The organism is Rothia uropygialis, assembly GCF_004137765.1.
Taxonomy (GTDB): Bacteria; Actinomycetota; Actinomycetes; order Actinomycetales; family Micrococcaceae; genus Rothia.
This window is the reverse complement of sequence record NZ_NOIS01000001.1, coordinates 1-115,343: the sequence shown is the minus strand read 5'-3', so window position 1 is coordinate 115,343 and position 115,343 is coordinate 1. Positions and strand designations below refer to the sequence as shown.

The 115,343-nt window shown below is 61.3% G+C and carries 97 protein-coding genes, 5 tRNA genes, 1 other RNA gene and 1 riboswitch (1 of these 104 running past the window's edge); of the genes, 47 read left to right on the top strand and 56 right to left on the bottom strand.

Features of this window, described 5'->3' with window-relative positions:
- From EWV35_RS00505 to EWV35_RS00480, 6 genes are all read right to left on the bottom strand, one after another.
- A protein-coding gene (locus EWV35_RS00505) for a dihydrolipoamide acetyltransferase family protein (RefSeq protein WP_129657193.1) crosses the window boundary here: on the bottom strand, positions 1-1,586 show its 5' portion. It extends 100 nt beyond the left edge of the window; the window shows 1,586 of its 1,686 coding nt (coding positions 1-1,586); the start codon lies at positions 1,584-1,586; its stop codon lies beyond the left edge, outside the window.
- A 26-nt stretch (positions 1,587-1,612) separates the two neighbouring features.
- The gene (locus EWV35_RS00500; protein ID WP_394342423.1) at positions 1,613-2,617 is read right to left on the bottom strand and encodes an alpha-ketoacid dehydrogenase subunit beta; all 1,005 of its coding nucleotides are present in this window, start codon (positions 2,615-2,617) and stop codon (positions 1,613-1,615) included.
- A gap of 2 nt (positions 2,618-2,619) precedes the next feature.
- Positions 2,620-3,783: a thiamine pyrophosphate-dependent enzyme gene (locus tag EWV35_RS00495; RefSeq protein ID WP_129657192.1), complete on the bottom strand. Its 1,164-nt coding sequence runs from the start codon at positions 3,781-3,783 to the stop codon at positions 2,620-2,622.
- Positions 3,784-3,877: 94 nt separating this feature from the next.
- Entirely contained in the window at positions 3,878-5,026 is a 1,149-nt protein-coding gene (locus EWV35_RS00490; RefSeq protein ID WP_129657190.1) for a histidinol-phosphate transaminase, read from the bottom strand.
- A gap of 81 nt (positions 5,027-5,107) precedes the next feature.
- Entirely contained in the window at positions 5,108-6,622 is a 1,515-nt protein-coding gene (locus EWV35_RS00485; protein WP_129657188.1) for a hypothetical protein, read from the bottom strand.
- Positions 6,619-7,161, bottom strand: coding sequence for a hypothetical protein (locus tag EWV35_RS00480; RefSeq protein WP_129657186.1), 543 nt, complete (start codon positions 7,159-7,161; stop codon positions 6,619-6,621). The genes EWV35_RS00485 and EWV35_RS00480 overlap by 4 nt, the downstream gene beginning before the upstream one ends.
- A gap of 193 nt (positions 7,162-7,354) precedes the next feature.
- Between EWV35_RS00480 and purB the strand changes: the two genes are divergently transcribed.
- Entirely contained in the window at positions 7,355-8,806 is a 1,452-nt protein-coding gene (gene purB, locus EWV35_RS00475; protein ID WP_129657184.1) for an adenylosuccinate lyase, read from the top strand.
- Positions 8,807-8,885: 79 nt separating this feature from the next.
- Here purB and EWV35_RS00470 read toward each other — a convergent pair whose 3' ends face one another.
- The 5 genes from EWV35_RS00470 to EWV35_RS00450 form a co-directional block, all read right to left on the bottom strand.
- Positions 8,886-9,713: a di- and tripeptidase gene (locus EWV35_RS00470; RefSeq protein ID WP_193554059.1), complete on the bottom strand. Its 828-nt coding sequence runs from the start codon at positions 9,711-9,713 to the stop codon at positions 8,886-8,888.
- Positions 9,714-9,828: 115 nt separating this feature from the next.
- The gene (locus tag EWV35_RS00465; RefSeq protein ID WP_129657182.1) at positions 9,829-10,668 is read right to left on the bottom strand and encodes a spermidine synthase; all 840 of its coding nucleotides are present in this window, start codon (positions 10,666-10,668) and stop codon (positions 9,829-9,831) included.
- Positions 10,665-11,609 carry a cation diffusion facilitator family transporter gene (locus EWV35_RS00460; protein WP_129657180.1) on the bottom strand — a complete coding sequence of 315 codons (945 nt, stop codon included), beginning with the start codon at positions 11,607-11,609 and terminating at the stop codon, positions 10,665-10,667. Before EWV35_RS00460 ends, EWV35_RS00465 begins: the two co-directional genes overlap by 4 nt.
- A 59-nt stretch (positions 11,610-11,668) precedes the next feature.
- Positions 11,669-12,010 carry an acylphosphatase gene (locus tag EWV35_RS00455; RefSeq protein WP_129657178.1) on the bottom strand — a complete coding sequence of 114 codons (342 nt, stop codon included), beginning with the start codon at positions 12,008-12,010 and terminating at the stop codon, positions 11,669-11,671.
- Between the two features lie 7 nt (positions 12,011-12,017).
- Positions 12,018-12,695 carry an SDR family oxidoreductase gene (locus tag EWV35_RS00450; RefSeq protein ID WP_129657176.1) on the bottom strand — a complete coding sequence of 226 codons (678 nt, stop codon included), beginning with the start codon at positions 12,693-12,695 and terminating at the stop codon, positions 12,018-12,020.
- Between the two features lie 176 nt (positions 12,696-12,871).
- Here EWV35_RS00450 and EWV35_RS00445 point away from each other — a divergent pair.
- Together EWV35_RS00445 and EWV35_RS00440 are read left to right on the top strand one after the other, a co-directional pair.
- Positions 12,872-12,947, top strand: a tRNA-Thr gene (locus EWV35_RS00445).
- A 263-nt stretch (positions 12,948-13,210) separates the two neighbouring features.
- Positions 13,211-14,062 carry an HpcH/HpaI aldolase/citrate lyase family protein gene (locus tag EWV35_RS00440; RefSeq protein WP_129657174.1) on the top strand — a complete coding sequence of 284 codons (852 nt, stop codon included), beginning with the start codon at positions 13,211-13,213 and terminating at the stop codon, positions 14,060-14,062.
- A 95-nt stretch (positions 14,063-14,157) separates the two neighbouring features.
- On the opposite strand, the gene EWV35_RS00435 is transcribed toward EWV35_RS00440, so the two are convergent.
- Together EWV35_RS00435 and EWV35_RS00430 are read right to left on the bottom strand one after the other, a co-directional pair.
- Positions 14,158-14,907, bottom strand: coding sequence for an ABC transporter ATP-binding protein (locus tag EWV35_RS00435; RefSeq protein ID WP_238654082.1), 750 nt, complete (start codon positions 14,905-14,907; stop codon positions 14,158-14,160).
- Between the two features lie 5 nt (positions 14,908-14,912).
- Positions 14,913-16,049, bottom strand: coding sequence for an ABC transporter permease (locus EWV35_RS00430; RefSeq protein WP_129658190.1), 1,137 nt, complete (start codon positions 16,047-16,049; stop codon positions 14,913-14,915).
- A 137-nt stretch (positions 16,050-16,186) separates the two neighbouring features.
- Here EWV35_RS00430 and EWV35_RS00425 point away from each other — a divergent pair, with 137 nt between their 5' ends.
- Positions 16,187-17,512: a sensor histidine kinase gene (locus EWV35_RS00425; RefSeq protein ID WP_202976010.1), complete on the top strand. Its 1,326-nt coding sequence runs from the start codon at positions 16,187-16,189 to the stop codon at positions 17,510-17,512.
- Positions 17,509-18,144 (top strand): response regulator, encoded by a 636-nt coding sequence (locus tag EWV35_RS00420; RefSeq protein WP_129657170.1) that lies wholly within the window; start codon positions 17,509-17,511, stop codon positions 18,142-18,144. The genes EWV35_RS00425 and EWV35_RS00420 overlap by 4 nt, the downstream gene beginning before the upstream one ends.
- Before the next feature lie 88 nt (positions 18,145-18,232).
- Here the strand turns inward: EWV35_RS00420 and EWV35_RS00415 are convergent, their stop codons facing one another.
- Positions 18,233-18,418, bottom strand: coding sequence for a hypothetical protein (locus EWV35_RS00415; protein WP_129657168.1), 186 nt, complete (start codon positions 18,416-18,418; stop codon positions 18,233-18,235).
- Between the two features lie 126 nt (positions 18,419-18,544).
- Here EWV35_RS00415 and EWV35_RS00410 point away from each other — a divergent pair, with 126 nt between their 5' ends.
- On the top strand, positions 18,545-19,000 hold the full coding sequence (locus EWV35_RS00410) for a MarR family winged helix-turn-helix transcriptional regulator (RefSeq protein WP_129657166.1): 456 nt from the start codon (positions 18,545-18,547) through the stop codon (positions 18,998-19,000).
- 178 nt (positions 19,001-19,178) lie between these two features.
- Here EWV35_RS00410 and EWV35_RS00405 read toward each other — a convergent pair whose 3' ends face one another.
- Complete coding sequence (locus EWV35_RS00405) at positions 19,179-19,679, bottom strand: dehydrogenase (RefSeq protein ID WP_238653973.1); 501 nt, start codon at positions 19,677-19,679, stop codon at positions 19,179-19,181.
- A 326-nt stretch (positions 19,680-20,005) separates the two neighbouring features.
- Between EWV35_RS00405 and EWV35_RS00400 the strand changes: the two genes are divergently transcribed.
- The 4 genes from EWV35_RS00400 to EWV35_RS00385 are packed head-to-tail and all read left to right on the top strand — an operon-like array spanning position 20,006 to position 23,407.
- Complete coding sequence (locus EWV35_RS00400) at positions 20,006-21,139, top strand: trans-sulfuration enzyme family protein (RefSeq protein ID WP_129657164.1); 1,134 nt, start codon at positions 20,006-20,008, stop codon at positions 21,137-21,139.
- A gap of 16 nt (positions 21,140-21,155) precedes the next feature.
- Positions 21,156-21,989, top strand: coding sequence for a transporter substrate-binding domain-containing protein (locus EWV35_RS00395; RefSeq protein WP_129657162.1), 834 nt, complete (start codon positions 21,156-21,158; stop codon positions 21,987-21,989).
- 13 nt (positions 21,990-22,002) lie between these two features.
- Complete coding sequence (locus EWV35_RS00390; RefSeq protein WP_129657160.1) at positions 22,003-22,677, top strand: amino acid ABC transporter permease; 675 nt, start codon at positions 22,003-22,005, stop codon at positions 22,675-22,677.
- Positions 22,670-23,407: an amino acid ABC transporter ATP-binding protein gene (locus tag EWV35_RS00385; protein ID WP_129657158.1), complete on the top strand. Its 738-nt coding sequence runs from the start codon at positions 22,670-22,672 to the stop codon at positions 23,405-23,407. The genes EWV35_RS00390 and EWV35_RS00385 overlap by 8 nt, the downstream gene beginning before the upstream one ends.
- A 462-nt stretch (positions 23,408-23,869) precedes the next feature.
- Here the strand turns inward: EWV35_RS00385 and EWV35_RS00380 are convergent, their stop codons facing one another.
- The 3 genes from EWV35_RS00380 to EWV35_RS00370 all read right to left on the bottom strand — a co-directional run bounded on the left by EWV35_RS00380 (position 23,870) and on the right by EWV35_RS00370 (position 27,531).
- Entirely contained in the window at positions 23,870-24,076 is a 207-nt protein-coding gene (locus EWV35_RS00380) for a YbdD/YjiX family protein (protein ID WP_238653971.1), read from the bottom strand.
- 21 nt (positions 24,077-24,097) lie between these two features.
- Positions 24,098-26,380 (bottom strand): carbon starvation CstA family protein, encoded by a 2,283-nt coding sequence (locus tag EWV35_RS00375; protein WP_129657156.1) that lies wholly within the window; start codon positions 26,378-26,380, stop codon positions 24,098-24,100.
- Positions 26,381-26,466: 86 nt separating this feature from the next.
- Positions 26,467-27,531 carry an NAD(P)H-quinone oxidoreductase gene (locus EWV35_RS00370; RefSeq protein WP_129657154.1) on the bottom strand — a complete coding sequence of 355 codons (1,065 nt, stop codon included), beginning with the start codon at positions 27,529-27,531 and terminating at the stop codon, positions 26,467-26,469.
- Between the two features lie 116 nt (positions 27,532-27,647).
- On the opposite strand from EWV35_RS00370, the gene EWV35_RS00365 reads away from it, so the two are divergent.
- The 3 genes from EWV35_RS00365 (at position 27,648) to EWV35_RS00355 (ending at position 29,882) form a co-directional block, all read left to right on the top strand.
- Positions 27,648-27,735 (top strand) — tRNA-Ser (locus EWV35_RS00365).
- 251 nt (positions 27,736-27,986) lie between these two features.
- Positions 27,987-28,589, top strand: a complete 603-nt coding sequence (locus EWV35_RS00360; RefSeq protein WP_129657152.1) for a P-loop NTPase family protein — start codon at positions 27,987-27,989, stop codon at positions 28,587-28,589.
- Positions 28,590-28,610: 21 nt separating this feature from the next.
- Positions 28,611-29,882, top strand: a complete 1,272-nt coding sequence (locus EWV35_RS00355; RefSeq protein ID WP_129657150.1) for an FAD-dependent oxidoreductase — start codon at positions 28,611-28,613, stop codon at positions 29,880-29,882.
- 158 nt (positions 29,883-30,040) lie between these two features.
- On the opposite strand, the gene araA is transcribed toward EWV35_RS00355, so the two are convergent.
- The 3 genes from araA to EWV35_RS00340 form a co-directional block, all read right to left on the bottom strand.
- Positions 30,041-31,549, bottom strand: a complete 1,509-nt coding sequence (araA, locus tag EWV35_RS00350) for an L-arabinose isomerase (RefSeq protein ID WP_129658184.1) — start codon at positions 31,547-31,549, stop codon at positions 30,041-30,043.
- Positions 31,549-32,307, bottom strand: a complete 759-nt coding sequence (locus EWV35_RS00345) for an L-ribulose-5-phosphate 4-epimerase (RefSeq protein WP_129657148.1) — start codon at positions 32,305-32,307, stop codon at positions 31,549-31,551. Before EWV35_RS00345 ends, araA begins: the two co-directional genes overlap by 1 nt.
- A 64-nt stretch (positions 32,308-32,371) precedes the next feature.
- Positions 32,372-34,006 carry a xylulokinase gene (locus EWV35_RS00340; protein WP_129657146.1) on the bottom strand — a complete coding sequence of 545 codons (1,635 nt, stop codon included), beginning with the start codon at positions 34,004-34,006 and terminating at the stop codon, positions 32,372-32,374.
- A 309-nt stretch (positions 34,007-34,315) separates the two neighbouring features.
- On the opposite strand from EWV35_RS00340, the gene EWV35_RS00335 reads away from it, so the two are divergent.
- From EWV35_RS00335 to EWV35_RS00330, 3 genes are all read left to right on the top strand, one after another.
- Positions 34,316-35,332 carry a LacI family DNA-binding transcriptional regulator gene (locus EWV35_RS00335; protein WP_165168254.1) on the top strand — a complete coding sequence of 339 codons (1,017 nt, stop codon included), beginning with the start codon at positions 34,316-34,318 and terminating at the stop codon, positions 35,330-35,332.
- Positions 35,333-35,499: 167 nt separating this feature from the next.
- Entirely contained in the window at positions 35,500-35,643 is a 144-nt protein-coding gene (locus EWV35_RS13100; RefSeq protein ID WP_165168252.1) for a hypothetical protein, read from the top strand.
- Between the two features lie 4 nt (positions 35,644-35,647).
- Complete coding sequence (locus EWV35_RS00330) at positions 35,648-37,102, top strand: sugar porter family MFS transporter (protein WP_129657142.1); 1,455 nt, start codon at positions 35,648-35,650, stop codon at positions 37,100-37,102.
- Between the two features lie 202 nt (positions 37,103-37,304).
- Here the strand turns inward: EWV35_RS00330 and EWV35_RS00325 are convergent, their stop codons facing one another.
- Together EWV35_RS00325 and EWV35_RS13355 are read right to left on the bottom strand one after the other, a co-directional pair.
- Positions 37,305-38,633 (bottom strand): NAD(P)/FAD-dependent oxidoreductase, encoded by a 1,329-nt coding sequence (locus tag EWV35_RS00325; RefSeq protein WP_274542928.1) that lies wholly within the window; start codon positions 38,631-38,633, stop codon positions 37,305-37,307.
- A complete protein-coding gene (locus tag EWV35_RS13355) occupies positions 38,630-40,120 on the bottom strand; it encodes an APC family permease (protein WP_238653969.1) in 1,491 nt (496 codons plus the stop codon). Before EWV35_RS13355 ends, EWV35_RS00325 begins: the two co-directional genes overlap by 4 nt.
- Before the next feature lie 1,457 nt (positions 40,121-41,577).
- Between EWV35_RS13355 and EWV35_RS00320 the strand changes: the two genes are divergently transcribed.
- The 3 genes from EWV35_RS00320 (at position 41,578) to EWV35_RS00310 (ending at position 45,591) form a co-directional block, all read left to right on the top strand.
- Entirely contained in the window at positions 41,578-41,838 is a 261-nt protein-coding gene (locus tag EWV35_RS00320; RefSeq protein WP_129657138.1) for a stress protein, read from the top strand.
- Positions 41,839-42,087: 249 nt separating this feature from the next.
- A complete protein-coding gene (locus tag EWV35_RS00315) occupies positions 42,088-43,275 on the top strand; it encodes an alcohol dehydrogenase catalytic domain-containing protein (RefSeq protein WP_129657136.1) in 1,188 nt (395 codons plus the stop codon).
- Positions 43,276-43,323: 48 nt separating this feature from the next.
- A complete protein-coding gene (locus EWV35_RS00310; RefSeq protein ID WP_129657134.1) occupies positions 43,324-45,591 on the top strand; it encodes a catalase in 2,268 nt (755 codons plus the stop codon).
- 93 nt (positions 45,592-45,684) lie between these two features.
- Here EWV35_RS00310 and EWV35_RS00305 read toward each other — a convergent pair whose 3' ends face one another.
- From EWV35_RS00305 to EWV35_RS00295, 3 genes are all read right to left on the bottom strand, one after another.
- Entirely contained in the window at positions 45,685-46,404 is a 720-nt protein-coding gene (locus tag EWV35_RS00305; protein ID WP_238653967.1) for an MgtC/SapB family protein, read from the bottom strand.
- 73 nt (positions 46,405-46,477) lie between these two features.
- Positions 46,478-48,184, bottom strand: a complete 1,707-nt coding sequence (gene ctaD / locus EWV35_RS00300) for an aa3-type cytochrome oxidase subunit I (protein WP_129657130.1) — start codon at positions 48,182-48,184, stop codon at positions 46,478-46,480.
- 93 nt (positions 48,185-48,277) lie between these two features.
- Positions 48,278-50,161 (bottom strand): transketolase, encoded by a 1,884-nt coding sequence (locus EWV35_RS00295; protein ID WP_129657128.1) that lies wholly within the window; start codon positions 50,159-50,161, stop codon positions 48,278-48,280.
- 515 nt (positions 50,162-50,676) lie between these two features.
- Here EWV35_RS00295 and EWV35_RS13590 point away from each other — a divergent pair.
- The gene (locus EWV35_RS13590) at positions 50,677-51,171 is read left to right on the top strand and encodes an anti-sigma factor (protein ID WP_129657126.1); all 495 of its coding nucleotides are present in this window, start codon (positions 50,677-50,679) and stop codon (positions 51,169-51,171) included.
- Here EWV35_RS13590 and EWV35_RS00285 read toward each other — a convergent pair.
- Complete coding sequence (locus EWV35_RS00285) at positions 51,110-53,089, bottom strand: FAD/NAD(P)-binding protein (RefSeq protein ID WP_129657125.1); 1,980 nt, start codon at positions 53,087-53,089, stop codon at positions 51,110-51,112. The genes EWV35_RS13590 and EWV35_RS00285 overlap by 62 nt on opposite strands.
- Positions 53,090-53,212: 123 nt before the next feature.
- Here EWV35_RS00285 and EWV35_RS00280 point away from each other — a divergent pair.
- Positions 53,213-53,304 (top strand) — tRNA-Ser (locus EWV35_RS00280).
- 341 nt (positions 53,305-53,645) lie between these two features.
- On the opposite strand, the gene EWV35_RS00275 is transcribed toward EWV35_RS00280, so the two are convergent.
- From EWV35_RS00275 to upp, 6 genes are all read right to left on the bottom strand, one after another.
- Entirely contained in the window at positions 53,646-54,686 is a 1,041-nt protein-coding gene (locus EWV35_RS00275) for a YdcF family protein (RefSeq protein WP_129657123.1), read from the bottom strand.
- Positions 54,687-55,068: 382 nt separating this feature from the next.
- Complete coding sequence (locus EWV35_RS00270) at positions 55,069-55,443, bottom strand: DMT family transporter (protein ID WP_129657121.1); 375 nt, start codon at positions 55,441-55,443, stop codon at positions 55,069-55,071.
- A 2-nt stretch (positions 55,444-55,445) separates the two neighbouring features.
- The gene (locus tag EWV35_RS00265) at positions 55,446-55,760 is read right to left on the bottom strand and encodes a DMT family transporter (RefSeq protein WP_129657119.1); all 315 of its coding nucleotides are present in this window, start codon (positions 55,758-55,760) and stop codon (positions 55,446-55,448) included.
- 14 nt (positions 55,761-55,774) lie between these two features.
- Positions 55,775-55,841: riboswitch (guanidine-III (ykkC-III) riboswitch) on the bottom strand.
- Positions 55,842-55,850: 9 nt separating this feature from the next.
- On the bottom strand, positions 55,851-56,384 hold the full coding sequence (locus tag EWV35_RS00260; protein WP_193554058.1) for a SixA phosphatase family protein: 534 nt from the start codon (positions 56,382-56,384) through the stop codon (positions 55,851-55,853).
- 118 nt (positions 56,385-56,502) lie between these two features.
- Complete coding sequence (locus EWV35_RS00255) at positions 56,503-57,306, bottom strand: winged helix-turn-helix domain-containing protein (RefSeq protein ID WP_129657117.1); 804 nt, start codon at positions 57,304-57,306, stop codon at positions 56,503-56,505.
- Positions 57,307-57,955: 649 nt separating this feature from the next.
- The gene (gene upp, locus EWV35_RS00250; RefSeq protein WP_129657115.1) at positions 57,956-58,594 is read right to left on the bottom strand and encodes a uracil phosphoribosyltransferase; all 639 of its coding nucleotides are present in this window, start codon (positions 58,592-58,594) and stop codon (positions 57,956-57,958) included.
- 29 nt (positions 58,595-58,623) lie between these two features.
- Between upp and tadA the strand changes: the two genes are divergently transcribed.
- From tadA to EWV35_RS00225, 5 genes are all read left to right on the top strand, one after another.
- Positions 58,624-59,094, top strand: coding sequence for a tRNA adenosine(34) deaminase TadA (gene tadA, locus EWV35_RS00245; RefSeq protein ID WP_129657113.1), 471 nt, complete (start codon positions 58,624-58,626; stop codon positions 59,092-59,094).
- A 222-nt stretch (positions 59,095-59,316) separates the two neighbouring features.
- Positions 59,317-60,015 carry an ABC transporter ATP-binding protein gene (locus tag EWV35_RS00240; RefSeq protein ID WP_129657111.1) on the top strand — a complete coding sequence of 233 codons (699 nt, stop codon included), beginning with the start codon at positions 59,317-59,319 and terminating at the stop codon, positions 60,013-60,015.
- On the top strand, positions 60,012-62,474 hold the full coding sequence (locus tag EWV35_RS00235; protein WP_129657109.1) for a YhgE/Pip domain-containing protein: 2,463 nt from the start codon (positions 60,012-60,014) through the stop codon (positions 62,472-62,474). Before EWV35_RS00240 ends, EWV35_RS00235 begins: the two co-directional genes overlap by 4 nt.
- Positions 62,471-63,139: a TetR/AcrR family transcriptional regulator gene (locus tag EWV35_RS00230; RefSeq protein ID WP_238653962.1), complete on the top strand. Its 669-nt coding sequence runs from the start codon at positions 62,471-62,473 to the stop codon at positions 63,137-63,139. The genes EWV35_RS00235 and EWV35_RS00230 overlap by 4 nt, the downstream gene beginning before the upstream one ends.
- Before the next feature lie 63 nt (positions 63,140-63,202).
- Positions 63,203-63,290, top strand: a tRNA-Ser gene (locus EWV35_RS00225).
- 160 nt (positions 63,291-63,450) lie between these two features.
- On the opposite strand, the gene EWV35_RS00220 is transcribed toward EWV35_RS00225, so the two are convergent.
- Genes EWV35_RS00220 through EWV35_RS00200 form a run of 5 tightly spaced genes read right to left on the bottom strand, consistent with a single transcriptional unit; the run spans position 63,451 to position 68,688 of the window.
- Positions 63,451-64,308 (bottom strand): anchored repeat-type ABC transporter permease subunit, encoded by an 858-nt coding sequence (locus tag EWV35_RS00220; protein WP_129657105.1) that lies wholly within the window; start codon positions 64,306-64,308, stop codon positions 63,451-63,453.
- The gene (locus EWV35_RS00215) at positions 64,305-65,066 is read right to left on the bottom strand and encodes an anchored repeat-type ABC transporter ATP-binding subunit (RefSeq protein WP_129657103.1); all 762 of its coding nucleotides are present in this window, start codon (positions 65,064-65,066) and stop codon (positions 64,305-64,307) included. The genes EWV35_RS00220 and EWV35_RS00215 overlap by 4 nt, the downstream gene beginning before the upstream one ends.
- Positions 65,056-66,036 carry a choice-of-anchor M domain-containing protein gene (locus EWV35_RS00210; RefSeq protein ID WP_129657101.1) on the bottom strand — a complete coding sequence of 327 codons (981 nt, stop codon included), beginning with the start codon at positions 66,034-66,036 and terminating at the stop codon, positions 65,056-65,058. The genes EWV35_RS00215 and EWV35_RS00210 overlap by 11 nt, the downstream gene beginning before the upstream one ends.
- 19 nt (positions 66,037-66,055) lie before the next feature.
- Entirely contained in the window at positions 66,056-67,666 is a 1,611-nt protein-coding gene (locus EWV35_RS00205) for an anchored repeat ABC transporter, substrate-binding protein (protein ID WP_165168250.1), read from the bottom strand.
- Positions 67,663-68,688: a TIGR03773 family transporter-associated surface protein gene (locus EWV35_RS00200; protein WP_165168248.1), complete on the bottom strand. Its 1,026-nt coding sequence runs from the start codon at positions 68,686-68,688 to the stop codon at positions 67,663-67,665. Before EWV35_RS00200 ends, EWV35_RS00205 begins: the two co-directional genes overlap by 4 nt.
- Before the next feature lie 404 nt (positions 68,689-69,092).
- On the opposite strand from EWV35_RS00200, the gene EWV35_RS00195 reads away from it, so the two are divergent.
- From EWV35_RS00195 to hrpB, 3 genes are all read left to right on the top strand, one after another.
- A complete protein-coding gene (locus EWV35_RS00195; RefSeq protein WP_165168246.1) occupies positions 69,093-71,906 on the top strand; it encodes a choice-of-anchor M domain-containing protein in 2,814 nt (937 codons plus the stop codon).
- Positions 71,907-72,066: 160 nt separating this feature from the next.
- Positions 72,067-73,005: an ornithine cyclodeaminase family protein gene (locus tag EWV35_RS00190; RefSeq protein WP_129657093.1), complete on the top strand. Its 939-nt coding sequence runs from the start codon at positions 72,067-72,069 to the stop codon at positions 73,003-73,005.
- Positions 73,006-73,049: 44 nt separating this feature from the next.
- Positions 73,050-75,620, top strand: a complete 2,571-nt coding sequence (gene hrpB, locus EWV35_RS00185) for an ATP-dependent helicase HrpB (RefSeq protein ID WP_238653960.1) — start codon at positions 73,050-73,052, stop codon at positions 75,618-75,620.
- A 67-nt stretch (positions 75,621-75,687) separates the two neighbouring features.
- On the opposite strand, the gene EWV35_RS00180 is transcribed toward hrpB, so the two are convergent.
- Positions 75,688-77,928 carry a RecQ family ATP-dependent DNA helicase gene (locus EWV35_RS00180; protein ID WP_129657091.1) on the bottom strand — a complete coding sequence of 747 codons (2,241 nt, stop codon included), beginning with the start codon at positions 77,926-77,928 and terminating at the stop codon, positions 75,688-75,690.
- 154 nt (positions 77,929-78,082) lie between these two features.
- On the opposite strand from EWV35_RS00180, the gene EWV35_RS00175 reads away from it, so the two are divergent.
- Positions 78,083-78,811, top strand: a complete 729-nt coding sequence (locus EWV35_RS00175) for a VTT domain-containing protein (protein WP_238653958.1) — start codon at positions 78,083-78,085, stop codon at positions 78,809-78,811.
- Here the strand turns inward: EWV35_RS00175 and EWV35_RS00170 are convergent.
- From EWV35_RS00170 to EWV35_RS00135, 8 genes are all read right to left on the bottom strand, one after another.
- Positions 78,808-80,037 carry a cytochrome P450 gene (locus EWV35_RS00170; protein ID WP_129657089.1) on the bottom strand — a complete coding sequence of 410 codons (1,230 nt, stop codon included), beginning with the start codon at positions 80,035-80,037 and terminating at the stop codon, positions 78,808-78,810. The genes EWV35_RS00175 and EWV35_RS00170 overlap by 4 nt on opposite strands.
- Complete coding sequence (locus tag EWV35_RS00165; RefSeq protein WP_165168244.1) at positions 80,034-81,128, bottom strand: polyprenyl synthetase family protein; 1,095 nt, start codon at positions 81,126-81,128, stop codon at positions 80,034-80,036. Before EWV35_RS00165 ends, EWV35_RS00170 begins: the two co-directional genes overlap by 4 nt.
- Positions 81,129-81,212: 84 nt before the next feature.
- Positions 81,213-82,811 (bottom strand): NAD(P)/FAD-dependent oxidoreductase, encoded by a 1,599-nt coding sequence (locus EWV35_RS00160; RefSeq protein ID WP_129657085.1) that lies wholly within the window; start codon positions 82,809-82,811, stop codon positions 81,213-81,215.
- Entirely contained in the window at positions 82,789-83,154 is a 366-nt protein-coding gene (locus EWV35_RS00155) for a lycopene cyclase domain-containing protein (protein WP_202976009.1), read from the bottom strand. Before EWV35_RS00155 ends, EWV35_RS00160 begins: the two co-directional genes overlap by 23 nt.
- Positions 83,147-83,503 carry a lycopene cyclase domain-containing protein gene (locus EWV35_RS00150; protein ID WP_165168242.1) on the bottom strand — a complete coding sequence of 119 codons (357 nt, stop codon included), beginning with the start codon at positions 83,501-83,503 and terminating at the stop codon, positions 83,147-83,149. Before EWV35_RS00150 ends, EWV35_RS00155 begins: the two co-directional genes overlap by 8 nt.
- A gap of 245 nt (positions 83,504-83,748) precedes the next feature.
- Entirely contained in the window at positions 83,749-84,687 is a 939-nt protein-coding gene (locus EWV35_RS00145) for an aldose 1-epimerase family protein (protein ID WP_165168239.1), read from the bottom strand.
- Positions 84,687-85,031, bottom strand: a complete 345-nt coding sequence (locus tag EWV35_RS00140; RefSeq protein ID WP_129657077.1) for a hypothetical protein — start codon at positions 85,029-85,031, stop codon at positions 84,687-84,689. Before EWV35_RS00140 ends, EWV35_RS00145 begins: the two co-directional genes overlap by 1 nt.
- A gap of 27 nt (positions 85,032-85,058) precedes the next feature.
- Positions 85,059-86,735: a sodium:solute symporter family protein gene (locus EWV35_RS00135; RefSeq protein ID WP_129657075.1), complete on the bottom strand. Its 1,677-nt coding sequence runs from the start codon at positions 86,733-86,735 to the stop codon at positions 85,059-85,061.
- Positions 86,736-86,951: 216 nt separating this feature from the next.
- Here EWV35_RS00135 and EWV35_RS00130 point away from each other — a divergent pair, with 216 nt between their 5' ends.
- Genes EWV35_RS00130 through galK form a run of 3 tightly spaced genes read left to right on the top strand, consistent with a single transcriptional unit; the run spans position 86,952 to position 90,198 of the window.
- Positions 86,952-87,752 (top strand): DeoR/GlpR family DNA-binding transcription regulator, encoded by an 801-nt coding sequence (locus EWV35_RS00130; protein ID WP_129657073.1) that lies wholly within the window; start codon positions 86,952-86,954, stop codon positions 87,750-87,752.
- A complete protein-coding gene (gene galT, locus EWV35_RS00125; RefSeq protein ID WP_202976008.1) occupies positions 87,749-88,876 on the top strand; it encodes a galactose-1-phosphate uridylyltransferase in 1,128 nt (375 codons plus the stop codon). Before EWV35_RS00130 ends, galT begins: the two co-directional genes overlap by 4 nt.
- Entirely contained in the window at positions 88,873-90,198 is a 1,326-nt protein-coding gene (galK, locus tag EWV35_RS00120; RefSeq protein ID WP_238653956.1) for a galactokinase, read from the top strand. Before galT ends, galK begins: the two co-directional genes overlap by 4 nt.
- Here galK and crtI read toward each other — a convergent pair.
- The 3 genes from crtI to EWV35_RS00105 form a co-directional block, all read right to left on the bottom strand.
- Complete coding sequence (gene crtI / locus EWV35_RS00115) at positions 90,195-91,853, bottom strand: phytoene desaturase family protein (protein ID WP_238653954.1); 1,659 nt, start codon at positions 91,851-91,853, stop codon at positions 90,195-90,197. The genes galK and crtI overlap by 4 nt on opposite strands.
- Complete coding sequence (locus EWV35_RS00110; protein ID WP_129657071.1) at positions 91,850-92,758, bottom strand: phytoene/squalene synthase family protein; 909 nt, start codon at positions 92,756-92,758, stop codon at positions 91,850-91,852. Before EWV35_RS00110 ends, crtI begins: the two co-directional genes overlap by 4 nt.
- A 70-nt stretch (positions 92,759-92,828) precedes the next feature.
- A complete protein-coding gene (locus EWV35_RS00105) occupies positions 92,829-93,470 on the bottom strand; it encodes a CPBP family glutamic-type intramembrane protease (RefSeq protein WP_129657069.1) in 642 nt (213 codons plus the stop codon).
- A gap of 70 nt (positions 93,471-93,540) precedes the next feature.
- On the opposite strand from EWV35_RS00105, the gene EWV35_RS00100 reads away from it, so the two are divergent.
- On the top strand, positions 93,541-95,001 hold the full coding sequence (locus EWV35_RS00100; protein ID WP_129657067.1) for a tryptophan-rich sensory protein: 1,461 nt from the start codon (positions 93,541-93,543) through the stop codon (positions 94,999-95,001).
- Positions 95,002-95,076: 75 nt separating this feature from the next.
- Here the strand turns inward: EWV35_RS00100 and EWV35_RS00095 are convergent, their stop codons facing one another.
- Entirely contained in the window at positions 95,077-95,307 is a 231-nt protein-coding gene (locus EWV35_RS00095; RefSeq protein ID WP_129657065.1) for a hypothetical protein, read from the bottom strand.
- A 113-nt stretch (positions 95,308-95,420) separates the two neighbouring features.
- Positions 95,421-95,879 carry a ribose-5-phosphate isomerase gene (locus EWV35_RS00090; RefSeq protein WP_129657063.1) on the bottom strand — a complete coding sequence of 153 codons (459 nt, stop codon included), beginning with the start codon at positions 95,877-95,879 and terminating at the stop codon, positions 95,421-95,423.
- A gap of 186 nt (positions 95,880-96,065) precedes the next feature.
- On the opposite strand from EWV35_RS00090, the gene EWV35_RS00085 reads away from it, so the two are divergent.
- A complete protein-coding gene (locus EWV35_RS00085) occupies positions 96,066-96,515 on the top strand; it encodes an acyl-CoA thioesterase (protein ID WP_129657061.1) in 450 nt (149 codons plus the stop codon).
- A gap of 122 nt (positions 96,516-96,637) precedes the next feature.
- On the top strand, positions 96,638-98,281 hold the full coding sequence (locus EWV35_RS00080; protein WP_129657059.1) for a long-chain-fatty-acid--CoA ligase: 1,644 nt from the start codon (positions 96,638-96,640) through the stop codon (positions 98,279-98,281).
- A gap of 237 nt (positions 98,282-98,518) precedes the next feature.
- Here EWV35_RS00080 and brnQ read toward each other — a convergent pair whose 3' ends face one another.
- Complete coding sequence (brnQ, locus tag EWV35_RS00075; protein WP_129657057.1) at positions 98,519-99,907, bottom strand: branched-chain amino acid transport system II carrier protein; 1,389 nt, start codon at positions 99,905-99,907, stop codon at positions 98,519-98,521.
- A 221-nt stretch (positions 99,908-100,128) separates the two neighbouring features.
- On the opposite strand from brnQ, the gene EWV35_RS00070 reads away from it, so the two are divergent.
- Entirely contained in the window at positions 100,129-100,875 is a 747-nt protein-coding gene (locus EWV35_RS00070; protein ID WP_129657055.1) for an SDR family oxidoreductase, read from the top strand.
- Positions 100,876-101,075: 200 nt separating this feature from the next.
- Here EWV35_RS00070 and EWV35_RS00065 read toward each other — a convergent pair whose 3' ends face one another.
- On the bottom strand, positions 101,076-102,656 hold the full coding sequence (locus EWV35_RS00065) for a helicase HerA-like domain-containing protein (protein WP_129657053.1): 1,581 nt from the start codon (positions 102,654-102,656) through the stop codon (positions 101,076-101,078).
- Positions 102,657-102,875: 219 nt separating this feature from the next.
- Between EWV35_RS00065 and EWV35_RS00060 the strand changes: the two genes are divergently transcribed.
- The 3 genes from EWV35_RS00060 (at position 102,876) to EWV35_RS00050 (ending at position 105,098) form a co-directional block, all read left to right on the top strand.
- Positions 102,876-103,061, top strand: a complete 186-nt coding sequence (locus tag EWV35_RS00060) for a hypothetical protein (RefSeq protein ID WP_129657051.1) — start codon at positions 102,876-102,878, stop codon at positions 103,059-103,061.
- A gap of 122 nt (positions 103,062-103,183) precedes the next feature.
- On the top strand, positions 103,184-103,621 hold the full coding sequence (locus EWV35_RS00055) for a VOC family protein (protein WP_129657049.1): 438 nt from the start codon (positions 103,184-103,186) through the stop codon (positions 103,619-103,621).
- Positions 103,622-103,751: 130 nt separating this feature from the next.
- A complete protein-coding gene (locus tag EWV35_RS00050; RefSeq protein ID WP_129657047.1) occupies positions 103,752-105,098 on the top strand; it encodes an MFS transporter in 1,347 nt (448 codons plus the stop codon).
- Between the two features lie 389 nt (positions 105,099-105,487).
- On the opposite strand, the gene EWV35_RS00045 is transcribed toward EWV35_RS00050, so the two are convergent.
- Positions 105,488-106,036, bottom strand: coding sequence for a GNAT family N-acetyltransferase (locus EWV35_RS00045; protein WP_129657045.1), 549 nt, complete (start codon positions 106,034-106,036; stop codon positions 105,488-105,490).
- A gap of 340 nt (positions 106,037-106,376) precedes the next feature.
- Here EWV35_RS00045 and EWV35_RS00040 point away from each other — a divergent pair, with 340 nt between their 5' ends.
- Positions 106,377-106,562: an N-acetyltransferase gene (locus tag EWV35_RS00040; RefSeq protein WP_129657043.1), complete on the top strand. Its 186-nt coding sequence runs from the start codon at positions 106,377-106,379 to the stop codon at positions 106,560-106,562.
- Positions 106,563-106,630: 68 nt separating this feature from the next.
- On the opposite strand, the gene EWV35_RS00035 is transcribed toward EWV35_RS00040, so the two are convergent.
- A tRNA-Ser gene (locus tag EWV35_RS00035) sits at positions 106,631-106,718 on the bottom strand.
- Between the two features lie 157 nt (positions 106,719-106,875).
- Between EWV35_RS00035 and ffs the strand changes: the two genes are divergently transcribed.
- The 6 genes from ffs to EWV35_RS00005 all read left to right on the top strand — a co-directional run bounded on the left by ffs (position 106,876) and on the right by EWV35_RS00005 (position 115,003).
- An RNA gene (gene ffs, locus EWV35_RS00030) (signal recognition particle sRNA small type) lies at positions 106,876-106,972 on the top strand.
- 128 nt (positions 106,973-107,100) lie between these two features.
- Positions 107,101-110,277 (top strand): DNA polymerase III subunit gamma and tau, encoded by a 3,177-nt coding sequence (locus EWV35_RS00025; RefSeq protein ID WP_129657041.1) that lies wholly within the window; start codon positions 107,101-107,103, stop codon positions 110,275-110,277.
- 84 nt (positions 110,278-110,361) lie between these two features.
- A complete protein-coding gene (recR, locus tag EWV35_RS00020) occupies positions 110,362-111,153 on the top strand; it encodes a recombination mediator RecR (protein WP_394342422.1) in 792 nt (263 codons plus the stop codon).
- Between the two features lie 227 nt (positions 111,154-111,380).
- Entirely contained in the window at positions 111,381-112,676 is a 1,296-nt protein-coding gene (locus EWV35_RS00015) for an aspartate kinase (RefSeq protein WP_129657039.1), read from the top strand.
- Between the two features lie 3 nt (positions 112,677-112,679).
- Positions 112,680-113,642, top strand: coding sequence for a 3-methyladenine DNA glycosylase (locus EWV35_RS00010; protein WP_394342421.1), 963 nt, complete (start codon positions 112,680-112,682; stop codon positions 113,640-113,642).
- Between the two features lie 188 nt (positions 113,643-113,830).
- A complete protein-coding gene (locus tag EWV35_RS00005; protein ID WP_129657037.1) occupies positions 113,831-115,003 on the top strand; it encodes a polysaccharide deacetylase family protein in 1,173 nt (390 codons plus the stop codon).
- Positions 115,004-115,343 lie beyond the last annotated feature (340 nt).

Genomic DNA, 115,343 nt, shown 5'->3' with positions numbered 1-115,343 from the left:
CCGCCCAATGTGGTGACCCAACGCGGGATGACCTCACCGTCGACGACCCAAGGCTTCTGCTTGATTGTTCCGAAGGCGAGGATCGCGGCCTCTCCCGGGTTGATGATGGGTGTTCCGGTATCGATTCCCAGCGCACCGATGTTGGTGATAGTCATCGTCCCGCCGGACATCTCCCCCGGTTGTGTCTTTCCTTCCCGAGCTTTGTGGGTCAGTGCGTTCAGGGCCACAGCCAATTCACGCAGAGAGAGGTCCTGGGCGTCCTTAATGTTCGGCACCATCAGCCCTCGCGGTGTTGCCGCGGCGATACCCAAATTGATGTACCGCTTGATCAAGATCTCCGAATCCGTCCATTGGGAGTTGACCTGCGGATTCCTGGCGGTGGCCCAGATGACGGCCTTGGCCAGGATCAACAACGGCGTGACCTTCACCCCCTCGAAAGTGGGAGACGTTTTGAGACGCTTGACGAATTCCATGGTCCGGGATGCGTCCACGTCCACGAAGATCGAAACGTGCGGAGCCTCGAAAGCGGACTTGACCATGGCTTTCGCGGTTGCTTTGCGTACGCCCTTCACAGGGACGCGTTCGACGCGTTCCTCGGTGCCGCCGCGTTGGACCCAGAAGTTGGATGGTTTGTGGCTTTCAACATCCTGGGCGTGGCCCGCGTAATTGACCAAGTCGCGTTGTGTGACTTGGCCCTGGGATCCGGTCGCGGGAACGTCGGCGAGGTCGATGCCCAGATCTTTCGCGGCCTTTCGCACAGGCGGTTTGGCCAAGGCCGGCCGCCGCGGGGGCTCCGTGCCGACGGTACGGTGCGCAGCGGCATGTTCCATCGGCTGGTCAACGGCTCGACCCGGCAATCGTTTGAGAGCCCCACGGCCTTCTTCCGCCAGGCGCTTCGCTCGCTCAGCAATTCCCGTGCCGAGATTTCCGCCCTGGATAGGCGCGCGGTGCAGGAGCTGAGTCAGGAGAGTCTCCGGCGGCTCATTTCCTTCTCCCGCCGTGCCAACCTGGTCCAACCTGTCCTGACGTGCGGCCCCGCCCTCGATCGGGCGTTTGCGTGCCCGTCTCTTGACCGGATCTGCCTTGGGGCCCGAACCTACGAGCGCGGCGGTTTGGTCTTCGGATGGCACCGACGTCGACCGTGAGCTCTCGTCGCCGGTCGCGTCCGGCCCGGTGGTTGAGGCGTCTGCTTGAGTCGTCGGTGCCGCTTGCGCAGCGAAGCTCTCGGCTTCCTTTTCCGCGACAGGAACCTGGGAATTCGGTTCGTTGGGCGCGGGCGGGGCGCTCGTACCGGATTCCGCAGAAGCGCCTTCGGGAGAGCCGCCCTCGGCGGTCTCGTCGGCGGAAGCGGTGGCCGAAACGGCGATCAACGGGGCGCCGACTTCGACGGTTGCGCCTTCCTCGGCGATGATGCGTTCAACCGTGCCGGCGAACGGGGAGGGGAGCTCGACGACGGATTTTGCGGTTTCGATCTCGACGAGCACGTCGTTGACATGGATCGAGCTTCCGGGACGAACCTTCCATGAGAGGATCTCGGCCTCGGTCAGGCCTTCCCCAACGTCCGGTAGATGAAAAATCGAAGACAATGTGAACTCCTGGATTCCGGGGCTGACTAGTAATTCAGCGAACGGTCGATGGCCTCGAGCAAACGGTCGATGCTGGGGAGGTAATCTTCTTCGACGCTGGCCACGGGGTAAGGCATGTGGTAGCCGCCGACTCTGAGGACAGGAGCTTCCAAACTGTAGAAGCAACGTTCCGCGATGACCGAGGCCAGTTCTCCGCCCATGCCGCCGAAGGTCGGGGCCTCGTGGGTGACGACGAGTCGTCCGGTTTTGTTGACCGAACGCTCGACGGAGTCGAAGTCCAAGGGGGAGATCGAACGCAGGTCAACGACCTCGATGCTGAGTCCGTCCTCGCGCGCCGCATCCGCGGCCGCGAGCGCGACAGGCACGAGCGGACCGTATGCGGCCAACGTCAGGTCGCGGCCTTCGCGAACTATTTGTGCACGTTGAGTCGTGGGGACTCGGGCAGCACGTTCGACGTCACCCTTGAGCCAGTACCGTCGCTTCGGTTCCAAGAAGATCACGGGGTCCTGAGAGGCGATTGCCTCCCGAAGCATCGAGTAAGCGTCCTGGGCATTCGACGGGGACATCACTCTGAGGCCGGCGGTATGAGCGAACAGAGCCTCCGGGGATTCGGAATGGTGTTCGATCGATCCGATATTCCCGCCGTACGGGATACGGATCACGACGGGCAGGCTGATGGCACCGCTGGAGCGCGCGTGAATCTTGGACAACTGAGAGGTGATCTGGTTGAAGGAAGGAAAGACGAATCCATCGAACTGGATTTCGCAGACGGGACGATAACCCCTCATGGCCAGGCCTATCGCGGTGCCCACGATTCCCGCTTCGCCGAGCGGGGTGTCCATGACGCGGTGGGCTCCGAATTCGTCTTTGAGCCCCTGGGTCACGCGGAAGACCCCGCCCAAAGTTCCAATGTCTTCGCCCATCAAAAGGACCTTGGGGTCCTCAGTCATGGCGTCTGACATCGCCGCGTTGAGCGCCTTGGCCATGGGCATCGATTCCACTGCACTTGCCTGTGCTGATACGTCGCTCATGGTCAGCGGCCGCCTTCCTGGGTTTCGGCTTCGTCGAACCCCGCTTCGTATTCGTGGAACCAGGCTCGTTCTTGTTCGACGAGCGCATTCTCTTCGGCGTAAACGTTCTCGAAAGCATGATCGAATTCCGGCGGCTCCATGGCGAGGACCGCCTCGCGAATCGATGCACCGTATTCTTTGGCCTCTGCGTTGGCTTCCTCGAAGAACGCGTCGTCAACGCCTTCCAGGCGAAGATGTTTTTCCAGGCGCACGAGGGGGTCCTTGGTCGTCCACTCGTCTTCTTCGTCACGAGTCCGGTACTTGGTCGGGTCGTCGGCCGTCGTGTGGGCGCCGAGACGGTACGTTTCGGCCTCGATCAATACCGGGCCTTCCCCGCGGTGGATCTTCTCCATGGCGTAGGCCGTGACGGCCTGGACTCCGAGGATGTCATTGCCGTCCACGCGGATTCCTTCGAATCCGTATCCGGCGGCGCGCTCGGCCAAAGGCAGGCGAGACTGCGTGGAGAAGGGAACCGAAATCGCCCATTTGTTGTTCTGGATGAAGAACAGAACAGGGGCGTCGTAGGAGGCGGCGAAGACCATGGATTCGTGGGCTTCCCCTTGGGTCGACGAACCATCGCCGAAGTAGACGACCGTCGCCGAAGACTCCTCGGAACCCTGCGCAATCTCCTTGTTCACGTGCTGGTCGAGTTTCTGTCCCATGGCATATCCCACGGCATGCGGAATTTGAGAGGCCAACACGAAGGAGTACAAGTTGAAGTTGTGTTCCTTGGGGTTCCATCCTCCGGGCGAGTATCCGCGGAAGATCCTCATCAAGTCTTTGAGATCGACACCGCGCTCAAACGCCAGCGCATGCTCCCGGTAGGAGGGGAAGATGTAGTCGCGCTCGGGTATGGCGCGTGCCGAACCGATCTGCGCGGCTTCCTGACCTTTGGACGGAACCCACAGTGCAAGTTTGCCTTGCCGTTGCAGGGAGGTCGCTTCGTCGTCGAAGCGCCGAACTTTCAGCATATTGGCATACGACCCTTTGAGGTCCTCGAGGGTGACGTTCTCGATGTAGGGATCAAAGTCCGGATCCGAACCGCGGTGACCGTTCTCGTCCAGAATGGTCACCCGGTTCAGACGGCCCTCGGTCGCCCCGGGGTGGGGGGTTTCCGCGGTTTCCATGAGTCCTCCCATGTGGCTAGGTTGTCCGGCGCCCGGCTGGTCCGCCGGGTCGCGTTATGCGCAAGTCCCGCGGATCAAAAAATACACCCTTAGCCTACCTGCCGGAATTGCCCAGGAACTCTCCGGCGATCCGAATGAATCTCGAATTCGCCTCATCTTCTCCGATGCTGACCCGGACGCCTTCGGGCTGGAACGCACGCACGGACAACGCGTTCTCGTCGGCTAGCTGCGCGAAGTCCTGAGATTTTTCGCCCAAAGGGAGCCATACGAAGTTCGCACGGGTCGTAGGGATGTCCCAGCCCTGTTCCTCCAGGGCATTGACGACGCGCGTTCGCTCCGAGACGAGATGCCGGACCTGTTGCTCGACGTCGTCGGCGTGTTCGACCGAAGCGATGGCAGCTTCCTCGGCCAATTTGGTCACGGCGAAGGTCGTGGCCGAAACGCGGAGGTACTGTGTGACTTCCGGGTGCGAAATCGAGTATCCGACCCGCAAACCGGCGAGCCCGGCGGCTTTGGAGAATGTGCGGAGGACCACGAGGTTCGGGTAGTCGGGGAAGAGATCTATACCCTCCGCGAGACCGCCTTCGCTTCTTTCCTGCTCGTTGAGTTCGGAGGCCTGGCAGAACTCGAGGTAGGCCTCGTCCAACACAACCACGATGCGGGACGGGACCTTGGCCATGAATTCCTGGACCTTTTTCTTGGTCAGGGCCGGCCCGGTCGGGTTGTTGGGTGTGCACAGGATGACAACCTTGGTGCGATCGGTGATCGCATCGGCCATGGCGTCCAGATCATGCTCGCCGTTGGCCAAATTGGGGATACGCACTTCCTTGGCTCCCGCAAGACCTGTGACGATCGGGTATGCCTCGAAGGATCTCCACGGGTAGATGACCTCGTCCTGGCTGCCGTCTTCGTTGCCGCCGGCGAAGGCCGCGAGGATCTGGGCGAGAGCTCCGAGGCTCCCAGCACCGGTGACGATGTCATCCGGGTCGACACCGAGGTGCCGTCCCAGAACCGTGCGAAGCTCCGTGCACAACGGATCGGGATATCGATTGGATGTCGAAAATTTCTGGATCACTGACTGAACTGCCGGAACCGGGCCGAAGGGGTTCTCATTCGAGGACAACTTGTATTGTTGAAGGCCTTCGACCGCACGGGGCGGCTTGCCCGCGGCGTACTTCGGCAATGCGCTGAAGACGTGTCGTGGGGTGATTCTTTCGTCATGGGGGATCAGATTTTCGCTCATGAATTCCACTGTATCCGCTCCTTCGAGCAAAAGTGGCAACAGTCACGTCAGTGCTCTCTCCGCCGCGCTTGAGGTCGGCCATCATTTCGTCCTGCGGTCATAGGACTCGGACGATGCTTCGAAAGTCAGGGTCTGAACGGATGCCCCGGCAGGGATCGCCTCCTGAATCATTCGCCGTTGTTTTCGCCCCTCGGTGGTCCGCGACAATTCGCGGTCGGCGACCCGAGCGGCCCGCACATACGTCTCGGCGTCGTGCGTCATCTGAATTGCCCCGCCTTTCCCGACGTTGCTGGTCACGACGACGGCGTGATTGTTGCCTGGGTCGGAGCCCCCGCCGGTCAGGACCGGGACCGGATCGTTCACGTCTGCCAGGTGAAGGACTTTGGTCTTCGGGTCGACTCCTCGGTAGGTGACAGTAGGCGTCCCCGTGGTCACTACCCCACGGATGGTGTACCGCCCTGAGAATTCCCGGTTCGAAGCGAGGCTCATGGCGGTCATTCCGCCTTGGCTGAAACCGGAGAGAATGACGGGGTCCGTGGATCCGGCGCCTGCCTCCTGGAGAGCTCGATCGACCATCTGCATGAGCCCTGGGGACTCCGACAAGGGCGTACCGGGGCTTGTGGTCACGACGTCGAGGATACTGTGGGCCCCGTCAGGATCCGTTCGGCTCGAAAGATTGTCGAAATCGGTCCCGGGGATCGAGACCACGAAGGATTTCGTGCCATCCGGTCTGTGCACAACCTTTACGTCGATATGGGCCAGGGACACGCGGTTCTGGGGACCGTGAGCGGCATCGTGCACGATATCGCGTTCCCCCGCGTTCTTGAGGCCCTCCGCAATAGTAGATACGTTGGCGGCCTCGCTCATCACCGTCATGGGAGAAGCTTCGACCTGCCGGAAATCTCTCAAGCGAACCAGCCCCAGGCCCATGCGCCGCCTGAGCTGTTTGACCCGAGCGACGTCCAGGCGAAGATGTTCCAGGGGAATGCCGCTGCCCTTGATCGATGAACGCGTTGCTGCGGCCGTTCCGCGGACCGAAGCGTCGGCCGCGAGAATCGCCCCACCCGTGACCGCGAAGGCCCCCACGGCGGCCAGTAGGCCTAGAGGATTGCCTCCGCTGAGCATCGCCGATCCGTAAAGATGGCGGTAGGGAAGGCAGTGGACGGCGTCAAAACCGCTGACCAGAACCTCCGCGAGGTTTTCTGCCTCCTCATAGGACGTCCGGGCCAGATGGAGTTTCGCACCGTACTCAGCCACGGAGGATCCTAAGGACAGCAGAAGTTTCTGCGCTTCGTCGAGCTCCTGCGCGGCCATCGCCGCTGCCGAGGAGACATGCGCCCAAAGGTGTGCGATCTCGGCCCGAAGAGGGACCGCCGCGAGCATGGCTCCGCCGTAGATCTCTCCAGCTCCCTGCAATTCGGCCTCGAGGCGGGCAATCTCTTCGGTGTCGATCCTTTGCTGGGACGTTGACGCGCGCACCGTCGCGCTGCCGGCAGGCACTGCGCCCCACCCGACCTGGAATGCGCCCGTTGATTGGGCCGGGGCGAGTCCGAAGATGCACCATTCACGAAGGCTGGCGTTCCACGGCGTGGTCATTGCGCACACCCGGCGTTTCCAGCGGCCACGGCCGTCAAGACGTTTCGGGCAAGGGAGGATTCCACGGCGTTTTCGTATGCGCTCCTCAGCTGCCGCACTGCGTCGGAGTCCAGCAGGGCCTCGGATCCGAAAGCGGCCGTCCCCACCGCCTCTCGGGACCGAGTTTCCGCCTCCGAAGCGAGCCGAGCGGCGGTTTGCACCATTTTCTCTTCCCAACCCGCCAACTCGTGGGAGATCTGTTCGAGCCGATGACGGATCTCCACGCCCGCCCGCCGAACATGCAATTCCGCCCTGCGCATCGCCTCTTCCGCGGCGTGAGATCGTGCGGCTTGACGGCGAATGCCCTCCCGGAACAGATCCGCCGCCGAAGATTCCCACGCGGTCTGGGCCGTCCCCTCGACTCTTGTCCCGGCTGACCGCACGGAAGCCAATTGCCTTGCCAATTGATCCGCGAGATCCGTGAGCCTTTCTTCGGCCGCTATCCCCGCACGCCGTACCACCGTGGGCGCCACCAGCCCCAGCGCGGACACGATATCCATTTCGTCCTTTTCCTCCCCAGGAAGCGGATCACTTGTCCGCTTCGATGCAGAACATCCTGGCCCACGGAGAGTCCGGGCGTCTCCCACAGCGTCCGGAACCCCGCCACTGTGTGGACAACCGTTGAGTTCCTTCGGCGTTGATTGCCCTGTGGACAAACTCGGAGGGGCGTGGTGGCCGTGCCACAATAAGGGCATGGCCAATTCTTCAGAGAACACCAATCTGTCCAGTTTGACCCTCCCGAATGGGCGCACAAGCCTGACCCAGGTCTCCCCTCCCATTGCCCTCGGGCCCCTGGACGGGCGGTACCAGCCCCAGACCGCACCGTTGACGGATTACCTCTCGGAAGCGGCACTCAATCGCGATCGCGTGCACGTCGAGGTCGAATGGTTCATCTACCTCTGCTGCAATGAAATTCTGCCCGGTCTTGCTCCTCTAACGGAGGGCCAGGTTGCGGGTCTGCGCGCCATCGTGACCGATTTCGACGCCGACTCGATCAGGGAATTGGCCGAGATCGAAGCCGTGACAGTGCATGACGTCAAGGCGGTCGAATATTTCATCGGAAACCGTCTCGAAGCACTGGGCCTCGGTCATCTCAAACCGCTCGTGCATTTCGGATGCACATCGGAGGACATCAACAATCTTTCCTACGCCGTGGGAATCCGGGACGCGGTCCACAACGCATGGGCACCCGCCGCCCGGAAACTCGTCGGTGTGGTGACCGACCTGGCCGAATCGGCCCGGGATATTGCCATGATGTCTCGGACACACGGCCAGCCGGCGACTCCGACGACCCTCGGCAAAGAAATGGCCGTCCTCGCGTTCCGCCTCCAGCGGCAGATCAGACACGTGGAAAACCAGGAGTTCCTGGGCAAAATCAATGGTGCGACCGGCACATACGCCGCTCACTACGCTTCTGCGCCCCAGGTCGACTGGCAGAAGGTGTCTCGCGGTTTCGTGGAGCACCTTGGCCTGACCTGGAACCCTTTGACGACGCAGATCGAGTCGCACGATTGGCAGGCGGAGCTCTACTCGAGCATCGCGCACTTCAACCGTGTGCTGCACAATCTCTGCACGGATATCTGGTCGTACATCTCGATCGGATATTTCCGGCAGATTCCGGTCGAGGGAGCCACGGGCTCGTCGACCATGCCTCACAAGATCAATCCGATCCGCTTCGAAAATGCCGAGGCCAACCTGGAAATCTCGTGTTCGCTTCTGGACACGCTCGCAGAAACGCTCGTGACCTCCAGGTGGCAGCGCGATCTGACCGATTCTTCTTCGCAGCGCAACATCGGCGTGGCCTTCGGCCATTCGATGCTCGCAATGTCCAACGTGACCAAAGGCTTGACCAAGCTCGACGTCGCAGAAGACGTTCTCGCACGGGACCTCGAGAACAACTGGGAGGTCCTGGCCGAGGCAATCCAGATGGTCATGCGCGCGGAAGCGATCGCCGGGGTCGAAGGAATGGACAACCCCTATGAGCGGCTGAAAGATCTGACACGCGGGCACCGCGTGGACCAGGAACGCTTGGTCGAGTTCGTGTCCGGCTTGGGCCTTTCCCCCGAAGCGGAAGAACGACTCAAGAATCTGACGCCCGCAACCTACAACGGGATCGCTGGCCGGCTCGTCGACTACGTGAAGTAGCGAGTCCTCACGGGATCACGCTCCGTTGCGCACATCCGTCTCCGCTGGAAGAGGGTGTGCGCAACGGAGCGGAGAAGAATTAATCGTCCGTCCCGGCGCCCTTGGCCTTGGAGTCTTTGTCTTTCTTGTCAGCGCCGGCCGGGAGATCGCCCGCAAGGGCTTGGGCCTTCTTCTCTTCCTGCGGATCGTCGAACTTCGGTGCCCTGCCGTCCAGCTGCAGAGAGTCCGGGAACAAGGAGGGTGCCTTGCCAAAGGCTTCCTTGGTCGATTTGATGACCTGACGGCCCAGTGCAAGGTTGGCGCCGCCGCCGACAACGGCCCCCAGGCCGAACGGCAGGGCCCGGCCGAGCATCGCCCCGGATTGACGTGCCAGGAAGCGCTTGACGAACATATTGCGGATGGTCTTGGAGACGCTGAAACCTTTCCCATCGTCCTTGCCCATCATGAGGCCCCATTTATTGGAGATTCCGGCTGTTCGCCCGGACTGCCCCAAGATCTGCTGCATGAGAACGGCGCCGTCTTCGCCGAGCATGAGGGCCATGACCATAGTGCGGGCCTTCTCGGGGTCCTCCACGTGAGCCCCGAAGAGCTCCGCCATGGACTGCGCGTAGATCGCGGTGCGCTCAAGGTACCCGCCCACCGCCACGACCGATAGGCCGACTGACGTGACAGTGCCGATCCCCGGGATGAACGCAGAGGCGCCCACGGCGCCACCGCCGACCGTGACATCACGCAGATAGAGCTTCTCCAAACGATGTGCGATCTGCTCCGGGGTTTCATCGGGGTGCTTTTTCCGGAGTTTTTTGATCGAGGTGACGACGAGTGGCCGCTGAACCCGCAAAACGGTGTCCAGGGCCTTGTTCAGAGCCGGCTTTGGTTGCCCGCTGTCGTCGAATGCGTTTTTCATTGCGGAATCAAAGGGAAACTTCGGTGCCATACTCACATCTAACCACGCGCACGCAAGTGCACAACCGCGCTCAGCCGAGAGCGCAGAAGTCAAAATTGACCCTAAGCGCCGGGTTTTACGACACCAGTTTCCGGGTGAAAGCCTGCGTCTGGAGGGGATCCAGGACCTCAGCGGGGTGCGGCCCTGCTTCCTTCCAGTGCTGCGCGAATTCCCGGGTTCCCGTGGACAATCCCGGCCCGGCCGCGAGAATCAAGTTGCCTTCCTGACGGCCGGAGATCATGGTTGCATCTGCCAACGTCCAGGCCCCCGAGGCGGCCCCGATCCGGGGGTCCTCGCAGGCGGCGTCTGACAGGAATTGTGCTTGCCTGGCAAAGAATCGAAGACCGGGGTCATCACCCACGTTGACGACCAGAACGCCTCTATCCGTGAGTGTCGCGAGCGCTTCCGCGTAGAAGTCGCGGCATGCCAAATGCTCGGGTGAATCCTTGCCCGAGAATATATCGACGAAGACCAGGTCCAACCCGTATCCGGCTTCGGGCCCCGCATCCTGCGCCAGCGCCGGAAGCGCTGCACGGGCGTCGTCGGTCAGGATGTTCAAACGCGTACCGGCAGGAAGCGGCAATTCGCGCAGGACCAATGAAGGCAGCTCACGCTCGATCTCCACGGCCGTTTGGGGCGATCCCGGGCGGGTGGCTTGAATATATCGGGGCAACGTTAACCCGCCGGCCCCTAGGTGCGCGGCGGAAATCGTCTCACCCGGAGGGGCGATCGTATCCACGATATTGCCGACACGACGAAGGTACTCGTAGAAAATGCTTTCGGGATGATCAAGATCGACATGCGATTGTTCGGCGCCCCCGATCTCCAAGACGTAGCCGTTGTCGCTGAAACCGTCCGGAAGAATCCTCGCGTTGAGCCCCGAGAGCCCGAGATGGACGCTATGGCCTCGGCTCATACGACGAATTCCCCGGCTTCGTGGTCGTAATGACTCTTCGGTTCGAGTTGAATCGTCGAATGGGCAATCGACACGTCGAAGTGCTCGGAAATACACTTCTGAATTTCGCAGAGCAACTGTGCACTCCGCCCGTCCTTGAAGCTCTCGTCGTCCAGGACCACGTGGGCGGTCAGAACGGGAAGATCGGTCGAAATTCGGCTCGCGTGGAGATCGTGAACTTTGACCACGCGGGGATGGTCCTCGAGGTGCCGTTTCACGTCTTCCATATCGAGCCCCGGTGGGACGCTCTCCAAAAGTACGCTGACGGACTCGCGCAGAATGAGAGCAGCTCGCGGGATGATCAGGGCTCCGATGAGCAACGCGACTACGGCGTCGGCCTGCATCCAGCCGGTCGAGGCAATGACGAGCGCGGAAATGATCACGGCAACCGAACCCAGAGCGTCGTTGACGACTTCCAAGAAGGCCGCCCTGAGATTAAGGTTCTTCTCTCCGCCGAACAGGACGACAATGGCTGCGATATTGCCGAGGAGTCCCACGATGCCGAAAACGATGAGTTCCCGGTCGGCGATCGGCTGCGGATGGGAGAACCGTTGAACTGCCTCGATGATCACCATAATTCCGACGACAATCAGAACCGTCGCCTGGACCGCGGCCACCAGGATTTCTACCCGTTTCCACCCCCACGTCCGATGGTCCGTGGCCGGCCGGGATGAGAGCACCGCGGCGCCGAGGGCCATCGCCAGACCGGCGGCGTCGGTCAAGACGTGAACGGTGTCGAAGAGCAACGCCAAAGAACCGGTGAGCACGGCACCGATCATTTGAGCAAGGAATATGAGAATCGAGATGCCGAAGGCGACCGCCAGGCGTGTGCGCCCGGCCCCGGGGCCGTGCTGATGACCGTGATCGTGGTTGTGCCCCACCGGAACCGCACCTCCATTCATAAGCGATTACTTATATTTTATCGCAGGGGGTGTGCCAGGTGAAGGGCGGTTCGACGGTATTACCTCACATCGAATTCCCTGAACTCGCCGGTGGGTTCGGGTCTCGATTGGTCGACGTCACTGACGTGACCGGCCGTATCTCCGGACGTCAGCGCGGCGTACAATGCGTCGACTCCTTCCCGCGTGCCTTCGGCCACGATTTCCACGCGACCGTCCGGCAGGTTCTCCGCGTAGCCGATCAGCCCATGTTCCTGCGCGATACCGCGTGTCCACCAGCGAAATCCGACGCCCTGGACCCTCCCGGAGACCAGCGCTTCCAAGCGCGCCTCCGGGAGGGCCGCGGCGGCGTCGGATCCTGCCGAAGACTGGGCCTTGCCTCGGATGGAATCCCAGAGTCCCATGAGGCCCCTAGGCCAGCTTGTCCGTGGCCGGTGCTTCCGCGAGGGCCTGGGCGATCGGGGTGTCGCCATCGGTGAACGGCAAAGCCTTGCCCACGGTGGTCTCGTCCGAGAGGGCGGCCGCCAGGACCCGCGCCACGTTGGCGCGGGATGCCTTGTTTCCGCCCGCTTCGGTGGTGACGGTGATCTTGCCGGAGGGCTCGTCGAGCGAGAGCGCGGTCGGGCCCACAATGGTCCAGTCCAGACCGGTCTCGCGCAAATGCTGATCCGCTTCTGCCTTCGACTGGGCGTAGGCGTAGAAGTCGTCGTCCTCAGGAACGCCGTGATCGAAGGAGGCACCCAGGTAGGAGACCATGAGGTAACGCTTCACACCGGCATTCTCTGCGGCGTCCATCGACCGGATGGCTGCGTCACGATCAACCTCCCACGTGCGCTCGGGGTCGCCGCCGCCCACGCCCGCAGACCAGATGATGGCGTCGAAATTCTGGTCCTTGAAAACCTCGGTCATCTGCTCGGTCGAGAGATCCGAGATATCTTTGACCAGAGCGTTGGCGCCGGTCTCTTCGACGTCGCCGACTTGGTCCTTCTTGCGGATGATCGAGGTGACGGTGTTGCCCTCGTCGACCAAAAGCGGTGCCGTCAGGAGCGCGATCTTGCCGTGTCCACCGATTATTCCTACGTGTCCCATAGTCAACTCCTTTTGAAAGCGTTCGTCTGTCTTCCACCACAACCATCGCACCAACGCATTTATGCCATAACCCCCTTCTGAACGACGGGTCATACGAGTTGGTGGCATCCGGATGTCTTCTGCTAAAGTGACATTCGCGCTGTGGAGCGGTCCGTGACCGCAAAGCGTGAGCGCAGGCCTCCTTAGCTCAGTCGGTAGAGCGTTTCCTTCGTAACGAAAAGGTCGCCGGTTCGATTCCGGCAGGGGGCTCCATGTAACGGTTAGGCCCCGGAACCACGCTGGTTTCGGGGCCTTACTGTTGCATCCGTGGATGCGATCCTTCGAAGAAGCTGAATCCGATGTGGGCCGTTCCCCGCGCCGTCGTTCCGTGAGCAGCAAACGGTCGAGGAAGCACGGAGGCGAATCAGCACCGCTGGGGCGGGAAGCCCGCTGGACGGGCCGGAAGGTCCCTCGCCCTTCACCCGAAGCATTTGCCACAATGAGGACGAAACTGAGTTAACGAGTGAGGTTTTAATTTGACGACTACTTATCATCGCAACGAACGCGCCGCGGACCTCCCAGCACGCCTCTCACGTTCTTGGTTGCTGACTTCTGCCGTGAACGTTGCCTCCTTCGAGCCGAATTACGAGTCGGAAGCGGATTCGATCATCCTCGATATGGAAGACGCTGTCCCGGCCGACCAGAAGGAACAGGCCCGCGAGAACGTCGTCAACGCCCTCAACAACGGTATGCGCGCGTGGGTCCGTATCAACGACATCACCACCAAATTCTGGGAAGACGACTTGGCTGCACTGACCAGTGCCAAGGGTCTTCGCGGTTTGGTGTTGGCCAAGACCGAGCATCCCAATCACGTCACCCGCACGGCCATGATGTCCCACGCCGGCACGCCGGTCATTGCACTGATCGAGTCGGCCGTCGGGATCGTCAATGCGGTCGACATCGCCAAGGCTCCCGGAACTTTCCGTCTGGCTTTCGGAATGGGTGACTACCGCAAGGACACTGGGATCAGCGATGATCCGTTGGCTCTGGCGTATCCGCGTTCGGCGTTGGTCGTAGCGTCCCGTGTGGGAGAACTACCGGGACCGATCGACGGTCCCGCCAACGGTGTGGATGACAAGGGCCTCCTGGACGCCAGCCGGTTGAGCGCATCGATGGGTATGACGGGCAAGCTCACGCTGAACCCTGCCCAGACCGACACGATCAATCACGGCTTGGCTCCTTCCGAAGAGGAGATCAGCTGGGCCCGGGAGATGCTGGAGAAGGACGAAGGCGGTTCGGTCCCGAAGGACGGTTCCTACTTGCCCCGTCTCGCCCGTGCGCGGAAGGTGTCCGAACTGGCCCAGACGTACGGAATGTGGGGTCGCTGACCCAGGGCTTGATCGCTCCGCCGCGTCGCCCGAGCCGGTATGCAATCAGAAGGCCCCGGACCCTTGAGGGATCCGGGGCCTTTTTGGGCGAGTCGTTAGGAAAGCTTCCCGTCACGCATCGTGACCACCGAGTCGACCTTGTCCAACAGGTCGGTCTCGTGGGTGACCATCACGGTCGCTACGTTGAATTCCCGGGTGACTTCGCGGAGCAGCTCGACGATCTCGAGGGAACGCTCGTGGTCCAGGGCCGAGGTCGGCTCATCCGCCAGGAGGAGAGCCGGATTGCCCATCAGCGCACGAGCAATATTGACCCGTTGCCGCTGTCCTCCCGAGAGCTGATGCGGACGGCGGTCCCCGGCACCGTCCAGGCCGACCCTCGCCAACAATTCGTCGGCCGCGCGGCCGCGTTCCTTGAACTTTGCGCCGCGCAGTCCGCGAATGTGTTCTCCCACGAGAAGCTGCTCCCGTGCCGTGAGCGACGGAATGAGGTTGGGCTGCTGAAACACGACGCCGATCTGCTCGCGGCGCAACCCTGCCCTCGTTTTCTCCGGCTGCCCAACTGCCTCAATACCGTTGACCTTGACCGAACCGCTCGTGGGCTCGACGAGGGCCCCGGCAACCGCCAGCAGTGAGGACTTGCCGGACCCCGACTCCCCGACGAGCGCGGTCATCGTCCCGCGCTCTGCCCGGAAGGTGACGGCGTCGAGGGCGGTTACTGTCCGCGGCTTGCCGTCCGCGGTGGTGCCATCCGGATATTCCAGGGTGGTTTCGAGGATTTCAAGGGCTGGCATTGATTCCTTCTCGCGATGCTGGGTTCCTGCTACATGTTCTGCGACGTGAGCCATCATGTTTAGTTGCCTCCTAGGGCGATGAGCGGATCGATTTTTGCGACCTTGCGTACTGCGACGAGGGAGCCGAGCATCCCGAGCACCCAGATCCCGGCGGCGGGCAACAGGGTTGTGCCCGCGCTCAGCTGGAAGGGCACACCGTTCTGCGCCAACCAGCCGAGGCCCGCACCGAGCCCGAGCCCGAGGACCGCTCCGACTGCAAGAACGATGCCCGCCTGACCGACGGCGTCCTTGATCAGGTAGCGGCCACCGGCACCGAGAGCGCGGAGAATCGCGATGTCACGAGTCCGCTGGATCGTCCATACGGTCAGGAAGGAAACTGTCACGAGTGCCGAGATCCCGTAGAGGAAGGCTTGCATGGTCAGCAGTGAACTGTGCTCCGAGGAGTAGGCGGGAAGCCCCGAGAAGGAGTCCTTGACCTTGGACACCACGGTCCCGGTCTTGTCGGCGGCGTCGTTCCAGGCGTCCTTGTTCAGGTCGCCTTTGAGAGCGACTGCGGTGCCAACCACGGCGTCCTCACCCTCTGAGGGGACGTGGGCGACGGACTGCCATCCGGCGGTATCCACCCAAGCGATGGGACTGTGGCTGTAATACTCGTCCGGGACGACGCCACTGACCTTGAACTTCTGGCCCGAGATGTTGACCTCGCGACCGACGCTCGCTCCTTGGTCGTCCGCGATCGACTGGGACACCACCACGCCGCCGGCGCCCGGCTCGGTCGAACCGTCGATGGCCTTCCCGACCGCGTCACCGACGGTGTTGGAATCGTCCGGGACACCGACGACAGCAACTCCGGCACTGCCCTCGGCCGCGAGCTGCGTTTGGGCGAAGCCGACCGGAACTGCGGAGTCGACGTCGTCGGTCTCCTTCCACTTCTGGGCCTGGTTCTGCGTGATCTGGGAAGCCGAGTAGTCGACCTTGGCCTCATGTTCTGAATCCGAGCCGGAGACGCTTGTGGCCGGGGCCCCGAAAGCGAATCTGTCCGGATTGATGGCGGTGAGCCCCGATGTGTTCTGTGAAGCAAGGCCGCCGGTCAGTCCGGTGAGCATGACCAGCAGGAGCGTGATCAGCCCGACGACCGAACCGATCAGGGCGAACCTCCCCTTGGCGTAGAAGACGTCTCTGATACCGACGAACATCTTGGTTCCTTTCGAGTGGATTTCGTTGGTATCCACTCTTCCGCGCAGGCCTCACGCGCACATCGGAAGGATTGCTGAACCTCGTATCATCCATTCGGTTGATGTCCGGTCAACCCTTCCCCGCTAGTGTGAGATGTGTGAGCTCCCCGAACACCCTTGCGCCCCAGCCGGCCCCGAGCCGGGTCCTGCAGACATTGCGCATCGCTTTGCACGTCATGTTCGCTTTCCTCTTGGTCTTCGGGTTGATCCGTTACCTCGGCGGAAGCTCCGATACTCCGAGTACGGTGCCCGCGATCTGCGCGATCTGTGCCGTCGTGCTTCTGGGCGCTATCTATCTCACCGGAACCGTGTGGGAGAACAGGTATGCCCGAGCGTTGCGGTCGGGCCACGTCACGACCGCGGCGAACCCGCGCCGTTTTGCCGGGTGGTGGCTCGGGGCCGTCACCATAGTCTGGATCGCGCTGCTCATCATCTCGGCGAACTTCGTGTGGGTCGTCTTCCCCCTGATGTTCCTTTTCCTACACCTGCTCAAACTGTGGCAGGGGGTCATTGCGGTCGGGGTGCTCTGGGCAATGGCTTCATTCGTGCCACTGTGGGAACTGGCCCGCGCCGACCAATTGGACAGCTTCACCCCGGGATCGCTTCTGGGCCCCATGCTGGGCGCAGGCCTGGCGATCATCATTTCCACGGCGTACCGGTCATTGCACGACGAAGCGCTCCACCATCTGCGCGTCGCCGAGGCCCTGCGCATCGCACAAGCCGAGCTCGCCGAGAAAGAACATCAAGCCGGCCGCATGGAAGAGCGCGAGCGGCTAGCACGCGAAATCCACGACACTGTGGCCCAGGGACTGTCGTCCATAGTTCTCATGTCCCGTGCGACCGCCGGAAGCCTTGCGGCGGGACGTCTGGACGAGGCTGGCTCCTGGGTCGGGACCATCCAGGAAACTGCGTCAGAGAATTTGGACGAGGCCAGGCGGTTCGTCAAGGACTTGTCCTCCCCCGAGTTGAGTCAATCGCTCCTTCCCGCACTGCGCGTGACGTGCGAAAGGACGCAGAGCCAGGCTGCGGCGTCGGGCCGGTCCTTGCGTTGCGAACTCCGCGTCGAAGGCAAGGATGCAGCCGACCTTCCCCAACCCGTCACCTCCGCGCTCTTGCGCGCCGCCCAAGGAAGCCTCGCCAACGTCGCGAAACATGCGAACGCGGACCTCGCTGTGGTGACTCTTGCTGTTTGGGAAGCCGAAGTCACTTTGGATATCTTCGACGACGGAGACGGCTTCAACCCCGCCGCCGGTCTGAACGATTCGTCAGAAGGCGGCTACGGGCTCATAGGATTGCGACGTCGTCTCGAGACTTTGGGAGGCAGTCTTTCGATCGACTCCTCTCCCGGCGAAGGCACCGCTGTCGGGGTTCGTATCCCACTGACCTCTGCGCACACCGCAAGCGACAACGAAGGGGGAGCATGAGCTCCAAGATCAGGGTTCTATTGGTCGACGATCACCCCGTAGTGCGAGCTGGATTGCGCGCTCTCCTAGACGGTTTTGACGAAGTCGTCGTCGTGGCCGAAGCCGGCAACGGCCGGTCAGCACTCGAGGTCGCTGAGTCGAAGACCGGAACCGACCAGGCCATTGACCTCGTGGTCATGGACATACAGATGCCCGAGATGGACGGAATCACCGCTACCGCCCGATTCAAGGAGATGCAGGGTCCACCGGTGTTGATCCTGACCACGTACGATACGCAGGCCGACATCGTCGCCGCGGTGCGAGCCGGTGCCCTCGGGTATCTCCTGAAGGACGCACCTGCCGAAGCCCTTCGACGGGCCGTCGTGGATACCGCGGCGGGCAAGAGCACTTTGGCCCCGGAGGTCAGTGCGGCTCTCATGGCCAGCATGCAACGCCCTGAGCAGAACCTGTCGGAACGGGAGACCGAGATACTGCGTCTCTTGGCCACCGGGTTGAGCAACCGTGAGCTGTCCAAGAAACTGTTCATTTCCGAGGCGACCGTCAAGACGCACCTCGTGCACATCTATGGGAAGCTCGGCGTCGAAAATCGGACGGCCGCGATATCGAAAGCTCGCGAAAGCAAATTGATCTGACCTCCTCCTCCGAGTTGCCGAAAGGACCCGTTTCAGTGCTAAAACGGGTCCTTTGAACGATCCGAAGGGCTCCTCCGGCAGGAGGGAGTTAGCTTTCCGATTTCCGTTGCTCATGGAGGGCCTTGCGGCGGTTGTACTCGCGCTTGAGACGCTGCCGGGGGTCACTTTCCGAACTACCCTGGGCAGGTCCGATAAACAGCAGGAGGGTGCTGACGGCTCGATTCTGGAGTCGGAATCCCCAGGAGAACTGATCGCCTTTTTGGGGCTTGCTCATGACTGTCCCTCCATTAGTTTGTGTACAAACTCATTGTACGCAAACTACGAGGTCAGGCAATCCGGTTTAGAATCTATTGCGGCCGCGACAGCACACGAATCTCCTCACGGGTAGGGAGCGACACGAATGAACAAACCGGACTTCCCCACGGAAGATCCCCTCGCCCTGGAAAGCCAGGTCTGCTTTGCGATTTCCTTGGCTTCCCGCAGTGTGATCGCGGCGTATCGGCCCGTCCTGGAGCCGCTCAAGCTGACACATCCGCAATACCTGGTCATGCTCGCCCTGTGGCAGCGCTCCCCCATTTCGGTCAAGGAACTGGGCGAACGCCTGAGCATCGACTCGGGAACACTCTCCCCACTCCTCAAACGCCTCGAGACGCAGGGCTACCTCACTCGAGACAGGAATTCCCAGGACAACCGGTCCCTCGACATAGCGCTAACCCGGACCGGCAAGGAATTGAGGAAAGAGGCCGAGAAGATCCCGGGCATCATGATGCAACGACTCGGCATGGACAAAGAAGAATTACAGGCCCTCCACTCGTCGATGATGAAAGTCGTCAACCACGTACGGGCGCAGGACTGAGGCACCCATCCGCGCCAGGCCACCCGGCGCCAAAAACTGCCGCTGCCTCACCGATCGCTAACACCTTCACCGACCGAGGAACGGCTCTTCGTGCCGTTCAGGGCGTACACGATCCGGGCCCGAGCAGAGACCCGGCGAGGCCGTAGAGCGATCGACGGAACGCCACAGGCAAAGCCCGCTAAGCGGCCGAAACGCCACCATCGGCGGATTCACCGGAACCCTCGACGAGGCGGAGGAGCCGAGCGGCCTCCGCAACCTGCTCTTCGACCGTGACTACTCGCCGCTCGACCGACTCAACCTTGGAACATCCGCCCGCGCATGCTCCGTCGCACCGCATCATGGCCAAGGCCTCGGCGCACAATGCCAGCGAATTGCCCGCCTTGGACAGGGCCCGGTGCAGATCGGCGTAATGCCCTTCCCGCGAGGCCGGAACATCCGTTGAATCGCTGGGGGCGACCCGCTGCGCACCGGTTGCTATTCCTCGCACCTCGGGCAAGAGGTCGGCCAGCCTATTGGCCGCCGGAATCAGAGCATCGAGAGAGGCCTCGTCATCGACCCTCTCCAGAATCTGGTGGAACCGGTCGAGACCGCGCCGAAAACGATCATGGGCCCGGCGCCATACGCCCTGCCCCATATCGGCGGAGTCACGCCTCCCCTGGACGAAATCCTTCAGCCCCACGGTCCCTCCTCTCGCATGCCCGCCCTCAGCGGGTTAGGTCTACCTCACTAGGATACAGGGTCAATGACTTATTGACACACTGTCACTTCACGAAGCCGACGCCAAGACCTTCGGGACAATACGCAGCGCCCTCCCAGACGAACGGCCCTGAGCGATCGGATCACACGGCCACCCACTCACGCCTGTCGCACCGGAGATTCCCAGCGAATCGCAACGCGGCGTCACACAGCGGACCTTCTCGATGCCCCAAGGAATTTTCCAGCATTGAATAGTCGTTGAGAGGTCAGATTCACGACTCTCCAGTAACTCGAAAGGTATGCCCTAACATGGCAGGCTTCACGACTCGAACCATCCACGCGCTTGAAAATGTCGAACAAGGCGCGGTGACGCCACCGATCTATGCGGCGTCGACCTTTCTCCAACCGACCGAAGGCGGCGAGGGGGAATACGAGTATCAGCGAGGCGGCAACCCCACCCGCGATAACGCGCAGCAGACCCTCGCAGCACTGGAGAATGCCACTCACGCATTTCTGTACGCGACGGGCATGGCCGCAACCGCGGCGGCGTTGGGCACTTTGCGGGCCGGTGAGTCCGTCATCATGTCGTTGCCCGTCTATGGCGGCAACTACCGCTTCGCGACCATTGAGCTGCCCAAGCGCGGGGTAGAACATCGCTTCGTCAACGACCCGAATGCGCTGACCGATGAGGACTTCGACGATTCGGTCGCCATGGTCTTCCTGGAGACGCCCTCCAACCCGACGCTGCGCGTCGCCGATATCCAGCGGATCGCGGATTTGGCGCACCGCAACGGCGCGGTCCTCGTCGTGGACAATACCTTCCTGACCCCCTACCTTCAGCGTCCGCTCGATCTTGGGGCCGATATGACGGTCCAGTCGGCCACCAAGTACCTTGCCGGACACGGCGATCTGCTGGGAGGCGTTGCGGCAACCAACGATGAGGCGCTCGCAGAAGAGCTGTTCAAAGCTCAGCTCATTTCCGGTGGTGTGCTCTCCCCCATCGATTCGTACAGGCTCCTCCAAAACGTCAAGACCCTCGCCCTCCGCGTGGATCGTCAGCAAGAGAACGCCCGACGCGTCATCGAGGCAATCCAGGACCACCCTGCCGTCTCACGGATCCACACCCCAGGTTCGTACAGCGCCGAGGAGACCGAAATCCAGATCCGACAGGCGGACGGGCCCGGAGCGGTGTTCTCGATGGAGATCGCGGACGGCAAGAACATCCAAGCCTTCCTGGGTGCGTTGAAGGTCTTCGGATTCGCCGTGAGCCTCGGCGGCATCGAATCTTTGCTGTGCCTTCCCGCAAGCATGACTCAAGGCGCCTATTCTGAGAAAGACCTAGTCACAGCGGAGATTTCCGAAAACCTCGTGCGAGTGGCCGTGGGCATCGAGGACGCGGAAGACTTGATTTCCGACCTCGTCGGCGCGTTGGACGCGGCCTGAGGTCGAAAGGAAGACCATGACATCACTACCTACCCGGAGACACGCACTGGGGCTCGTCGGCTTGGGGGCCTTTGGCGCCCTGCTCGCGGCGTGCTCATCGGAAAGCTCGGGTGACGAGGCCGCGACCACGGGTACCGGTCTGCCGGCCATCCAAAACAACGGAACTCTTCGAATCGGCATGGAAGGCACCTTCCGGCCCTACGGATACCACGACGACTCGGGCGAACTGGTCGGCTTTGAGAAGGAGATCGGTGACCTGATCGCCCAAGATCTCGGTGTCAAAGCCAAGTACGTCGAGACGCAATGGGACTCGCTCATCGCAGGTGTCGATGCGGGACGCTACGACATCATCATCAACAACATCTCGGCCACGGACGAGCGCAAAGCGAAGTTCGACTTCTCGATCCCGTACGCCGAAAGCCAGGGGAAGGTCGGAGTCGTCGAGGATTCCCCGATGAAGACCACCGATGAGATCTCCGGCCATTCGGCGGCCCAAACCGAAACCTCGAATTTTGGCCAGCAGATGGCCGCCGAGGGAGCCAATCTGGTGCCGGTAACCGGCTTCGACGAAGCCGCGATGCTGGTCTCTTTCGGCCGCGTGGACATGACCGGAAACGACTTCGTCACCTTCCAAGCGTTCTTCGAACAACGGCCGGACCACAAAATTCGGCTGCTCGACGGAAACCTCGGCGATCCGTCCCAGGCCGCGGTCCTGATGGGCAAAGGGCAGGAACAGCTCAAACAGGCCATCGACCAGTCCCTCAAGAAGCACATGGACGACGGAGATTTGAAGAATATCTATCAGAAGTACGTCCAGACCGATCTGACTCCCACGTCAGCCACCTCGTGAGCGAAGCGAAACCATGAACGAAACTTTGAATCTCTGGGCACAGTCACTGCCCCAGTTGCTGATGGCGACCATCAAGGTCACCATCCCACTGAGCATCATAGCGTTCGTCCTAGCGCTGATCGTCGCCGTGCTCGCCACCGCGATGCGCATGGGACGTATACGAATTCTGCAATGGATTTCTCGCTTCTACGTGTGGCTGTTCCGCGGAACCCCGATTCTGGTGCAACTGTTCATCATCTTCTACGGGTTGCCGGCAATAGGGATCACGCTTTCAGCCTGGACGTCCGCAATCATCGCGTTCACTTTCAACACCGGCGCCTATGCCGCCGAGACGTTGCGCGCCTCGGTTCAATCGATTCCTCGCGGACAGCTCGAGGCGGCAAAGACATTGAATCTGACCAGTTGGCAGACCCTTCGTCACGTGGTGGCTCCCCAGGCCATGCGGATCGCCCTGCCCCCGCTGGGCAACGACCTGATCGACCTTGTCAAGGGGACCTCGCTGGTCATGGTGATTACCCTGGCCGATGTCTTTCAGGTCGGGCGCCAGATCGCGGCAACCAATTTCCAACCGCTGACTCTCTACATCGAAGTCGCGGTCATTTACCTGGTGATTTTCACGATCCTGTCGTTGATCCAGAGCCGGGTCGAAAAAGCATCCTCGCGCTACATCAGGAGCACCAATGCTTGAGCTGAAAAACGTATCGAAGTCCTACGGGGACAACACAGTCCTGAACGGCGTGGACCTGCAACTGCGTGAAGGCGAAACAACGGTGGTTCTGGGCCCCTCAGGTTCCGGCAAATCGACTTTGTTGCGCATCATGGATCTGCTGGAGGTGCCGGAGTCCGGGACCCTGCAGATCAACGACGACGCGGTCGAGTTCGGCGGACGCCTGTCCGACGCTCAGATTCGGTCCATACGAAGGCATTCGGCCATGGTTTTCCAGGGCTACAACCTCTTCCCCAATCAGAACGTGCTGAAGAATGTGTCGCTGCCACCGGTTCTGAATGGCAAGATCTCGCCCTCGGAGGGCGAGGCCCGCGCGAAAGAGCTGCTCCGCAAGGTAGGCCTGGCGGATCGGCTCACGGAATACCCGGACAACCTCTCCGGAGGGCAGCAGCAACGTGTGGCGATTGCACGGGCTCTGGCCGTCGCGCCGGACTACCTGCTCTTCGACGAGCCGACCTCCGCACTGGACCCTGAGTTGGAGGCGGAAGTCATCAAGGTGCTGGTCGACCTGGCCGAGGAGAAGCGGTCACTGGTGGTCGTGACCCACAACATCCAGTTCGCTCGGAAAGTTGCCGACCGCGTGATCTTCCTCGACGACGGTCGCCTCGGCTTCGACGGCACCCCCGAAGAGTTCTTCTCTTCCGCGAACGAGCGCATCAAGCGATACCTCAATACGTTCACGGCGATCTGAGGTGGCGTCGGTTTCCCCGTTACCTTTTCCGTGGCGTCAATAGCCGCGAGGACGACGGCGTGAGTCACCAGCCGGGCCCGGCACGATGTTTCCCCCCTAGTTACCCGTGATCCGGGTAAGGCATCGCGGCGCGGGAACAAGGCCCTGAGACGGGCGCTGTTCTTCTCGGTATCCGTCTGCCTCGTTGGGTGATGGTGCCTGATTCGGTGCCGGCACCCCCACCCAACAGCACCCGGCACGGGCTACGACGTGGACCCCCTCCGCGAGGTGACACATCCGTGCTCCCGGTCCCACCTCGCCCCTCGGTCACGGAAGAACACCGAGAAGAACCAGAAGACATCCGAGGAAACTCGCCGTGACGGTTTGTCGAAAACCAAAGAAGCACCCCCGAACAACGGCGGCGCGCGCCGTTCTCCGGCCCACGGGCAGGAGAACGGCGCGCGCCGCTTTTGTGTGCAGCCGCTAGCAACACCTCGCGCCAGGGTTGGTTTCCTGGTGGTCGGTCAGCGAACGCCAATATTCTTTCTCGGTCATGGGAGGCTCGGAGTTCCCGTGGCGTCGATGGTAGTCCAGGTAGCGTTCATACTTGTCCGCGCCCAGAACACCCGAAGCGAACCGGACGATTGCGGACTTTCGGATCTTGTTCATGAGGGTCGGGGATTCTTTCATGATGTCCTCTCCGGACGGAGACTAATGTTCCGTCGCCGCCACCGTGGGCTTGTCAGCGCCGGCGTCGTACTCGGCCCACTCCTTTTCGAGGGCTCGCTCCGCCGGAGTCGGGATGAGCCCGGCTGGAGCGTAGAACTTCGATTCGACGAAGGGATCCTCGTGGTCCTTGCCGCGATGGCCGTTCATCGCGCGGATCGTCACGATCAGAGCCGCGATGACAACGATCAGTGTCAGCACCACGAACAGGATCGATAAGGTCCCCTGGACGAACGTATTCCGGACGACGGCCTCGATTTCGGCGGGCGACTTGGCCGTTCCGAATTTCTCGGCGCCCGAGTCCAGAGCTGACTTGGCAGCGGAGTAATTGGACCAGTAGCCAACCTTCGGATCGCTCGAGAAGATCTTCATCCACGAGCCGGTCACTGTGACGACGACGTCGAAGGCAAGCGGCAGAGCGATGATCCAGAGGTATTTGAATCGGCCCTTCTGCGCCGCGATGGCCAAGCAGACTGCCAAGCCGACGGCGGCGAGGAGCTGATTGGCGATACCGAACAACGGGTAGAACGTGTTGATGCCTCCCAATGGGTCGGTAACACCCAGGATCAGAATCGACCCCCATCCCGCGACCATGATCGCCGTGGTGACCCATGCGCCGACTCGCCAATGCGGATCTCGGAACTTCGGTATGAAGTTTCCGAGGGTGTCGGAAAGCATGAAGCGCGAAACACGTGTACCCGCATCCACGGCGGTGAGGATGAAGAGAGCCTCGAACATGATCGCGAAGTGGTACCAAAAGCTCATGAGGTTGAGTGACGGAATCATGGAATGCATGATTCCGGCCATGCCGACCGCGAGGGTCGGGGCGCCACCGGTTCGCGAGACAATCGTGTTCTCTCCGACTCCTTGAGCCGTCGCCGTGAGCTGCTCCGGAGAGACGTCGACGCCGGTGAGTCCGAGCGAGTTCACGAAAGCAGCGGCGCCTTCGACTGTTCCGCCGGTCGAACCTGGGCCGGCGTTCATCGCGAAGTAGATACCGCGATCCACAGTGATCGCGGCGACCAAGGCCATGATCGCCACGAATGATTCCATGCACATTCCGCCGTAACCGATGAAGCGGGCCTGGCGTTCTTTCTCGACCATCTTCGGCGTCGTACCGGAAGCGATCAGCGCGTGGAATCCGGAAAGCGCGCCGCAAGCAATGGTCACAAACAGGAATGGGAACAAGGAACCCGAGAAAACCGGGCCGTCAGACCGCGAAGCAAACTCGCTGAACGCCGGAACCGAGATCTCGGGGCGTACCACGATGATTCCGACGGCCAGCAGAATGATGGTCCCGACCTTCATGAAAGTCGAGAGGTAATCACGCGGCGCAAGAAGCAACCACACGGGCAGGACCGCGGCGATGAAACCGTAAATGATCACGAACCATGCCAGCGAGACCCGGTCAAGGGTGAAAAGCTGGATACCCAGTTCCGAGTGTCCGACCCAACCACCCACGATGATCGCCGCGAGCAGCAAGACGAATCCGATCACGGAGACTTCCATGACCTTGCCCGGTCGGATGTACCGCAGATATACGCCCATGAAGAGGGCAATCGGAATGGTCATACCTACCGAGAAGACGCCCCACGGCGACTCCCCCAACGCGTTCACCACGACGAGCGCCAAGATGGCAGTAATGATGATCATGATGGCCAGGGTTGCGACGATCGCCGCATAGCCGCCGACGACGCCGAGCTCGTCACGGGCCATTTGACCGAGTGAACGGCCTCCGCGTCGCATCGAGAAGAACAAGACCAAATAATCCTGCACGGCGCCGGCCAGGATTACACCCGCGACGATCCAAATCGTGCCTGGCAAGTAGCCCATCTGAGCGGCGAGAACCGGCCCGACGAGCGGCCCGGCCCCGGCGATGGCCGCGAAGTGGTGCCCATAGAGAACACGGCGGTCAGTCGGCATGTAGTCTTTGCCGTCTTCGTTGTACTCAGCGGGGGTAGCTCGCCGGTCGTCCGGTTTGAGGAGCTTGTTCTCGATGTATTTCGAGTAAAAGCGGTAGGCAATGAAGTAACTGCACACCGCCGCGAAAACAAACCAAATGGCGTTGACGGTTTCTCCCCGGACCAAAGCGACCATGACCCAGCTGAATCCGCCGACCAGCGCGATCAGCACCCATACGAGGATTTTCTTCCAGGTCCAGTTGGAATGCTCCTTTTCCAGGACCTCAGGATCCACGTGATTGGGTGGGCGCCCGTCGGCGGATTCAGGGGGTCGATCGACCGGGTGAGCAGATGCGGTACTACTCATCGTGAGCCTCCATTGCCTCGATAGTGTGAGCGATTTCTGCGACTCAAATCATCATGGCACATGGCGGTCGTCACGATTTATTTATTTCAGTGCATCACCAATACTGTCTTGCCCAGCTGTTCCCCTGAGTCGAAGTACTCGTGCGCGGCCTGGACATCATCGAATGCGAATCGACGTTCCACGGCGGGATCGATCAGTCCGTCGGCGATCAGCCGCCACACCGCGCCGGCCATGTTGCGCAGAATCTCGCCCTTCTTCTCAGATGTACGACCGCGCAGAGTTGTTCCGCGAACTGTGGCGCGTTTGGACATCAATCGGGCCAGATTCAGTTCGCCCGTGGGACCGCTCTGAACCGCAATCACGGTCAGCAGACCGTTGAGGCTGAGCGACTTCACATTGTCCGAGAGGTAGTCGCCTCCGACGACATCGAGGATGGCCCGGACGCCTTGGCCCTCGGTTTTTTCCTCGATCACCTCGGCGAAATTCTGGTCCCGGTAGTTGATGACCACGAGCTCTCCGAGCCGCTTAGGCTTGGTCTTGCGCTGATTGGCTTGTTCTTGCCGGGTCGCCAACTCCGTGACCCAATCGGCCTTCTCCTGGGTACCGACGGTCGTGAACACGTGGTAGCCAAGTGCACGACACAGCTGAACCGCGTGTGCGCCGATACCTCCCGTGCCGCCGTGGATGAGAACCGACTGCTCTCCGTCCTTCCGCTCCGGCCCGTCCGGGTTGAGCCCGCCGGGCCCGAAAAGATTGGACCACACGGTTGCGCCGACCTCCGGCAACGCAGCCGCATCGACAAGGTCGATTCCAGCAGGTGCCGGCAAGACTTGCGCATGATTGACGACGACCTGCGTCGAATATCCGCCCCCGGCCAGGAGCGCCACAACATTCTGGCCTTGCTTGAGGAATGAAGTCCGGGCGGCCTCGTCCCCCAAGTGCGCAATGGTTCCGGAGATCTCCAGTCCGTAAACGTTCGAAGCCCCTTCTGGCGGCGGGTATTTGCCCTTCCGCTGCATCGTATCGGCCCTGTTGAGACCGGCTCCGCTGACGTCGATCAACACATCGTCCGGTCCCACCTCGGGCGTCGGCTCTTCGGTGATGCGCAGCGCTTCCGGTCCACCGTGCTGGTTCTCTACGACGGCCTTCATCCTCTACCTGCCTTCCAACGGGGTTGCAGTCTTAGACAAGCCATAGCGACTGGCTGTACCATTGACAATCGCGCTATGGAATCGCTCGCCAGTCTAGGCGGGTAACCTGGACGCAGGGAAGCTTGTCCGAGCGGCCGAAGGAGCCGGTCTTGAAAACCGGTGTGCGGCAACCCCGTACCATGGGTTCAAATCCCATAGCTTCCGCAGTACGAGGAGCCCTCGGTTCGTTGCACATGCAACGGTCCGGGGGCATTCTCGTTCGAATACCGATCTCGGTACAGGTCAAGATGCGCAGCAACGTCGTCATTGCCCTCTCTCCGACGCAGCAAGGACCTCGAGAAAATGCCGAGGAGTCCAACAACCGTCCTGGCGGCACCGGAGCCTCGGCCCTTCAGCCGCCTTTTACGTTTCATGAGGCAAGCCAGGGTACGTCCACATTCGAAAAGGAATCGCTCATGAGTCGAATAACACCCGACCGTATCTCGACGGCGGACCGAATCCTCGTCTTGGGCGTCTCGGGGAGCGGCAAGTCCACCTCGACGCGTCGGCTGGCCTGTGCGATCTCCGCACGACCTTTCGACTTTGATGACCATGTCCTCTGGGCACCGGCCTGCGACGGAGCCTGGACACACCGGAGTCCAGCCCAACAGCGGCAACGGGCCCAAAACATCGCCGCTCATCACCGCTGGGTTCTGGCAAGTTTGGGGAGCGAATGCGCAGATGTGCTCCTACCCCGAACAGACCTCATCGTATATCTCGCCTATCCTCACCGGGTGACACTGAGCCGTTTACTCCGACGGACGCTGCGTCGCGTGCTCTTCAAGGAGAAAGCCTGCAATGGCAACCGCGAGTCCTTGTGGCGGCTGTTCACCCGGGACTCAATAATCGGGTGGTGGTGGCAGACTCGGAACAAACCCCAAACCGAAATCCCTCAGTACGACGCCGACCCAGTGGCACCCGCCATGGTCGTACTACATCACCCCCGAGAATTGAATCGCTTGGCAGAGGCCCTCGCCGCGACCTCGTCGGACGAAACAACCCTTTCCGGCGAATCCTGACCCTACGAAAGCCAGTTCATCATGAGCACCAGATCCACCAACCCGGCACACGGTCATGTACTCACAACAACGTGCGCTATCGTCGGCGGAGGCCCGGCAGGCATGGTCCTGGGGCTCTTGTTGGCCCGCGCAGGCGTTGAGGTCACGGTGTTGGAAAAACACGCGGATTTTCTGCGTGATTTCCGAGGCGACACGGTCCATCCGACGACCCTGACCCTCTTGGACGACCTCGGGCTCTTCGACCGTTTCGATCGCCTCCCCCAGTCGCATATCTCCCACGTGAAGGTCCCGGCCGAGGACGGTGCCGACGTCGTGGTGGGGGACTTCACGAGACTGCCCGTGCGTCACCCCTATATAGCTATGGTCCCGCAATGGGATCTGCTCAACCTCATTTCCGAAGCTGCCTCGCACGAGCCGCACTTCACCCTGCTCACCGAGCACGAGGCCACGGGAACTGTCCGCGAAGAAGAACGCGTCATAGGAGTCGACTTCACGGCGCCGCAAGGCAAGGGTCGACTACTGGCTGACCTTACGGTCGCCTGTGACGGTCGATGGTCCGTTGTCCGTGCATCGGTCGAACTGCCCAGCAAAGAGTTGCCCGTAGGTTTCGATATTTGGTGGTACCGCATCACGACCGAACGGAACATCGGGGAGGCTCTTCTGCCACGGACCCACAACGGACACGCGGTGATCGCAATCCCCCGGCGCGGGTACGTCCAAGTCGCACAATTGGGCCGCAAGGGAACCGACAGCAGCATCCGCGCAAGGGGCATCGAGGCTTTCCGCGCCGAAGCTGCGGATCTGCTCTCCGATCTCACGGGAGACGTCTCCAGCATCGAATCGATGGACGACGTCAAGCATCTCGATGTGCGCGTGGATCGTCTGCGAAGGTGGCATGCCCCGGGCGTCTTGTGCATCGGCGACGCTGCTCACGCCATGTCACCGGTCGGTGGGGTCGGCATCAACCTCGCGGTCCAGGATGCGGTGGCCGCGGCCCGACTTCTCGCCGGGCCGCTCCGCCGGGGTAAGCTTCTGCAAGTTCACGGAGACCGAGTACTCGCGCGCGTCCGACGGAGAAGGCTGGTGGCCACGGTGCTCACCCAGAATGTGCAACGGCTGATGCACGCCAGGATCGTCATGCCGGTGCTGAACGGGATGGAAATCCGCGTTCCGAAATTCATCAAGGTGCTCCTCAGGCGTTTCCCGGCCATAACGGCTGTCCCGGCCTACATCGTCGGGATAGGGGTCCGCCCCGAGAAGGTTCCCACGTGGGCACGGCGTGGAGGCTTCTGAGGCGGGGCCAGCTGCAATGACCGGGTAATCCGATGGTCATGCCACCAAATACTCACCAGGCACAGACCTCACGCCGTGCGAGAAAGCCTCAAACCGCACGTCACCGGCTCCGCCACCGCGGGACCTGCCGGTTCACTGTCCGGCCTCTCACTGACGAATCAGAACCCTTGGGCCACGCGGTAGTAAACGGAGTTCCACCGAAGAGTCTCCTCGAACCGGTTCACGGTAGTTCCCTCATCGATCTCCGCGAGTTCAACCTGAGCGATTTTGGCAAAATCCCGCCAAGCATCCAGGTCGACCTGTGTCGAAAGCACCGTGTGGTGGGCCGCACCGGCGGCCAACCAGCAGCTGACCGACGTCGGGAAGTCCGGCTGGGGCTGCCATACTGCGCTGGCCACGGGCAAGTTCGGCATCTCTTCGTCTGGCTGGATGACATCGACGACATTGGCGGTGAGCCTGAACCGGTCCCGAAGGTCGGACATCGCAACGACGACTCCGGGACCTGAATCCGCATTGAACTTCATTCGTACGGGAGCCTCGCGGTCCCCGATACCGAGAGGGTGTACTTCGACGGAAGGCTTCGACGTCGTCAGCGATGGGCACACCTCCAACATGTGCGCGCCGAGAATCTTCTCCTCACCACCGACCATGTTGTAGCAATAATCTTCCATGAGGCTTGCCCCGCCCGGAAGCCCGAACCCCATGACCTTGGCGATCCTGATGAGGGCACCGGTCTTCCAGTCGCCTTCTGCCCCGAAACCGTATCCATCGGCCATCAGGCGTTGGACCGCGAATCCCGGCAGCTGGCGAAGTTCGCCAAGATCCTCGAAGGTATCCGTGAACGCCGATGCTCCTGTCGCTTCCAGGAACGCGCGTATCGCAGACTCCTGGCGGGCCGCATATCGCAGGGAACTATGCGATGGACCGCTGGGCGCCAGCTCGGGAGATACGTCGTATTTCCCCAAGTATTCGTCGATCAGACCGTCCACCGTCGCCTCAGGAACGGCCGCCACGGCCTCGGCGAGTTCATTGACGGACCACGTGTTGATCGACATGCCGAATCGAATCTCGGCCTCGGTTTTGTCACCTTCAGTGACAGCGACATTGCGCATGTTGTCGCCGAAGCGGACCATCTTCATGTTCTGCGCCTCGTTCCATCCGGCTGCGGCGCGTGCCCACGCTCCGATGCGACGCGTCGTGGATTCTTCACTGACATGTCCGACCACACTCACCCGGGGAATCCCCATACGAGTGAGGATATATCCGAATTCCCGGTCGCCGTGGGCCGCCTGGTTGAGGTTCATGAAGTCCATGTCGATCGTGGGCCAGGGCAATTCCGCGGCCGCCTGGGTATGCAAATGCAATAACGGCTTACGGAGGGCCTCGAGACCCCTGATCCACATTTTGGCCGGAGAAAAGGTATGCATCCACGCCACTATTCCGATGACGTTGGGTGCGGAACCGGCTTCGAGGATCGTCTGAAGGATGGATTCGGAATCCGTGAGGACCGGCTTCCACACCACCCTGACCGGAAGGTCGGGGGATTCGTTCAGCGCAGCGACCACCGCCTGTGACTGCTGTGCCACTTGGGACAGGGTTTCTTCCCCGTAAAGGCCTTGGCTGCCCGTCAGAAACCACAGTTCCTTGGACGCGAAAGGGTTCTTCATCATGACTTTGGTGCTCCTTGACTTGAACGGATGGGATCGGGAGTCTTTTGGCCGTAGGCATTGTGGTAACGGTCGTACAAATGCTCGGCGACGTCGTCGGACAGAGCCAATGGCTCGCCGACCTGACCAGCGACCGCCATGGTCTTGGCCACCTCTTCGACCATGACCGCAGCCTTGACCGCTGCCTCTGCTGTGGGACCTATCGTGAACGGGCCGTGATTCTTCATCAGGACGGCAGGCGACCTGCTGTCCCGCAAAGTTTCGACGATTCCGCGGCCGATGGAATCGTCGCCGATAACGGCGAATGGTCCAACGGGTATCGATCCACCGAATTCGTCACCCATCATCGTCAGAGCACACGGGATTTCGCGGCCTACTGCGGCCCAAGCCGTCGCGTAGGTCGAATGCGTGTGGACGATCCCGCCTACTCCCTCCATGTGCCGGTAGACATAGGCGTGGGCCGCCGTATCTGAGGAGGGCCGATGGTGGCCTTCCACGAGGTTGCCGTCGAGATCGCACACCACCATTGAGTCCGCGGCCAGGTCCTCGTAGCGAACCCCGGACGGCTTGATCACAAAAAGATCCTCTGGGCCGGGCCCGTCCTCCGGATTCCGGATCACCCGTTCCGAAACATTTCCGGCGGTCCACACCACAAGGCGCCATCGCGGCAATTCAGCGTGCAAGTGCGCTACGCGCTCTTTGGCCTCGTCGATGGCTTCTCGGTTGGAGGAAACGGGCAAGTTCGGCTGGTGAATCATAGGTCGCAAGCTCCTCGTGCGAATCTCATGGGTCTCGGGGGGGGTGATCGTCTCGAAGGAGAACTCAACGAATGGTTCGTCCGGCAACCATTTGCACATCTGATGCATCGCGGTAACGCTGGAGGTATCGCTCGAAGCCAGCAACGTCCGAGGCTCGCGGCTCGGTCCGACGAGATACGGAAGACGCAAATATGTGCCGTTCCAAAAAGTCGGGCAGAGAATCTGCGTTCTCGGTCCCCGCAAAAGCTGCGAGCAATGCGATGCCCCAGGCGCCGCCTTCGCTGGCTTCCTCGGAGACCACGACGGGCGTCTTAGTCGCGGCCGCCAAGAATCGTTGCGCAACCCCAGCCGTCTTGAAGAGGCCTCCATGAGCGCTGAGTGTCTTCATGGCCACGTTCTCTTCACTCAGGATGTTCAGACCGATCACCAGAGGGGCGAAGATTCCGTAGATCTGAGAACGCATGAAGTTCGACAGCGTCAGGCGGCTGTCAGACGAACGCACGGTCAGGGGGCGTCCTTCTTCGAATCCCATAACCGGTTCACCGGCAACATTGTTGAAACTCAGAAGCCCGCCCGCATCGGTGTCGCCGCTCAACGCCTCAGTCAGTATGATCGAGTAGGCCTCGTCCAGATCGATGTGCTCGCGAGTGCCGAATGCGCTGGCCACCTGCGTGAAGAGGCTGACCCATTGACTGAGTTCGGATGAGCCACTATTGCAGTGGACCATGGCGACGTCGGCGCCCGCGGGGGTCGCTACCAGGTCGATTTCGTGGTGCACCTCGGACAGTTGCTTGTCCAGGACCACCATCGCAAAAATACTGGTTCCCACGCTCACGTTTCCGGTCGCCGAACGTACCGCGTTGGTGGCCACCATTCCTGTACCGGCATCGCCTTCCGGAGGACACAACGGGATTCCGGCGTGCAGTTCACCCGATGGGTCGAGGAGCCGGGCACCAGCCTCGGTCAACACGCCCGCGCACTGTCCTGCACACAGACAACGGGGCAGGACTGTTCTGAGATCCCCGGATGGCAGGTCACCGCCAAAGGCGGCGTTGAACTGTTGGATCAGACGCTCGTCGTAACCACCGGCCGCAGAATCGATCGGGAACATGCCAGAAGCGTCACCTATTCCCACGACCTTCTCCCCGGTGAGTCGCCAGTGCACGTAACCGGAAAGAGTCGTCAGGAAGGACAATCGGCTCACGTGGTCTTCTCGATCCAGCACGGCCTGACGAAGATGCGCGATGGACCACCGCAAGGGAATATTGATCTGGAAGAGGTCGGTGAGTTCCTCGGCGGCGGCCGCCGTGGTCGTGTCCCGCCACGTCCGGAACGGGACGAGCAGCTCATCCCGAGAATCGAAAGCCAGGTATCCGTGCATCATCGCGGAGACACCGAGGGCCCTGAATGATCTCGGAGCCACTGCGTAGTTCTCTCTCAATCCGGCGACAAGGTCCGCGTAACTGGCCGCCACGCCCGCCCACACGTCGTCGAGGTCGTAGCTCCAGTGTTCGTCGACACGGTGGCTCTCCCAGAAGTGGATCCCGGTGCCGATCGTCGTCCCGTCGGACAGGACCGCGCACGATTTGATCCTGGTCGACCCGAGCTCGATGCCCAAATAAGCATCACCGTTCTCCAGAGCTACGCGGGCCGCCTTCCTCGTTTCATTGATGTTTGCATTCCGGTCGTCCCGCGTCATATGGAAACTTTCCGTGGTCTTTCAGTTGGGAGAAAACGACTCCGTCGTCGCCCCCAGGGTGATGTTATCGCTAACATTTGCGACGTAGGTCTCATCCTGCAACAAGTTGGCCACCTTGGCAAGCACCGATCCATCACATACTGGGCGCATCCAGCGTCCGGAGAAGCCGGTCCGGACCACTGTTTCCATTACCGTTGGACTAAAGAACGCCCGTCCTCGACCCGCTTGAAGGCCATTGCAGCCACTTCGCCACCGAAGGAAAGCTGCCCGCGCCCACGGCGGTCAATGACACCTGGAGAAAAACACCTCATGGCCGCATCACACCGTCCGAGCATGGCCGAAGTCGCCCAACTCGCCAAGGTATCCCACCAAACGGTGTCCCGCGTGATCAACGGTTTCCCAGGCGTACGCCCCCAGACACGAGAGCGCGTCGAACAAGCAATTCGCGAAACCGGTTACCGCCGCAATCATGCCGCGCGAACCCTGGTGACCAACAAATCCGGCCTCATCGGCGTCGTAACGAGTGGCTCCGCCCTCTTCGGACCAGTCAACACGCTGGTGGGAATCGAAGAAGCCGCGCGACTTCACAACTATTCCACACTGCTGACAACGCTTCGCGAAGGATCCAAGGCCGAATTCGACGCCGTCGTGGGGCAGCTTCTCGATCGTGGGGTCGAAGCAATAGTCACCATTGCCGCTCATGAAGAACTCGTCCACTACGCAGGTGCCACATCCATTGGGGTCCCACTCATCGTGGTCGGCCCGAGTCGCACCGAAGTCTCCGATCTGAGCACGATGAGCGTGAACCAGGAACACGGAATGAGACTGGCCGTCCAGCACATCGCTTCGCTCCACCACAAACAAATCCTCCTCCTGAGCGGGCCCCACCACTGGATCGACGCCCAGCAACGCCTCCGAGCAGCCACCGACGAGTGCACAAAGTTGGCGGTGAGCTTCGAGACGATCGAAGGAGATTGGTCCCCGGAATGTGGGTACAGCATCGCCACGAACCTCTTGTCTCGCACCGACAAGCCTCGGCCAACCGCCATCCTCTCCGCCAACGACGCGATGGCCCTGGGCGCCTTGGCCGCATTCAGGGACGGAGGGTGGAGCGTTCCGGAAGACATCAGCGTGATGGGTTTCGACGACCTCCCTGAGTCGGGATACTTCCAACCGCCGCTCACAACCGTCCATCAGGATTTCCGCACTCTGGGTGGGCGTGTGGTCGCCGCCCTGGTCGCCCAGATCCAAGACGCACCGGCAGACCCGACACCCGTCGACCCCACCCTCGTGATCCGTCGCTCGACCGCATCGCCGGGGGCCTGACCCGCTCATCGAAGGGACGCCCGGAGGAAGCATTGACAAGCCCTAAAAATGTGAACTAGCCTACACATCAACGTAAATGTTAGCGCTCTCATTTGGCCAGACAGTCTCCCTGACCGTCAAACATCTGCGTACAACACGGAAAGGGCAGTGCGTCAGCGTGGACAACTGTGCGTCAGAAGAGTCCGTCACCGACCGCATGCACGGCTTCGGCCATTGTGGGCAACATCGGGCTCGTCGACGTCGTCGACTCACGAGCATGTGCTCCCTTCCTCGACGATGAAAAGTGGGCCGAATGGGCTCACGAGGAGTGAGATCATGCCCGCAGCAGATCACAAGATTTCCAGCAAATTCATATACTTCTTCGGTTCGTTCGGTGGCATCCTCTTCGGGTACGACATCGGCGTCATGACCGGCGCCCTACCGTTTCTGCAGAACGATTGGGAGCTGCACGACAATGCGACAGTCATCGGATGGATCACCTCCGGTGTGATGTTCGGAGCCATTTTTGGCGGCGCCCTTGCCGGGCAACTCTCCGACCGTTTCGGCCGCCGAAAGATGATTCTGGCTTCAGCCCTCGTTTTCGTGGCGGGATCGATCCTGTGCGGAATCGCGCCCCACCAGGGAGAGTTCTATCTGGTACTGATGCGAATCTTCCTCGGCCTCGCCGTGGGCGCGGCGTCTGCCCTGGTCCCCGCGTACATGTCCGAATTGGCTCCGGCCAAGCTCCGCGGACGCCTGTCGGGGCTCAACCAGACAATGATCGTTTCCGGCATGCTGATTTCATATCTTGTGGATTTCTTCCTCAAAGACCTCCCCGAGGCCGGAGCCTGGAGAACCATGCTCATCATGGCAGCCGTTCCGGCCATCATCCTGTACTTCGGCGTCCTCCGTCTGCCCGAGTCCCCGCGTTTCCTGGTCAAGCACGGTAAGGACCAGGAAGCTCTCCGGGTCTTGGGCTTCATCCGCAAGGGCGATGACATCACGAGGGAACTCACCCTGATCAAGGAGACAGCACAGCTCGAGTCCCGGGCACAGAAGTCGACATCCTTTGCGACCTTGTTCAACGGCAAGTATCGGTATCTTGTCATCGCGGGGGTCGGCATCGCCGCATTCCAGCAATTCCAGGGTGCCAACGCGATCTTCTACTATATCCCGCTGATCGTGGAGACGGCCACGGGAAGTTCTGCCAGTAGCGCTCTCCTGTGGCCCATTGTCCAGGGCGTCATCCTGGTCCTGGGCTCCCTTTTGTTCTTGGTGATCGCGGACAAGTTCAACCGACGAACCTTCCTCATCATGGGTGGGCTCGTCATGGGTCTCTCATTCATCCTGCCGGCCCTGATCAATACCGTGTTCAGCGATGTGAACCCCATGATGATCGTGGTCTTCCTGAGCCTTTACGTGGCGTTCTACTCCTTCACCTGGGCACCCTTGACCTGGGTGATTGTGGGCGAGATCTTTCCGCTGGTCATCCGCGGACGTTCGAGTGGGGTGGCCTCGTCGTTCAACTGGATCGGCTCCTTTGCGGTTGGTTTGCTCTTCCCGATCATGACGGCGTCCATGCCGCAAGAAGCCGTGTTCGCGATTTTCGGAGTCATCTGCATCCTCGGAGTGCTATTCGTGAAGTTCTTCGTCCCGGAGACGCGAGGCCGCACGTTGGAAGACATCGAGACCAACTCGATGCCGATCCAACAGGTCCGTCAGGAGCAGGCGACGGTGACCAACGACTTCGACAGGACGGAAGAGACTACCTCGGACCAGTCTCGTCCGTGACGTTCTTCGGCCGAGCAAGGACCGAGAGCGGGCCACGGAAACGGTCCGCTCACGGTCCTCGCTCAGACCATCGTCGCGCAGACCAGGCGCGCAACGTGCAGAACGACGGCCCCGGGGGGGGGGGGGCTAGTTGGTCTGGATGCACCTCACACCAGGCCGGTTCACCGCGGCGAGGAAGACTTCTCTGGTTGTTCAGGGACGCTCAAGCAAGTTCACGAATCAACTGTCGAGAAGTCGAGAGCCCGGTCTCGATTGCCCCGTCCACGACGACGCCGCGCCATCCCTTGGCCCAGTCGGCTCCGGCGAAACGCAAGCGGGTCCCGGTTTCGTGGAAATGATGCCACCCGTTGGTGAACTGTCCTTTCTTGAGCGTCGCCCATGCCTGGCCGCTCCACTTGTCCGCGACCCAATCGTGCCCGGTGCAGTCCACTACTTCCAGATCAGGCCGCCACTGATCCACGATCTTTTGGGCCGATCTCGGGTCGCTCACATCGACTTGGTCATGCTGGGACCCGAAGCAGACACAGATGGTATCGCCGTCGGGCAGAAAGTACTCGCTGCGCAGAAGCGCTCCCCGGGCGGGGGTCGGTGCGTAGCCGAAGATGCTGTGATGCCCCTTGATCTTGATCCACGTCTTGCATCCGGTGGAATTCCATTTTTCCTTGAGCACCGACCTCATGGCCGGCGGCAGTCCGGGCTCGAACTCGATGTTCCCCAGAGCACCCAGCGGAACAGTGACGATCACGGCGTCACAGGCAATGGATTCACCATTCTCCAGGGTGACGACGGATGAGGAAGCGTCATGACGGATTTTGCTGACGGGCGTGTTCAGCCGTAGCGGACAGTTCAGGTCTTGGGCGATGTTCTGATAGATACCGCGCATGCCATTGGTGAGCTTGAACCTCAGGGTTTGGTCGTCCATGAGGGATTGCCGGTGGTCCGACAAAGCGACCCATTGTTTGGCCATGAGCGACGAACCTCGGTTCGGATCGCCGATGTAACCTGCCGACCAGTAGGAATCGCAGAGGTCGATCTCTTCCTGGCTGAAGTCCCCCTGGCGCAGAATATCCAGAACGCTCGTCTGATCCGCGGCGAGAAAACGCTCACGGATTCCCGCCGGACCGTCAAACTCATTCGACAGAACGTACAACGGATTATGAGGGTATGGGAAGAACTCCTTCGCCGCCTCAAAAATCGCGTTCATTGGCCGTTCCATCAAACGGTCGATGTCGGCTTCGCTGCCTGACCGCACTTCACCGTTGGTTACCCAGTAGGCCTGATCCGCGTAAGGGCTGGGGTAGATCGTTTGGCCGTAGCGCGTTATCTCGCTCCACACGTGGGGCTGCATCCAATGGACCCACGTCGCACCCATTTCGAGGGTGTGCCCCATCCGTTCATCGGTCCAGGCCCGGCCGCCGAGGCGGTCACGGGCTTCGACGACTTCGACCTCGAAGCCCGCCGCTTGCAGTTCGCGCGCAGCCACTAGCCCGGAGAATCCGGCACCGACGACGACGACATGGGGATTGGTCATGAGAAGTTCCTTTCTGAGGGAAGAGGTATTTCGGAGGGTTCGTTCACACGGTCGAGACCTTTGGTCGCCAACCCAGTTTCTGGTCGTCGGCGAATAATGACCTGTCCCCAGATCAGTCCCAGGACCCCCGAAACGATGATGATGCCCGGCATGATGAACACCAGAGCCGAGGGGTTGTCTGGACCGATCATGAGGTCGAAATTCACGAGGATGAGTAGGGCCACAGTCCCTAAACCGAGGGTCGCCAAGGATGGCGCTATGTACCGGGTGAAAGGACCATGCCCTTGGGGATTGCGGAGAAACCAAACAAGGATCGCCACCGAGGTAACGGCGAGCAGAAATACGAGCCCAAAGGCTGCAGCGTTGGTGAGCCAGGTGAACAAGGTCGTGATGGGAAACATCTCCCCCGTATCGGATCCGGCACCGAGGAATGCAAAAACGACGACGACGATCAGGGCCAACACGGACTGTGCCAGGGAGCCGCCAACGGGCGCCCCTGCCCGCCCGGACTTGGCGAGTGGGCGAGGCAGTACTCCCGACCGGCCGAGGGCGAAGAAGTACCGCGCAGCGGCATTGTGGAAAGCGATCAAGGCCGCGAGCAAGCTCGTGACGAACAAAATGTTGGAGATTTCCGAGAGGGCGGGTGCGAGCCGAGAAAGCCATACGAAGATGAGGTCGGGTCCGAACTCGGCAGCCTGTTGGTTGATCGCGCCAGGTCCGATACCCATGGCCAAGCACCACGACGACAATGCATAGAACACGGCGATAATGCCGACAGCGATGAACGTCGCTCGAGAAACCGTCCTGCGCGGATCCTTGGCCTCTTCGGAATAGATCGCTCCCGATTCGAACCCCATGAATGAGGCCACGCCAAAAGCCAGAAGGACGCCTATTCCGTGGGTGAAAAAATCTCCGGGTCTGATGGTTTGAGCTGAGAGGCCCTCAGGAGCAGTAAACAGACCGAGGACGCAGACGACGATGACGACGAGGAATTCGAGGCTGACGAGCACTCCCAGTACTTTGACCGACAGGTCCACATTGTTGACGCCCAGCGCACCGACAATGAGCCAGCCCATGAGAGCCGCACCCCACCAGGGGAAACTAAACCCTGTCCAGCTGCTGAGCAAGGTTGCGAAGGAGAACCCGAACAGCCCGTACAGTCCGATCTGCATCATGTTGTAGGACACGAGCGCGAGAATTGCGGCCCCGATTCCTTGCCGACCGCCAAGACCTTCCGTGATGTAGGCGTAGAAAGCCCCTGCGTTGTGGATGTGTCCGCTCATGGCTCCGTAGCCGATCGCGAAGAGCATCAGGATGATGCCGAGAGCGAGATAGCAAAGGGGCACACCGAGGCGCCCCGAAACGGCGAAGCTCGTCGGAACACCACCGGCCAGCACCGTCAGCGGAGCCGAGGCGGCGATGATCATGAATACCAGTGAACCGGTGGAAAGATGTCGAGCGCCGAGCCGCGAGGATCTCTCTGTCATGGGAACCTCCCTTGTGAGTGAAGAACACTCCATCAACTGTGCGCCACGACACACCGGTTGCGGTTGTGCCTGCGTGCTGAGGGGTTGGCCGTCAGTGCCTTGCATGCTGTGCACAAATGTCAGCCCATGGCCGGAGGCGAAAACGGCAAGGCCGCCCCGAGGCCCGCCATGACTGCGGCGAGAAGAAAACGCCAACACGTCGGTCGCTCGATCGACGACATTTCTGCCCAAGCGGGTCTCATCGACTTGACCATCGACAGATACGTTCGCGGCTCACCTCGCCAGAGCGATTGGGTCACGGCTATGGGGGGGGCATCGAACGCAATCACAATTCGGCGAATGAGGTACCCGGCGGGGTACCGGTTTTCGACCATTTGATCGAGAAGCAAAGTGAACTCGAAGGGTGCGGGACTCGAATATGGGCGTGTACGGTAGAGGTCATCTTGCAGGACGGTTCGTCACGAACGTTGCGAACCCACGCCCAAACCTTTCGAATATCCCGTGCTCGCCCTGGGTCTATTCGCCCAGGTGCCCGAGTTTTTGAGAAGCCGCGTCCTCTTGGTCAGTAACCTCTATTTCCCAGCCACAAGTGCAGACCACTTCGAAACCGGTCGGAGACAGAGATTCTGTCACCGGATGAATTTCCACGCCATGGTCCATCCCACGATGGTGTCACATCCCGCTTCCGGAACCATGTCTCTGGATCTAAAAATGATGTCGCATCTTCCGGCCCCTGAGGCACATACGAACCCTTTGGCCGCGCGCTCCGCCCCCCCTGCGAGGCCCCGGCACGCCACCGAGCGCTGTCTTCGACACCCTCAGGAGACCTCTCCGGGAATTTTCACCCCATCCCCGCCCCTGGCCCGGCCGCATGGCCTGTGAAGCACACTGCCGGAATTGCGACCACACCCTGGCCGCCACAACAATATACTCGCGACCCAAAAACAACCTCGAAACTGTTACCCACCGGTACAGGATCGGCCTCATTGTTTATTGTTACGGACACTCAAACGAAGAAAATGCGCCCGAACAGCATATTCGTAGTGGCAGACAGCACTGAACCGCACGGTAACCAAAGCATGACTAACCCGAATGATAAGCGTTTCCGACGCAGCTTTTTTCTTTTTGGGATATAGCTTTTAAAGCTCGACGGCACAATATCCGTGATCCGTGCGAGGGGCATCTCCGGCAAAACATGTGCGCTTCAGCTCGAGATTCCAAGGCCGAGAAGCCGATCGAGAGAGAACGGCCCCTCGACTCCTCTACACGTGACAGCCATTTCTCAGGCGATGAGAATCTCGATTCGTAAACAAATTTTCGGGCCGAATCTTCGAGGCGGAAACAAATTCGGCCGAGAAAATCCTGGAAGGCGCTTGATAAAGAAGCTGCGAGAGAGTTTCATGGATCATGAAGTGTACGGCCTAAGAAAACCTCCCGGTATTGGAAATGGCATGATTATGGCTGACAAAAACAACCCTGGACTGTTCGGAAACCGCGAGGACACCAAAGAACAAGCCCATAAGGGCGGCGAGCAGAGCGCCGGAAGCTTCGGAAGCAAGACCACTGCCGACCCGCGAGGAGCCGGTCGGGAAAGTACCGGAAGTTTTGGCGCGCAAAACTCGGCCGACCCGCATGAGACCGGCGGAGAGGGTGCTGCGGCCCAGTCCACGGAGGACAAGGCCAAGGGCGGCCGACACAGCGGCAATCAGTCCGGCTAAGCCTTCCTGACGGACGAGTCGGCGGGCGGAGGAGACACGGGAGTTCCCCGGATTCCCGCACACCAGAATTTTCCGACTTCTCACGGGAAATTCTCGTCCGTCCGGTCCGGGGACGAGACCAACAGCGTCCTGGCCGGTCACATATCGATCCTCATCACACACAAGTTCAAGGACACAGCCTCCCGGGCGAACCTAGTGTTCAGCTGCCCGACGGAACGGGGGCGGTTCCCCTCAGGAAGAAGGCCAATCATGAGAGCAGTAACGTGGCAAGGCAAACGCAACGTCAGTGTGGAGGACGTACCGGACCCGACCCTGCAGCTAAACGACGACGCGATCATTCGTATCACTTCGACCGCAATCTGCGGTTCTGACCTCCACCTCTACGAGGTGCTCGGGCCATTCATGGACCAAGGCGACATCGTGGGTCACGAGCCTATGGGCGTCGTCGAGGAAGCAGGGTCGGAGACGAACCTGAGCGTGGGATCACGGGTCGTCATTCCGTTCACCATTTCCTGCGGTCGGTGCTGGATGTGCCGGCGAGGCTTGTACTCCCAATGTGAAACGACCCAGGTCACCTCTGCAGGCAGTGGCGCTCAACTCTTCGGCTTTTCACGGCTGTACGGATCGGTTCCCGGCGGCCAGGCTGAGTACCTGCGGGTCCCGCACGCCGACTTCGGTCCTCTTGAGATCGGCAGCGTCGAAGACGGGCGCGAAGCACCGGACGAGCGATACCTTTTCTTGAGCGACATTCTTCCGACCGCTTGGCAGGCCGTCCAGTATGCCGATGTCCCGCCCGAGGGAACCATGGTGGTCTTTGGCCTGGGCCCGGTCGGACAGTTCGCGGCGCGTATTGGCGTACACCTGGGATATACGGTCTTCGCGACGGACCCAGTACCGGAAAGGCGTCAGATGGCGGAGCGCCACGGCGTGACGGCTCTGGCACCCGCCGACGAAGCTTACGAAAAGATCAAAGACGCCACCGAGGGCCGCGGACCAGACGCAATCGTCGACGCCGTCGGGATGGAAAGCCACGATTCTCCCGCAGGAAAGCTCGCGCACCAGGCTTCGAACCTGCTTCCGGACAAGGTCGCCCGCGGCGTGATGAAGCACGCCGGTGTGGATCGGCTTTCGGCGTTGCACGATGCCATCTCGCTGGTGCGGCGCGGCGGCACGCTGTCCTTGAGCGGCGTCTACGGCGGCCAAGCGAGCCCCATGCCGCTGCTGCAGATGTTCGACAAGCAACTGCAGATTCGGATGGGCCAGTGCAACGTCAAGCATTGGATCGACGACCTCTTGCCCCTGGTTGAGGATCCGAAAGATCCCTTGGGCGTGGAAGACCTCGTCACGCATTCGCTTCCACTGGAACAAGCACCGGAAGGGTATGACATGTTCCAGAAGAAGACGGACGGCTGCATCAAGGTCGTCCTCAAGCCATAGACCTGACCACCGAACACTCACGGGTCAACCAAGGGAAAGGCAATAAAAATGTCACACCATCAGCAAGATCACTCGCAAGCAGACGAGCCTGCAAAGGGTCAGAACCCTCAACCGAACCTTACTCCGCCGCCAGGCCGTCCCAACCTCGAAGACCCTTCGGCCGAAGAGCCGACTAATCCCCAGCCTCCGTGGGGTGCCAGTGGAGATCAGCACAAGGTCGTGCCACGCACACCAACGGGAGAAGTGGCCAACGAGGATCCCGATTCGATTGCTCAGCACGGTTCATTCCTGACGACGTCCGCAGGCTCCCGACTGCAGGACACCGATCACTCGCTCAAGGCCGGAGAACGCGGCCCGACCCTGCTTCAGGATCACCACTTCAGAGAAAAGATCACGCACTTCGATCACGAACGTGTACCGGAACGAGTGGTCCACGCCCGTGGTGCCGGCGCCCACGGGTTCTTCGAGGCTTACGGCAATGCGGAATCGGTCACCAGGGCAGGGTTCCTGGCTCAGGGCAAGAGGACACCGGTATTCGTGCGGTTCTCAACGGTCCTGGGATCCCGGGGGTCCGCCGACTCGGTGCGGGACACTCGCGGTTTCGCGACCAAGTTTTACACCGAAGAAGGCACCTTCGACCTGGTGGGAAACAACATCCCGGTGTTCTTCATCCAGGATGCCATCAAGTTCCCGGATGTCATCCACGCGGGCAAACCTCACCCGGACCGTGAGATCCCGCAGGCGCAGAGCGCCCACGACACGTTCTGGGACTTCGTCTCCTTGCACACCGAAGCACAACATCACACGATGTGGAACATGTCCGACCGTGGGATCCCTCGTTCGTACCGAATGATGGAGGGCTTTGGGATCCACACGTTCCGGCTGCAGAATGCGTCGGCAGAGACGTGCCTGGTGAAATTCCATTGGAAGCCCAAGCTGGGTGTTCATTCCATGACGTGGGAAGAAGCCCAGATCACCGGGGGCATGGATCCCGACTTCCACCGCAGAGACTTAGCCGACGCCATCGAGCCCGGCGCCTATCCGGAATGGGAACTGGGAATTCAGGTCTTCGAGGACACTGTCGAACAGATGTATGAAGGAATTGACCTCCTCGACCCCACCAAGATCGTCCCGGAAGAAAAGGTGCCGGTTCAGCTCATCGGCCGGATGGTCCTCAATTCCAACCCGCGCAATTATTTCGAGGAGACCGAACAGGTCGCATTCCACCCCGGTCATCTGCCGCCAGGCATCGACGTCACCGACGACCCTTTGTTGCAGGGGCGTCTGTTCTCATACATTGACACGCAGCTGACCCGCCTCGGCGGGCCGAACTTCAATCAATTGCCCATCAACCGACCGCATGCCCCCGTCAACGACATGTTCCGAGACGGGTACGGGCAGCAGGCCGACCATACCGGCGTCGCGCCCTACAAGCCGAATTCCTTGGACGGCAATAATCCATTTGCCGCAACGGAAGCCGATGGGGCCTTCACGGACCTGCCCGTTACCGTTGCCGAGTCGGTCAAGACCCGCGCAGCTCCCGCGAGCTTCGACGACCACTTCAGTCAGGTCAGACTGTTTTGGAATAGTTTGACCGACATCGAAAAGGACCACGTCGTAGGTGCCTATTCATTCGAGCTCGGAAAATGCTACGAAACGGCAATCCAGAAGCGTCAGGTGCAGAATCTCGCCCGGATCGACAAGTCGCTGTGTCAGCAAGTAGCGGACAGCCTGGGCCTGCCCACGCCTGATGCCCACGGGCTTGCGCAAACCGGCGACGACCGCAGCCCTGCCTTGTCGCAGATCAGGGGCACATGGCCCGTGAACGGTCGGGTCATCGGCATTATCGTGGATCCTCAAGACGCTCCGGAAGGATTGGCTGGCCTCCATGAGAGCATCGTCGAATCCTCCATGGTCCCGAACATCGTGTCCACCCGCGGCGGCGAAGTCTTCGGCGTACCCGTCACCAAAACTCTCACGACCGTCCGCTCCGTGGAATTCGACGCGATCATCCTGGCGGGTGCACCGTCCAAGAAAGCGGCGGACTCCGAACGTCAGGATGCCAAAACCGGAGTCCGAACCGGCTCCGGCCTCGATCCTCGCGTGGATCTGCTGCTCGACGAGTCATGGAGGCATGGCAAGGCGATCGGCGCTTGGGGACCCGGGGCGAATGCCCTGCGCGGCGCCGGATATTCGCTCGACGATCCGGGCATCGTCACGGGCTCAGGCCCTGACGAGGTGTTGAAAGGAATTACCGACTTGCTGGGCAAGCATCGCGTGTGGGAGCGGTTCGAGACCACGAGCGGTTCCGTCTAAACGGAATCTTCGGGGCAAATACAACGGATTCTCGGGTGGCCGTTGCCGGCTTTCGGCAACGGCCACCGCTAGTTCTTCCTGGGTCTGAGAACTCTAATCCTCGTCATTGGGCCCGCCCTCCGTGTCCTGTGAAATCCTGACGCTGACCACTCCTGAAAGCTCCGTCAAAGTGGCGACGAGAGAACGCAGTGGCGGGCGTCCCCGAAATCTCGCGCGCAACACTACTTTGTCTCCGACTCTCTCGGTCGACTCGATCTGCGCCGTATAGCCCATCGACGTCGCTTCGGACAAGATATCCCTCAGGATTCCGTGTCCATCGATGTAAGTGAGCCGGAGAACGTTCCGGTCCGACGCCCCGGGAAGCCTTGTCACGATGGGCATGAGGACGGTTGTGGCGATCAGGTACAGGATCGTACCTTCGATTGCGATCCACGGCAGTCCCGCCCCCGCGGCCATGCCCACGGCGGCCGTGACCCAAATCGACGCGGCCGTGGTCAGCCCGCGCACAAAATTCTTGCGGGTGAAGATCACTCCCGCACCGAGGAAGCCTATTCCGGAGGCGATCTGCGCAGCGATCCTCGAAGGGTCGAGTACGATGTCGGAGCCGAGCAAGGTCCCGAACCCATAACCCGAGACGATCGTGAACAACCCGGATCCTGTCCCCACGAGGATGAGGGTGCGCAGGCCGGCCTGCTTCTGGCGAAGCTGACGTTCGAAGCCGATGATGCTCGACAGAACGAACGAGGTCAGAAGCAGGCTCGATGTCAGCGCAAAATTCGAGTCCGGTCCCAAGGTCCAGATATCCGTCGCCACAACCATTGTGTGTATCCCCTACTTTCCGGCCGGAGCAGCCTCAGCTTCCGTCAGTCGTCCACCCACTATCTTGTCAGTTGTTGACGCGATCAGCCGCTCTGCGGGCGGCCGACGCGACGTCGTGGTTGGTGGACAACTCGGGATGGTGCAGATCCAGTGCAGGCCGTTCCGAGCGGATTCGCGGCAGGGCCGTGAAGTTGTGACGTGGCGGCGGGCAGGATGTCGACCATTCCAGGGAGCTTCCAAAGCCCCACGGGTCATCGACTTCAACCTTCTTGCCGTTGCGGGTCGTGATGTAGACATTCCAGAAGAACGGCAGCATCGACACCGCCAGAATCATGGCGCCGACGGTCGAGAACTGGTGCATCCAGGTGAAACCGTCCTCTGGCATGTAGTCAGCATAACGACGCGGCATTCCGTCCACACCCAGCCAGTGCTGGATCAGGAAGGTCGTGTGGAAGCCGATGAACAGCATCCAGAAGTGGATTTTGCCCAGTCGTTCGTTGAGCATCTTGCCGGTGAACTTGGGCCACCAGAAGTAGAGACCACCGAACATGCAGAACACGACCGTCCCGAACGCTGTGTAGTGGAAGTGCGCGACGATGAAATAGGTATCGGACAAGTGGAAGTCCAGCGGAGGGGTAGCCAGGATGATCCCGGTGATGCCGCCGAACAAGAAGGTCAACAGGAATCCGAAGACCCACAACATTGGCGTCTCGAAGGTAATGGATCCCTGCCACATCGTCCCGATCCAGTTGAAGAACTTCACACCGGTCGGAACCGCGATCATCATGGACATGAACGCGAAGAATGGAAGCATCACCGAACCGGTGACGTACATGTGGTGGGCCCACACAGTCACGGACAACGCACCGATCGCGATCGTCGCGAAGACGAGTCCCTTGTACCCGAAGATCGGTTTGCGTGAGAATACCGGGATGATTTCGGATGCGATGCCGAACATGGGCAGGACCAGGATATAGACCTCGGGGTGGCCGAAGAACCAGAAGAGGTGCTGCCACAGGATCGCACCACCATTTTCGGGATCGAAAATGTGGCCCCCCAGCCTGCGATCCATGCCGAGTGCAAAGAGCGCAGCTGCCAAAGGAGGGAAAGCCATAATAATGAGGATGGCGTTGATCAATGTCGTCCAAGTAAACAACGGAACCCGCCACATGGTCAGTCCGGGTGCGCGCATACACAGAATCGTCGTGATGAAGTTGACGCCGCCCATGATGGTGCCGAAGCCCTGCAACGCAAGACCGAAGACCCACAGGTCACCACCGATACTCGGGCTGTACGTTGATGAGCTTAGTGGCGTGTAGGCAAACCAACCGAAGGATGCCGCGCCCTGTGGGGTGATGAACCCGGCAAGTGCGACGAGGGAACCGAAGAGGAAGAACCAGAACGCCAAAGCATTGAGCCGTGGAAAAGCAACATCGGGGGAACCGATCTGCAAGGGTACGATCACGTTGGCGAAGCCGATGAACAACGGGGTGCCAAACATCAGCATCATCAGGGTGCCGTGCATCGTGAACAACTGGTTGAACTGATCCTTAGTTTCTAGGATCTGCATCCCGGGCTCGAACAGCTCAAGACGCATGACCAACGCCATGATCCCTGCCAGCAGGAAGAACGTGAAGGACGCAATCAGGTACATGTATCCGATGGTCTTGTGGTCCGTGGACGTGAGCCAATCGACCACAATCCTGCCCCGGGACCGGGGGACCTTGCGTGCAATCACTGGGCTCTCTGAAGCCGAATACTCAAATGTAGACATCACGTCACCTTTCAAACGCCGGGCGGAGAATTGCTGCGGGGCCAGGCCTTCGTTCCCCGGACCGACTCTCGCGGGTACCACTTCAGAACCAGATCAGATTGTCGATGAACCTCCGTTGGTCACTTGTTGTTCTGCTGCCTCGACAATGTGTTGGGAATCGATTCCCGCCCAATCGAGCAGCTCGGAGCTGGTGCCGGATCCCGGCATGCCTTCGACCGCGAGATGCGTGACGTGCAGAGGAGAGACCTGTCCGGCAAGCACGGAGACGACCGCCTCACCGAGGCCGCCTTCTGGATGGTGATCTTCAGCGATCACGACATTTCCGCCCGCGGCCTTCACGGCTCCTCGGAGGGCATCTGCGTCCAGGGGTTTGACCGAGTAGCAATCGACAACCCGAGCGGAAATTCCCTTCTCGCTCAAGGTGTCGGCCGCGGCGAGACACTCGTGAAGCGTGATTCCGGCCCCGATGAGAGTTACCTCGTCATCGTCGCCGGCTCGCAATGTCTTCGCACCGCCGATGGGGAACTTCTCGGCTTCGGAGTAGATCACGGGCAATGTGCCGCGGGTTGCACGCAGATAACTGATTCCCGAACGGTCCGCTATCTCCGCGCTCAGGGCGGCCGCGCTGACGGCGTCGCTGGGGTAGACGACCGTCGAACCGTGCACGGAGCGAAACATCGCGAGGTCTTCGACGCCCATTTGGGAAGGGCCGTCCGGACCGATCTCGATCCCCGCATGCGACCCTGCGATGCGCAGGTCCGCACCGGAGATCGCGGCCATACGAATGAAATCGAAAGCTCGGGTCAGGAATGCGGCGTAGGTCGATGCGTAGGCCTTGTAACCACGGACGTTCAGGCCGGTTGCGGCGGCAATGAGCTGTTGCTCGGCAATGAACATTTGGAAGTAGCGCTCGGGGAAGGCTTCCTCGAAGTCGTCGGTGTGAGTCGAGTTTCCGACCTCCGCGTCAAGGGCGACCACCCCAGGGTCGCTGTGGCCGAGTGCTACGAGTGCGTCGCTATACGCCTGACGGGTCGCGACCTTGTCACCGATTTCGTAGGACGGCAACTGGACCTGCGTCTTTTCGGATCGCTGAGGTTCACCGGTCTCCTCAGGGGCAAGACCGAGCACTCGGAGGTCACGTTCACCGCCCAGTTCGCTGATCGCTCTCTCCGCCGCGTCCTCGGGCAACGGCTTTCCATGCCAATCGTCCTTGTCCTCGATTTCGGAGAATCCCTTGCCCTTGATCGTCTGGGCGAGGATCACGGTCGGCCGGCCACCACCTGTGCCGGCAGCGGCAAGAGCATCATCGATCGAATGCAGGTCATGGCCGTCGATTTTCACTGCCGCAGCTCCGAAGGATTCGGCCCGGCGCATATAAGTCTCGATGTCCCACCCGTGCTCGGTGGGGCCAGTCTGGCCGAGCCTGTTGACGTCGACGACGACGACCAGGTTGTCCAGCTCGTAGTAGGAGGCCTTGTCGAGTGCTTCCCATATGGAGCCCTCTGCCATTTCGCTGTCCCCGCACAATACCCAAGTGGTGTAAGGGAGTTTGTCCAGGTATTTCCCGGCGAGGGCAATGCCGACGCCGTCCGGCAGTCCTTGTCCGAGTGAACCTGTTGCCACGTCGATCCACGGCAACTCCGGCGTCGGGTGGCCCTGAAGCCGCTGCCCGAACTGCCTGTATCCGGTCACCATCTCATCATCGGATATCCGGCCTGCGGCCTTGAGAACCGAATAGACGAGCGGCGATGCGTGGCCCTTGGAGTAGATCAGGTGATCGTTGTACGAGCTCTTGGGGTTCTTCCAGTCGTAGCGCAGATGCCGGCTGATGAGAACGGCAAGAACGTCTGCCGCTGACATCGACGAGGTGGTATGGCCGGAGCCTGCTGCGGTGCTCGAGCGGATCGAATCCACGCGTAGCTGCGCGGCGAGTTCGGCGATGTCGGAAAAGCTATCCCGTCGGACATTGGTGCTCATGAAATGCCTCCTCATGGGTGCAGTGTTGAGCAGGCTGTCGTTACAGCCATTGACCGTTGCGCTCTGTTCGCGGGCACAAGGCCTGTTCCCATAGTGTCACTTGGGTCACCGGCCCGAAAGGGGCCTTCGAAGTTTGGACTTTCTGGAACGGGGCGGACGGCTCGCCGAGCAGATACATACCTGCGTGGTGCACGTGAACAAGCAACCGGCCAGTCAGGAAGGATTGCCCTTCGGCAAAGCGACGATCGGCCTAGCTAAGGACGCGAACTGACTGCCCGGGGTCTTCAGGGATTCGCGGAAGAGAAGCTGAAATGACTGAGCCATGGAGACTTCAGCTGGTCCAAGCAGAGCCAAGAAAGACTGCGGATACCGAACGTATCTTCGGTCTGCTTATCTCCTGCTCGACTTATTTTGGTTGTCCAGACTCGCATGGACCACGTCATTGTCGTCGAAGAGGCCGGACGAGGCGTCGTAACCGTCGCAGGTGATCAGGGGGCAATGGGGCGTCACCCCAAGTGGCCGTAGACTTCAGCCACCGCGAATCGGTGCTTCGAAATCAGCAACAGCAGCAACGACAGGACGAACTTTTGACCGATCCGGATGAGGCCGCCCCATACGTGAGTAAGGTCAGGGCCTCCGCGAGGCTGGTTGCTTCCCGAAGAAGAACCGCCGCACTGTTTGTCGGTTCGAATTTCACCGATCCAGGACACGGCAGGCAGTATCAGGTCCGGCTGATGAAAGACGGCAGTCCCGTTCCGGACACGGCCTTCAACGGTGGCTCCAGCGTTTGGCCGACCGGTGATGTTCGCGATGCCGACGCCCTGGCGGTAACGGGTGAACCTGCGGGAGGCTCTCAGGCTCCGACCAGCGACGTAATGATGGTCACCGAAATCTTGCGAAGCCTGACTGCTCCCACAAAACCCGGCCCAGGGCCGGTCACGGGTTTGCCTACCCCAAGACTGACCTGGCTACCTCATTGGAGTCAGAAACGGTACTCGAACCGAATCTGAGTTCTGCGTCCGCCTCCGCCGCAATAGCAGTCCCCCATTGCGTCGAAGACAGTTGCAGCCCCAGAACGAAGATTCCGGCTTCGGGCTCGCCGGAAGCTCGGACGAGTCGGTGAGGTGATTCCGTGACCTCCAGGCCTTTCGAAGGCACCGGGGCCGGGGAATCGGCCAGGTGCAGTTGCCACGGACGTGCAAACCCGTCCTCGAAGAGGTGCCCGAGCAAAGGCGACGTGCTCACCCGAACGTCGTTGGCCGGCGCCAGGGCCTCGACAAGCCAATCGGAGTGGACCGGTTCGCCTCGCACCCAAGGGGATGAGGCAATGAAACATCCAGCGTTCTCGTCAGCGCCGAAAACAGGGTCCGGCCCGAGAAAACGTACGACGCCGGCCCGTGCCAACGCCGCCATCTGTTGGATTCTGAGCACTGGCGGACCGGAAGCGAGGCCCTCGACCAATCCACCGAATTTGCGTTCGAGCCCACGGATCCACGACTCATCAGAAATTCCATGGTCCTGGACGGCGTATTTGACTATGGCGCGTGCCTGATTCATCGACCCAATAGCCATTTTGATAGGACTGTCTTCACCCAAGAAGGAGGCGGCGACGTCGCGGTCCAAGAAATGGACCACGGCCGCGGCATATTCCTCGTGAGAGTCGAAGCTCTGCCCCTCGAACGGCCTCGAAAGGCGCTCCGGAGTCAAAATCAGGTTCGGGGCCACCCGGTCCGTGACCAAGCGGTCCAGACGGCTCCACCACGAGCTGTGCTCGGTGTCCGACAAGATCGCCTCGACTTGGGCGAGAAATTCGGCTGGGTCGCCGTGGATCGCCTCGGGATCGGTGCGGATAAGGGTTCGGTAGTAATTCCATTGGGCGTCCCTGCGAATCAGCGGCCAGTAGTCGACCTCGAAGTCGATTTCCCTCCCCTCGGACCGTGCCCTTTGTTGGGTCCTGTCCACATAGTCTCTGGTGAAGAACTTGTTTTGCGTGGAGCGCGGATAGTAGGAATCCAGGACGGCTTTGGCCCGGTAAGGAGTCCCACGGCGGGACCCGGCCCAGATCTTGGGCTCACGGCCGCTCGGTTGGTATGTGAGGCGATGCGGATGGTCCCCGTCGACCTCGAATGATCCTCCGCGCCCTTCGGTCAGCTGAGCGAGCACGTCATGGAAGTTCAGCCCCATACCACGGATCAGGACTTCCTCCCCTTCCGGGAGAGAGCCCCACCGAACGTCGGCCGGAATGGCAGGCGGCCAATAGTGCAATCGCCTGCTCGCGGCGAATTCCATGAGGTCCTGCTGGTCATCACGCAATTTGGCATCGGTGTGCCCGAGTGCCAGTACGACGCAATGAGCTGACAAAACGACGCCGTCGCCCAGTTCGACGAGATAAGGCCGTCCCGTATTTTGCTCCCCATAGGCGATACGCACGGCTTCCTGGGGGTGATAGTTCAAGCTCATGGTTTTCGGCAATCCGGCCCGGAGGCGAGCAAAAATATCAGAAAGATAAGTGCCGTAGAGCTTCCGAGACGGGAATCCTTCGCGTGTCAGAGCATGGACCTCGGCCAAGTCTCCGTCGGAGAGTCCGATGATCGGAAAAGAGGGATCGGCGGTGACCCGGGCTCGCCACGCCTCGAAGCTGAGGCCCCGGACCGCAGAAATGGGGTGCGGATAGGATCCGTCGGAAGGAACGGATGTGACCGTGGCGTCCGTGGGAACGACCGTCGGGAAAAACGACGGGGTGTTCATCAGAAAGAGTCTCGACTGGTCTGTGCGCCACACGTGCCCCGGGCCCGGAGGGAAAGGGTCCACCAGGTGGACCTCAACGTTCTTGTCGGATCGGCTTGCCGCGTGAGCGGCCAATCTCTCAACGGTCGACAGCCCTCGCGGACCAGCCCCAATTACCACGATGCGTTGCGTTCTTCCCATGCTTCCAAGAGTAGTGCCCCGACCCCGGAGCTTCGGTTTTGACCATGACGTGCGTTTATCGGTACGCTGTTAAGGCTGTTCGACGGCGATATTCGTTTATCACGAGTTGAGCCGTGTTCACGTGGAGACGTGCCAGAGCGGCCGAATGGACTTCACTGCTAATGAAGGGTCGGGGTTAAACTCGACCGGGGGTTCAAATCCCCCCGTCTCCGCCATGTAGCTCCCGGGGCTCTTGAAACATCAAGGACCCCGGGAGCTTTCTTTATCCCAGGGCCCTTGACTCAACAACGAACCGATCACGGTCTCTGGCGTCCTCTTCGGGCCGTTGCCCCGAGCAGCTGGCATGGACCCGAGGGATGAGACGAGGGTCATGGGCCACCAGAAGCAGTATCGAGGCATCCAGAACAAGCGAGCAGTCAGGACCAGGGCCGGTACTCGGATCATCTCGATACGCCGCACCCACGACAACACCATGGGGCGCCATCCGACTACGGACCGGACCCACCTTAACGCCCCGCTCGGAGTCATCGAGGCAGAATCCCGTCCTCATGAATGCCTACCGCTGCTGGAGCGATTCCCAGAGAGCCAATACAGTGACGACGACCAAGGGCAAGCAGGCAATACAATTGAGCCACCGATGCTGTTCGACAATTGCGACGAACTCACGGATAAAAGCGCTCGGAATAAAATAACGAGCTGTCGGGGCGCCCACAACGGCGGCTTCAATTCCGGCCCGACGAGTCAAACTCGCGGCTCTCAAGACGTGATAGTTATTGGTCACCACCACACAATCCTGCATCCGCCCCGCATTGGAAATGATCGATGTCGAAAACCGGATGTTCTCCCACGTGTTGCGCGACTTCTCCTCGGGGTACACATCATCCGGATCAGCGCCGTGCTCTACCAGGTACTCAGCCATTGCCTGCCCCTCCGGCCGCGACTCGTCGCCGCCCTGTCCACCAGACGGCACCAAAATCGGACGTGCATCCCGGTCTGCACCCAGACGATAGATCTCAAGCGCCCGGTCCAGGCGGCTACGCAGCAACGGAGGGACCGCCCCATTGATCAGCCCTGAACCGAGCACAACAATCGCAGAAGGATGCAGCTTTCGCGACATTCGACCATACACAACCGAGTAGACCGCAAAAGAGACAAAAGCAACACTGAAGTATGTGGCCAAAAGAGTGATCAGGACGCCCAGGGCCACGGCGTAAATACTTAGAGGATAAGGGATTCGACTCCAGCCGAATAATACCCAGAGGAGTATAGGCAGAACCAGCATTAACAATCCTGCAAACAGCGAAAGCAGGTTTCCCAGTCTCCTCCCCTCGTATCTCAGCATCACGACGCCGTTTGCAATCAAAGCGATCGACAGAATCACCAAAGCAATCGGCGTCACGACAAACATTGTGACGACGACCGGCCATGCCACCGACTCGACCCTCGCCAACAAGGTCAGCCCAAGCAGAATGCAAACGCCTACACCAATGGTCAAGAAAACCCCATTGCGTATCATCCGAGGGTCTCGACGCCGCCCCCACGCATAGAGGAGGAAGAAAAAACACGCGAGGGCAGAATGAGTGACCGCAATTTCCATCCACCAATTCTGACATGGTTCTCATTAGTACACCGACCGCGCCGCCGGCCATTACACAGATTGAATAAACTATCGGGCGGGCCATCAGGAACCCGGCAGCAGCGGAGTGTGAAGGGTTCACACCTCAGAGAGCCGCCTCTCGACGGGGCACTGGCCCCTATCGACGCATAATAGGCCCCATACCGAACGTGATGCTCTCAGGTTCCTGGAAAGCCAGGACTCGAAAGGTCGAGGGTTCTCGTGATGCTCATTGCTCCGACGCGGCAGCGACATGCCGACGTCGGATCCCGGTTCCGCTCTGGTCGGAAGAATGAAAGCTCTTGGACCGCGAAGATTCGCGGTCCAAGAGCTTTCATCGTCGCTCGGAGGTCGTGCACCGGCCTCAGTCGGAGCCGTGGCCAACTGTCTCGTTGCTGCCGGCGGATTTGTTCCTTTCCGGCCTGGACGGCATGAGTTTCAGGCCTACCGTGGCCCCGACGATCCCGAGAATGCAGAGTATTTTGAGAACGGAAACCGATTCGGCCCCTGTCATCATGCCGTAGACGACGGTGAGTGCGGCACCGATTCCGGTCCAAATGGCGTACGCGGTGCTGATGGGGATGCTCTTGACGGCCCAGCCAAGACCGCCCATGCTTCCGATGAGGGCGAGCACGAAGACGATTGTTGCTGGGGGATGGGTGAATCCGTGTGATGCCCCCAGGGCTGTTGCCCACACGGCTTCGAGCGCCGCACTGACGAGTAATACGATCCAGGCCATGTTTAGCTCGCCACCTTCAGTCCGATGAGGGAAATAATGAGCAAACCGAGCAATGAGAGACGACCAAAAGTCGCTCGTTCTTGCCGGGTCATGAAACCCCAGATCAAGGTCAACGTAGCGCCAATGCCGACCCAAACGGCGTAGGCCGTGCCCACGGGGATGGATTTCATGGCGAATGCGAGGCCTGCAAGGCTCACAACCATGGCGACGACAAAGACAAGGGCCGGCTTCCAACGTCGCAACCCGTGCGATGCGGACAGGGCCGCAGCCCATACCATCTCCAGCGCGCCGGAGACGATCAAAACGATCCATGCCACGACAGTTCTCCTCCTTCGAGTCAGTCTTGTCGTGGTGCGGGTACTGCTCCCTCGTCCGCAGGCCTGGGTGGAGACCTCACGAGGAAGATATCAACGCTCGATGAATGTGCGCAATATGGCGTCCGCCCCATCAAGCGCGGCCCACGGTTTCTGAGAGCTCAGCACAGCGAGGCCAGCGGGTGGAAAATTCGACGAGACGTCCATCATGGCTTCGTAGTCCGAGTCCCGGGAGGCCAAGGACAGCACGGCGTCCTGCACAGCAGGATAATGAGCAATGACCAAGAGGGAGTTCACCGTATCTGGGGTCCGGCCGATGGCCGCGAGCAACTCCGGAGTCGGCGCGTTGTACAAGCGATCCTCGAGGCTCGCCGTTGGCGCCTTGTCCCCCAGCTCGTCGCATATCCACGTGCACGTCTGGCGGGTTCGCAACGCGGAAGAGGTGACGATCATCTCGGGCACGACACCGTTATCGACCATCCACCGACCGACCCGCGGAGCATCGGCATGTCCGTTCGGCGTGAGCGGGCGGTCGAAGTCGCTGGTTCCCCAGGGCATGTCTGCCTCGGCATGACGCATGATCATCAGGGTCTTGGCTTGGGAATGCGGATCGATCAGCGAACTCATGGGGCAAGTCTACAAACTGGCACACAGGATCGACGTCGACCTCGCACGCGTACATCCTTGGGCGCAAAAAACCGGGCGGGGCCCAAAGGCCTCGCCCGGAATCACAGTAACTGGATGGTCAGATGGAATACTCCGGTGCGGCCCATACGACGACCTCGGGGTGCTCGTAGAAACGATAGCCCTGACCACGAACCGTGCGGACCGTGTTGGAGAGCCGCCCCAGCTTTGAACGCAGGCGCCTGATGTGAACGTCGATCGTGCGCTCGTTCGGAGTCTCGTCCGCATCGCGCCACAAGGATTCGAGCAGCTCTTCGCGACCAGCGGTGCGGCTCGAGTTCTCGACCAAGTAGTTCAACAGCTCGAACTCCTTGTACGTCAAGTTCAGCACCTCGCCGTCCAGGAACACCTCCCGGCGGGACAAGTCAATGAGCACACCGGCGGGCTGACTCGGCTTGGTCTCCGCCGCGGAAGGGTGGCCATTCTGCACGCCTTCAGCATGGCTCTTGGGAGCGGTTGGGTCGCCCAACGCGTCCCGAACCACATCGAGGTCGGAGCCCTCGGCGCCCGCGGGGGCGATCGCAACAGCAGCATATGACTCGGCCTGCGGGACCAAGGTCTGCGCGTAGGCGCGGATGTCCTGGACCATGCGGACCAGGGAGGTGCCGTTCTGGGCCGCTACGTCCTCATTGAGCCCGACATACAGCACGAACCCACGAGCCTCGTTGTCGGCCGTCACGGGGCGGATGGATGCGCCGTTTTCGGCTTCATGACTCGGCACGGAAGGGTTCATCGCACGCAAGGACCGGTAGTCAGTGGGTTCGCCGATGGCTCCGCGGCCGGTCATACCTCCGGGCCGCATCGGAGTAGCGCCGTTCGCACGATTGCGCTGGGAAATGTGCACGTATCCGGGTGCGCCTGACATTAGATCGCCGTCCTTCTACAATTCGGACCTCGCACGGCATATGCCGTTGGAATGATTGATGACGGTCGCGGTTGTGCCCACGACCTACGGACCGACACCGATCGAAGAGACCCGAGCGGATTTCCCCAATGGAGTGATCAGACCTTCCACTCCATGCTCCACCCGTTCTCAACTTCCCGCAAGTAACAATCTGTTGAACCGTCCGAACTGTGAGACAATATGTCTCAAATATGCATTGTAACGTTCAGGTTATGCATACTGCATTTAGCCTCCCGCCACAATGCGGCGCCTTTGTCATCGCAGGATAACCCGCAAACCCGGGCAGACATGAGCCCTCAGTATCCCGGTTTCACGGAAAATATGAATTGTCAAGGGATCGGCGGCGCATATTTTTCCCGCCTCACGGCTTATCCAGGTTTTGCCCAGGAACAAGCGGATTTGTCTTGACAAAACTGACGAGTACGCGACTCGCCTCTTCAGCATGTCACCCACTCACCGCGCGAGATGGTTCCATGATGCGAACGCCCGCACGCGCATCCACACCCAGCCAGCTTCTCCGGGGCCGGGACTTCGGACAGCACATGCGGGCGGTGAACTTTATCGGGAAAGTTATGGTGCGTGGTATTTGTCACAGGGGCCGATTCGGCCTTTAGTCAACGACACCGTACAGCCGGTCCCCGGCATCACCCAGTCCCGGCACGATGTACGATTTCTCGTTCAATCGCTCATCCTGCGCAGCCAGGAACAGATCGATATTGTCCAACTGTTCAACGCCCTCACCCAAGGCTTCGATACCTTCGGGCGCAGCCAGGATGCAGAGACACGTAATGTGGTCGGCTCCCCTCTCGCGCAAGAATTTAATGGACTCGATCAGAGTTCCGCCGGTCGCAAGCATCGGGTCGAGAACATAAACCTGACGCCCCGTGAGATCGTCCGGCAAGCGCTCGGCGTAGGTCACAATGTCGAGGGTCTCCTCGTGGCGAGCCATACCAAGGAAGCCTACTTCCGCCGTCGGGATCAATCGTGTCATCCCGTCCAGCATTCCCAAGCCGGCGCGGAGAATGGGGACGACGAGGGGTCGCGGACGAGAAATAACGACACCCTGCGCTTCGGAGACTGGAGTCTGAACGGTTTTGGGCTCCACACGGATATTGCGCGTGGCCTCGTAGGCCAGAAGAGTGACGAGTTCATCGACGAGTTGACGGAACTGCGGGGACGAGGTTTCTCGGTCCCTCAACACGGTGATCTTATGGCTGACCAAGGGGTGGTCCAGAATCTTGACTCGCATGGGTCCAAACTACAGCAGACAATGGATGCATGAAGCACTTCTCGAATCTCCACAACGCGTGGATGGGGCTCGCACTGGCCGAAGCGAGGGCGACTCACGCCAGCGGCGATGTACCCATAGGGGCCGTGGTCATGGATTCCACAGGAAGCGTCGTGGGCAGGGGTCGAAACCGACGCGAGGCCGACGCCGACCCCGTAGCCCATGCGGAAGTGCTCGCCATCCGCGAGGCGGCAGCCCAGTTGGGACGATGGCGCCTGGACGACTGCACGCTCGTCGTTACGTTGGAACCGTGTTCGATGTGCGCCGGCGCGGTCCTCCTCTCTCGGATCCCCCGCGTGGTCATGGGCGCCTGGGACGACAAGGCCGGGGCCGCAGGGTCCGTCTTCGACATTCTCCGCGAGCGCCGACTCAACCACTGGGTCGAGGTCTTTCCAGAAGTCAGGGCGGAGGAATGTGCCCAGCTGCTGCAAGATTTCTTCTCCGAAAAGCGCCTGGCCTAGGGACTCTGGCAACGATTCGGCGACCGGGGCACTCCGAGTGCATAGTGTCACTTTATTTAAGTCCGCTTTCACTAGAACTGACCGGTCAGTACAACTAGGATGGGAGTCGTCAAAACGTAGCCGTCCACCTGCCGTTCAATGACCTAGTGTTCACGCACTTTTGAGGCTGGCTTCCCGTGGGGCTATCCGCATCATCATCGCACCACACGAGGAGATAAACCCGTGCTCGAAGTCGAGGCCGTTCAGGCGAAGGGTCGCCATGCTCCACTGGTGGAACCGACCTCGTTCACCGTGGAAATCGGCGAATTGATCCTGGTTCAGGCAAACAGCCAGTTGCAGCGCTCCGCATTGTCCTTGGTGCTCACCGGACGAATGCGCCCAGATGCGGGGAGCGTCTCTTGGGATGGAAGCGACTCCCGAAAAACGCTCCGCCGCAGTTCCTCATTGATCGATTCCCCGGCCATCAATGAGATGGAAAATCATATGCGCGTGCGCGACTACGTAGCCGAGATGCTTTCCTACATGCCCCACAAGTTTCTCCATCGCCCGAACGCCTCACGCTGGCTCCACGAAAATGGCCTCGAGGACCTGGACAACCTTTGGGACGAGCAGCTGACCGGCGATCAGAGAATCAAGCTCATGATCGCCTTGGCACGTCATGACCAACGGGCGGATCTTCTCGTGTTCGACACCCCGTCTCGCCACGCCAACCATTCGTACACGTGGCTTCCCAGTCTTCACCGGTTGGCCCGGGACGAGAACCACCGACGGGCCGTCGTCGCGGTAGTGCCGCACATCAGCGACTCGTGGCACGGACTTCGTGCAACGCTCGGCGAGACCTCGACCGAACCGTACATCCCGTCGGGACTGAGCCTTGATGAACTCTTCACCCCCCAGATCTCCCAGGAGGAGCACGCGTGACTTCCCTTCGCCTCGCACTCACCGAGCTCAAGCGCATGACCGGAGGGGTCTTCCCCAAGTTGGTCATGGTCGCACTCGCGTGCATCCCGCTGCTCTACGGCGGCATCTACCTGTACTCCAACTGGGACCCCTACGGGAAGGTTGACCACGTCAGCGGCGCCATCGCCATGGACGACTCCGGAGCTCAGGGGCCGGACGGCGCGTCGGTCAACACCGGCCAGTCCGTCGTGGACAAGCTCCATGAATCCAAGGACTTCGACTGGCACGATGTTTCTTCTCGAGACGAAGCCGTCAAGCAGGTCGAGAAAGGCGACACTGACTTCGCGATCGTGATCCCGAAGGATTTCTCGCAGCGCCTCCTGTCGACCTCCGAGTTCAAGCCCAGCGCGGACGGAACCCCGGGGAAAGTGGACCCTGAGAAAGCCGGCCTCGAGTTCGTCACCAATGACGCAAACAACTATCTGCTGACCAATATCGTCTCCAAGGCCGGCACCACGATTCGCGACCAGGTGGCTCAGGAAGTCGGCGACGAGACCGCCCAACAGATGCTGGCAAGCTTCACCGATATCCATGGTCAGCTTTCCGAGGTGACCGACGGTTCGAAGAGACTTTCCGACGGTGCGGTGAATCTTTCTTCGGCGGTCGATCAGCTCAAACAGGGCACCTCGTCACTGGCCAGCGGCGCGGTACAGCTCAATGACGGCTCGCATTCCCTGCTCGACGGTGAGAACCAGCTGGTCGACGGCAATGCTGAGGCCCTCGACGGAGCCAAGCAGCTAGACAGCGGCGCCCAACAGCTGAACGGGGGCGCCACGACTCTGGCGGATGGAACGTCCCAGTTGGCCGATGGTTCGTCGCAGCTCAAGGACGGGACGTCGTCGCTTTCTTCCGGCTCATCACAACTCGCCGACGGCACATCCAAGCTCTCGGACGGCGCCGGCCAGCTCTCACAAGGAGTCACGACGCTCAACCAGAAGGTGCAGCAGTCGGGAATCAACGACATCGGCAATGACCTGACTGCGATGTGCAAGGACCTCTCCGAAGTCAATACCTCCGATCCTTCCGGCCGCCTCGGAGAGGACGTATCCAATTCCGTGGTCTCAGAGGTCGGCGCGGCCACCTCGGAGCAGGTACAACAGCTCGTTGACCAAGGTGTGTTGGATCAGGACCAGGCGAAAAAGGTCGTGGATTCGGTCTCCGGTGAGCAGACCAAGTCGCGTGTCTCCAAGGCCACGACCGATCGGCTCAACTCAGTGGAGAACACCGACGCAGGTGCCTCGCTGCAGAAATTGCGCGATTCAAGTTGCGCCTCGGACGGATCTTCATTGGTGGCCGGGAAGATCTCCGAGCTCACCACAGGAATCTCGCAGTTGAATGACGGGGCCTCCGGAGTCGCAGACGGTGCGAAGAGCGCCCATGATGCCGCGCAGGAATTGGCTGGTGGCGCGTCGACCCTGGACCAGAAGACCGGTGAACTCGCTTCAGGGGCCTCCCAGGTCAACGACGGGGCACAACAGCTCAAGGACGGAACGGGCACACTCGCTGGCTCGACCGGAACTTTGGTCGATGGCTCGCAACAGCTGTACGACAACCAGGTCAAGGCCCGTGACGGAGCCCAGCAGCTTGCCGACGGAACCAGTGAGGCAGTGAACGGATCGACTCAGCTCGACGACGGTGCCGGCCAACTCCAGAATGGCTCGTCCGAGCTCTCCAAAGGTTCCCAAGATCTGACGAATGGCCTCAAGAGCGGTACCGATCAGGTCCCCAATCTGAACAAGGACGAACAGTCCTCCCTGGCTTCGGTCATGTCCGATCCGGTCTCCGACGATCACAGCTCCTTGGCCAGCGCCCGCAACTACGGCGAGGGTATGGGACCGTTCTTCATCGTGTTGGCCCTGTGGATCGGCATCCTGATGGCCGGTCAGTTCCTCCGAGCCAGTAACGACCGGGCTCTGGCCTCCAATACTTCGAGTTTCAGGGTCGCCCTCGGTTCCTGGGTTCCGTTCGCGGTGGTTGGCCTGGCCCAAACGGTGGTTCTATTCGCCGTCGTGAAATTCGGTCTCGGATTCCAGATGGAACACCCTTGGCTCGTATTCTGGTTCCTGCTGCTGACCTCGACCGCCTTCAGCGCATTGGGGCAGGGACTGATCTCACTGCTCGGCGCTCCGGGCAAGCTACTGGTTCTGATTCTTTTGATCGTGCAACTGGTCACCTCCGGAGGCATGATGCCGTACGAGACCCTGCCCGAGTCCTTGAAATGGCTGCACCACATATTGCCCATGGGTTACGCGATCACTGGGGTTCGCCGCCTCGCCTACGGGGTCAATGAGGGCTCTGTTCCCTCCTTGGTGTTGATCCTCGTGGTCTATCTGGTGGTCGGATTACTCATCGGACTCCTCGGATCGGTCAAGGACCGCACATGGACCCTCAAAAAGCTCAACCCGGAGGTAGAACTGTGACGAACGTCGAGAACCAGAACCTCGCAGAGAATCCGGGGCCGATCCGACGTCGCCCGGGGCGTACCAACCGGACCCAGCTCAAGCTCTTCGAAGCGGCGATGGTGATCATGAGCGAAAAGGGACCCACCGCGACGACGGTCGAGGAGGTCGCCGCAAAGGCCGGGGTATCGAAAGGGACCGTGTACTACAACTTCGGTTCCAAGAAATCGATGGTCGACGGCTTGTTGCGGTACGGCGTCAAGTTGGTCCTGGAGACCATCGAGGACGCAGGCGAAGGAATCACCGACCCCCGGGATCGGATCGCTCGAGGCGTCATCGCTTCGCTGCGCTTCCTGGAAGGACAACCTGGCTTCGCGCGCCTCGCTGTCGCGGAGATGTGGCGGCCTCACGGAGGCGCCTCGGAAGTCTTGGCAGAACAGCGTTCTGTGATCATCGACCGGGTCACGGACCTGGTGGACGACCTGGACGAGAGCTATGAAACCGAGGAACATCCGGATAGCCGGTCAATTGCCGTCGCCCTCTTCGGTTCAACCTTCATGCTGGCCATGGACCGAGAGATGAATCTGTCGGTGCGGACCACCCAGGACGCAGCCCGTGCGGCGCTGAAGATCGTCGACGGATACATCGTCGGGCGAAGGTCGGACGTGACCAAAACGATACCGTGATGCCCGAAGGCACAGCCTCTCAAGTTGAGTCGGCACCGATGAGCCGGTAAAGTAACCGAAGTTGGTGACGTGTCCGAGCGGCCGAAGGTGCGACACTCGAAATGTCGTGTACGGTAACCCCGTACCGAGGGTTCAAATCCCTCCGTCACCGCTCAGCGAAAAGCCCTCACATCCTGTGATTTGCCACAGGATGTGAGGGCTTTTTGAGTTCTCTGTCAGGCCGCCTGCTTTGGGCCGAAGCGTGCATCCGACTCGTCCAGGTATCCAGAAATTCGCGTACCAGCATGACTCGCGCTCGGGTTCTCAGCGTCTCAGGCGCTCACGGCTGCTCCTCGGGCTCGGGCACGAAGCCCCGCGAGCGCCCAGCTGACAAAGAATCCGGCAACCATCGTCAGAACTATGGTTCCCCCGACGGGAAGATTCATCGACCAGGATATGTATAACCCTGTCGTGGCGCAGACCGTACCGAACGCGGGGGCGAGGACGAGCATGGAACCGAGTCGCTGGCAGAGTAGGCGCGTCGTCGCCGCAGGGATCACGATGAGTGCCAGAATCAGCACGTTGCCGATAGTTTGCAACGAGATGACAACGCTCACGGTCACCACCACGGACAGAAGGATATCCAGCCCCAAAACCGGAAGCCCCAACGCCCGGGCAGTCTCCTTGTCCACGCTGACCGTCACGATCTCCTTGTGAAAAAGCGCCAGGACCAGCAGCAGTCCCGCACCGGCGACCGCTGCCATCATGACGTCGTGGTCGGAGACCCCGACGATCGAGCCGAACAGAAAATCCTCGACTGAGCCGGAGTACCCCGGTGCCCGCGAGATGATCACAATGCCCAAGGCAAAGGCGCCGGCAAAAAGAATACCGATGACCGAATCCTCCTTCAGCCGCCGATTCTGGCTGAAGACGGCAACGAGCACCGCGGTCAGCACACCGGCGACCAATCCCCCGAGGACCATGTTCCCGCCAACGACAAAGGCCACCGCGAGCCCGGGAAACACCGAGTGGGCCACGGCGTCGCCAATGAAGACCATTCCTCGCATCACGACGTGGCACCCGACGACGCCGCACACGATCGAGGAGATCACGACGGCCGCCAAGGCCCGCGATAAGAACGTCAGATTCGGGTTGAAGAGGTCGATCACGAACTCCCACGGGGTGATCATGAGTGTTGCTCCCGTACGTCGGAACGAGTGATTCCACACGATGCCAGGGGACGACCGCGCAGCCATGTGTTGAGGGAGGCGGCGTCGAGCTCCGAGGGCGGCGCATCCAGGTCGATGTGTCCCCTCAGCCCGCAGATCCGTGAGCAATCGGTCAGGGCACCCAGGACATCATGGGTGCTCATGACGATGCCGAGCCCATCCCTGGCGAGCGCTGTGTACAGCTGGCCGAGCTTGTCCTGGGTCGGGGCGTCGACTCCGGTGAAGGGCTCGTCGAGCAGCAGAAACCGGGGGTCGGTTGCGAGCGTCCGTGCGAGGAGCACCCGTTGCCTCTGTCCTCCCGAGAGCTCGCCGATGGAGCGACGACGCTGATCAACCAGGCCTACCCGTTCCAGGGCTTCATGAACCGCAGCCCAGTCCGCGGTTTTCGGTCGACGGAACCACCCGATCTTGCGGGTCCGTCCGATCATCACGGCGTCTTCGACGGTCAACGGGTAGTCCCATGCGAAGTGGTGCTTCTGCGGCACATAACCCAATGCGGCACGGGCACGGGCTGGCGCGTGGCTTCCGACGGTGATCTTCCCGGCCACCGGTGAGACCAAACCCAATATTGTTCGGAGCAGGGTGGTCTTTCCGGTTCCGTTGGGGCCGATCAGCGCGACGAATTCCCCGGCTTCGACCTCCCAGTCCAGCGAATCGAGGACTATGCGACCACCCAGTGAGACGGTGAGACCGGAGATTTCCAAGCGGTTATCGGTCATGGGTGTTCCCCGCGTTCCGTTGCTGGTTCAGCACCGCCTTCTTGGCCCGTCGATCCCGGACGACCCACCACAGCAGCACGCCTCCCCCGACGAGGACGACGGCCAAGACGATCACAGGTGCCGAGAGGGCTTGCGCCTCGTTCTTCGCATCCTGATCGTGATGGTCCTCGTTCTTCGGCGGGGCGGGATCGCCCAGCAGGGCGGCCTTGTTGAACACCTGGTCAGGGTCGGTCGAATCGCCGACCGCGAACTGCAACCGCTGAGTATCGGATACTTCCGTCCCGTCGGAGAGTTTGCCGTGGACCCTGACCGTCACGAAGTACGTTCCGGGTAAGGTGAAAACCCAATTGGCATGGGTATGCGTGTTGGTCGGAACCCAGATGTCCTGTGGCTCCTCCTTGTCGGAAGTCCAGAGAACCTGGGGACCGGAAAAATTGCCGTTCTCAAGGTACAGGCTGAACCGGCCCGGACCTTCCACGCCCTCGAAAGTCAGGTTGGCTCCCGTCCCCAGACGGTCCTGTACCTCCGGGTCCTGAGTGTTCCACCCCGGCCAGACGACGCCCCGGGCCTCGGTCTGGGGTATCACGTATACGTCCTGTCCCGCTGGCGTCCCCACGAAGTCATAACGGGGATCGTCTGGGGTGGGCAGCCGGGACGTATCCCCGGCACGGAGCACGACGTCGCCCGGCCGCCGCCATACGGGCTCACGGTTGTGGTCGTCGTGGATCATGAGCGTCCACGCTCCGTCCACAAATTTCGGCCCCATATCAACGTGTCCGTGATCGATCACGGTCCGCTCGTGGCCGATCTTTTCTTCGGTGGACAGTTTCTGTTCGAGTGCCTTGTCTTCGACGAACTGGTTGGTTCCCGCAGACGGGGAGGCCGATGCGCTCGGCAGGCCCAATCCGACGGGGCCGAGCAACATTGCCAGGGCAAGCACCCGTATCGCAGTCTTGTGGTGTTTTCTCATGTTCTCTGTTTTCAACGGTTCAGTGGGCAGACTTCCCCGGGTCCCTGGGTTCGAGGCACCGGGAAATCGTGGTGGCGTTAGCCCGCATCATGTCTTCGTAGTGAGGCGCCTGCTTGTCCAAGGTGTCCGAATAGAGCTCACAGACCTTGACATCCTGCTCACGGGCAACCTGTTGCAGAACGTTTCCGCGGCCCATGGTTCCTTTGTCCACGAACACGGCTGGAATGTGCAGGTCTGTGATGGCTCGGGACAAGCGCCGACGTTGTTGCAAACCCGGTTCGGTGCCGGGGACCGGGGCCACGAAACCTTCCACTTTCAACCCGTAGGTATCAGCGAGGTAGCCGTAGCCGTCGTGAGTCGTGATCAGACTGCGCCGTTGCTTCGGGATCGCGTCATAGACCGTGTGGAGTTCCCGGTCCACATCGTCAAGGTTCCGCAGCAGGTCACGCGTGTTGGATTCGAAGAGACTGGCCCGCGAAGGTGCAGCGGCAATCATCTGGTCCCGGATCACCTCGGCGGCGGCCTTCACATTGGGCACCGAATGCCAGAAGTGAGGGTCGATCTCACCGTGAACGTGCTCGCCGAGGACTGCCTGCGCCAACAGATAGACCTGCTCCCCCGGGCGACCCAGGAAACGGTATTGAGCGCCCGCGGGCAACTCCTGCAAAGCCTTGGCCGGAACGGCGATCACGGTTTGAGACGGGTCGTATTCCTTGGCCCCGTGGTCGGTGTCCGCACGGAGTACCATGCGGCTTCTGGTGAGATCCGCCGTGACGTCCACATGGCCACCGTCGAGTACCTGGGTATGCGGCCCGATGCTCGTAGCGGCTTCATGGGCGTCCGTGCCCACCGCGAAGTACACGGTGGACGGAGGAACATCAACGCCGGGGGCCTGGGCCCGGATCTCAACCTCGTGCAGGCCGGATTCGGTGAATCCCCAGGACAGGTGAGTGTGGGCATCCGGAGGCAGGTCGATTGATCCCAAGTCGCCGGTGACGTTCCCGTCGGAACGCCGGCGGGCTCCGTCGGCCGCTGAGTCAGCGACCTTCCTGACACGACCGAACGTCCCCGAGACGAACGCCGCCGTATGCCCATCGCCCTTGATGCGGTCAGTTCGGAACGTCACGGAAGGCTCGTTGCTTCTTCCGGATGGGTCCTGCCGCCCGCCTTCTGACCTGAGCCCCAGCCACACCGTGTCCAGGGAGAGGTCCTCCGTCATCGGACGCAAGCTCCCACCGTACTTCTCGATCCTCTCGGCGACGGGGACGATTCCGTTCGCGCTGTCAGAGAGGTTCGATTGCACCGTGCGACGCAATTTCTGTTGTTCGAGCAACATCCCGTTGGTGAGGGCCAGATCGGCGTACGCGATGTCGCGAATGTCCCTCAAACCTGGTTCGTAGGAGTGCGGATCCGCCCCCGTCGGAACCAGTGATGTCGCACAGACCTCGTTTCCGCCGATCCTCTGGGCCAGGTCGGCCAGAATGGGGGTCGTCGCGACCACACGCAACGGCTCGCTCCCGGCGGGTGAGGTGCCGACTGCATCCGGAACGACCGAACATCCGCTCAGCGCCCCGATCGTCACCAGGGTCAGAACCGCGACGACTGCGCGAACGCGACCGCGCCCGGTCACGCCCGCCGACGTCCGCCGCGCAGTGCCCACACGAGGAGACCGCCGCAGAGTAGCAGCGTCACGCCGTAGAGCGCGTTGACGATCATGGCGTCTTCAACCGGTCCGGTCTCGGCAAGTTGCCCCCGGGCCGAACTTGATTGCTGCGCTTGGTTGTCGGAGATGTCTGCCGCGTTCGTCCCGGTGGCGCCTGATCCTCCCTTCGAGGAACCGCTGTCCGTACCGCCGGTGCCCTGCTGGTGGTTGTTGGGATCCTGGGCCGCAGCTTTGTTGCCGCCAGCCTTGTCGTCTCCGGTCGAGCACTCGTCGGGGTAAGCGCCGGCACCGGGATTCTTCTGGGCATTGGCGACGGCGGCTTCGCCGACCGCGAAGCGCAGTTTGCCCGTAGAAGTCTTCTGCTCACCGGTCTTGAGCTTCGCGGTGAAAGTCACGGTCGCGGTGTAGTCCCCCGGCTTCGTAAAGACCCAGTTACCGTGCTGGTGGGTGTTGAGGGGGACCGTGTACGAATTCTGTCCCTTGGTCGAGAACACCGGAGTTGCGCCACTGCCGAAGTTCCCGGTCAGGAAGACGCTCAGATCTCCTGGACCGTCGACCGAATCCAGCGACATCGTCACGTCCCCGGCACCCTGATCAACCAGTGCCGCGTCCTGAGTGTTCCACCCCAGCCACGGCACGTTCGCTTCCTGGCTGGCTCCGATGAGGTAAACCTCCGAGCCCTGTTGTGCGATGTCCTCCATACCCGCAGGCATCTTCTTCTTCGCGGCGTCTCCCAGAGCGAATACGAGGTTTTGCCCGATCTTCCACTGTGCAGGGTGGCTCCGGTCATCCTTGACCGCGCTCTTGAGAGTCCCATCCATCAACCGCGCCCCGAAATCGAAGTGGCCGTCATGGACGACTTCGGCTGCGGGAGCCTGGTTCGACGAGCAGACCTCGGGCAGGTCTGCGGCGATGGCCGATGACACGGCCAGCGGTTGTGCAATGAGGCCTGCCGCGAGCGCGAGCGAAGCCAGTGAGGTGGCGGTCACGCGACGTCCCCAACGTCGGCTTTGGCCACAGTCGTGTACTGAAGATGTGCGATTCATCGAGGTCCTTTCCATGCGACGGGCGACACCGCGGCAGAGAACAGCATGTCGAAATGTTGACTACTTTATAGTACATAATTAATAAAACTCATTCGCATCTTGACTTATGGTCGTGCCGTTCCCCTAACGCAACATCGGGCTCGCCACGGACAACAAGCGACCGGGCACGGTCTTCGGCCGTCTCGTCGCAGTCACCCGCCTTCTGAGAGAGGACACCAATGCCCACAGCCAGGAGCCGCTTCTCCGGTCCACGATTCACTCCTCCGCCCTCGGGCGCGAAGGATTCGACTCGAACGTCCCGGGCTACAAACCCGTGGCCACGAGGAACGCAATGGGTCACGGCTTGTATGGCCGCCCTCGCCCTGATGCTAGGGTCGACCCCCGCGTGGGCGGGTCCCGACGACGGACGCACCGTGACCACCAGGGCGCACGTGGATGCTCCCAAGACGTACTGGAAGAACGACCAGTTCACTCTCTTCAACGAGTACCGGGGACAAGAACTACCGTTGGAATCGACCGTCGCATGGGTTGGCAAGGGCTGGAACCGCTCCGGAAAGAACCAATACCAATTCACGGTTCCGGACAGCCCAAACCTCGACTTCCTGAAAAGCGCCGGCAAGACCTGGTACATGGCGCCCGGTCTGCCGATCAACAACCACGACCCCATTTGGATGGGCTTCGGTGCGGACACCGACATTCCGATCGAGAAATTCCGCGACAAGTCATTCTTCCTCGATCTGCTCTCGGTCGACGGGCCGGGTCGCGTGGAAATGCTCAACTACACGGCCGATATCTACCCTCAGGACGTCAACCGTATGCTGAGCTCATCCGACCAAGGGTGGCACTCGCAACGCCTCGTGCCCGGCTCACACACTCACAACGCGACCCTTTACTCCAGGCCCGGTCGCTACGAACTGACCTACCGGGCCGTTGCCCGGGGTACGGACGGAAGTACCATCCAGTCCAAGCCGACCACAATGGTGGTCCAAGTCGGTGGGCAGAAACCATTGGACACCGCCACCGCCCCCCTCAAGGAGAGTTTCGACAAAGCATCTGACGCGGGGTTGAAAACCGCGAAATATCGATTGGCCGTTTCTCCCCACACGGGACAGAAGAATGACGGCGACGAGAAACTCAGCACAATATCCTTCGAGGCCGGGAAACCGGTCGAGGGCACCCTGACCCTTTACAATCAGGGCTACTTCCTGACCGACCTGCCCGTGGAAAATGGCAGGGCGTCGTGGGATGAGCTCATGGGATTCGAGGATTCGTCCCTCCAGGGCATCTTCGTTCCCAAAGACGGTTCCGCGCCCCGCTGGATCAGCCCCGAATTGAAGTACGCCCCAGGCAAGCAGGCCCACGTCTCTTCGGATCAGGGGCACGGCCCCTGGCCCGACAAGCTCCCTGAACCGGCAAACATCGCGTTGCCGACCGAGCACTACACGCCCGAGAACACCGACTACACCATCGAGCTGACACCGGTCGAGGGGCATGACTACACCAAAGTCACAGTCCGCTTCAAGGACCCGAAATTCCGCGGCTTGGTCACCGGCGGGATCTACGACAACGCCGACTCCAAGCATCCGACGTCGACCTTTGAAACTCAGGTCACGGATGGCGTCGGAACCGCGTTCTACGAGACCGACTTCATCGAAGAATCCAGCGTATTCCGAAGCACCGTCATACCTCACCCGGATATGAATGCCTTCGCCGATACACGGCTCCTCGAGGGCCCTGTCACCAAGGACAAACCCCAGTCAATCCCCGGCACCCTGACCCTCGACACACCCTCCGACACGGATTCCCCGCAACCTGAGCCCTCGGCATCCGCGTCCCCCACCCTCGCCCCCTCACCCGAGCCTTCCCCTTCGGACCGGCCGGGCGGCCCCAATCCGAAAGAGCCCTCGAACGATGACAAGTGCGAGGATCCCGACCTCGATCGGCGTCTGGCCTTGGACGACGGACACGTTGACATCGCCGGAAAGGGATCGAGCAAAGGGCTTTCGATTGCCCTGAGCGACGAGACGGGCCAACACGACAAGAGCACGGTCGAACGCAACCTGAACGACGTCAAGTTCGTGGTCTCGAACCATGCCCGCCACAAGAGGCACGGCGGCGTGATGAAGGACCCGGCACTGGATTTCATCGGGCCCGAAGGCACGCAGTTCTATGGTCTGTCCCAGACGCAGAGCCCGGGAACCATCTGGCCCGGGTACAACACCCAAGGCATCGATTTTTCGACCTTCGACCAGAACGGCGTGAACCTGTCCATCAAGCCCACCCAGATGCCGAAGGATGCACACTTCGGAATGTTCTCGGACGGAAATCTGGGAGGCAAGGTCAACGTGATGCTCGACTCCACGAAGAACAAGACCGATATCAACATCACCAACGGAACACATGCCCACGCGAACTGGGTCTTTACCAAACCGGGTGTCTATTCCTTTGATGTCTCCTACTCAGGGAAGAGCAGAGACGGCACGTCAGTCCGATCCGAAACGCAGAACCTGCGGGTTGTCGTCGGGAATCCCGCCGGTGATCAGTGCGGCACCGGCCCGACCGGTCCCGCGGAGGGGCCCGGTGACGGCAAAACAACGGGCAATACCCACGGGAAGGACGACGCTCGGCCCGATTCCGACCACCCCGGTAGCCACGCCGATCATCACGGAGGAGCCTCCGCCGGGGATGGCGGTCAGAGCGATCAGGGAACCGACGGTGAAAGCGTACGCATTGCAGGCTCCGACGGCGAGATTTCGGGAAACCGCGGTTCCGACAGCGGCACTCGCGTTTCCGGATCCGTGGTCGGTCCGGCGCCGCAGACCTCGCTTGGACGGGCCTCCGGAAATCCGGACCCCGCCGCCAACGCGGCGGATCCCGCGCCCCGCACGGGGAGCAGCCACGTCTTCGCCTCCGAATCCGGCAAGTCGCTCCCTGATGACCGCGGAGAATCAGGGAACCACGGGATCACCGACGGGAACCTCTTCGGCTCGAAGCCGTCTCACGCTCCTCCGGCCCAGGCCGGAGATTCGTTGGCCAAGACAGGCGCATCGATCAATATCCCCCGCGCCGTCATGATCTGCGCCCTGCTGATCGGCTCGACACTCATCGGAGTGACGGCGTACCGACGTCGCCAGAACGCCCGGACGGACGCCGAGACCTGATCCTTCGGCCGGCTCCTTCTCCGAGGGGCCGGCCTTTTTCCTTCAGCCGCGGGATCTTCATCCCTTGTGAGGGCACACGACCTCCGAGAGATCGGTAGACTCACGTGTGCAGACAGACGCGCTAGTCGGCCCGCAGACCAGAGCGAGCCGTGGAGGATCAATGTCCGAATTGGCATCGCCCGACATCAGAAACATCAACGCCGAACAAGTGTTGGCTCATTTGCCGATGAGAGCCGCGGTCGACGCCCTGAAGCAAGCGCTTCTCCAGGGTTACGATCCGGCTCAGGCGCACCCCCGCACTTCGGCCAAGCTGCTCCACGGCGAATTCCTGATGATGCCAGGTGAGTTCGGCGACTACGCCGGCATCAAAATCCTGACTGTCGGACCGGACAATCCCAGTAATGGAATTCCCCTGATTCAGGGCAACTACATGCTCTTCGATTCGGAGTCTCTCACCCCGCTGGCCGTGATCGACGGCGTGGCATTGACCGCAATTCGCACCCCTGCCGTTTCGGCGCTGGGCATCGAAATGTTGGCCGCTCCCGATGCAAGCCGGCTCGTGGTGTTCGGGACGGGACCTCAAGCCGAATATCACGTTCGCGCGGCCGCGGCGGTTCGGGAAATCTCCAACGTCAAGGTCATCGGCAGGAGTGCCAACAAGACAGGGCGCCTCGTGGAAACGCTGCTCGCTGAAGGATTCAATGCCAAGGCGGGCACCGCGGAAGATGTCGCCCAGGCCGACATCATCGCTTGTTGTACGAGCGCCAAAGAACCGCTTTTCGACGGTGAAACGGTGCAGGATGGCGCCGTCGTCGTCGCGATGGGCTCGCACACACCGGATGCGCGAGAGACAGACGATGCTCTGGCCCGACGCGCTGCATTCTACGTCGAGGATGTGGAAACGGCGTTGCGGGAAGCGGGGGACGCCGTCATCGCGATCCAACGGCACCTCATCCGCCGTGGAGATCTGCACGATCTTTCCTCGCTCGTACTCGACGGGAAACGCGATCCGTCTCGACCCGCGTTGTTCAAGACCGTCGGGATGGGATGGCAGGACCTCGTCACCGCGAAGGCCCTGTTCGAGAACCTCCCGGGCTAGGCTCGCCGTTTTGTGTCGCGGTAACCGAGAGGCACACTGACTCGGTGAGCATCTTCGACCTCGAAACCATGAGCACTACCCTGCCTGCCGCGGGGCTTCTGCCCGCGCTGGGCACCTCGAGCAGCGCCCGAGGAACAATCCGGGCCGTAGTCGAAGCGCCACCGGGTACGGGCAAGACGACTCTGGTCCCGCCGTACATGGCCAATTGGATCCACGAGCAGGCCGTCCGCGGAGAGGCCGCAGGACGAGTGGTGGTGACCCAGCCGCGACGCATGGCGGCCCGTTCCGCCGCTCACCGCCTGGCGCAGCTCTCGAAGAGCAGCATCGGCGGACACGTCGGTTACACGGTCCGAGGCGAACGCAAAGTCTCGGCCTCAACACGCGTGGAATTCGTGACGACGGGCGTACTCCTCAGACGACTCGTCCGCGATCCCGCGTTGGCGGACGTCTCCTGTGTGATCCTCGACGAGGTCCACGAGCGTCATCTGGACTCCGATTTGGCTTTCGGCATGCTCAGGCAACTGGCGGAGCTCCGTGACGATCTCTCGCTGATCGCGATGTCCGCAACACTGGACGCCGCACAGTGGGCCAAGCTCTTGGGCGATGACGACGCTCCCGTTCCGGTCGCGTCCGTCGCGAGCACCGCATTCCCGCTCACGGAATTGTGGGCGCCTCCCCCTGCACCGGCCTTCGACGCACGAGGGGTGACAACCGATTTTCTGCAGCACGTGGCCTCGACGGTCGAACGTCATCGGGGTCACGTCGACGGTGACGTTCTGGTCTTCCTGCCGGGTGCCCGAGAGATCGACCGCATGGCCGGGGACCTCAGGAATCTTTTGGGCAGCGACGCCGAAGTGCTGACGCTCATGGGCAGGACTCCTCCTCGGGAGCAGGACCGCATCCTGAAAGGGGCATCGGGTGGACCGCAACGCATTGTGCTGACCACCAATGTCGCCGAATCCGCCGTGACGGTTCCCGGAGTCCGGCTCGCCGTCGACGCCGGGCTGGACCGACAGCAACGTCTCGACGCTATGCGCGGAATGAGCGGTCTGGTGACCGTCGGCGCGTCGAAAGCTGCGATGGCCCAGCGTGCGGGGCGTGCCGCCCGCGAGGGCCCGGGCGTCGTCGTGCGGTGCCTGAGCTCTGCGGATTTCGCGGCACGACCTACCACAACACCACCCGAAATCGTCACGAACGATCTGACCTCCGCGACGCTTGACCTCGCATGCTGGGGCACCCCGGGCGGAGACGGGCTCAGACTCCCGGATCCGCTTCCGGAACGCGCCCATACGAACGCGCGTGAGGTCCTGCACGCTCTCGGTGCCGTCGATGACGGCGAGCGCGCGACCGAACTGGGCCGCAAGCTCGCGAGCGTACCCGCGGACCCGCGTTTGGCGCGCGCACTGTTCGACGGTGCGCAGTTGGTCGGTTCGCGCGCCGCCGCAGAAACCGTGGCTGCCCTCGGATCGGATCATCGTGCACCGGGGTCCGATATTTGGCGACTCATCTGCGATCTGAGACGTGAAGGCAATGCCACATGGCGGCACGAGGTACGGCGCCTCGAGAACGAGGTGGCAACCGCCCCGGGTTCGGCCCCGGCTGCCGAGTCCGACGCCGCTTTGGTCACGGCACTAGCGTTCCCGGACCGGATCGCTCGCCTGAGAGCTGCGGGAAGCGCCGACTATCTCATGGCCTCGGGAACGGGGGCATCACTTCCTCATGGCTCGTCTCTCAGGGGACAGGAATGGCTCGCGGTCGCGGAGGTCGGACTGGCCAACGGGCACCCGCTCATCCGGGCAGCTTCCGTTCTGGACTTCGACGCCGCCCAGCTGGCGGGCGCTGAGCTCCTCCAAGAGGGTGAAATCGCAATCTTTGATCCCATCGGGGGCGCCCACAGGGTCACCTCCCGTCAGGTCAAAGCACTCGGGTCCATCGAATTGTCCTCGACGCCCTGCAAACCATCGCGAGAAGCCGGACGCACGGCCGTCGCAAACGCATTGGCCAAGTATGGTCTGCGGGAAGTTCTGAAGCCCAACGATTCCTTCGAATCGCTCCGCGCCCGGATGGGCCTCCTGCATGCAGTATTCGGTGCGCCGTGGCCGGATGTCAGGCTAGAGAAACTCTCGCTCCGGGCCGAAGAGTGGCTGGGAAATCGACTCGACGTCATTGCTTCCGGCGGATCTCCCCAAAACATCGATGCGACTTCTGCCCTGAGGGGTCTGATGCCGTGGCCGGAGGCCGCGCGCTTCGATGAGCTGGTCCCGGAACGCATTCTGGTCCCCAGCGGCTCACACGTGCGACTCCAATGGCCCACGCCGGAAGAGCATGACCATGGGCAGACCGTCCCACCCGTCCTTGCTGTGAAATTACAAGAATGTTTTGGCTGGGCAACGGGTCCCTCAGTCTGCGACGGCCACGTACCCGTGACGCTGCATCTGCTCTCCCCCGCACGCCGGCCGCTGGCGGTCACCCAGGATCTCACCAATTTTTGGGAACGCGTATATCCACAAGTCCGGGCGGAGAATCGTGGCAGATACATCAAGCACCCGTGGCCCGAGGATCCGTGGAACGCACCGGCCACGGCGAAGACCAAGAACGCCTCGCGGAAAAGATAGTTCCCCGCTCCGGTCGGTTGAACACACCTTCTCGTGGTGTGTCCTCACGCCGCCCCCGATTCGGCTCTCACCCTTGCAAGGCGAGGGCAAACGGTAGGACTCCGCTCGCACCCGCGCGGCGAATCTCCCTGGCGGCGATGGTCATGGTCCAGCGGGAATCGATGAGGTCGTCGACCAGGAGGACCGGACCATTCAGGTCGCGGATCCGATCCGCAAGTTCTGGCCCCACGTGGAACCTGTCCCATATGGCCGCGACGGAGAATGCGCTGTTGCCGCCTCCTTGCCCGGACGATGTGGCGGCATCAGGTGCAAGGCCGAGGTCCCCCAGGTACGGAAGCCTGCCGGCTTCAGCCAGGCCACGCGCCAGGGACCCGGTCAGACGGGGTCTGGTGGTCGACGGGATGGAGACGACTCCGGCTGGGCGGACGGACCAGTCCCACTCGGCCAAGACCGCGACGCATGCCTTGCCCAAATCTGCGGGAACCTCGGTGTCGATCGGGGCTCCTCTTTCGTCACGCACAAATACCTCACGCAGGCGGTTGCCCCAACCGAGGTCGGTGAGCCGCGCCAAGGCCCGTCCTCTGTGATAACGCTCGTCCTCGGGGATTTTGCCCTTGTGATCGATTCCGAGTTTGGGTAACCCGCTGGGCCACTGAGCCCGAGGCTCGACCGGAACGCCCACGCGGATCAGTCCGTGCTTGGCTCGACGGGAGGCCTCGTCGTCCACATTCTCTGGGTACCAGGGACCGGCGCAGACATCGCATCGTCCACAGGGTCGTGCGGTGCGGTCGTCAAGCTGATCGGCAAGGAACTGCATGCGGCACATCCGTCCGGCCTCGTAGGCCAGCATGGCATCTTGTTCCCGGCGCCGAGCCTCGGCAATGCGCTCGTACCGTTCGGCATCGTAGCTCCACGGTCTCCCCGTTGCTGTCCACCCACCCGGTGTCCGCTCGACGGCTTCCTCTACCGCGAGGACTTTCAGCAAGAGTTCCAAGGAGGTCCGCTTGACGTTGACCGCCGACTCCAGGGCGGCGACGGACAGGGCGCCGGAGGATTTACCCAAGGCCTCCAGGATGGCCTCCGAATTCTCCCGTGTGGGCATGGAGGCGGTCGCGAAGTACCTCCAGATCTCCGGGTCCTCCCGCCCGGGCAGCAGGAGGACGTCCGCGCTGTCGGTCGCGCGGCCTGCACGGCCGACTTGCTGGTAATAGGCGACCGGGGATGAGGGCGCGCCGAGGTGAACCACGAACCCCAGATCCGGTTTGTCAAAGCCCATTCCCAGAGCGCTGGTAGCGACGAGGGCCTTGACCTTGTTGGTCTTGAGATCTTCTTCGGCCGCCTCGCGCTCGGCCGTATCCGTACGTCCGGTGTAGGCCCTGACGTGGTAACCGGACTCGCTCAGGATCCGGGCGGTGTCTTCTGCCGCGGAAACGGTCAGTGCATAAACGATCCCGCTGCCGGGCAAATCTTTCAAGTGCTCGATCAGCCAAGCGATGCGCGACGCATTGTCCGGCAGGGTCAGCACGCCTAGACGCAGGCTTTCGCGGGACAGCGGCCCCCTGAGCGTGAAGACGCCATCCGGTTGCGCCGTCGGCCCGTCCGGCTGCTGCTCGGCCGTTGCGTTTTCGCCACGTCCTTCGGACTGGGGGCCTCCCCGGGACACGGGAGACTGTTGCGCGTTGACATCCAACTGCTCCTGTACATCCGTTACCACTCGCTGATTGGCCGTGGCCGTGGTTGCCAAGACCGGCACCGACGGAGGCAAGCCGGCGATCACATCCTTGATTCTCCGGTAATCCGGGCGGAAATCGTGTCCCCAGTCCGAGATGCAATGCGCCTCGTCGATCACCAGAAGGGAGCACGTATTCATCAATGTGGGCATCCACTCGTCACGGAACCGGGGGTTGTTCAATCGCTCCGGACTGACCAGCAGGACATCGAGTTCGCCGGCTCGAATGAGATCACGGATCTCGTTCCATTCGGTGGCGTTGGCCGAATTCACTGCGGCCGCCCGCACACCGGCTCGTTCGGCGGCGGAAACTTGGTCCCTCATCAAGGCGAGCAGGGGGGAGATGATGAGCGCCGGGCCCCCGCCGAGTTCCCTCATGAGCAACGACGAGATGAAGTAAACGGCAGATTTGCCCCAGCCGGTGCGCTGAACCACGAGAGCTCGTGCACGGTCTTGGACGAGAGCGCGGATGGATTCGAACTGACCCGGGTGGAAATCAGCTTCCTCGTTTCCGGTCAGGGCACGAAGATGCTGCCGAGCGCGGTCATAGAGTTCTGAGGCGGAAGGTGCAACGGTCATGCATCCAGTCTGACAGGCCCGAGAACCCTGCCGAACGCGCCTGTGGACAAGAGATCCGGCCCCGGAGCTTCACGAACCGGCCCACAGTCGGCACACAGGTTCCCTACAGTAGACTGAAGCCTGCGTTCCCCTCGATTCGATACAAGGTAGCTTCATGTCAGCCATTGCGGACCTCAGCATTCAGATGCCCCAGCACCTCCACGCGCTGAGTGCGCTGCCGACCCCGAGTCTCGGTCTTCTGGGATTCAATCTCGAAGATGTTCTGGCCAACGCGGGCCCTTGGGTTCTGGGACTCGTGAGTCTGATCATTTTCATCGAATCAGGGGTGCTTTTCCCGTTCTTACCGGGCGACTCTCTCCTCTTCACGACCGGCCTTCTTCACGAACAGCTCGGATTGAACCTGTGGATTCTGTTGGTCTCCGTGAGCATCGCAGCGATCTTGGGCGACCAGGTCGGATACATGCTCGGCCACTACTTCGGACGCAAGATGTTCTCCCAGCACGGAAAAATTCTCAATTACGAGAATCTGGATCGCGCGCACAACTTCTTCAACCGCTACGGCGGCAAGGCACTGGTCTTGGCACGATTCGTGCCGATCGTGCGCACCTTCGTTCCTTTGACCGCGGGAATGGCCAAGTATCGCTATGCCGACTTCGCCAAGTGGAATATCTCAGGTGCGTTGCTCTGGTGCTTCCTGCTGACTTTCGCGGGAGTCTGGCTGGGAAACGTCACGTGGATCCGCGACAACGTCGACATGATCGTCATCGTCCTGGTTCTCGTTTCCGTCATCCCCATCGCGATCGAGGTCATGCGCGAACGTAAGAAAGCTCAACGTCGCGAGGCTTCGCCGAGCAACGACACCAACGGCAATTCTGAGGACTAGACCTCTTCCCGCGCAGGCCCTCCGACGTCGAGGATGAGGCCCCGGAGCCGATAGCCGGCGATCACCGAGTCCCATTCGACTACCGGTTCCTGCACGATCACGGGATCGAGGGCCAAGAGCCGGATCAGCAGAGCGTCCGTCTCCCGAATGGCCAAGTTCTCACCGGGGCACTTGTGCGAACCGGCTCCGAAACTCATTCCGGCAGCCTTGGCCCCACCTGTCCGTCGGTCAGGGTCTACCGCGAACGGGCATTCGCCGGCCAGTTCCGGATCGACGTTGATCGCCCGGACGTCGATATCCACGAGGTCACCGTTCGCAAAACCCTCGGGGGCCTCCTCCCCGGAAACAACCCTGCGGTAGAGATGCCCCACAACAGGTTCGAGACGAATGATCTCTCGCAGAATTCGTTCTCGCTCCGGTCGGTTGGCCGCAACGTAGCGGCCCCGCAGCTCTGGGTCGCGCAGCATATGCCAACAGGCCATCACCATGAACTCGCGGGTCGTGACCATTCCGGCGGTCCCGTAGGTCATGGACTCGACCAGAATGTCGAAGCGGCTGGCCCCGGTGCTCATGAGATGGCCCATCACGTCGGGGCGAGGAGTGCGCTTGTGCTGCGAGATAGCCGGCGCGACGTCCCGGATGTACAGAGCAGCGACCGCGCGCAGTCCCCGGACCGCGGCCATCGCCCAGTCACGACGACGCCGCCCCAAGTCAGGTCGGGAATAGTCCGCGGGTGGCTGGCGGAAGAACAATTCAAGCCTCCGCGCGAGTCCACGCGTGGAAGAAGCCGTGAGGCCAACGATCTCCGCCGCGACGGCGACCGAGTAATGAAGGCTGACGTCATCGAGGCGGAATGACCCTCGGCCCACCAACCCGTCAACCGCCGCGGAAGCTTTTGCATCGATGTCCCCGGTATAGCGCTTGTCGATCGTCGCGGGGGCGAAGAATCGAGCCAATTCGCGGCGTTGTTGGTCGTGCAGTTCGCCGTCCGAAATGAGGAGCGGTCGTCTGCGGAACAGCCGGTCCGGAATCCGCTCGGCCGTGAAGCCTGCTTGAAGGGATGCACGCCCAGCCCGCAGGAATTCACGGGCCGCATCGTAGGAACCGACCACCACGCGGTATTTCTCGCGCCGTAGCCCATGTACCGGGCACCTCGGCTCGTCCGGAGGCAAGGCCCACCTCTGATTGCCATCCGCCCGGGAGGCGTCACGTTCCGAAAACGTCATGAAACCCTCGAGGCGCTGTATCTGGTCATATCGGTGAGGGTCGCGACGAGGGCGCTCGGAGCCCCAGAGGAGGCGATACGTTTCTCCAGAGAACACGCGGCGTCACGGATCAATTGTTCAACGCGATCCCGGGCTCCGGAGGCCAGCAAAGCCTCACGGATCGTCTCCGCACCTTCGGGGCGCAGGTCGGGATCGCCGAAATACGGCTCGGCCTCGCTCCACGCCTCGTGCGATCGAGCGAACGCAACCAGAAGAGTCTGCTTGCCTTCCCTCAAATCCGAAATCACGGATTTACCGGTTCTCGACTCGTTGCCGAAAACACCCAGAAGATCGTCCCGCAACTGGTAAATGGACCCCAGGTCCCCACCGATTCGTGCGAGCGAGTCGGTGAGCCGCGGATCGGCCCCGGCGAGAACCGCTCCGACCCGAAGAGGCAGTTCGAAGGAATAGACCGCGGTCTTGTCCTTCATCATCCCGAGAATGCTGGAAGTAGACGGCGTTCGAGCCTCCATGGTCAGCCATACGTCAGCGTGTTCTCCCCCGGCACTGCGAAGAATCGCTTCCTCGTAAATGTCCAATGCCGACAAGCGCCGCTCTTCGGGCACATTCAGGCGCGAGAGAAGGCCTTGAGCTAGAGACAAGAGCATGTCACCGGCCAGGATCGCGGAGGCCTTGCCCCAGGTTTCCGCTTCCTCAGCAGAGCTTCCTCGTGCTGATGCCTCGGCATGGAATCGCCCGTAGATATTCGGCGCCCCACGTCGGAACAAGTCCCCGTCGATGACGTCGTCGTGCGCAAGAAGCGCGAGATGGAGAAACTCCGAGGCACAGGCGGCTTCCACGGCTTCCCCAGCATCTTTTCCACCCAAATCGTGGAATGCGCGGAGGAGCAGGAGAGGGCGTACTTTCTTGCCGTTGAGCGCCATGGCTTCCATGCAGTCAAAGAGGTCCTTGAAGGAACCCGTCATCGAGGGCACCTTCCGGGCGGCAGCCCTGAGAACTTCTTTAAGGCGCCGGTCGACGGCCTCGAGGTCCCCGTCGTTCACGGGGATCCCACTTTTCTGCCATTGGACTGAGCCGGTGGTCGGTGACACTGAGTTCATTATTCTTCCGTGTGGTTCGTGGTTCAGGGGTATGTCCGGGCCCCGTTGTGGGGTCACGGATCGTGTGCCGCACGGCTAAGAGTCACGTCCCCATGGGCGTGGTCTGCCTCGGGTCACGAGACGACGTGCCCGTCGGCCGGAGTCAAGTAGTTTCCTCAGTGTTCGGGGATAAGCGTGCCGCGAAACCAACGGCGGGGTCCATAGCTCATGTCCCTGAACCGCCCAACCTTCCAGGAGGGCATTTGCCGCCTGCCACCCCGTGGTCGCGGCCCGTTCCATCAGAGCGACGGGATATTCGCACCGAATCGTGTCTCCCGCCAGCACGAGGGACGGGTGCGGAGTCCGAACTTCTGGACGGTCGTTCCAGGGCTCGAGGCCGACCAAGGGGCAGTCGTTCTCGATGAGGAGCACATCGTCCATGATCGATGCGGTGCGCGTCTCCGGGTAGACCCGTGACAGCTCGTCCCGGAGCCTGCGCTGAAGAGATTGCTCGTCCACGGGCTCGTCAAGCGCATATGCGTGTAGCTCGACGACGCTGCCACCGTGTTCTTCGGACCAGCGCGCCGCTCCTTTCTCGAAGCGTTCAAGGACGCTCACGTTATCCAGCGGCCCGAACCCGGTCGTTCCGAGGAACGCGGGACGATTCGACCCGACCGGCCGGTCTAGCCATAACCTCCACACGGCAAAGGCCGGCGCCTGTCGAATACTGCGCATCCGGTCGGACCATTGAGGGGCATTAATCCCCGTGGTCTCCGCGCCCAGGCGACGCGTCGCGGCAGGTCCTGCCGCGAGCACGACGGCGTCGTAGTCCTCGCTCGTGCCGTCGCCCATCAGAGCCCTCGCCCCCTCGGACTTCATGTCCAAGGATTCGACGCTGGTCCCGCGCCATTGAACGCCCAATCCGGACAAATAATCCCGAAGCGGCGACCAGAGTGCCGTATCGAAGTCGTCGGACGCCGTGTCGAAGAGCAGCCCTTCGGATGATCCCAGGAAATAGGTGTGGAACATGGCCAGCATTTCCCCGGCCGCGAATTCCGTGGGCTTGGCAAAGAAACTGCGCGCAAAGACTTCTAGGGCAAGGTGACGGGCTCGCTCCGGAAAGCCCAGGCGGTCCAGGAAATCCTGGGCGCTCTGGCCGTCGTGCCGACGGTAGGTTTCCGGGAAATCGACGTCCAGAAGCGACAGAGCGGCGTCCAGATCCACCCCGAGCAGATCCCGGGCGCGGAAGCTCGGGCTCTGCACCACGAATCCGATGAAACTCCAGGGAGGAGTGCGGGGGATCTTCGCGAAGGAATCGGCCAGTCCGTCCGAAGAGCGCAGAGGGTAGTCGGGGACGGCCCGCAACGGACTCGTACTCGGGCTTGGACCCTTGGACGGTATCCGTTCCAAAAGGGAACGCAAGTTGTAGTACTGGCGGAAGAATGCGTGGAAGCCCCGGCTCATGGTGACCGTGCCCGCTGCCCCCTCGACAGTCCACGATCTCACGCGACCGCCGAGCTGGGGCTGCGGCTCGGCCACAGTGACGTGGATGCCTCTTTCGGCCAAGCCGGTCGCGGCCGACAAGCCGGCAATCCCTCCGCCAATGACCAGGACATGCCGCTCGGCGTCGGGCCTCAGGGCTCCGGGCGTCGCCTCGATTCGTTGTGCGTGCTTATCGCGAATGGTGGGGGTCATGTGCCGCTTCCTCTTCTCGTGAGCCTGGGCGTGCCGAGCGAGATGGGCCGCTCCGAGAGGTCCATAGCATCAGGGTCAATGTGATGACGGCGAATCCGAAACCGAAATCCTCGATCGGAATGTCTAACGGCCAGCGAATTCCCAAGAATTCGTCCGGCGCATAGCGCACGATCGGATTCGACAGACGGGTCAGGAAACCGTCCATGGGGATCTGGAAAGAAACCATCACGATGATCGAGAGCCAATACTTCACGGTTCCGAAGATGCCCGTTTTGAGCCAGAACAGCTCAAGAGCGATGACGACCAACATCGTCAGCACGGTTCCGACGGTGTATTCAAGCACGGCCGCCACCACCTTTCCGGCGAGCTATCAGCCGGCGGATGAGTTCAAGGACTCTGCCGATCGCTTCGAAGGTGAGAATCGCACAAATGGGAATGGCAACGAAGAAGGCAACTTCCTCAAACGGCAGGGCACCCAAGAGGTCGATCCCCAATGTCTGCACAGGGTCATACGTCCAATACCCCCGGGCGACTGCCACGGCGTCCCAGATGGAAAAGATGATGACGACCGGAAGCAGCGACAGGATCAACCGAAGTGGACTCCGATAGACCTTGAGTCGGAAAACGAATTCCAAGGGAAACGTGAGCGCGAGGCACAACACCAGGACGATGACGTAAGTCCACTCGGCCATCAGGCGCGTCCGTCAAGTTCTTCGCATGACGACGACGCGACAAGCTCTCCCTCGGACCGGCTGGCGTCAAACATAACAACACCGTACCAAATCGCTACTAGTCAGAAGCCTGTTTTTCGATCTCTCACGATCTCGGGGCGAGAATGGACGTCGGGAGTCCCCCGCATCGCAACAAACACCACGGGGTAACCCCATTCACTCACCAAGGTACCCGCAGAGAGCAACGAGAACGGTAAAAGACGGGGTCACCCTTCGGATAATGCGGCAAGACGCCACCATGCGCTGTGCGTCTGCCCCGGCTCGATGACCGTCAGGTCTTGGCCCGAGCGAAAAGCGTTGGCCGGCGCCGTCATGGGCTCGACCGCGACAGCCCGCCGCCCCGGCTCCCCCGCGACCTGATCGTCGGTGTACACCTGAATCCAGTTGACCTCGGGCCCGCATTCCAGAACCACGCCGTCGCCATTCGGCGCCGTGAGTTCGCAGACCGTCCGTCTGTCCGCGTCGCGCCCGAGCCCGCCGAGGGCGACGTCATAGGAGAAATCGTCCAGGCGCCGGCCCGACCGGAAATCAAAGTGGGTATTGTCCACCGGGTACGTTCCGAGGGGCAGCAACCTGTCCATGTCGGCATCGATATATACCGATGCGGGAACTTTCAGGTTCCAGTCATTCAGCGCACCGGATTGCTGGGTGCCCGAACCATCGGCGACGAGATACGGGTGGCCTGCGACCGCGTACGGGACGGGCTGGTCACTGACGTTGGTCGCAGATACCCGCCATTCGAGCCCGTCGGACGTCAGAGAGTAGACCGCTTTGAGTCTCAATTCGAAGGGATAGCCGGGTTGGGGAACCAGATCCAATCCCAAAATCACCTCGGCCGCGGTATGGGACAGGACCTCCCACCGTTCCCAGAGGACAAGTCCGTGAGCAGCATTATTGCGCTCGGGTTCGGTCAGAGGCAGTTGGTGGGGCGTGCCAGCGAATTCGTAGCGTCCGTCTTGAATGCGATTGGGCCACGGAGCCAGGATCGCCCCGCTGCACCCCGGACGCAGACCCTCGGGCGGCGTCGATCTGACCAGGTGTCCCCCCGGACCCTGCAACGAGGCAAGACTCGCCCCGACCACGGCGATCTCCGCCGAGTAGCCCCCGGCGGAGATCGCGCAACGCTTTCCTTGCGGCCCGGACACTAGCCCAGCTTCCCTTCGCCTTCCGCCTTTTTGACCTCCACGTATTCGGCGCTGGCCACGATGTCTTCTGCGGGCACCGGGGCGAGCCGGTCCCACAGGAAGAACAGGCCCGAAACTACAAGCATCGAGATACCGGTCCACAAATTGATATGGATACCGCCTGTCTTGGCCGCATCGGCAACCGGGTCCGCGATCCCCATGATCGTCACCAGGATGCCGTAGATCAGGAACAACCCACCGATGATGCGACGAAGGTCCGTGCGACGGGTTGAGCGGATCAGATTCTTCTTCTCCGCCTCGCTCAGCTGCACGAGGCCCGGAGTCTCCTCTGAGTTCTCATTCATTTTGATTCTCCTCGTCAGTGCGAATTCTTACAGGAAGGGCAGATAGAGCAGGACGCATAGGACCAAGGCTACGGTGCCCAACAGGGCGGGCGATCGGTACCACGCGGCATCGCCGGCGACGACATCGGATTTCACGTCAATGGTTCCGACACCGTAGACGAGCCCCTTGAGTTCCTCGGTGGGCTTGGCTCGAGTGAAGAATGTGACGATCACCGAGACGACGATAACGGCTACGAAGGAGTAGATCGCTCCGTACATAGTCTCCGCCGTCGCCGACCCGAAGAGGGACTCGTCATTCAGATACGCGATCCAAACAATCGTCGGCGCAACGATCCCCGCAAGGTAACCCCACAGGCCGGCCGCCGGCGACATCCGCTTCCACAAGAGCCCCAGGATGAAGACCGCGAACAGCGGCGCGTTGAAGAACGAGAACAACGTCTGCATGTAGGTCATGATGTTCCCGAACTGGGCGGCGAGGAACGCGGTTCCGATTCCGACAATGACGCCGATGACCGTAACCCAACGCCCGACGGAGAGGTAGTAGTGGTCGGGCATCTTCGGCTTGATGTATTCCTGCCAGATGTCATACGTGAACACGGTATTGAAGCTGGACACGTTGGCCGCCATACCAGCCATGAACGAGGCCATGAGCCCCGTAACGGCCACACCGAGAACGCCCGAGGGCAGGTACATCTGAATCAGTTTGGGGATCGCCTCGTTGTACGTCAGGCTTCCGTCAGCGAACTGGTTGCCCACCGTTGCCGCGGCAATCAGCCCGGGAACCACCACGATGAACGGGATGAAGAGCTTCGGGAATGCACCGATCAGCGGCGTACGCCGCGCTGCTGACATGTTCTTGGCCGAAAATGCTCGCTGAACTTCGGTGAAGTTGGTTGTCCAGTACCCGAAACCGAGAACAAATCCGAGCCCGAGGACGATGGCGAGCCAGTTGGCCCCGATGGGGTTGGTGACGTCGCCGATTCCGGTTCCCTGCCATGCAGACAAGTGAAGGCGGCTCACACCCTCGGTGTTCATGAGAGCTTCTTTCAAACCGGACCAACCGTGCACCCGGTGCAGCCCGACGATGGTCAGCGGGACCAAGCCCGCGATGATCACGAAGAACTGCATGACCTCGTTGTAGATCGCCCCGGACAAGCCGCCGAGGGTGATGTACAGGAGAACGAAACCGGCGGAGATGATGATCGCGACCCACTGGGGCCAGCCCAGCATCGCTTCGATGATGATCGCCATCGCATAGAGGTTGATTCCGGCGATCAGGACGTTGGATATCGCAAAAGCAATGGAATTGACCACATGCGCGGGCTTCCCGAAGCGCCTCAGCATGAACTGCGGAACCGACCGAACCTTGGAGCCGTAGTAGAACGGCATCATGACCAGGCCGAGGAAAACCATCGCCGGCACGGCGCCCACGATGTAGTAGTGCAACGTGGCCATGCCGATCTCCGCGCCGTTGGCCGCCATACCCAAAATCTCGGTAGCTCCGAGGTTCGCGGAAACGAAGGCGAGGCCGGTGATCCAGGCTGGCATCGATCTTCCCGAAAGGAAGAAGTCCATACTGGTCTTGACCTTGCGCTTGGCCGCGATACCGATACCGAGGACCGTCGCGAAGTAGAGGAAAAGCATCAGGTAATCGACCCATGAGAGGGACAACCGGATGCCGGAAGTGGCGTCTGCAAGCATCATCGCTTGCCTCCTGGAGTGCTCGGGAGTGCACAAAAATGTGCACTGCTGTTCAGAAATGTTGATTTCTGGAGCTTAGCCTACACGGGAGTGTGATGCTGTCAACTATCCACCCACAGAATCCCCAATAACCCACCCAAATAGCTATGTTCCTTTTTGTTCGTTTTGTGCCATACTGTTGCTGGTCCACAGTCCCGTCGTGTCAGCGGAAAGGTGACGATGCTCGCCGAACAACGCAAGAAGCGCATAGTCCAAGAGGTCCAGAAAAACGGCGCAGTTCACGTACAGGACCTCGCCAAACTGCTGGATGTATCCCCTATGACGGTCCGGAGGGACCTCGCTGAACTGGACGACCAAGGATTCCTGACCAGAATTCACGGCGGGGCCGAATCCACGGCCTCAACTCTCGAACCCGCGTATGCGGAGAAGATGACTCTGAACGCCGAGGCCAAATCCGCGATCGCCCGAACGGCGGCCGACATGGTCGGCACGAATCAATCCATTGGGTTCTCGGCCGGAACAACCTGCACACGGCTTGCCCAAGCGATCACGGGAAGGCATCACCTCGCGAATCTGACGGTGGTGACCAACTCGTTGCCGGTAGCCGATGAATTCTTCAGGGCCCAGGACGTCCAGGAGACGGCCGACAGAAAACATTCGAGCCCGCAGCAAGTGCTTCTGACGGGTGGAGAACGTACACCCTCGGACGCGCTCGTGGGACCGCTGGCCGACGCGACGTTGGGGTATCTGCACGTGGACACCCTCTTCATCGGAGCACATGGCGTCGGGCGCTCCGGGCTGACGACTCCGAACCTTGCGGAGGCCCGCACCAACAAGGTGCTGGTCCATTCGGCTCGCACCGTCGTCGCGGTATTCGACCACACCAAGTGGGGCATCACCGGCCTCGCGGGATTCGCCGACTGGTCTGAGGTCGACGTCGTGGTAACCAGCCCCGGCCTGCCAGAGGACGCCCTGGAATTCTTGGAAGAAAAAATTGACAAGGTGGTCATTGCATCATGATGAAGAACGCCCTACCCCGCGTCACACGAGGGGAACTCGCCGACGGTCGGGAGATCATCTTCTTCGATGACTCGGAACCCTATATTTCAGGGACCAGAATTCGATCAATTCACGATCCGCGTCCCCTCGAGCCTCGCCAGGTTCCTCCGCGCGAATCGGCAAGCATCCGCGTAGACCCCCTCACCGGCGAACATGTTGCGCTGGCCGCCCACCGCATGAACCGCACGTTCCTGCCACCGGCGGACGAGGATCCTCTCGCGCCCGCCGGACAAGGTACCGTTCCGTCCGAGGTCCCGGAGCCGGAGTACGACGTCGTCGTGTTCGAGAATCGATTCCCTTCGCTGCAGGGCCCCTTCGAGCAGTATCGAGACGAACCCTTGTTCCAGGAGGCCTCCCCCGCGGGACGGTGTGAAGTCGTCTGCTTCACTTCCCATCAGGAAGGCTCCTTCGCTGAGCTGGGCCACCAACGCGCTCGCACGGTCATCGAAGCCTGGGCGCACCGCACGCGCGAGCTGTCCGCGATCGAGGGCGTGGTTCAGGTGGTTCCGTTCGAGAACAGGGGCGAAGAGATCGGGGTGACGCTGCACCACCCGCACGGTCAGATCTATGCCTATTCGTATTTGCCTCCGCATACCGCGGCCGTTCAGAGGCAGGCCCACGAATGGCGTCAGTCCACGGGCGGGGATCTGATCGGCGACGTATTGGCCGCGGAGCTCGAGGAGAAGGCCCGGATCATCTCGGAGACAGAGCATTGGGTTGCTTATGTTCCCTTCGCAGCCAAATGGCCTGTCGAATTCATGGTGGTTCCCCGTCGCACCGCGAAGGACTTCACGGAATTGACCGGACAGGAGAAAGACGAGCTCGCGGACCTGTATTTGGACCTCCTGGGTCGACTGAACCGCTTCTTCGAAGGCGTCGACCAGCTTCCGTATATTTCGGCCTGGCATCAGGTTCCCGTGGCCGGCGGGGATGACATTTCCCGCATGTGGCTGCATGTGTTCTCGTTGCTCAGGTCTCCCGGCAAATTGAAATACCTGGCCGGCTCGGAGTCCGCGATGGCCGCATGGATCAGTGACACAACCCCCGAACGCATTGCCCGCCGATTCCAGGAAGTTGCCCAGTGAACACGCTCGCATGGAATTCAGCTCCGGACCCCCAGGAACAGATCGAGGGCGTCCGCACTCTCTTCGCCAAGGCTTACGAGGCTCAACCGTGGGCTGTCTTCTCGGCTCCCGGAAGGGTCAACCTGATCGGAGAGCACGTGGATTACAACGGGGGAACGGTGGTTCCGCTCGCGCTCCCGCACCGCACTTATGTTGCCGCGTCCCCCCGTCAGGACCGCGTGATCCGAGCCGTTTCGGCGGAGGAGCCCGGTGGCTCTTTGGTCATCGGTCTCGACGAGGTCGGCCCCGGACGGTTGAACAGTTGGCTGGCCTACGTGGTCGGGGTCCCCTGGGCCATGATCGAGGAATCTCTCGGCGGGGGCGCTGACGGCAAGGAGATGACGGGTGCGGACCTCGCGATCCGGTCCTCCGTGCCCGTGGGTGCGGGGTTGTCCTCGTCGGCCGCGCTAGAATGCTCGGTGGCCTTGGCCTTTGACGCGTTGGCCTCCGAGGCCGATGAATCCAGGACCTTGCTCGCGGATTCGGAGGAGGGCAGGGCTCGGCTCGCCACGGCCTGTATTCGCGCTGAGAACGAGATCGCGGGTGCCAGCACGGGCGGCATGGACCAGTCCATTTCCCTTCGAGCCCGTCAAGGCTCCGTCCTGACCATTGATTGCAGGGACTTTTCGTCGAGCCCCCTGAAGGTCGATGTGGCTCAAGCCGGACTCTCACTGTTGGTGATCGACACTCAGGCGCCGCACCGTCTGGTCGATGGCCAGTATGCCAAACGGAGAATAGGCTGCGAGGCCGCGGCCGAAGCTCTCGACGTTCCGACGCTTCGCGATGCGCTCGGCGAACACCCAAACCCGGAAGAGGTCGATCGTCGCCTGAAGGAATGGGATGCGATGGCCGCGGAGGGTTCGATCAGCTTCCCTGAAGGGCACGATGCCTCGTCGATGCGGGGCCTGGTCAGACACATCTGGACCGAAGTTCTCCGCGTGGACCAGTGCATCAGGCTCTTCGACGGCGCCGCCCCCCAGGCCGGGGACGAGGCATGGGTGTCGCTGGGCGATATCCTGAATGGTTCCCACGACTCTTTGCGGGACGACTATCGCGTCAGTTGCGCCGAACTGGACCTCGCGGTCGACGCCGCCCGGACCGCGGGCGCGTTGGGCGCCCGGATGACGGGTGGCGGTTTCGGCGGCTCAGCGATCGCATTGGTCCGAAACGAAGACGTCGAGGCCGTGGCCTCGTCGGTTGCCGAGGCGTTCGAGAGATCCCGGTTCCGTTCTCCGGTCTTCCTCGAGGCTGTTCCCTCGCCCGCGGCGCGGCGGGATCTCTAGCCCGGACCCGGCCGTAGATTGGGTCCGGAATCATCGGGGTCTTCGGGCAACGGTCCCGGTGTGGTGTCGTGGCGCAGTCTTTTGATCACGTTCTCTGCGGAGATCAAACACATGGGCAATCCCACGCCCGGGGCCGTCGTCGACCCGGCATAGTAGAGGCCCTTGACTTTGCGGGAAGCATTCGATCCGCGCAGGAAAGCAGATTGTCCCAGGGTGTGAGCCAGTCCCAGTGCGTTGCCCCGCCACGCATTGTATTCGTGTTCGAAGTCGCCGGGACCGGTGGTGTGGCGGACGACGATCCTGCCGGCGAGGTCGGGGATCCCTGCTCTTCGTCCGATCATGTCGATCACCGCGTCGACGATCGTTTCCAGGGATTCATCCCCGGAAGCGATGCCGGCCGCGATAGCCGGAACCGGAATGAGAACGAAGAGGTTCTCCTTACCCTCCGGCGCGACCGATGGATCGGTGGCCGACGGACGACACACGTAGATCGACTCCGAGTACCGACCGTCGGGCGCATCCGAGCCGTCCCCCCGGCCTTTTCCACGTCGAAAGATCGCGCGGAAATCCGGGTCCCAGTCCTGACTGAAGACCAGAGTGTGGTGGGCCAGTTCGGGCAATTCGCCGTCGACCCCGAGATAAGCCAGAACGCATCCGATGCCCGGGTTCCTGAGCTTCCAGACAGCTTCGGGATAAGAGCGCAGTCCCCGAGGCAACAAGGCAGTCTCGGTATGGTGCAGATCTGCGGCGGAGACCACCGCGTCCGCCACAGCCGTCTCCGGGGAGCCGTCCGGGCCCCGGTAACGGATACCGCAGACCTGGCTCTTGGCGCCCCATGACCGACCTAATGGCGCCGTGTCGATGGCCAGAGCTTCGGAGCCGGTGCGAATCTCCACACCGGCTTCTTCGGCCAACCGCACCAAGGATTCGACGAACGTGCCAAAGCCGCCCTGCGGATACAGCACTCCCTGGACGAGGTCGGTATGGCTCATGAGCCCGTACATCGCGGGCGTCTTCCGAGGCTGGTTCGAGAGGAAGACCGCAGGATAGTTCAGGATCTGGCGAAGCCGGGAATCTTCGAACCTCCGCGAGACGGCGCCTTCCATCGAACCGAGGAGCAGCTTGATCAGGCGAGGAATCTTCCGGAGAATCTCCGGAGTCAGCACGGATCGAGGGGAGGAAAAAGTGGTGTAGAGGAAGTTCGCTACCGCGAGACGATACGTCTCCGCCCCCTCGGCGAGGTAGCGACGGAGCTTCTCGCCGGCCCCCGGTTCGATGCGTTCGAACAGCTCGGCGGCGGCGTCCTCCCCCGAGACCACGTCCAACGGCTCGTGGTCACCCGAGTACACTCGGTACGCGGGATCGTTGAGAGGGACCAGGTTCAACTCACGTTCAGCCGTGGTGCCGATGAGCCGGTAGAAATGTTCGAAAGCATCCGGCATCAGGTACCAGGAAGGCCCACGGTCCCATCGAAATTCGCCCTCAGCCAACGTTCCGGCGCGGCCGCCGACCTCGAGGTTCTTCTCCAGGACAGTAACGGTGTAGCCCTCGCGTGAGAGCAGGATCGCCGTCGCCAGTCCCGCGACACCGGCACCGATGACCACGGCCCGAGCCGACATACTGGGGTCCTCTTGACCTCTCTGGGGACCCGTCATCGTTTTTCCTTCACGGGGGAGGTCCCGTCCACCGGACCGGGTCGGGACGATCTGAACCTCGCGGTGCGGGCGTCCACGACCGCTTGGGCCAGGATCCTGGCCTTCACGGCGTCGGGAACTCGCACACGTCGATGCCGCAACAGCGCAAGGGGAGTCCTATCGAGCCGACGGACGAGTTCGCCGAAGAGCAAGTAGGCCGCCGTCACGCCAGTCCGGGACGATGCGGGAAGAGCCGGGAGAGACCTTCGGGCAATGCTGAGATCCCGCCGGATATCGGCGAGGGCTTCGGCTTTGTCTCCTTCGGTTTCCAGACCCAGGTAGTCACGCCCGAGCTGTTCCTGATCCTCCGCGAGGTCCCTCAGGAAATTGATTTTCTGGAAGGCCGACCCGAGATGCCGGGCACCGTCGACAAGGACCTGATGGTCCGGAGCTTGCTTGGATCGCTCGGCCAAGAAAATATCCAGGCACATGAGCCCGATGACCTCGGCCGAACCATAAATGTATTCGTCGAGCTCCCGGCCAGTGTAGGAGCTCGTGTCCGTATCGGCGCGCATGGATCTGAAGAATGCACGGATGTGTTTCTCCTGGATCGCGCACGTGCGGACGGTGTCACTGAAGGCCTGCACCACGGGGTTGGAGGAGAAACCGGTCTCGATGGCCTGCATGATGTCGGCTTCGAAACGATTGAGTTCCTCGGATATTTGCTCGATGCTCAGGCCCGCTTCTGCCGCAGGCCCGTCGACGATCTCATCGGCCAGCCGAACTACGGCGTAAAGATCCCGAACCCGGGATTTCACGGGTTCCCTAAGAAGGCGCGTGGCGTTGCCGAAGGACGTCGAATAGCGTCCGATCACCCCCGTCGACACGGCGTGGCAAGTCGCTGAATATCTGCTGAGATTACCCATGGTCAATTCCTTCCGTACAACGGCGCGGCCGCCGCCCCGAGGTTGATTGGATGTCGAGGAACATTGCTCACTAGGCCATGAGCGGAGGCAGGACGACCAGCATGCCCAGGCTCCAGACCAGGTGCAGGGCTATGGGCGAGAACAAGCGACGCGTCGAGCGGGCCTCGAAGTACGTCGCCCCGCCGATAATCACCGCGGCGAATACCAGGAGGGGCACGCCCATCGCGATCGTCACCGCGGTGTAGAGACCGACGGAGCAGACGGCGACGAGGCTCGGGCGCCCCGTGATATTGCGCGGGACCACATCCCTGAAAAAAAGCTCTTCTGCAACACCGTTGACGGCCGTTGTCAGGACCGTCAGCCATAACGCACCTTGCCGAACGTTCTCGAGGAGGGAAATGACTGGATCGGCCAAAACCGGGAATGGCCGGATCATCAGTGCTCCGAGGGCAAAGATTGCCAAGAAAATGAGACCTAGGGCTGCGCCTCGGGCAATGTCTCGGCCCGAGGCGGTTCGGGAGAAACTCTCTCGGCTGCGTCCTTCGAAGCACCAAGCCAGAACGTAAACCGCCGCGGTGAAGAAGGTTGCGACGTAGAAGAGCACCGATCCTTTGCCCGCAGTGGACGCAGTCAGGAGTCCACCAGCGCCCACAAGGGCAGGAACCAGGACGACGAGCGCTCGTGGAATCACCGATACGGATGCAGTGGGCATATACCTCAGTATTCCACGGCTGGCTAGGAGAAACAGTTTAGACTCAGGGTGAACCACGAAAGGAGAGCATATGACTGTCGAACAGCATGGGACCCGACTCGGTCTGGTCACGGGCGCGACGGGATATGTCGGAAGCAATGTCGTGACAGAGCTACTGGACCGGGGATGGGCAGTTAGGACTCTTTCCCGAAGCCGGGACAAAGCGTTGTCCATGCCTTGGGGCGAACGGATTGTGCCTGAGGGCACGAGCGCCCGGGCGGGGCAGGTGGAAGTCGTGGAGGGCGATGCATCTGCGGCCGAAGACGTGAAACGCGCTCTCTCCGGTGCGCACACGGCCTGGTACCTCCTGCATTCGATGTCCTCCGGCGATGACTTCATGCGTGATGAGAAGCAGATGGCCGAGACCTTCGGTGCCGCGGCCCGCGCGGCGGGCATCCGACGGCTCGTCTTCCTCGGAGGCCTGCATCCCGATGACAAGGAGCTCTCGGAGCATTTGGCTTCTCGCGTGGCAGTGGGCGAGGTTCTCATAGATTCGGGTGTACCGACGGCGGCTTTGCAAGCAGGAGTCGTTCTGGGCGCGCAGTCCTCGTCATTCCAGATGCTTCGTCATCTGTCGGAACGTCTGCCCGGGGCAATAGGTCCATCATGGATTCAGCACGAGATCACCCCGATCTCCGTCAGGGATGCGGTGTTCTATTTGGCAAGCGCTGCCGATCTGCCCGAAGACGTGAACCGGACCTTTGACATAGGCGGACCGGACACTTTGCCGTATATCGACATGATGAAGCGCTACGCCAGAACCTGGGGCAAGATCCCGCGTGTCGTGATCACCGCCCCCGTAACCACTCCCCAGCTCGCCTCGTATTGGATCTCCTTGGTCACGCCGGTCGATCGGTCTTTGATCAGTCCGTTGATCTCGAGCCTTCTGCACGACACGGTCCTGGAGGAGCGCGACCTCGAGGCGATGGTCGGCAGGCCGCCCGGAGGGAACCAGTCTTTCGAAGAGGCAGTTCATGATGCTCTCGACCGTCCCCGAACTCGCCGGTGGACCAAGGTTTTCACGGGGGTTTCCCTGGCAGTCGGCGCGTGCGCCGTCCTCGGCTCGACCCTCACCGACCCGAAGAATTCTTGGTACCAGAGTCTGGAGTTGCCTTCGTGGCAGCCGCCGGCTGCGCTTTTCCCTTGGGCCTGGAGCGCCTTGTACGTGGATATTGCGGCAATCAGCGCGTTGGCCATTGCGGACCTCCTGGAGAACGACGATCGGCGCGGGGCCCGGCGGCATGCGGCGGCGTTGGGTGTAAATCTTGCGCTCAATGCCGGCTGGCCCGGAATGTTCTTTCGGAGCAAGAAGCCCGCGCTCTCGACCGTGTGGGCTGCCGCCCTCACGGCAAGCTCGATCGACATGGTGCGGCGCGCACACCGCTCGTCTCCCGAACGGGGCGTCCTCCTGGCCCCTTATGCGGCGTGGTCAGGTTTTGCCACGGTCCTGAACGGAGCGATTGCCCGACGGAACCGGCCGAATAAGCGCTAAGTGCGGCAACGGGCCCCTGGCGTTGGCCAGGGGCCCGTTGCAGTTGTTCCTGACGACTGCACGCCGGCTGGGGCGTTACTGTTCCGAAGTACGGTGTTGATCACGGTGGAACAGTGTGCCTCGCTCGAGAATCAGGGTCCAGATCACTATGACCGCCCATATTCCGGCGACCCATGGGGCGAAGAAAGAAAATTTCGGGACCAGAACCGTCGAGCCGATAATGATCACTGCCGCTGCCGCACTCGTGGCCAGCAACAGGACAAGTACGAGTTGTTTATGGCCTCTTTGATACTCTGACTGATTCATGTCCAACTCCCCTGAGAGATATGGCGTATTCACTAGTCACCATACACTTCTATGTGTCGTGCAACACAGGAGTCCTTCTTGTGCGAGTATTTTCCAACCCGCCCCAGAGGGATCTAGTCGCCCTCGTAGGCACAGATCGCGTCGACTTTTGCCGCCGAGGAGGAATTCGGGTCGAATTCCAACCCCAACCATTCTTTGACGAGGGTGCGAGCCAGCTCGAGCCCGACGACGCGCTCCCCCATGCACAGAACCTGAGCGTTATTGGACAGCACGGACCTCTGAACCGAGTAGATGTCGTGGGCCGTGACGGCACGGATCCCCTTGACCTTATTGGCGGAAATTGCGACGCCGAGGCCGGTTCCGCAAATGAGCAAGGCCCGATCCGCCTCGCCCGCAACAATCTTCTCCCCGGCCGCGGTGGCCACGTTGGGGTAGTACGTCTCGTCTTCCGTGCCGGTCACACCGACGTCGATCACTTCGTCGACCCGCTCGTCGGCCTCGAGATCGGCTTTGAGAGCCTCTTTGTAGTTGAATCCTGCGTTGTCGCCACCGACGACGATTTTCAGACCCATGGTGTTCTCCTTTCGTTACCGGGCATAACCCGCGTTCCCTCATGATTATTTCTACAGGTTCGCTCGCGGATGCGCGCTGGACGAGCTTGTCGAATAATCCACCATACCGAGGACGATGACGCCGCAAGGAGTTTGCGCACCCAGACTGGCTAGTATCGATGAGGCAATAAACCGGAAGGACCCCCGATGACCGAATACCCCGCTTTCGCCCGACCTCTCGAAATCCGTTGGTCCGATCAAGACCTCATGGGGCACGTGAATAATGCGCGCGTGCTGACCCTTATCGAGGAAGCCCGCGTCATGTGGCTGCGATCCCTCAACGGATGGGACCGCGACGTCAACCCCACCGTCGTCGTCCGCACCGAGATCAATTACCGGCGCCCGGTCCATTACGGGCCTGAACTCGTGATCGAACTCGGCATCGGTCACGTGGGCAGCACCTCCTACACCGTGACGTTCCGCGGGATCCAGGAGGACGCAGTGGTCTTCGACGGACTGAACATCTTGGTTGGCGTGGATCCTGAGAACCTCGCCCCACGCATACTCAGCGGCCAAGAGCGAGAACTTCTCGGTAGATACGGAACTTTTGACCCCGAGAACCCGACCGACCTCTCGGTGGCTCCGGTGAGCCACTGACGGAAGAGGCCGATGCAGCGACGGCCAACCGAGCCAATTGTGTCCTGGGTCACTGAAGCGTAGGGTTTTGCTACGGAAACCAGGCGGCAATGATGCCCACGACAACAGTGACGAGGACCCCCATGCTCGAAGGACTCCCTGCCACCACAGGCGACGATTATCCCCTCAACATGATTTCGCTCTTGCGCTATGCCGCAACCACCTTCCCCGAGAATGAGGTGGTGTACCGGGACTTGAACGGATCGTGGAACAGAACGAATTACCGTCGTGAATTCGCTCGAGTCGGCAAGATGGCCGGAGCACTCTCACGTGTGGGCATCGGCCCTGGAGACATGGTCGGGGTGCTCGACTGGAATTCCCAGCGTCATTTCGAGCTCTACTTCGCGGTTCCCGGGTTGGCCGCCACCATGCTGCAGCTCAATCTGCGTCTCGCCACCGAGGACCTGGGGTACGTAATCGAGCACTCGGGCGCGTCCTGGGTCTGTGTTGACGAGTCGCTCTTGCCCGTCGCCGAGGCCCACCGCGATGCCCCCGGCGTCAAGGGGTGGATCGTCATGTCGGACCGGCCCAGCGATCAGGTGGAAACCACGTTGCCCAACCCGGTTTTCCTGGAAGATCTGATGAGGGATGAACCGGAAGACTACCCCTTTGAATGGATCGCGGAGCAAACGGCCGCTTACGCCGGGTACACGACCGGTACCACGGGCCGACCCAAAGGCATCCTCTATTCGCATCGGTCCATGTATCTGCACTCGCTTGCCGTGGTTTCTTCCCACGCGGTCGACTACAACGCGACCGTAATGCTGGTGACACCCATGTTCCACGTGATGTGCTGGGGTTTCCCTCAGGCCGCGGTCGCGGCTGCGGCCAAGATCGTTCTTCCGGGACGTTGGCAGGCCCAGGACATTGCCGTTCTCGCGCAGGCCCTCAACGATGAGAACGTCACACTCGCCAACGGCGCCCCGTCGATCCTCACCCCGATGCTGGAGTACTACCGTTCGCTGCCTGAGGCCCCGGATCTGACTGGTCTGAGCATAGTGTGCGGCGCGAGCGAGCCTCCCCTGTCACTGATGCAAGGTTTCAAGGAACTGACCGGCGGGGAGATCATCCACGCCTACGGAGCTTCCGAAACCTCGCCGTTGGTCACGACCAACGGGGACCTGCCGCCGGCCCTCTCCGACCTGTCCGACGAGGACGGATGGGACATCAGGCGTTATCAGGGTGTGCCGATGCTGGGCGTCGAGATCAAGATCGAGGCCCTCGACGGTCAGCCCCAGCCGCACGACGGAGAATCGGCCGGGGAGCTGTTGATCCGGGGGCCTTGGATTGCGACGTCGTACTACAACCGCCCGGATTCGGCGGACAACTTCGAGGACGGTTGGTGGCGTTCTGGAGACGTCGGTGTCATCAACGAAAACGGGTATCTCAAGTTGACCGACCGACTCAAAGACGTGATCAAGTCAGGTGGCGAATGGATTTCTTCCATCGATATGGAGAATTCGATTCTGGACAATCCGAGGGTCGCGGAAGCCGCGGTGATCGGAGTTCCTGACCCCAAGTGGCAGGAGCGACCCGTGGCTTACGTGGTTCCCAAGGAGGGACAGACCGTCACGGAAGACAGCGTCATCGATCTGTTGTCCCAGAGGTTCGCCAAGTGGCAGCTGCCGGAACAAGTCATCGTTTCCTCACAGCTTCCCCGCACGTCGGTGGGCAAGCTCAACAAGCGCCAGATGCGCGCGGATTACACGTCCGCCCAAGCCAACTAAGGCTTTTCTGCCCTGACTCCGAGTTCTTTAAGACTTGTTCCACAGCTGGAGCACAGTCTCGAACTCTAGAGTCGAAAGTACCTCAAAGGTGCGAGTGATTGACGGAGAGCGGCCCCCGGATTTGTTCCGGGGGCCGCTCTTCTTAATCGTTGAGACCCGATCACCGGAGGGCCCATCGAGTGCCGTCGGCGACGATGCGGCCACGGCACGATGAAGCTGCGCGGTACCCGCTCTGAACTACGAGATGGCTCCGGTACGTACCTCGGCGTCGGCGACGGATTCGCCGCCCAGCGGCACACCCTTCTTCGCCCCACCGGTCAGATCCACTATCACGCCGACAATCGCCGCCACGAAGGTCGGCACGAACCAGCCGAGGTCCTGCGAGTGTCCTGGGGACCACCCGATCAGCGGCGAGATGATCGAGGCGCCCACATTGAGGGATTCCAAGGTCATGAGTGCAGCCCAGATGCTGGCGATGGTCAGTGCGAAGACGAACGTCCACTGGAGACGGCGCCGGATCAACGGCTCGATCAAGGTCAACAGGATCAAAGTGATGGCCGGAGGGTACAAGAACCCAACGATCGGGGCGGCAATTGCCAAGACCGTCTCGATCCCGGTGGTCGATACTGCAAAAGAGATGAGGCAGAAGATGACGAGCCAAACCCGGTAGGACACGCTGGGAACGAGCTTGTTGAAGAATTCGGAGGTTGCCCCCAGAAGGCCGACCGCCGTCGACAAGCACGCGAGCACCACGATCAGCCCGAAAACGATCCCTCCCGGCATCCCCATGGTCTGGTTGGCCGCAGCGGCAAGAAGCGCGGCACCGTCGGAATATTCTGCTCCATGAGGAATGAAATTACCGATGTATCCGAGACCCAAATAGATCACCGCAAGGAAGATGCCGGCCACGATCGCGGAGAGTCCGACACCGCGCACCAACTTTGGGCCGGTCGGCAAGCCTTTGTACCGCAGAGCGGAGACCACGAGAATGCCGAACGCAAGGGCTGCAATCGAGTCCATGGTCAGATACCCATTGACGAAGCCTGTGGCCGCGGGATGTGACGCGTAGTCGTCCACGGCGGATCCGGTCTGGTGATCGATCGTGAAAATACCCAGGACGATCAACAGGACCAGCAGGAGCAACAGCGCCGGGGTGAGGTACTTGCCGAGTTTGTCCGCCAAACCGTTGGGATTCAGTGACATCAGGAACGCGACGATGAAGAACGCCGCGGAGAATCCAGCGGCGGCCCACGTGGAATGCCATCCGAATATCGGAGTTGCCGCCGAAGAGAAGCTTACGGTCGCGGTCCTGGGCAAGGCGTAGAACGCCCCGATGGACAGATACGCCAGAATCGGGAAGACCAACCCGAAGATTCGTCCTCCTCGTCGCGCGAGGTCCTGGACGTCATTGCCGGTGATGGCCACGGCGAGCACCGCGAGCACGGGGAGCAAGACCCCCGTACTGATGAATCCCAGGATTGCGGGCAAGAAGTTCTCTCCGGATTCGACCCCCGTGATGGGAGGAATAATGAGGTTACCTGCCCCGAAAAACATGGAGAAAAGCATCATCGCTGCGATGACGATGACGACCCCGTTCCGGCTCTTGTGCGGCGCTTTCTGTGCCATGTGCGGCGTGGTTCCTTTGTGCGATCGATTGGTCGGTCAGGGAAGGCGTGTCCGCCTTCGGGCTCAGGTGTCAGGTTACTCTGTGTTGCCTCGAATCCTCGAGGCGGCCCTCGGCCCGTCTCACGTCTTGAATTCGAACACCGGCACGGTGCATCGGCTTCCGAAACAAGGTCCGGACTAGGCTAAAAGTTGATTCATCTCGGAAAAGGGAGGAAGAGGTCATGACCCGGATCGCAGTAGCAGGAGCCACGGGATCCATCGGACGGCTCATCGTGGAAGCAGCCGAGGACAATGGTGTGGGCGTTGTCCCACTGAGCCGGTCCCACGGCGTCGATCTGCTGTCGGCAGGGGGACTCGAAGGGAAGCTCGATGGGGTCACCGCGGTGATTGACGCGTCTCAAGTAGGGGACCCGACGACGCAGGACCCGGTAACCCCCGTCCTGACTGCAGCACGGAATCTGATCGAGGCATGCCGGTCCACTGGCGTGGGGCGCCTCGTGATGCTGTCGATCAATGGCGTTCAGGATGACGGACTGCGACAGTTTCCGTTCTACGACGCCCGCGCCCGGCAGGAAAAGGCTGTCGTTGAATCCGGTCTGGTGCACACGATCGTGAGAAGCTCCCAGTGGTTCGAATTCGCGCTCAATCCGGCGGCCGTTGTCGAGGAGGAAGACGCGGTGATGGCCCAAAACTGGTACATCCAGCCCGCGGCGGCTCGCAGTGTGGCCCGATACTTGGTCCGAGCGGCACTCGGAGAACATGGCGACGGCGTGGTCACGGTCTGCGGTCCTGACACGCTTCGCCTCCCTGAGCTCACGGAAGCCGTACTGCGTCACCGTGGTGACAACCGACCGGTGAAGGTTGAGGAACCACCGCTTCCAGGCTTGGGAGACGGGAAGCTGCTGGCCCCGGCAGGCTCGGACCTTCTCGCGCCAGCCCTCGACGAATGGCTTGCAGAGCAGCGATAGCGCTGCTTGCGGGCCCGTTCTGAGGTCTCTGGCAGAGTTTTGCCTGCCTGCGACAAGGCTCTTAGCAGTTCACGTTCAGTTCGGATCCCTATATTAGGGACTACCTTATAGGTGCGAGTGATTGACGAGAAACGGCCCCCGGTTTCAAAACCGGGGGCCGTTTTTCGTGCGCTAGAGGCGGCGCCATCCTTAAGAGTGCCCTAGCCGAACAGCCCGCCTCCGCGGCGCCTGCCGCCTCGGCGCGAGGTCCCGAACAGCCCCCGAACGAGCTCGCGCCCGACCTGGGAAGCAACATTCGTGCCGACCCGCATGATGGCGTCGTTGCGTTTGCGACGATCGCGGTCCTCGTCCTGCTGTGGCTCTTTCGTGGACTGTGCGCGGTCGGACTGATCGGCTTTTCCCGCGTCCGGTTCCTTCTCCTGCAGCTCCGCCGATTGGTCCTTCTCATTGAGTTTCTCGAAGGCGGAATAGGAGTCGACGACCGTGGAGTACTTGGGGGCGAGCTCGCTGTTGTGCACCACGTCATCCATTTTTTCCGGTGAGGCGGGCGCCATTCGCGACTGCGGCGCGTACATACGCGTCCACGCGACGGGCGAAGGCGCTCCCGTATCGGTCATGACCGTCACGATCGCCTCACCGATTCCTGCAGAAGTCAGCAGCGACTCGAGATCGTAGGCAGACTTGGGGAAAGTCGAGACCGTTGCTTTGAGTGCCTTGGCATCTTCCGGAGTGAATGCGCGCAACGCATGCTGAACCCTGTTGGCCAGCTGCCCCAGGACGTCTCCCGGAACGTCCTTCGGCGTCTGTGTGATGAAGAAAAGGCCGACGCCTTTGGAGCGGATGAGCCGCACGGTCTGAGTGATGGATTCGAGGAACGCCTTGGAGGCTCCGTTGAACAGCAGATGGGCCTCATCGAGAAAGAACACGAGCTTCGGTTTGTCGACGTCGCCTACTTCCGGCAGGTGTTCGAAGAGGTCCGCCAGCAACCACATGAGGAACGTGGAGAAAAGCTGAGGCTTGGATTGCAGGTTGACCAATTCGAGCGCCGAGATGATCCCTCGGCCGTCCTGAGCCGTGCGGAGCAGCTCTTCCGTATCGAATTGAGGTTCGCCGAAGAACTTGTCCATGCCGTCGGACTCAAGGCCCACGATCTTCCGGAGGATCACGCCTGCCGTTGCCTTGGATAATCCTCCCAGCTCTCCGAGGGCCTGCTTTCCCTCGTCAGAGGTCAGGAATTGAATCACTGCCCGGAGGTCGGCAAGGTTGTATAGCTCGAGTTCGTGTTGGTCCGCGTAATGAAAGATCAGCTGAAGGCTGGATTCCTGGGTTTCGTTGAGGTCCATCACGCGCGAGAGCAGGATCGGGCCGAAGGAATGGATCGTGGAACGAATCGGGATTCCCTTGCCGACTCCGCCGAGGGAGTAGAACTCCGTGGGGTAAGACTGTGCTTCCCATTGCTGCCCGATAGCCGAGCTCCGGCTCTTCAGCTTTTCACTGGACTCGCCAGGCTCCGCCAGACCTGACAGATCACCTTTGACGTCGGCCAAGAAGACTGGGACACCATTCGCAGAGAGTTGCTCGGCCATCGACTGAAGTGTTTTGGTCTTTCCGGTGCCGGTCGCCCCTGCCACCAGCCCGTGGCGGTTCATCATGGAAAGGGGAAGGTCCACCGGAATATCCGGTTGCGGTCCGGCGTCGCTCATCGCCACACCGAGGCTTATCGTTTCTCCTGGGAATCTATATCCGTTCACGATTTTTTCGAGCTGTTCGTCATTGGCCATGTCACATACGTTACCCATTCAGCGGCCCGCCGGAGCGTCTCCGGAGAAATTGTGGATATCCAATTCGATACTCCCCCATTCAATCCTGCACTGATTGCTGACGAGGCGCATCGCGAGTTCCCCGGAAGATAGGCTGGCTCCGTGGGCGTGCGAGATCGCTCCCTCGTCCGTAGCTTCGGGTCTTCAGCAGTCCACCCCGACCACCGTCAGGAGATAGCCGTGAAAAACATGTCCGACGTATTCCTCGTGTGCCTCTGCGTATTCGGCATAGCGCTCGTCGCGGAGCTCATCATGTCCTATATCGGCGGCATCAGCCCGTGGATCCTCGTGGTCGTCGTCCTCCTCTCCGTTCCTGCATCCGTCCTGCTGGTGAGGTGGAGAAACCGACGCGACGGCCCGAGGTGACGTACGCCTTTTGCGAGGTTTGTGGGTGGCGGCTCTTCCCGTGCGCGCATCCGGTGCATAGCGTGAGCGCATCAGCCCGGTCCGATGGCAGGGCCGGCCCGCAAGAATGACGAGGAGCTCCCATGTCCCTGACCCTGAATCCCTATTTGACGTTCTCCGGTGACGCCCGTGCGGCCCTGAACTTCTATCACGAAGCCCTCGGCGGCGAACTGACGATCGCCACCTTCGCGGACTTCGAGGCCCCAGTCCCCCAGGATGCCGCCGACCTGGTCATGCACGGCCAATTGGTGACCCGAAACGGAATCACCATTCTCGCCTCGGATGGAGGGATCATGGACCAGGTGGCCCCTGGCTTGGGTAACCCGCAGGTCGAAGTGACGCTCCTGGGCAGCGCCTCGGAAGACGAGAATGCCGCTCGAGGCTGGTTCGAAGGCCTTTCCCAGGACGGAGAAGTCACGATGCCCCTGGAAAAAGCCCCCTGGGGTGACGTATTCGGGTCCTTCACGGATCAATTCGGCATTCGTTGGATGATCAATCTGGAAGCACCCGAGGGACAGTAGCTCGACACGGTCAAGGTTCGGGCGAAGTCGGCGTCGGCCCCGATATGTCCGCAGGTCATGCAGCATTTTACTTAAGGTACGATTGACAAAAACTCGTGGGCCCAGGTGCCCCTGGCCTTGAAAGTACGCCATGACCGCTGTCACCTCAGTCACTGCCTCCCGTGCCGAACGGCTCGACCATTTGCCGTTGTCGCAAAAGCACCTGCGCCTGCTTGGCGGATCAGGAATCGGTTGGGCTCTCGACGCCATGGACGTCGGGCTCATTTCCTTCATCATGGCCGCACTCGCGACGCATTGGGGGTTGAGCGCCACGGAGACGTCGTGGCTGGGTTCCATCGGATTTGTCGGCATGGCGCTCGGGGCCGCACTCGGGGGCCTGCTGGCCGACAAATTCGGCAGACGCAAGGTCTTCGCCCTGACACTGTTGGTCTACGGCCTGGCCACAGGGGCATCAGCCCTTTCGGCCGGATTGGGCATGTTATTGGCCTTGCGATTTGTCGTGGGTTTGGGTCTTGGCGCCGAGTTGCCGGTCGCCTCGACGCTCGTATCCGAATTCTCCCCGCGCTCGATCCGCGGCCGGATGGTCGTGATTCTCGAGGCTTTTTGGGCCATCGGCTGGATTGCCGCGGCGTTGATCGGAACATTCGTCGTCACGACGTCGCCCGACGGATGGAGGTGGGCCCTCGCCCTAGGATGCATCCCGGCGCTCTATGCATTGGCGGTTCGCTTCGGATTCCCCGAGTCCGTGCGATTTTTGGAATCCAGGGGCCGACACCAAGAGGCCGAGAGAATCGTCCGTTCTTTTGAGACAGCGTCAGGACAGGACCGGCACTCGGATCCGGAGCACTCCCCTCAACCGGTCAGGAGCACAAAAACGGGCAAGTCCTCAGGAGCGGAGTCGATCTGGTCACCACGCCTGCGTCGGAGAACCCTGGCCTTCTGGGTTATTTGGTTCTGCATCAACCTGTCCTATTACGGAGCCTTCATTTGGATTCCGTCGCTTCTCCACGCCCAGGGATTCACACTGGTCAAGTCTTTCAGTTTCACGCTGATCATGACCCTCGCCCAGATCCCCGGCTATGCGTTGTCGGCGTTCCTGATCGAGAGATGGGGTCGGCGCTCAACCCTTTCAACTTTCCTGATGGGATCCGCGGGCGCCGCGGCCCTCTTCGGCGTCTCGACCAGCGACTGGTCCATCATCCTCACGGGATGCCTCCTATCCTTCTTCAATCTGGGGGCATGGGGCGCCTTGTATGCCATCGGTCCTGAGCTGTACCCCACGGCCATCCGCGGCACAGGGACCGGAGCCGCTGCGGGATTCGGACGCATCGCTTCCATCATTGCTCCACTCATCGCTCCCCCGATCCTCCTCTTCGGTGGACCCCTGGCCCTCTTCGGGGTCTTCGCGTCCGCCTTCCTGGCCGCCGCGGTCGCCGCGCTCGTCCTCCCCGAGCTGAGGGGTCGGGCCCTGGAGTGAACCTTCGTATTCCGGACAGCGAAGGGGGGCGGCGTCGGGCCAAGATATACGACGCAGCCCCACCCGGCCTCCGCGAAAGTCGGCTTCGTTGCTCGACATTGAGACGAATGCCGGAAGGGAATTGGAGGGACACCTCCCCGGAGGCCTCCCCGGCTTGTGGCCGAAGATGAAAGGGCCGGCGCAATGCCGCCGCGTCGCGTGTGGCCCGAGCTGTTGTCAATGCACGACGTGTCTTCAGAGGATACCGGCCCCCGGGTACGTCCGTAACCAGGCCTTCCGACGGTGGCATACTGATCGTCCGGGGCTATTCAAGTGGCCCAGGCCCAAGTGGGGCGACAGCTCCGGGCCGATCACCCCTCGTCGAACAATCGCGACACCGGTGATTAAAATCACTTCAAATTTTTGCTTCGGTGTGAGTATTTCTCGTAGTCTGACAGTCCCAAGGAGTACGTGCACTCGCTGACCCGCCGGCCATCTTGGCTCATGGCGATAGACTCCAGGTGCATGCCTATGCGCTCGCACAGTGAACGGGATGCCGAGTTCGCCTCGTCGGCAACGGCGATGACGTGATCGAGCCCCCACCGCTGGCGCGCTTCGGCCAGGACACCACCAACCGCCTCGGTCGCATATCCCTGTGACCCGAAATCTGGGTTGAACACGAATCCGAGCTCAGCCTCCCGGGGATCCTTCCCACGGACCAGACCGACCTCGCCCACGACGACGGCTGGACTCCGCAGTTCGACCAAAAGGACCAGTTCATCTCCCGACTCCATAAAATCGGCGGATGAATACACCGCAATCTCCCTTCGCGTTTTCTGGCGCGTCCAGATTCCCCCGCGAAGGTACCGTGCCACATCGGGTCGAGAGCGGTAAGACAGCACGTCTTCAACGTCTTCCGTGCGAGGCAGCCGCAACCTGAGCCGGGAAGTTTCAATCATGGTCCGACTATAGGTCGGGCAGCAAAACCACAAAATTGCTGCATGACCATTACCGTGTGCCCCGCGATCGTGCGAGATGCACCCGGAATAGCCCAAGTGCATATCGGATCTTGGCGGGAAACCTATCGTGGGTTGATGCCCAATGAAATCCTCGATGCCCCGGATCTGCCGGATCGTCGTCTTGAGATGTGGAAAGCCTCTCTCATGGAGGATCGATGGCGCGAGGACAGGATTTCGGTCGCCGAGCTCGAAGGCCGCATCGCAGGCGTAGCGATGGCGGGTGCCGAGAGACAACGACCCCAGCAGCGACGCTGTTCTCCGTGTCCTTTACACATACAACGTGGTACATGGAGCCGTGACGAGGATCGACGAAGAAACCTCGTTGTGGGTGGCGGACCCGAACCCGCGGGCTCAAGCCTTCTACACCAAGCATGGTTTCATGGCCGACGGAACACGGGTATTCGACGAGAGGTTCCACATCAGCGAGATCAGGGTGATCAGGCCACCACAGTCCATGACCCCCTGAACAGTGTCGAGATCCGGAACGCAAAAGCCCCTGAGCTTCTGACGAATCAAAAAGCCCAGGGGCTTGGCTGGCGGAGGATGGGGGATTTGAACCCCCGAGGGCGTGAACCCAACACGCGTTCCAGGCGTGCGCCATAGGCCGCTAGGCGAATCCTCCATGTGTTGCTCGATCCCGGTGATACCGGAACCTCACGAAAGCGAACGGATTCGAGCTTACACAAGCGGGACCGACAGTGACAACTCGCGTGAATCAAAGGTGGCGCAGAACACGATTCGTCGGTGTGACAGGTGAACGGCGGCTGAGCTAAGCTATCGGAAGCCCCTCGCGTGGCGTCATCTTGAAAAACTCCCCCAGGACCGGAAGGTAGCAAGGGTATTCGGGCTCTGACGGGTGCGCGAGGGGTCTTCAACGTTAAAGCCCTATGACCCCGGCATATCCCGTCTCGCTCAAGGGTTGCCGCAGCGTACGTCGAGCGGTTCTGTCCACAGGTCCTGCCCCACTGCTTAAACTGTCAGTCGGAACCAGTAGGGTTTCCTATGTGAGCACAGCCCTGTACCGCCGTTATCGACCCGAGACGTTCGAAGATGTCATCGGGCAAGAGCACGTGACCAACCCCCTCATGACAGCGTTGCAGAAGAATCGCGTGAATCACGCTTATCTCTTCTCCGGCCCGCGCGGATGCGGAAAAACCACCTCCGCGCGGATCCTCGCCCGCTGCCTCAACTGCGCCGAAGGTCCTACCGCACATCCGTGTGGCCAATGCGCGTCCTGCATCGAACTCGCTCGTGATGGCGCGGGGTCGCTGGACGTCATCGAGATGGATGCCGCATCGCACGGCGGCGTCGACCACGCGCGCGACCTTCGCGAGCGCGCAACGTTCGCTCCTGTTCGAGATCGCTACAAGATCTTCATCATCGACGAGGCCCACATGGTCACTCGAGAGGGTTTCAACGCTCTGCTCAAGATCGTCGAAGAGCCCCCCGAGCACATCAAATTCATCTTTGCGACCACCGAACCGAATAAGGTCCTCGGAACCATTCGGTCACGCACGCACCACTACCCGTTCCGCCTGGTGGCTCCCGAAGTCCTGCGGGGCTATCTCAACCACCTGTGCGACAAGGAAAGCATCCAGGTCGAACAAGGGGTTTTGCCCTTAGTCGTGCGAGCCGGTGGCGGTTCCGTCCGGGATTCGCTGTCGGTACTCGATCAGCTCATGGCCGGAGCTTCCGAAGGCGGAATCACATACGACCTCGCCGTCGCCCTTCTCGGTTTCACACACGCCGAATTGCTCGACGGGGTCGTGGATGCATTTGCGGCCGGAGACTCCCCCGCCGTATTCCATGCCGTGGACCGCGTTGTTCAGACCGGCCAGGATCCACGTCGTTTCGTCGAAGACCTCCTCGAGCGTTTCCGGGACCTGATCATCGTCAAAGCCGTTCCCGAATCCGCGGCACAGATTTTGCACGGTATGCCCGAGGATCAGATCGATCGGATGCGCGGACAGGCCACTCAGTTGGGCGCGTCGGAGCTGTCCCGGGCGGCCGATATAGCCAATACCGCTCTGACGGAAATGACCGGGGCCACCAGCCCTCAGCTGCACCTCGAACTTCTCTGCGCCAGAATCCTCCTGCCTACTGCGGACGACACGTCACGTGGCGTCAACGCGCGAGTGGATCGACTTGAGCGTCGCATCAACTTCGGTTCCGTCGGGGCCGTGCAGGCGCCGCTGCAATCGGACCCGGCGGCGGCCACCACACCGGAAACCCCGGCCCAACACATTGCCGCCGAGACTGACAGCCACGGCCCGGAGCCCACCGAAGAAGTCCCTGCACCCGGCGCGAGCGCACGCGAAGCGGCCCTGTCTTTGGCTCGCAAGAACCGCGAGCCCGCAACGGACGAAGCGGAATTGTCGGCCGAGCAAACCGTGAAAGAGCCTCTGGAAGACCACGCCGAGGCCGCTAATGGGCCGCAGCCGCTTCCGAACGAAGAGGCCGAGCAAGCCCCGCCCGCCTCGGCAGACCGAGAGCAGTCCGCAGCCGCCCCAGCGCAGGAGACTTCCGCTCTCGACTCAGGCCAGGTGAACATGATCGAACGTTCCTGGGCCGACGTCGTGGCCGCAGTCGGAAAGTACTCCAAGGTCGGCCAGGCCACTTTCCGTGAATGCCGGCCAACACGCTTCGAAAACGGCGTACTGTATGTGACCTCGAGCGGGCCAGGTATTCAGAGCCGTGTCGAACGCTTTGCCTCCGCGCTGAGCGGTGCGCTCAAAGACACCTTGGGCGTTGAATGCACCGTTGCACTCGACGACGGTCGCCCCGGAGGCGGGCCCGGTCGTGGCAGTTCCGAGCCCAACGGCAGCGGTCCCAGCAGCCAAGGCTCGTCCGCCAGGGACCGGAATTCCCACGTTGCTCAAGGTCGGCCCCCTGAGAATACGCCAGTCCAGAACGCGCAGACTGCCGTGACCGAGGCGGACGACTGGCCTGGAGAAGAAACATGGAATCAAGCCGCCCGTCAGGCGCAGTCGAAGGATCAGCCCGCCCCTGAGGCCACCGACTCCTCGCTTTCGTCGCCGGGAATCGCACAATCCGCGTCAACCGGGGCCGGCGGTCCTGGCCCGATCATCCCGGAAGGCAGTCGAGGCGGGGAAGAAGCCTGGCAGAAACACGGCATTCCGCGCTCCCCCGATGAAGATTCCGATGAGCCTGAATGGTCCGAGGACTCCTCGGGCGAGTCCTTTACCGGCTGGAAAGTCGCTCCGATACCCAGCGACGACGCCCCTCGGCCCGATGGTGGCAGACGAGAGGGATCGGCTTCGGAGACTGCTGGCTCGGCGGGCCCGGAACCCACGGAATCTTCGACCGCCCCGGCGGGGAATTCTTCTGCTCACCTGCACGTTGTCAAAGAAGACGAGCACACAAACCACGATGGTCAGCCTTCTGAGGACACAGACTCTTTGGGCACGCAGTCGTCCGGGGACAGCGAAGCCATCGCCGCCCCCGTGGAGGCGGGGCCCCAGGGTTCTGAGGCGATCGGCGACGACTCCACTGAGGCCGAAGCGCGCGGGGGACACCCCTCGGCACGGGCGACAGAAGAACGTCTGTCGTCGCACGACTGGTCCGTAGCCGCACGCCAAGCCGGGGCTCCCGGAAAAGCTGTCGACGGCAGGGAGTGCGGTTGGCGTTATTCGGGCCCCGAGTCGGAGGAAAGCGCCAGCGAACATCCCTCCAAGTGGGGGCAGCGTATGCCGCATCTCACCGAAGTCGACGGCGGCGCACCGGAGCGCGAGACCCAAACGACTGCGGCCACGAACCAGAATCCCCCTGTCCCGGGCGGAGAGAAATCACGTCATCTGCACGCCGTGCGGGATGATGAAGAGGCTCAGCCGGGCAGGTCTCAAGGCCCGGCCTCGAGCCATGCTGAGCAGAACGGCTCAGGCAACGCACCCGGGGAGCAGTCCGCACCGTTCCGAGAACGGCACGCGGATGCTATTGAGGCGGGATCCGCCAGCCCGTCGGAACCCGCAATGGTCCGTGGCAGAAACGGCAACGTCCCCGTCGATCCGAACGCCCCAGAGCCTCCGGACGACGAATGGGACGACTTCGTTCCATCGCCTCACGATGAAGACATCGAGGATTCCTCAGTCTTCGGACAGGCAGCGATCGAGACCATCCTGGGTGGCCGTGTGCTCGAAGAACGGCCGAATCACCGGGGGTAATTCCCCTGGTCAACAACACATTGGGTGGGTCGTGGAGACCCTCCGGAAGAGCGAGGATTCTTGTACCAAGGAGCAGTTCAGGACTTGATCGACGAACTTGGGCGCCTGCCCGGCGTCGGGCCCAAGTCCGCTCAGCGCATCGCCTTTTACATCCTCAATTCGCCCGCGGACGAGATGGAGAAACTTTCCGCAGCCATCACCACTGTCAAGGCCAAAGTTTCCTTCTGCGAAATCTGCGGCAACATCTCCGAGACACCGAAATGCTCGATCTGTCGGGACGCCCGTCGCGATTCGTCGCTCATTTGCGTTGTCGAAGAGCCTAAGGATGTTTCCGCCATTGAACGAACTGGCAGCTTCACCGGTCGCTATCACGTCCTGGGAGGCTCGATTAACCCCATGCAGGGCATCGGGCCGGAGCGACTGCGCATTCGCGAACTCGTGACACGGTTGGCCGACGAGGAGGTCCAGGAGATCATTCTGGCCATGGACCCCAACCTCGAAGGCGAGGCCACGGCGACCTACCTTTCTCGCATGCTCACGCCCATCGGCATCACCGTGTCCAGGCTCGCATCCGGCCTCCCCGTCGGTGGTGACCTCGAATACGCCGACGAGATCACGCTCGGTCGCGCTATGGAAGGCCGCAGAATACTTACCGCGGGCCAGCGTCAAACCGCATCGCCCGAAACTCCGGAGACGGAGGATTCTCCTTCGGGAAACGCCACCGAGGAAACCGCCGTGACCAGCGACGAGCCCGTCGACGAACCGCCGAAGACCAACGAGGGAAAAATCGAGGCCCCCGCGGAACAAGCAGACCCCAACCGTCGGTATCCCACGCCACGGCGAGGAGAGAAGTTCGCCAACCCTTGGGCCGACTGAAATCGCTTCAGGAACCGGCTCAAAGGTGACCCGCGACGCGTATGTGACGTGACGACGTACTCAATCGCGCCTTGATGTGTCACATAGTGGAATACCCGACTCATTTGAGCGTGGGACCACGGCACCGGATAGTCTGATAGACGGCCCGAGTTCCCCGCTTCCGGTTGCGCCCGGCCATAACGCCAGACCTTAACTTTTGTCAGACTCCTATCACCAAGGGAGACACCATGAGCCTTATCGTTCAGAAATTCGGCGGTTCGTCTGTTTCAGACGCCGAAGGTGTCAAACGGGTCGCCCAACGCGTAGTCGAAACCAAAAACCGAGGCAACGACGTCGTCGTCGTGGTCTCCGCCATGGGCGACACGACCGATGATCTTCTCGACCTCGCCAACGAAGTTTCGTCCAGGCCTGGCCCCAGCCGCGAACTGGACATGCTCCTCACCGCCGGCGAACGCATTTCCATGGCCGTGCTGGCCATGGCCGTCCACGAGCTCGGGGCTCCAGCCCAGTCGTTCACCGGCTCTCAAGCCGGAATCATCACCGACGGCGTCCACGGATCGGCCCGCCTCGTCGAAGTCCACCCGGACCGAATCCGGGACTCCCTCGAGGAGGGAAACATCGCCATCGTCGCCGGGTTCCAAGGCATGAACCGCCAGACACGGGACATCACAACCTTGGGGCGCGGAGGCTCGGACACCACTGCCGTCGCCCTCGCATCCGCCCTCGGGGCCGACTATTGCGAGATCTACTCGGATGTCGACGGAGTCTTCACCGCGGATCCACGAATTGTATCGACCGCGCATAAGCTCAACGGGGTCTCCAGCGAAGAGATGCTCGAAATGGCCGCCAACGGAGCCAAAATCCTTCACCTGCGTTGCGTCGAGTACGCTCGCCGATTCAAAATAAAACTGCACGTCCGCTCCTCGTTCAGCGACCTAGAAGGCACGTGGGTCATACCCACCGAATCGGATGCAGACGCCCCCGACCTGACTAAGGAGATCCCCTTGGAACAGCCCCTCATCTCCGGTGTGGCCCATGATCGAACCCAGGCGAAGGTCACCGTCGTCGACGTCCCAGACGTGCCCGGTTACGCCGCCAAGATCTTCGGTTCCCTCAACGACGCCAAGATCAACCTGGACATGATCGTGCAGAACGTCTCGACACGTTCCGAAGCTCGCACCGACATTTCTTTCACCCTCCCCCAGGATCAGGGCGATACCGCAATCGAAGTTCTCAAGGGCGTCCAGGCCGAGATCGGGTTCGCAGACATCGAATACAACGACGCGATCGGCAAGCTCTCCCTCGTGGGAGCTGGGATGAAGTCCAACCCCGGCGTCTCGTTCCATTTCTTCGATGCCCTCTCCAGGGCCGGCGTGAACATCGACATGATCTCGACCTCAGAGATCCGCATCTCGGTGATCACCCGAGCGGACCTGCTCGACGACGCCGTGCGCGCCGTCCACACCGCGTTCGACCTCGATGCCGACGGCGAGGCCACGGTGTACGGAGGCACCGGCCGCTAACCGGTGAGTTTCACGTCTTCCACCACAACGCATCCCGGCCCTGTCCACCTGACGGGGCCGGTTTGGCGCGACCTCGCCGAGGAGCACCGGGAACGCGCCGCGATCTACACCGAGCCGTTCCTCGAACGACGTCATCACGGCCGGAAACACCCCGTGGAAGATTTCCTCTTCACGTACTACACGCTCAAGCCGGGCCAGCTGGCTCGCTGGCATCCCGGCCCTTGGGTCATACTCCTTGACGCCGCCGACCGTCTTGATTGGAAGTTCTACCGCCGCCCCAGTATCACAGAACTGCAAAAAACAGGGCTCTCCCCGGAAGAAGCGCGGATCCAGCGTCCGACGGCGGCGACGGTCGACGTCGAGGCATTCTTGGAAGCTCGCTCCGCGGCGGTTGAATTCACTCAGGAAATTCTCTCCCGTACGGTAGCCAAACCCGGAAATTTCGGATGCTTCGGCATGCATGAATGGGCCATGGCCTATCGCTCAGAAGAAAACGATATCCGCCACGAGTACCTGAATCTTCGCCTGGGCGCGGACGGCACCGATTCCGTGGTGGAAACCCATCGCATCCACTGCACCCACTTCGACGCATTTCGGTTTTTCCAGCCGCAAGCCGTACCACGCAATGAAATCCAGCCGACACGCGCGCAACAGCGATCCCTGGAACAGCCGGGGTGCCTGCACGCCAACATGGACGTGTACAAGTGGGCTTACAAACTGCTCCCCCTCGTGGACTCCGCTCTCCTCATGGATTGCTTCGACCTCGCCTGGCAGGTCCGTGAAATGGACATGAGAGCAGCACCCTACGATCTGAAATCATGGGGGTACGAGCCCATTCCGGTTGAAACCGCACGAGGAAAGAAACAATATGCGACACTCCAGAGAGAGTTCGCTGAGCGCTCAATAATCCTGCGACGGCGACTCATGTCGACCCTGGAGCGCGCAGACTCCTCGTCGCTGTCCTGAGACCACGGACCCCGTCAGCTGCGGGGATCAGTGGCGCCGATTCCCGTCCGTCTGTCATAACCCGGTGGCCACCCCGGATTCGATCGACTCGGCATGCCCCGGGACACCTTCGGTCAAAATCTTCACTTCCTGTGAAAACCTGGTGATGCTTCCGTCAATCCCCTCAAAACGCGCATCTGGAGCTCCTCGTGAAGATCACCCGCCGGACCGCAATTATTTCTTCATCGACTCTGGTAGGGACTGCCTTGCTCAACGCCTGCAGCTCCCAGGGCACCGAGCCTGCGACCGACTCCTCCACACCATCGACCCCCGCGTCGACTTCCCCTTCGGCCACACCGACCGAACGCAAAGTCACGTGGAAGGACAACACCGAGGTTTCGCACTTGTTCTTCCACTCGCTGGTCGTGGATCCGAAACGAGCATTTGACGGCGACGATGAGGCAAACGGCTACCTGGATTACATGGTCACGGTCAATGAATTCAGGAAGATCATCCAACAGGTCTACGACCGCAATTACGTCCTGGTCAGTCCGCACCAGCTTTACGGGGCCCGTCCCGGTGGCGAAGTAGAACTCAAACCCTTGGACCTTCCGGAAGACAAAAAACCTCTGGTCCTGTCCTTCGATGATCTCTCCTACTACGAATACATGGACGGCGACGGATTCGCTGACCGACTGATCGTTCAGGGCGGGAAAGTCCTCAACGAATACCGTGATGCTGACGGGAACAAAAAGGTCGGCGCCTACGATCATCTGCCGATCGTCGAGGAATTCCTCGAAGAACACCCCGACTTCTCTCACGACGGTGCGAAGGGCGTCATCGCGATCACCGGTTACAACGGTGTACTCGGTTACCGGACCTCTGATATCTCCTACAAAGACGAGAACAAGAACATAGAAAGGGACAAGAAGATCGCGAAATCGGTCGCGGATGCCATCAAAAAAAACGGTTGGGAATTCGCAAGCCACTCATGGGGGCACATCAACTTCACCAAATCTCCTCTGTCGCACATCCAGGAGGACAACGAGAAGTGGCAAGCCGAGGTCGCACCGCTCGTAGGCAAAACCGATATGCTCGTCTACCCCTTTGGAGCAGACATTTGCGGCATCGAGGAATACGGTAACGACAAGTTCCAGTACCTCAAAGGCCAAGGATTCAATTCTTACTTCAACGTCGATGCTTCCGTCCCGGCGTGGGGCCAGGCCGGACCGAATTATCTCCGCGAGGCCCGGATCAATGTGGACGGGATTTCGCTCAAGCACGCAGTCAAGGGAACATCCGATACGCTGCGCGAGTTCTTCGACCCGAATTCCGTCATCGATCCCGCACGCCCGAAGTCAATCTCCGGAACCTCCAGCTGACATGAGCAGCTAACCAAATGACTGCTGCCGTTTGTCCTTGGCGGACCCAGAGTGTGCGCCCCAAGCGGGGCACGCGGAGAATACCGTCAGAGGCATCGGTAAGAATGGTCTCGAAAGCGCTGAAACAGACGGGCAATCGGCTCTAGACACGGTGGAACGGACTAGGATCCGCCGCTGTATTTGTTCCCTGCCGGTATCGGGGTCACGCCGATGACGGCTTTCTGAGATGAGCCGGTGCGATCAGCGGGGCTGGGAGCGCCGGCTCTTGGCGTATGAGTCGATCTGTTGTTCCGCATCATCGTAGGCGGCCAGGACATCTTCGAGCTCCACATCGGCGGGA

What these genes read in the sequence shown, in the direction of transcription:
- EWV35_RS00500 (WP_394342423.1), bottom strand. Translation starts at nt 2,617, where the DNA reads ATGAGCGACGTATCAGCACAGGCAAGTGCAGTGGAATCGATGCCCATG.
- EWV35_RS00495 (WP_129657192.1), bottom strand. Translation starts at nt 3,783, where the DNA reads ATGGAAACCGCGGAAACCCCCCACCCCGGGGCGACCGAGGGCCGTCTG.
- EWV35_RS00490 (WP_129657190.1), bottom strand. Translation starts at nt 5,026, where the DNA reads ATGAGCGAAAATCTGATCCCCCATGACGAAAGAATCACCCCACGACAC.
- EWV35_RS00485 (WP_129657188.1), bottom strand. Translation starts at nt 6,622, where the DNA reads ATGACCACGCCGTGGAACGCCAGCCTTCGTGAATGGTGCATCTTCGGA.
- EWV35_RS00480 (WP_129657186.1), bottom strand. Translation starts at nt 7,161, where the DNA reads ATGGATATCGTGTCCGCGCTGGGGCTGGTGGCGCCCACGGTGGTACGG.
- purB (WP_129657184.1), top strand. Translation starts at nt 7,355, where the DNA reads ATGGCCAATTCTTCAGAGAACACCAATCTGTCCAGTTTGACCCTCCCG.
- EWV35_RS00470 (WP_193554059.1), bottom strand. Translation starts at nt 9,713, where the DNA reads ATGAAAAACGCATTCGACGACAGCGGGCAACCAAAGCCGGCTCTGAAC.
- EWV35_RS00465 (WP_129657182.1), bottom strand. Translation starts at nt 10,668, where the DNA reads ATGAGCCGAGGCCATAGCGTCCATCTCGGGCTCTCGGGGCTCAACGCG.
- EWV35_RS00460 (WP_129657180.1), bottom strand. Translation starts at nt 11,609, where the DNA reads ATGAATGGAGGTGCGGTTCCGGTGGGGCACAACCACGATCACGGTCAT.
- EWV35_RS00455 (WP_129657178.1), bottom strand. Translation starts at nt 12,010, where the DNA reads ATGGGACTCTGGGATTCCATCCGAGGCAAGGCCCAGTCTTCGGCAGGA.
- EWV35_RS00450 (WP_129657176.1), bottom strand. Translation starts at nt 12,695, where the DNA reads ATGGGACACGTAGGAATAATCGGTGGACACGGCAAGATCGCGCTCCTG.
- EWV35_RS00435 (WP_238654082.1), bottom strand. Translation starts at nt 14,907, where the DNA reads ATGGCTCACGTCGCAGAACATGTAGCAGGAACCCAGCATCGCGAGAAG.
- EWV35_RS00430 (WP_129658190.1), bottom strand. Translation starts at nt 16,049, where the DNA reads ATGTTCGTCGGTATCAGAGACGTCTTCTACGCCAAGGGGAGGTTCGCC.
- EWV35_RS00420 (WP_129657170.1), top strand. Translation starts at nt 17,509, where the DNA reads ATGAGCTCCAAGATCAGGGTTCTATTGGTCGACGATCACCCCGTAGTG.
- EWV35_RS00415 (WP_129657168.1), bottom strand. Translation starts at nt 18,418, where the DNA reads ATGAGCAAGCCCCAAAAAGGCGATCAGTTCTCCTGGGGATTCCGACTC.
- EWV35_RS00410 (WP_129657166.1), top strand. Translation starts at nt 18,545, where the DNA reads ATGAACAAACCGGACTTCCCCACGGAAGATCCCCTCGCCCTGGAAAGC.
- EWV35_RS00400 (WP_129657164.1), top strand. Translation starts at nt 20,006, where the DNA reads ATGGCAGGCTTCACGACTCGAACCATCCACGCGCTTGAAAATGTCGAA.
- EWV35_RS00395 (WP_129657162.1), top strand. Translation starts at nt 21,156, where the DNA reads ATGACATCACTACCTACCCGGAGACACGCACTGGGGCTCGTCGGCTTG.
- EWV35_RS00390 (WP_129657160.1), top strand. Translation starts at nt 22,003, where the DNA reads ATGAACGAAACTTTGAATCTCTGGGCACAGTCACTGCCCCAGTTGCTG.
- EWV35_RS00385 (WP_129657158.1), top strand. Translation starts at nt 22,670, where the DNA reads ATGCTTGAGCTGAAAAACGTATCGAAGTCCTACGGGGACAACACAGTC.
- EWV35_RS00380 (WP_238653971.1), bottom strand. Translation starts at nt 24,076, where the DNA reads ATGAAAGAATCCCCGACCCTCATGAACAAGATCCGAAAGTCCGCAATC.
- EWV35_RS00375 (WP_129657156.1), bottom strand. Translation starts at nt 26,380, where the DNA reads ATGAGTAGTACCGCATCTGCTCACCCGGTCGATCGACCCCCTGAATCC.
- EWV35_RS00370 (WP_129657154.1), bottom strand. Translation starts at nt 27,531, where the DNA reads ATGAAGGCCGTCGTAGAGAACCAGCACGGTGGACCGGAAGCGCTGCGC.
- EWV35_RS00360 (WP_129657152.1), top strand. Translation starts at nt 27,987, where the DNA reads ATGAGTCGAATAACACCCGACCGTATCTCGACGGCGGACCGAATCCTC.
- EWV35_RS00355 (WP_129657150.1), top strand. Translation starts at nt 28,611, where the DNA reads ATGAGCACCAGATCCACCAACCCGGCACACGGTCATGTACTCACAACA.
- araA (WP_129658184.1), bottom strand. Translation starts at nt 31,549, where the DNA reads ATGAAGAACCCTTTCGCGTCCAAGGAACTGTGGTTTCTGACGGGCAGC.
- EWV35_RS00345 (WP_129657148.1), bottom strand. Translation starts at nt 32,307, where the DNA reads ATGATTCACCAGCCGAACTTGCCCGTTTCCTCCAACCGAGAAGCCATC.
- EWV35_RS00340 (WP_129657146.1), bottom strand. Translation starts at nt 34,006, where the DNA reads ATGACGCGGGACGACCGGAATGCAAACATCAATGAAACGAGGAAGGCG.
- EWV35_RS00335 (WP_165168254.1), top strand. Translation starts at nt 34,316, where the DNA reads ATGGCCGCATCACACCGTCCGAGCATGGCCGAAGTCGCCCAACTCGCC.
- EWV35_RS00330 (WP_129657142.1), top strand. Translation starts at nt 35,648, where the DNA reads ATGCCCGCAGCAGATCACAAGATTTCCAGCAAATTCATATACTTCTTC.
- EWV35_RS00325 (WP_274542928.1), bottom strand. Translation starts at nt 38,633, where the DNA reads ATGACCAATCCCCATGTCGTCGTCGTCGGTGCCGGATTCTCCGGGCTA.
- EWV35_RS13355 (WP_238653969.1), bottom strand. Translation starts at nt 40,120, where the DNA reads ATGACAGAGAGATCCTCGCGGCTCGGCGCTCGACATCTTTCCACCGGT.
- EWV35_RS00320 (WP_129657138.1), top strand. Translation starts at nt 41,578, where the DNA reads ATGGCTGACAAAAACAACCCTGGACTGTTCGGAAACCGCGAGGACACC.
- EWV35_RS00315 (WP_129657136.1), top strand. Translation starts at nt 42,088, where the DNA reads ATGAGAGCAGTAACGTGGCAAGGCAAACGCAACGTCAGTGTGGAGGAC.
- EWV35_RS00310 (WP_129657134.1), top strand. Translation starts at nt 43,324, where the DNA reads ATGTCACACCATCAGCAAGATCACTCGCAAGCAGACGAGCCTGCAAAG.
- ctaD (WP_129657130.1), bottom strand. Translation starts at nt 48,184, where the DNA reads ATGTCTACATTTGAGTATTCGGCTTCAGAGAGCCCAGTGATTGCACGC.
- EWV35_RS00295 (WP_129657128.1), bottom strand. Translation starts at nt 50,161, where the DNA reads ATGAGCACCAATGTCCGACGGGATAGCTTTTCCGACATCGCCGAACTC.
- EWV35_RS00285 (WP_129657125.1), bottom strand. Translation starts at nt 53,089, where the DNA reads ATGGGAAGAACGCAACGCATCGTGGTAATTGGGGCTGGTCCGCGAGGG.
- EWV35_RS00275 (WP_129657123.1), bottom strand. Translation starts at nt 54,686, where the DNA reads ATGGAAATTGCGGTCACTCATTCTGCCCTCGCGTGTTTTTTCTTCCTC.
- EWV35_RS00270 (WP_129657121.1), bottom strand. Translation starts at nt 55,443, where the DNA reads ATGGCCTGGATCGTATTACTCGTCAGTGCGGCGCTCGAAGCCGTGTGG.
- EWV35_RS00260 (WP_193554058.1), bottom strand. Translation starts at nt 56,384, where the DNA reads ATGAGTTCGCTGATCGATCCGCATTCCCAAGCCAAGACCCTGATGATC.
- EWV35_RS00255 (WP_129657117.1), bottom strand. Translation starts at nt 57,306, where the DNA reads ATGTCAGGCGCACCCGGATACGTGCACATTTCCCAGCGCAATCGTGCG.
- upp (WP_129657115.1), bottom strand. Translation starts at nt 58,594, where the DNA reads ATGCGAGTCAAGATTCTGGACCACCCCTTGGTCAGCCATAAGATCACC.
- tadA (WP_129657113.1), top strand. Translation starts at nt 58,624, where the DNA reads ATGAAGCACTTCTCGAATCTCCACAACGCGTGGATGGGGCTCGCACTG.
- EWV35_RS00220 (WP_129657105.1), bottom strand. Translation starts at nt 64,308, where the DNA reads ATGATCACCCCGTGGGAGTTCGTGATCGACCTCTTCAACCCGAATCTG.
- EWV35_RS00215 (WP_129657103.1), bottom strand. Translation starts at nt 65,066, where the DNA reads ATGACCGATAACCGCTTGGAAATCTCCGGTCTCACCGTCTCACTGGGT.
- EWV35_RS00210 (WP_129657101.1), bottom strand. Translation starts at nt 66,036, where the DNA reads ATGAGAAAACACCACAAGACTGCGATACGGGTGCTTGCCCTGGCAATG.
- EWV35_RS00195 (WP_165168246.1), top strand. Translation starts at nt 69,093, where the DNA reads ATGGCCGCCCTCGCCCTGATGCTAGGGTCGACCCCCGCGTGGGCGGGT.
- EWV35_RS00190 (WP_129657093.1), top strand. Translation starts at nt 72,067, where the DNA reads ATGTCCGAATTGGCATCGCCCGACATCAGAAACATCAACGCCGAACAA.
- EWV35_RS00180 (WP_129657091.1), bottom strand. Translation starts at nt 77,928, where the DNA reads ATGACCGTTGCACCTTCCGCCTCAGAACTCTATGACCGCGCTCGGCAG.
- EWV35_RS00175 (WP_238653958.1), top strand. Translation starts at nt 78,083, where the DNA reads ATGTCAGCCATTGCGGACCTCAGCATTCAGATGCCCCAGCACCTCCAC.
- EWV35_RS00170 (WP_129657089.1), bottom strand. Translation starts at nt 80,037, where the DNA reads ATGACGTTTTCGGAACGTGACGCCTCCCGGGCGGATGGCAATCAGAGG.
- EWV35_RS00160 (WP_129657085.1), bottom strand. Translation starts at nt 82,811, where the DNA reads ATGACCCCCACCATTCGCGATAAGCACGCACAACGAATCGAGGCGACG.
- EWV35_RS00150 (WP_165168242.1), bottom strand. Translation starts at nt 83,503, where the DNA reads ATGGCCGAGTGGACTTACGTCATCGTCCTGGTGTTGTGCCTCGCGCTC.
- EWV35_RS00140 (WP_129657077.1), bottom strand. Translation starts at nt 85,031, where the DNA reads ATGAATGAGAACTCAGAGGAGACTCCGGGCCTCGTGCAGCTGAGCGAG.
- EWV35_RS00135 (WP_129657075.1), bottom strand. Translation starts at nt 86,735, where the DNA reads ATGATGCTTGCAGACGCCACTTCCGGCATCCGGTTGTCCCTCTCATGG.
- EWV35_RS00130 (WP_129657073.1), top strand. Translation starts at nt 86,952, where the DNA reads ATGCTCGCCGAACAACGCAAGAAGCGCATAGTCCAAGAGGTCCAGAAA.
- galT (WP_202976008.1), top strand. Translation starts at nt 87,749, where the DNA reads ATGATGAAGAACGCCCTACCCCGCGTCACACGAGGGGAACTCGCCGAC.
- crtI (WP_238653954.1), bottom strand. Translation starts at nt 91,853, where the DNA reads ATGACGGGTCCCCAGAGAGGTCAAGAGGACCCCAGTATGTCGGCTCGG.
- EWV35_RS00110 (WP_129657071.1), bottom strand. Translation starts at nt 92,758, where the DNA reads ATGGGTAATCTCAGCAGATATTCAGCGACTTGCCACGCCGTGTCGACG.
- EWV35_RS00105 (WP_129657069.1), bottom strand. Translation starts at nt 93,470, where the DNA reads ATGCCCACTGCATCCGTATCGGTGATTCCACGAGCGCTCGTCGTCCTG.
- EWV35_RS00100 (WP_129657067.1), top strand. Translation starts at nt 93,541, where the DNA reads ATGACTGTCGAACAGCATGGGACCCGACTCGGTCTGGTCACGGGCGCG.
- EWV35_RS00095 (WP_129657065.1), bottom strand. Translation starts at nt 95,307, where the DNA reads ATGAATCAGTCAGAGTATCAAAGAGGCCATAAACAACTCGTACTTGTC.
- EWV35_RS00090 (WP_129657063.1), bottom strand. Translation starts at nt 95,879, where the DNA reads ATGGGTCTGAAAATCGTCGTCGGTGGCGACAACGCAGGATTCAACTAC.
- EWV35_RS00085 (WP_129657061.1), top strand. Translation starts at nt 96,066, where the DNA reads ATGACCGAATACCCCGCTTTCGCCCGACCTCTCGAAATCCGTTGGTCC.
- EWV35_RS00080 (WP_129657059.1), top strand. Translation starts at nt 96,638, where the DNA reads ATGCTCGAAGGACTCCCTGCCACCACAGGCGACGATTATCCCCTCAAC.
- brnQ (WP_129657057.1), bottom strand. Translation starts at nt 99,907, where the DNA reads ATGGCACAGAAAGCGCCGCACAAGAGCCGGAACGGGGTCGTCATCGTC.
- EWV35_RS00070 (WP_129657055.1), top strand. Translation starts at nt 100,129, where the DNA reads ATGACCCGGATCGCAGTAGCAGGAGCCACGGGATCCATCGGACGGCTC.
- EWV35_RS00065 (WP_129657053.1), bottom strand. Translation starts at nt 102,656, where the DNA reads ATGGCCAATGACGAACAGCTCGAAAAAATCGTGAACGGATATAGATTC.
- EWV35_RS00055 (WP_129657049.1), top strand. Translation starts at nt 103,184, where the DNA reads ATGTCCCTGACCCTGAATCCCTATTTGACGTTCTCCGGTGACGCCCGT.
- EWV35_RS00050 (WP_129657047.1), top strand. Translation starts at nt 103,752, where the DNA reads ATGACCGCTGTCACCTCAGTCACTGCCTCCCGTGCCGAACGGCTCGAC.
- EWV35_RS00045 (WP_129657045.1), bottom strand. Translation starts at nt 106,036, where the DNA reads ATGATTGAAACTTCCCGGCTCAGGTTGCGGCTGCCTCGCACGGAAGAC.
- EWV35_RS00015 (WP_129657039.1), top strand. Translation starts at nt 111,381, where the DNA reads ATGAGCCTTATCGTTCAGAAATTCGGCGGTTCGTCTGTTTCAGACGCC.